Source organism: Gammaproteobacteria bacterium, from assembly GCA_016195665.1.
GTDB lineage: Bacteria > Pseudomonadota > Gammaproteobacteria > SURF-13 > SURF-13 > JACPZD01.
In genome coordinates this window covers 1-111,081 of record JACPZD010000024.1, presented here as the reverse complement: position 1 = coordinate 111,081, position 111,081 = coordinate 1, and the positions used below count along the sequence as shown (strand labels likewise).

At 58.8% G+C, this 111,081-nt stretch carries 124 protein-coding genes, 2 tRNA genes, 1 other RNA gene, 1 pseudogene and 1 riboswitch (1 of these 129 only partly in view); of the genes and pseudogenes, 73 read left to right on the top strand and 55 right to left on the bottom strand.

Annotation, left to right across the window (positions count from 1 at the left end; all coding sequences use genetic code 11):
* The 4 genes in view from trpC to speD are tightly spaced (at most 47 nt apart) and all read left to right on the top strand, a layout consistent with a single transcriptional unit that may run on beyond the window.
* Positions 1-779: the 3' portion of an indole-3-glycerol phosphate synthase TrpC gene (trpC, locus tag HY028_06830; protein MBI3344550.1), read on the top strand. It extends 34 nt beyond the left edge of the window; only the last 779 of its 813 coding nucleotides appear in the window; its start codon lies off the left edge, out of view; its stop codon occupies positions 777-779.
* A 20-nt stretch (positions 780-799) separates the two neighbouring features.
* Complete coding sequence (locus HY028_06825; protein ID MBI3344549.1) at positions 800-1,219, top strand: OsmC family protein; 420 nt, start codon at positions 800-802, stop codon at positions 1,217-1,219.
* A 6-nt stretch (positions 1,220-1,225) separates the two neighbouring features.
* Positions 1,226-1,630 carry a VOC family protein gene (locus tag HY028_06820; protein ID MBI3344548.1) on the top strand — a complete coding sequence of 135 codons (405 nt, stop codon included), beginning with the start codon at positions 1,226-1,228 and terminating at the stop codon, positions 1,628-1,630.
* 47 nt (positions 1,631-1,677) lie between these two features.
* Positions 1,678-2,571 (top strand): adenosylmethionine decarboxylase, encoded by an 894-nt coding sequence (gene speD / locus HY028_06815; protein ID MBI3344547.1) that lies wholly within the window; start codon positions 1,678-1,680, stop codon positions 2,569-2,571.
* 6 nt (positions 2,572-2,577) lie between these two features.
* On the opposite strand, the gene coq7 is transcribed toward speD, so the two are convergent.
* Together coq7 and HY028_06805 are read right to left on the bottom strand one after the other, a co-directional pair.
* On the bottom strand, positions 2,578-3,219 hold the full coding sequence (gene coq7 / locus HY028_06810; GenBank protein ID MBI3344546.1) for a 2-polyprenyl-3-methyl-6-methoxy-1,4-benzoquinone monooxygenase: 642 nt from the start codon (positions 3,217-3,219) through the stop codon (positions 2,578-2,580).
* 181 nt (positions 3,220-3,400) lie between these two features.
* A complete protein-coding gene (locus HY028_06805; protein MBI3344545.1) occupies positions 3,401-3,826 on the bottom strand; it encodes an ester cyclase in 426 nt (141 codons plus the stop codon).
* Between the two features lie 82 nt (positions 3,827-3,908).
* On the opposite strand from HY028_06805, the gene HY028_06800 reads away from it, so the two are divergent.
* The 15 genes from HY028_06800 (at position 3,909) to glmS (ending at position 16,966) form a co-directional block, all read left to right on the top strand.
* Positions 3,909-4,223, top strand: a complete 315-nt coding sequence (locus HY028_06800; GenBank protein ID MBI3344544.1) for an NAD(P)H-dependent oxidoreductase subunit E — start codon at positions 3,909-3,911, stop codon at positions 4,221-4,223.
* A 95-nt stretch (positions 4,224-4,318) separates the two neighbouring features.
* A complete protein-coding gene (locus tag HY028_06795) occupies positions 4,319-5,242 on the top strand; it encodes an ATP-binding cassette domain-containing protein (GenBank protein ID MBI3344543.1) in 924 nt (307 codons plus the stop codon).
* Positions 5,243-5,244: 2 nt separating this feature from the next.
* A complete protein-coding gene (locus HY028_06790) occupies positions 5,245-6,021 on the top strand; it encodes an ABC transporter permease (GenBank protein MBI3344542.1) in 777 nt (258 codons plus the stop codon).
* Between the two features lie 55 nt (positions 6,022-6,076).
* Positions 6,077-6,286, top strand: a complete 210-nt coding sequence (locus HY028_06785) for an AtpZ/AtpI family protein (GenBank protein ID MBI3344541.1) — start codon at positions 6,077-6,079, stop codon at positions 6,284-6,286.
* Complete coding sequence (locus HY028_06780; GenBank protein MBI3344540.1) at positions 6,283-6,672, top strand: ATP synthase subunit I; 390 nt, start codon at positions 6,283-6,285, stop codon at positions 6,670-6,672. Before HY028_06785 ends, HY028_06780 begins: the two co-directional genes overlap by 4 nt.
* An 11-nt stretch (positions 6,673-6,683) precedes the next feature.
* Entirely contained in the window at positions 6,684-7,514 is an 831-nt protein-coding gene (atpB, locus tag HY028_06775) for a F0F1 ATP synthase subunit A (GenBank protein ID MBI3344539.1), read from the top strand.
* Positions 7,515-7,631: 117 nt separating this feature from the next.
* The gene (gene atpE / locus HY028_06770; protein ID MBI3344538.1) at positions 7,632-7,925 is read left to right on the top strand and encodes a F0F1 ATP synthase subunit C; all 294 of its coding nucleotides are present in this window, start codon (positions 7,632-7,634) and stop codon (positions 7,923-7,925) included.
* A 36-nt stretch (positions 7,926-7,961) separates the two neighbouring features.
* Positions 7,962-8,432 carry a F0F1 ATP synthase subunit B gene (locus tag HY028_06765; GenBank protein MBI3344537.1) on the top strand — a complete coding sequence of 157 codons (471 nt, stop codon included), beginning with the start codon at positions 7,962-7,964 and terminating at the stop codon, positions 8,430-8,432.
* A 14-nt stretch (positions 8,433-8,446) separates the two neighbouring features.
* Positions 8,447-8,983 carry a F0F1 ATP synthase subunit delta gene (locus HY028_06760; GenBank protein MBI3344536.1) on the top strand — a complete coding sequence of 179 codons (537 nt, stop codon included), beginning with the start codon at positions 8,447-8,449 and terminating at the stop codon, positions 8,981-8,983.
* A 41-nt stretch (positions 8,984-9,024) separates the two neighbouring features.
* Positions 9,025-10,566, top strand: a complete 1,542-nt coding sequence (locus tag HY028_06755) for a F0F1 ATP synthase subunit alpha (protein ID MBI3344535.1) — start codon at positions 9,025-9,027, stop codon at positions 10,564-10,566.
* 2 nt (positions 10,567-10,568) lie between these two features.
* Positions 10,569-11,435 (top strand): F0F1 ATP synthase subunit gamma, encoded by an 867-nt coding sequence (gene atpG / locus HY028_06750; GenBank protein MBI3344534.1) that lies wholly within the window; start codon positions 10,569-10,571, stop codon positions 11,433-11,435.
* Positions 11,436-11,566: 131 nt separating this feature from the next.
* A complete protein-coding gene (atpD, locus tag HY028_06745) occupies positions 11,567-12,985 on the top strand; it encodes a F0F1 ATP synthase subunit beta (GenBank protein MBI3344533.1) in 1,419 nt (472 codons plus the stop codon).
* Positions 12,986-13,085: 100 nt separating this feature from the next.
* On the top strand, positions 13,086-13,511 hold the full coding sequence (locus HY028_06740) for a F0F1 ATP synthase subunit epsilon (GenBank protein MBI3344532.1): 426 nt from the start codon (positions 13,086-13,088) through the stop codon (positions 13,509-13,511).
* 153 nt (positions 13,512-13,664) lie between these two features.
* Positions 13,665-15,041 (top strand): bifunctional UDP-N-acetylglucosamine diphosphorylase/glucosamine-1-phosphate N-acetyltransferase GlmU, encoded by a 1,377-nt coding sequence (gene glmU, locus HY028_06735; protein ID MBI3344531.1) that lies wholly within the window; start codon positions 13,665-13,667, stop codon positions 15,039-15,041.
* Positions 15,042-15,133: 92 nt separating this feature from the next.
* On the top strand, positions 15,134-16,966 hold the full coding sequence (glmS, locus tag HY028_06730; GenBank protein ID MBI3344530.1) for a glutamine--fructose-6-phosphate transaminase (isomerizing): 1,833 nt from the start codon (positions 15,134-15,136) through the stop codon (positions 16,964-16,966).
* Between the two features lie 198 nt (positions 16,967-17,164).
* Here glmS and HY028_06725 read toward each other — a convergent pair whose 3' ends face one another.
* Together HY028_06725 and HY028_06720 are read right to left on the bottom strand one after the other, a co-directional pair.
* A complete protein-coding gene (locus tag HY028_06725; protein MBI3344529.1) occupies positions 17,165-18,340 on the bottom strand; it encodes an iron-containing alcohol dehydrogenase in 1,176 nt (391 codons plus the stop codon).
* Positions 18,341-18,342: 2 nt separating this feature from the next.
* Complete coding sequence (locus HY028_06720) at positions 18,343-18,648, bottom strand: antibiotic biosynthesis monooxygenase (GenBank protein ID MBI3344528.1); 306 nt, start codon at positions 18,646-18,648, stop codon at positions 18,343-18,345.
* Positions 18,649-18,776: 128 nt separating this feature from the next.
* Here HY028_06720 and HY028_06715 point away from each other — a divergent pair, with 128 nt between their 5' ends.
* The 3 genes from HY028_06715 to HY028_06705 are packed head-to-tail and all read left to right on the top strand — an operon-like array spanning position 18,777 to position 20,090.
* On the top strand, positions 18,777-19,142 hold the full coding sequence (locus tag HY028_06715) for a hypothetical protein (protein ID MBI3344527.1): 366 nt from the start codon (positions 18,777-18,779) through the stop codon (positions 19,140-19,142).
* On the top strand, positions 19,139-19,378 hold the full coding sequence (locus HY028_06710) for a hypothetical protein (GenBank protein MBI3344526.1): 240 nt from the start codon (positions 19,139-19,141) through the stop codon (positions 19,376-19,378). The genes HY028_06715 and HY028_06710 overlap by 4 nt, the downstream gene beginning before the upstream one ends.
* The gene (locus HY028_06705; GenBank protein MBI3344525.1) at positions 19,290-20,090 is read left to right on the top strand and encodes a hypothetical protein; all 801 of its coding nucleotides are present in this window, start codon (positions 19,290-19,292) and stop codon (positions 20,088-20,090) included. Before HY028_06710 ends, HY028_06705 begins: the two co-directional genes overlap by 89 nt.
* Positions 20,091-20,212: 122 nt before the next feature.
* On the opposite strand, the gene HY028_06700 is transcribed toward HY028_06705, so the two are convergent.
* The 20 genes from HY028_06700 to HY028_06605 all read right to left on the bottom strand — a co-directional run bounded on the left by HY028_06700 (position 20,213) and on the right by HY028_06605 (position 36,358).
* A tRNA-Lys gene (locus HY028_06700) sits at positions 20,213-20,288 on the bottom strand.
* A 318-nt stretch (positions 20,289-20,606) separates the two neighbouring features.
* On the bottom strand, positions 20,607-21,857 hold the full coding sequence (locus tag HY028_06695) for a cytochrome C (GenBank protein MBI3344524.1): 1,251 nt from the start codon (positions 21,855-21,857) through the stop codon (positions 20,607-20,609).
* Positions 21,858-22,202: 345 nt separating this feature from the next.
* Positions 22,203-22,955 (bottom strand): 7-cyano-7-deazaguanine synthase QueC, encoded by a 753-nt coding sequence (gene queC / locus HY028_06690; GenBank protein MBI3344523.1) that lies wholly within the window; start codon positions 22,953-22,955, stop codon positions 22,203-22,205.
* On the bottom strand, positions 22,952-23,641 hold the full coding sequence (gene queE / locus HY028_06685; protein MBI3344522.1) for a 7-carboxy-7-deazaguanine synthase QueE: 690 nt from the start codon (positions 23,639-23,641) through the stop codon (positions 22,952-22,954). The genes queC and queE overlap by 4 nt, the downstream gene beginning before the upstream one ends.
* Before the next feature lie 103 nt (positions 23,642-23,744).
* Entirely contained in the window at positions 23,745-24,596 is an 852-nt protein-coding gene (gene ybgF / locus HY028_06680; GenBank protein ID MBI3344521.1) for a tol-pal system protein YbgF, read from the bottom strand.
* 140 nt (positions 24,597-24,736) lie between these two features.
* Positions 24,737-25,264, bottom strand: a complete 528-nt coding sequence (gene pal / locus HY028_06675) for a peptidoglycan-associated lipoprotein Pal (GenBank protein ID MBI3344520.1) — start codon at positions 25,262-25,264, stop codon at positions 24,737-24,739.
* A 46-nt stretch (positions 25,265-25,310) separates the two neighbouring features.
* On the bottom strand, positions 25,311-26,714 hold the full coding sequence (gene tolB / locus HY028_06670) for a Tol-Pal system beta propeller repeat protein TolB (GenBank protein ID MBI3344519.1): 1,404 nt from the start codon (positions 26,712-26,714) through the stop codon (positions 25,311-25,313).
* Positions 26,715-26,785: 71 nt separating this feature from the next.
* Positions 26,786-27,763, bottom strand: coding sequence for a cell envelope integrity protein TolA (tolA, locus tag HY028_06665; protein MBI3344518.1), 978 nt, complete (start codon positions 27,761-27,763; stop codon positions 26,786-26,788).
* Positions 27,764-27,767: 4 nt separating this feature from the next.
* Entirely contained in the window at positions 27,768-28,217 is a 450-nt protein-coding gene (tolR, locus tag HY028_06660) for a protein TolR (protein ID MBI3344517.1), read from the bottom strand.
* Positions 28,218-28,220: 3 nt separating this feature from the next.
* Positions 28,221-28,892, bottom strand: a complete 672-nt coding sequence (tolQ, locus tag HY028_06655; GenBank protein MBI3344516.1) for a protein TolQ — start codon at positions 28,890-28,892, stop codon at positions 28,221-28,223.
* Positions 28,882-29,292 (bottom strand): tol-pal system-associated acyl-CoA thioesterase, encoded by a 411-nt coding sequence (ybgC, locus tag HY028_06650; GenBank protein ID MBI3344515.1) that lies wholly within the window; start codon positions 29,290-29,292, stop codon positions 28,882-28,884. The genes tolQ and ybgC overlap by 11 nt, the downstream gene beginning before the upstream one ends.
* A 137-nt stretch (positions 29,293-29,429) precedes the next feature.
* On the bottom strand, positions 29,430-30,362 hold the full coding sequence (gene ruvB / locus HY028_06645) for a Holliday junction branch migration DNA helicase RuvB (GenBank protein MBI3344514.1): 933 nt from the start codon (positions 30,360-30,362) through the stop codon (positions 29,430-29,432).
* Positions 30,363-30,622: 260 nt separating this feature from the next.
* The gene (gene ruvA / locus HY028_06640) at positions 30,623-31,231 is read right to left on the bottom strand and encodes a Holliday junction branch migration protein RuvA (protein ID MBI3344513.1); all 609 of its coding nucleotides are present in this window, start codon (positions 31,229-31,231) and stop codon (positions 30,623-30,625) included.
* Between the two features lie 244 nt (positions 31,232-31,475).
* Positions 31,476-32,003, bottom strand: coding sequence for a crossover junction endodeoxyribonuclease RuvC (ruvC, locus tag HY028_06635; GenBank protein ID MBI3344512.1), 528 nt, complete (start codon positions 32,001-32,003; stop codon positions 31,476-31,478).
* Entirely contained in the window at positions 32,000-32,746 is a 747-nt protein-coding gene (locus HY028_06630; protein MBI3344511.1) for a YebC/PmpR family DNA-binding transcriptional regulator, read from the bottom strand. The genes ruvC and HY028_06630 overlap by 4 nt, the downstream gene beginning before the upstream one ends.
* A 177-nt stretch (positions 32,747-32,923) precedes the next feature.
* A complete protein-coding gene (locus HY028_06625; GenBank protein ID MBI3344510.1) occupies positions 32,924-33,505 on the bottom strand; it encodes an alpha/beta hydrolase in 582 nt (193 codons plus the stop codon).
* Positions 33,506-33,653: 148 nt separating this feature from the next.
* On the bottom strand, positions 33,654-34,097 hold the full coding sequence (locus HY028_06620) for a group 1 truncated hemoglobin (protein MBI3344509.1): 444 nt from the start codon (positions 34,095-34,097) through the stop codon (positions 33,654-33,656).
* A gap of 92 nt (positions 34,098-34,189) precedes the next feature.
* Positions 34,190-34,879: an anti-sigma factor gene (locus HY028_06615; GenBank protein ID MBI3344508.1), complete on the bottom strand. Its 690-nt coding sequence runs from the start codon at positions 34,877-34,879 to the stop codon at positions 34,190-34,192.
* Positions 34,876-35,424 carry a sigma-70 family RNA polymerase sigma factor gene (locus HY028_06610; GenBank protein MBI3344507.1) on the bottom strand — a complete coding sequence of 183 codons (549 nt, stop codon included), beginning with the start codon at positions 35,422-35,424 and terminating at the stop codon, positions 34,876-34,878. Before HY028_06610 ends, HY028_06615 begins: the two co-directional genes overlap by 4 nt.
* Before the next feature lie 226 nt (positions 35,425-35,650).
* Positions 35,651-36,358 carry a helix-turn-helix transcriptional regulator gene (locus HY028_06605; protein MBI3344506.1) on the bottom strand — a complete coding sequence of 236 codons (708 nt, stop codon included), beginning with the start codon at positions 36,356-36,358 and terminating at the stop codon, positions 35,651-35,653.
* Positions 36,359-36,513: 155 nt separating this feature from the next.
* Between HY028_06605 and HY028_06600 the strand changes: the two genes are divergently transcribed.
* Together HY028_06600 and HY028_06595 are read left to right on the top strand one after the other, a co-directional pair.
* Positions 36,514-36,873: a group 1 truncated hemoglobin gene (locus HY028_06600; GenBank protein MBI3344505.1), complete on the top strand. Its 360-nt coding sequence runs from the start codon at positions 36,514-36,516 to the stop codon at positions 36,871-36,873.
* A gap of 371 nt (positions 36,874-37,244) precedes the next feature.
* Positions 37,245-37,658 (top strand): hypothetical protein, encoded by a 414-nt coding sequence (locus tag HY028_06595; protein MBI3344504.1) that lies wholly within the window; start codon positions 37,245-37,247, stop codon positions 37,656-37,658.
* On the opposite strand, the gene HY028_06590 is transcribed toward HY028_06595, so the two are convergent.
* Both HY028_06590 and HY028_06585 read right to left on the bottom strand, forming a co-directional pair.
* Positions 37,645-37,718: non-coding RNA, sX9 sRNA (locus HY028_06590), on the bottom strand. The genes HY028_06595 and HY028_06590 overlap by 14 nt on opposite strands.
* Positions 37,719-37,774: 56 nt before the next feature.
* On the bottom strand, positions 37,775-38,530 hold the full coding sequence (locus tag HY028_06585; protein ID MBI3344503.1) for a DUF1624 domain-containing protein: 756 nt from the start codon (positions 38,528-38,530) through the stop codon (positions 37,775-37,777).
* A gap of 432 nt (positions 38,531-38,962) precedes the next feature.
* Between HY028_06585 and HY028_06580 the strand changes: the two genes are divergently transcribed.
* From HY028_06580 to cysQ, 16 genes are all read left to right on the top strand, one after another.
* Entirely contained in the window at positions 38,963-39,913 is a 951-nt protein-coding gene (locus HY028_06580; GenBank protein MBI3344502.1) for a hypothetical protein, read from the top strand.
* Positions 39,914-39,926: 13 nt separating this feature from the next.
* Positions 39,927-42,029, top strand: a complete 2,103-nt coding sequence (gspD, locus tag HY028_06575) for a type II secretion system secretin GspD (GenBank protein ID MBI3344501.1) — start codon at positions 39,927-39,929, stop codon at positions 42,027-42,029.
* Positions 42,026-43,585 carry a type II secretion system ATPase GspE gene (gene gspE / locus HY028_06570; GenBank protein MBI3344500.1) on the top strand — a complete coding sequence of 520 codons (1,560 nt, stop codon included), beginning with the start codon at positions 42,026-42,028 and terminating at the stop codon, positions 43,583-43,585. Before gspD ends, gspE begins: the two co-directional genes overlap by 4 nt.
* Positions 43,586-43,668: 83 nt before the next feature.
* Complete coding sequence (gene gspF, locus HY028_06565) at positions 43,669-44,889, top strand: type II secretion system inner membrane protein GspF (GenBank protein MBI3344499.1); 1,221 nt, start codon at positions 43,669-43,671, stop codon at positions 44,887-44,889.
* Positions 44,890-44,891: 2 nt separating this feature from the next.
* Positions 44,892-45,470 (top strand): type II secretion system major pseudopilin GspG, encoded by a 579-nt coding sequence (gene gspG, locus HY028_06560; GenBank protein MBI3344498.1) that lies wholly within the window; start codon positions 44,892-44,894, stop codon positions 45,468-45,470.
* A gap of 21 nt (positions 45,471-45,491) precedes the next feature.
* Entirely contained in the window at positions 45,492-46,136 is a 645-nt protein-coding gene (gspH, locus tag HY028_06555; protein ID MBI3344497.1) for a type II secretion system minor pseudopilin GspH, read from the top strand.
* Entirely contained in the window at positions 46,120-46,488 is a 369-nt protein-coding gene (gspI, locus tag HY028_06550; protein MBI3344496.1) for a type II secretion system minor pseudopilin GspI, read from the top strand. Before gspH ends, gspI begins: the two co-directional genes overlap by 17 nt.
* 6 nt (positions 46,489-46,494) lie before the next feature.
* Positions 46,495-47,130: a type II secretion system minor pseudopilin GspJ gene (gene gspJ, locus HY028_06545; protein ID MBI3344495.1), complete on the top strand. Its 636-nt coding sequence runs from the start codon at positions 46,495-46,497 to the stop codon at positions 47,128-47,130.
* Between the two features lie 2 nt (positions 47,131-47,132).
* Complete coding sequence (gene gspK / locus HY028_06540; GenBank protein ID MBI3344494.1) at positions 47,133-48,113, top strand: type II secretion system minor pseudopilin GspK; 981 nt, start codon at positions 47,133-47,135, stop codon at positions 48,111-48,113.
* A complete protein-coding gene (gspL, locus tag HY028_06535; GenBank protein ID MBI3344493.1) occupies positions 48,113-49,366 on the top strand; it encodes a type II secretion system protein GspL in 1,254 nt (417 codons plus the stop codon). Before gspK ends, gspL begins: the two co-directional genes overlap by 1 nt.
* Before the next feature lie 4 nt (positions 49,367-49,370).
* A complete protein-coding gene (locus HY028_06530; GenBank protein MBI3344492.1) occupies positions 49,371-49,871 on the top strand; it encodes a type II secretion system protein M in 501 nt (166 codons plus the stop codon).
* Positions 49,868-50,644, top strand: a complete 777-nt coding sequence (locus tag HY028_06525; protein MBI3344491.1) for a type II secretion system protein N — start codon at positions 49,868-49,870, stop codon at positions 50,642-50,644. Before HY028_06530 ends, HY028_06525 begins: the two co-directional genes overlap by 4 nt.
* A 230-nt stretch (positions 50,645-50,874) precedes the next feature.
* Complete coding sequence (locus tag HY028_06520) at positions 50,875-51,543, top strand: YIP1 family protein (GenBank protein MBI3344490.1); 669 nt, start codon at positions 50,875-50,877, stop codon at positions 51,541-51,543.
* 58 nt (positions 51,544-51,601) lie between these two features.
* Positions 51,602-53,773: a S8 family peptidase gene (locus HY028_06515; protein MBI3344489.1), complete on the top strand. Its 2,172-nt coding sequence runs from the start codon at positions 51,602-51,604 to the stop codon at positions 53,771-53,773.
* 121 nt (positions 53,774-53,894) lie between these two features.
* On the top strand, positions 53,895-54,437 hold the full coding sequence (nudE, locus tag HY028_06510) for an ADP compounds hydrolase NudE (protein MBI3344488.1): 543 nt from the start codon (positions 53,895-53,897) through the stop codon (positions 54,435-54,437).
* Entirely contained in the window at positions 54,434-55,258 is an 825-nt protein-coding gene (gene cysQ / locus HY028_06505) for a 3'(2'),5'-bisphosphate nucleotidase CysQ (GenBank protein ID MBI3344487.1), read from the top strand. Before nudE ends, cysQ begins: the two co-directional genes overlap by 4 nt.
* 32 nt (positions 55,259-55,290) lie before the next feature.
* Here cysQ and HY028_06500 read toward each other — a convergent pair whose 3' ends face one another.
* The gene (locus tag HY028_06500) at positions 55,291-55,644 is read right to left on the bottom strand and encodes a hypothetical protein (GenBank protein MBI3344486.1); all 354 of its coding nucleotides are present in this window, start codon (positions 55,642-55,644) and stop codon (positions 55,291-55,293) included.
* A 41-nt stretch (positions 55,645-55,685) separates the two neighbouring features.
* Here HY028_06500 and HY028_06495 point away from each other — a divergent pair, with 41 nt between their 5' ends.
* Positions 55,686-56,222, top strand: coding sequence for an HD domain-containing protein (locus HY028_06495; protein MBI3344485.1), 537 nt, complete (start codon positions 55,686-55,688; stop codon positions 56,220-56,222).
* A gap of 96 nt (positions 56,223-56,318) precedes the next feature.
* Here the strand turns inward: HY028_06495 and HY028_06490 are convergent, their stop codons facing one another.
* The 3 genes from HY028_06490 to HY028_06480 form a co-directional block, all read right to left on the bottom strand.
* A complete protein-coding gene (locus HY028_06490; GenBank protein ID MBI3344484.1) occupies positions 56,319-57,014 on the bottom strand; it encodes an SDR family oxidoreductase in 696 nt (231 codons plus the stop codon).
* 76 nt (positions 57,015-57,090) lie between these two features.
* Positions 57,091-57,166 (bottom strand) — tRNA-Phe (locus HY028_06485).
* A 162-nt stretch (positions 57,167-57,328) separates the two neighbouring features.
* The gene (locus HY028_06480; GenBank protein MBI3344483.1) at positions 57,329-58,084 is read right to left on the bottom strand and encodes a phytanoyl-CoA dioxygenase family protein; all 756 of its coding nucleotides are present in this window, start codon (positions 58,082-58,084) and stop codon (positions 57,329-57,331) included.
* Positions 58,085-58,161: 77 nt separating this feature from the next.
* Here HY028_06480 and uvrD point away from each other — a divergent pair, with 77 nt between their 5' ends.
* From uvrD to tpx, 8 genes are all read left to right on the top strand, one after another.
* Positions 58,162-60,354, top strand: coding sequence for a DNA helicase II (gene uvrD, locus HY028_06475; GenBank protein MBI3344482.1), 2,193 nt, complete (start codon positions 58,162-58,164; stop codon positions 60,352-60,354).
* 347 nt (positions 60,355-60,701) lie between these two features.
* Entirely contained in the window at positions 60,702-61,037 is a 336-nt protein-coding gene (locus tag HY028_06470) for a c-type cytochrome (GenBank protein MBI3344481.1), read from the top strand.
* A gap of 472 nt (positions 61,038-61,509) precedes the next feature.
* A complete protein-coding gene (locus HY028_06465) occupies positions 61,510-62,520 on the top strand; it encodes a Fe(3+) ABC transporter substrate-binding protein (GenBank protein ID MBI3344480.1) in 1,011 nt (336 codons plus the stop codon).
* Positions 62,521-62,541: 21 nt separating this feature from the next.
* Entirely contained in the window at positions 62,542-64,197 is a 1,656-nt protein-coding gene (locus HY028_06460; protein ID MBI3344479.1) for an iron ABC transporter permease, read from the top strand.
* Between the two features lie 120 nt (positions 64,198-64,317).
* Positions 64,318-64,416, top strand: a riboswitch (glycine riboswitch).
* Positions 64,417-64,558: 142 nt separating this feature from the next.
* Positions 64,559-65,716, top strand: coding sequence for a glycine cleavage system aminomethyltransferase GcvT (gene gcvT / locus HY028_06455; protein MBI3344478.1), 1,158 nt, complete (start codon positions 64,559-64,561; stop codon positions 65,714-65,716).
* 14 nt (positions 65,717-65,730) lie between these two features.
* A complete protein-coding gene (gene gcvH, locus HY028_06450) occupies positions 65,731-66,126 on the top strand; it encodes a glycine cleavage system protein GcvH (protein MBI3344477.1) in 396 nt (131 codons plus the stop codon).
* 6 nt (positions 66,127-66,132) lie between these two features.
* Positions 66,133-67,488 (top strand): aminomethyl-transferring glycine dehydrogenase subunit GcvPA, encoded by a 1,356-nt coding sequence (gcvPA, locus tag HY028_06445; protein ID MBI3344476.1) that lies wholly within the window; start codon positions 66,133-66,135, stop codon positions 67,486-67,488.
* 27 nt (positions 67,489-67,515) lie between these two features.
* Positions 67,516-68,016 carry a thiol peroxidase gene (tpx, locus tag HY028_06440; protein ID MBI3344475.1) on the top strand — a complete coding sequence of 167 codons (501 nt, stop codon included), beginning with the start codon at positions 67,516-67,518 and terminating at the stop codon, positions 68,014-68,016.
* Positions 68,017-68,020: 4 nt separating this feature from the next.
* Here tpx and HY028_06435 read toward each other — a convergent pair whose 3' ends face one another.
* Positions 68,021-68,224: a DUF2892 domain-containing protein gene (locus HY028_06435; protein MBI3344474.1), complete on the bottom strand. Its 204-nt coding sequence runs from the start codon at positions 68,222-68,224 to the stop codon at positions 68,021-68,023.
* Positions 68,225-68,342: 118 nt separating this feature from the next.
* Between HY028_06435 and gcvPB the strand changes: the two genes are divergently transcribed.
* Entirely contained in the window at positions 68,343-69,791 is a 1,449-nt protein-coding gene (gene gcvPB / locus HY028_06430; GenBank protein ID MBI3344473.1) for an aminomethyl-transferring glycine dehydrogenase subunit GcvPB, read from the top strand.
* Here gcvPB and HY028_06425 read toward each other — a convergent pair.
* Both HY028_06425 and HY028_06420 read right to left on the bottom strand, forming a co-directional pair.
* Positions 69,751-70,812 (bottom strand): glycosyltransferase family 1 protein, encoded by a 1,062-nt coding sequence (locus HY028_06425; GenBank protein ID MBI3344472.1) that lies wholly within the window; start codon positions 70,810-70,812, stop codon positions 69,751-69,753. The two genes, gcvPB and HY028_06425, sit on opposite strands and share 41 nt — an antisense overlap.
* Complete coding sequence (locus HY028_06420; GenBank protein MBI3344471.1) at positions 70,769-71,581, bottom strand: UDP-2,3-diacylglucosamine diphosphatase; 813 nt, start codon at positions 71,579-71,581, stop codon at positions 70,769-70,771. The genes HY028_06425 and HY028_06420 overlap by 44 nt, the downstream gene beginning before the upstream one ends.
* Positions 71,582-71,753: 172 nt before the next feature.
* Here HY028_06420 and HY028_06415 point away from each other — a divergent pair, with 172 nt between their 5' ends.
* Together HY028_06415 and HY028_06410 are read left to right on the top strand one after the other, a co-directional pair.
* The gene (locus tag HY028_06415) at positions 71,754-72,128 is read left to right on the top strand and encodes a diacylglycerol kinase (protein ID MBI3344470.1); all 375 of its coding nucleotides are present in this window, start codon (positions 71,754-71,756) and stop codon (positions 72,126-72,128) included.
* 43 nt (positions 72,129-72,171) lie between these two features.
* Positions 72,172-73,104, top strand: coding sequence for a carbohydrate kinase family protein (locus HY028_06410; GenBank protein ID MBI3344469.1), 933 nt, complete (start codon positions 72,172-72,174; stop codon positions 73,102-73,104).
* 31 nt (positions 73,105-73,135) lie between these two features.
* On the opposite strand, the gene HY028_06405 is transcribed toward HY028_06410, so the two are convergent.
* Positions 73,136-75,259 carry a thioredoxin domain-containing protein gene (locus HY028_06405; GenBank protein MBI3344468.1) on the bottom strand — a complete coding sequence of 708 codons (2,124 nt, stop codon included), beginning with the start codon at positions 75,257-75,259 and terminating at the stop codon, positions 73,136-73,138.
* Between the two features lie 80 nt (positions 75,260-75,339).
* Here HY028_06405 and HY028_06400 point away from each other — a divergent pair, with 80 nt between their 5' ends.
* From HY028_06400 to HY028_06390, 3 genes are read left to right on the top strand one after another with little or no spacing between them, the layout of a single operon-like run.
* Positions 75,340-75,810, top strand: coding sequence for a response regulator transcription factor (locus HY028_06400; GenBank protein MBI3344467.1), 471 nt, complete (start codon positions 75,340-75,342; stop codon positions 75,808-75,810).
* The gene (locus HY028_06395; protein MBI3344466.1) at positions 75,773-76,027 is read left to right on the top strand and encodes a sensor histidine kinase; all 255 of its coding nucleotides are present in this window, start codon (positions 75,773-75,775) and stop codon (positions 76,025-76,027) included. The genes HY028_06400 and HY028_06395 overlap by 38 nt, the downstream gene beginning before the upstream one ends.
* Complete coding sequence (locus tag HY028_06390) at positions 76,024-76,800, top strand: phosphatase PAP2 family protein (GenBank protein MBI3344465.1); 777 nt, start codon at positions 76,024-76,026, stop codon at positions 76,798-76,800. The genes HY028_06395 and HY028_06390 overlap by 4 nt, the downstream gene beginning before the upstream one ends.
* Here the strand turns inward: HY028_06390 and HY028_06385 are convergent.
* Positions 76,730-78,343, bottom strand: a complete 1,614-nt coding sequence (locus tag HY028_06385; GenBank protein MBI3344464.1) for a glycosyltransferase family 39 protein — start codon at positions 78,341-78,343, stop codon at positions 76,730-76,732. The genes HY028_06390 and HY028_06385 overlap by 71 nt on opposite strands.
* A 115-nt stretch (positions 78,344-78,458) precedes the next feature.
* On the opposite strand from HY028_06385, the gene HY028_06380 reads away from it, so the two are divergent.
* The 8 genes from HY028_06380 (at position 78,459) to HY028_06345 (ending at position 87,127) form a co-directional block, all read left to right on the top strand.
* Positions 78,459-79,442 (top strand): flippase-like domain-containing protein, encoded by a 984-nt coding sequence (locus tag HY028_06380; protein MBI3344463.1) that lies wholly within the window; start codon positions 78,459-78,461, stop codon positions 79,440-79,442.
* Positions 79,435-80,004, top strand: a complete 570-nt coding sequence (locus HY028_06375; GenBank protein MBI3344462.1) for a phosphatase PAP2 family protein — start codon at positions 79,435-79,437, stop codon at positions 80,002-80,004. The genes HY028_06380 and HY028_06375 overlap by 8 nt, the downstream gene beginning before the upstream one ends.
* Positions 80,001-81,017 carry a glycosyltransferase family 2 protein gene (locus HY028_06370; GenBank protein MBI3344461.1) on the top strand — a complete coding sequence of 339 codons (1,017 nt, stop codon included), beginning with the start codon at positions 80,001-80,003 and terminating at the stop codon, positions 81,015-81,017. Before HY028_06375 ends, HY028_06370 begins: the two co-directional genes overlap by 4 nt.
* Positions 81,017-82,483 carry a glycosyltransferase family 39 protein gene (locus HY028_06365; protein ID MBI3344460.1) on the top strand — a complete coding sequence of 489 codons (1,467 nt, stop codon included), beginning with the start codon at positions 81,017-81,019 and terminating at the stop codon, positions 82,481-82,483. Before HY028_06370 ends, HY028_06365 begins: the two co-directional genes overlap by 1 nt.
* A 131-nt stretch (positions 82,484-82,614) precedes the next feature.
* On the top strand, positions 82,615-83,820 hold the full coding sequence (locus HY028_06360) for a class I SAM-dependent rRNA methyltransferase (protein ID MBI3344459.1): 1,206 nt from the start codon (positions 82,615-82,617) through the stop codon (positions 83,818-83,820).
* Positions 83,821-83,960: 140 nt separating this feature from the next.
* On the top strand, positions 83,961-85,445 hold the full coding sequence (locus tag HY028_06355; GenBank protein ID MBI3344458.1) for a hypothetical protein: 1,485 nt from the start codon (positions 83,961-83,963) through the stop codon (positions 85,443-85,445).
* An 89-nt stretch (positions 85,446-85,534) separates the two neighbouring features.
* Positions 85,535-86,329: a prolipoprotein diacylglyceryl transferase gene (locus tag HY028_06350; protein MBI3344457.1), complete on the top strand. Its 795-nt coding sequence runs from the start codon at positions 85,535-85,537 to the stop codon at positions 86,327-86,329.
* Between the two features lie 3 nt (positions 86,330-86,332).
* Positions 86,333-87,127, top strand: a complete 795-nt coding sequence (locus HY028_06345) for a thymidylate synthase (GenBank protein MBI3344456.1) — start codon at positions 86,333-86,335, stop codon at positions 87,125-87,127.
* A gap of 6 nt (positions 87,128-87,133) precedes the next feature.
* On the opposite strand, the gene HY028_06340 is transcribed toward HY028_06345, so the two are convergent.
* The 3 genes and pseudogenes from HY028_06340 to HY028_06330 form a co-directional block, all read right to left on the bottom strand.
* Complete coding sequence (locus tag HY028_06340; protein MBI3344455.1) at positions 87,134-87,772, bottom strand: cytosolic protein; 639 nt, start codon at positions 87,770-87,772, stop codon at positions 87,134-87,136.
* A 225-nt stretch (positions 87,773-87,997) separates the two neighbouring features.
* Positions 87,998-88,854 (bottom strand): annotated as a pseudogene (locus tag HY028_06335) (site-specific DNA-methyltransferase).
* Positions 88,855-88,947: 93 nt separating this feature from the next.
* Positions 88,948-90,090 (bottom strand): alpha/beta hydrolase, encoded by a 1,143-nt coding sequence (locus HY028_06330; protein ID MBI3344454.1) that lies wholly within the window; start codon positions 90,088-90,090, stop codon positions 88,948-88,950.
* 534 nt (positions 90,091-90,624) lie between these two features.
* On the opposite strand from HY028_06330, the gene folA reads away from it, so the two are divergent.
* The 3 genes from folA to HY028_06315 all read left to right on the top strand — a co-directional run bounded on the left by folA (position 90,625) and on the right by HY028_06315 (position 92,957).
* Complete coding sequence (gene folA, locus HY028_06325) at positions 90,625-91,149, top strand: type 3 dihydrofolate reductase (protein MBI3344453.1); 525 nt, start codon at positions 90,625-90,627, stop codon at positions 91,147-91,149.
* A gap of 95 nt (positions 91,150-91,244) precedes the next feature.
* The gene (locus HY028_06320) at positions 91,245-91,457 is read left to right on the top strand and encodes a DUF2892 domain-containing protein (GenBank protein MBI3344452.1); all 213 of its coding nucleotides are present in this window, start codon (positions 91,245-91,247) and stop codon (positions 91,455-91,457) included.
* Positions 91,458-91,547: 90 nt separating this feature from the next.
* Complete coding sequence (locus HY028_06315) at positions 91,548-92,957, top strand: PD40 domain-containing protein (GenBank protein ID MBI3344451.1); 1,410 nt, start codon at positions 91,548-91,550, stop codon at positions 92,955-92,957.
* A 150-nt stretch (positions 92,958-93,107) separates the two neighbouring features.
* On the opposite strand, the gene HY028_06310 is transcribed toward HY028_06315, so the two are convergent.
* Positions 93,108-93,935: a symmetrical bis(5'-nucleosyl)-tetraphosphatase gene (locus HY028_06310; protein ID MBI3344450.1), complete on the bottom strand. Its 828-nt coding sequence runs from the start codon at positions 93,933-93,935 to the stop codon at positions 93,108-93,110.
* A 144-nt stretch (positions 93,936-94,079) separates the two neighbouring features.
* On the opposite strand from HY028_06310, the gene HY028_06305 reads away from it, so the two are divergent.
* Positions 94,080-94,397 carry a hypothetical protein gene (locus HY028_06305; GenBank protein ID MBI3344449.1) on the top strand — a complete coding sequence of 106 codons (318 nt, stop codon included), beginning with the start codon at positions 94,080-94,082 and terminating at the stop codon, positions 94,395-94,397.
* Between the two features lie 47 nt (positions 94,398-94,444).
* Here the strand turns inward: HY028_06305 and HY028_06300 are convergent, their stop codons facing one another.
* The 3 genes from HY028_06300 to HY028_06290 form a co-directional block, all read right to left on the bottom strand.
* Positions 94,445-95,287, bottom strand: a complete 843-nt coding sequence (locus HY028_06300; GenBank protein ID MBI3344448.1) for an SDR family NAD(P)-dependent oxidoreductase — start codon at positions 95,285-95,287, stop codon at positions 94,445-94,447.
* Entirely contained in the window at positions 95,284-95,955 is a 672-nt protein-coding gene (locus tag HY028_06295) for a DUF1614 domain-containing protein (GenBank protein ID MBI3344447.1), read from the bottom strand. The genes HY028_06300 and HY028_06295 overlap by 4 nt, the downstream gene beginning before the upstream one ends.
* A gap of 61 nt (positions 95,956-96,016) precedes the next feature.
* Positions 96,017-97,846, bottom strand: a complete 1,830-nt coding sequence (locus tag HY028_06290) for an ABC transporter ATP-binding protein/permease (GenBank protein MBI3344446.1) — start codon at positions 97,844-97,846, stop codon at positions 96,017-96,019.
* A 119-nt stretch (positions 97,847-97,965) separates the two neighbouring features.
* Between HY028_06290 and HY028_06285 the strand changes: the two genes are divergently transcribed.
* From HY028_06285 to nadA, 6 genes are all read left to right on the top strand, one after another.
* Positions 97,966-98,322: a zinc ribbon domain-containing protein gene (locus HY028_06285; GenBank protein MBI3344445.1), complete on the top strand. Its 357-nt coding sequence runs from the start codon at positions 97,966-97,968 to the stop codon at positions 98,320-98,322.
* 83 nt (positions 98,323-98,405) lie between these two features.
* Positions 98,406-99,041 (top strand): DUF502 domain-containing protein, encoded by a 636-nt coding sequence (locus HY028_06280; protein ID MBI3344444.1) that lies wholly within the window; start codon positions 98,406-98,408, stop codon positions 99,039-99,041.
* A gap of 27 nt (positions 99,042-99,068) precedes the next feature.
* The gene (gene aspS / locus HY028_06275) at positions 99,069-100,853 is read left to right on the top strand and encodes an aspartate--tRNA ligase (GenBank protein ID MBI3344443.1); all 1,785 of its coding nucleotides are present in this window, start codon (positions 99,069-99,071) and stop codon (positions 100,851-100,853) included.
* Positions 100,854-100,972: 119 nt separating this feature from the next.
* The gene (locus HY028_06270) at positions 100,973-101,197 is read left to right on the top strand and encodes a type II toxin-antitoxin system prevent-host-death family antitoxin (GenBank protein ID MBI3344442.1); all 225 of its coding nucleotides are present in this window, start codon (positions 100,973-100,975) and stop codon (positions 101,195-101,197) included.
* The gene (locus HY028_06265) at positions 101,190-101,633 is read left to right on the top strand and encodes a type II toxin-antitoxin system VapC family toxin (GenBank protein MBI3344441.1); all 444 of its coding nucleotides are present in this window, start codon (positions 101,190-101,192) and stop codon (positions 101,631-101,633) included. Before HY028_06270 ends, HY028_06265 begins: the two co-directional genes overlap by 8 nt.
* Positions 101,634-101,650: 17 nt before the next feature.
* Positions 101,651-102,814: a quinolinate synthase NadA gene (nadA, locus tag HY028_06260; GenBank protein ID MBI3344440.1), complete on the top strand. Its 1,164-nt coding sequence runs from the start codon at positions 101,651-101,653 to the stop codon at positions 102,812-102,814.
* A gap of 122 nt (positions 102,815-102,936) precedes the next feature.
* Here nadA and HY028_06255 read toward each other — a convergent pair whose 3' ends face one another.
* From HY028_06255 to HY028_06195, 13 genes are all read right to left on the bottom strand, one after another.
* On the bottom strand, positions 102,937-103,695 hold the full coding sequence (locus tag HY028_06255; protein ID MBI3344439.1) for a class I SAM-dependent methyltransferase: 759 nt from the start codon (positions 103,693-103,695) through the stop codon (positions 102,937-102,939).
* Between the two features lie 531 nt (positions 103,696-104,226).
* Positions 104,227-104,622, bottom strand: a complete 396-nt coding sequence (locus HY028_06250; protein MBI3344438.1) for a hypothetical protein — start codon at positions 104,620-104,622, stop codon at positions 104,227-104,229.
* A gap of 109 nt (positions 104,623-104,731) precedes the next feature.
* On the bottom strand, positions 104,732-105,328 hold the full coding sequence (locus HY028_06245) for a YdeI/OmpD-associated family protein (GenBank protein ID MBI3344437.1): 597 nt from the start codon (positions 105,326-105,328) through the stop codon (positions 104,732-104,734).
* Complete coding sequence (locus HY028_06240) at positions 105,318-105,611, bottom strand: antibiotic biosynthesis monooxygenase (GenBank protein MBI3344436.1); 294 nt, start codon at positions 105,609-105,611, stop codon at positions 105,318-105,320. Before HY028_06240 ends, HY028_06245 begins: the two co-directional genes overlap by 11 nt.
* 89 nt (positions 105,612-105,700) lie before the next feature.
* A complete protein-coding gene (locus tag HY028_06235; GenBank protein ID MBI3344435.1) occupies positions 105,701-106,006 on the bottom strand; it encodes a panthothenate synthetase in 306 nt (101 codons plus the stop codon).
* 104 nt (positions 106,007-106,110) lie between these two features.
* Entirely contained in the window at positions 106,111-106,512 is a 402-nt protein-coding gene (locus tag HY028_06230; protein ID MBI3344434.1) for a nuclear transport factor 2 family protein, read from the bottom strand.
* A 91-nt stretch (positions 106,513-106,603) separates the two neighbouring features.
* Positions 106,604-107,047 (bottom strand): VOC family protein, encoded by a 444-nt coding sequence (locus tag HY028_06225; GenBank protein ID MBI3344433.1) that lies wholly within the window; start codon positions 107,045-107,047, stop codon positions 106,604-106,606.
* A 73-nt stretch (positions 107,048-107,120) separates the two neighbouring features.
* Positions 107,121-107,579 (bottom strand): diheme cytochrome c-553, encoded by a 459-nt coding sequence (locus HY028_06220; GenBank protein MBI3344432.1) that lies wholly within the window; start codon positions 107,577-107,579, stop codon positions 107,121-107,123.
* 101 nt (positions 107,580-107,680) lie between these two features.
* The gene (locus HY028_06215) at positions 107,681-107,980 is read right to left on the bottom strand and encodes a hypothetical protein (protein ID MBI3344431.1); all 300 of its coding nucleotides are present in this window, start codon (positions 107,978-107,980) and stop codon (positions 107,681-107,683) included.
* Between the two features lie 52 nt (positions 107,981-108,032).
* Complete coding sequence (locus HY028_06210; protein MBI3344430.1) at positions 108,033-108,506, bottom strand: type II toxin-antitoxin system VapC family toxin; 474 nt, start codon at positions 108,504-108,506, stop codon at positions 108,033-108,035.
* A 171-nt stretch (positions 108,507-108,677) separates the two neighbouring features.
* On the bottom strand, positions 108,678-109,691 hold the full coding sequence (locus HY028_06205) for a methyltransferase (protein MBI3344429.1): 1,014 nt from the start codon (positions 109,689-109,691) through the stop codon (positions 108,678-108,680).
* A 158-nt stretch (positions 109,692-109,849) separates the two neighbouring features.
* Complete coding sequence (locus tag HY028_06200) at positions 109,850-110,293, bottom strand: cupin domain-containing protein (GenBank protein ID MBI3344428.1); 444 nt, start codon at positions 110,291-110,293, stop codon at positions 109,850-109,852.
* Between the two features lie 58 nt (positions 110,294-110,351).
* Positions 110,352-110,858 (bottom strand): VOC family protein, encoded by a 507-nt coding sequence (locus tag HY028_06195; GenBank protein MBI3344427.1) that lies wholly within the window; start codon positions 110,856-110,858, stop codon positions 110,352-110,354.
* Positions 110,859-111,081 lie beyond the last annotated feature (223 nt).

Below are 111,081 nucleotides of genomic sequence, written 5' to 3'. Positions count from 1 at the left end.
TCAGACGCAAGGCCGAAGAGGTGACCGAGCGCGGCCGCGCGCTGCCGTTGCGCGCCTTGAGCCAGCGCGCCGCAGAGGCTCCCGCGCCGCGCGGTTTTGTGGCCGCCATCGAGGCAAAAATCCAACGCGGCGAGGCGGCGGTGATTGCCGAGATCAAAAAGGCCTCGCCAAGCAAAGGCGTGATGCGCGCCGACTTCCGCCCCGCCGAGATCGCGCAATCGTATGAACGCGCGGGCGCGGCGTGTCTCTCGGTGCTCACCGACCGTGATTTTTTTCAAGGTGACGACAGTTATTTGCAAGAGGCGCGCGCGGCGACCAAGCTTCCCGTGCTGCGCAAGGACTTCACGGTAGATGCTTACCAGATATACGAGGCGCGCGCCTTGGGCGCTGACTGTATCCTGCTCATCGTCGCCGCCTTGGGTGATGCGCAGTTACATGATCTCACCGGTCTCGCTCTGCACCTCGGCATGGACGTGCTGGTTGAGGTACATAACTCGGAGGAGCTGGAGCGCGCCCTGGCGCTCAACACCAGACTCATTGGCATCAACAACCGTAACCTGCGCACCTTTGAAACCACGCTCTCCACCACTCTCGACTTGCTCGATAAAGTTCCCGGCAGCCGCACCGTAGTCACCGAGAGCGGAATTCATACTCCGAAGGACGTCGCGCTGATGCGCAAGCATGGCGTACATGCCTTTCTGGTGGGCGAGGCGTTCATGGTGGCGCCTGATCCGGGCGCAGCGCTGGCCAATTTATTCAAACCAGTTGTGCCGTTCTGAAAACACGGCATAATAGTTTCATGAAAGCGCGCGTGAAGTGGGTGGAAAACAGTTTATTCGTCGCACAAAGCGGCAGCGGCCACTCGTTGGTGCTGGACGGCCCGCCGGAGTCGGGTGGACAGAACCTCGGCGTGCGGCCGATGGAGATGGTGCTGCTGGGCTTGGGCGGCTGCACCGCCTTCGACGTGGTGGATATCTTGCGCAAGAAACGCGAGGTCATCAGTGACTGCGTCGTGGACATCACCGCCGAACGCGCCGAGACCGTGCCCAAGGTCTTCACCAAGATCCACATGCACTATACTGTGAGCGGCAAGGACGTTAAGGAAGAATCGGTCAAACGCGCGGTGGAGCTGTCCGCCGAGAAATATTGCTCGGTCTCCATGATGCTGAACAAAACCGCGGAGCTGACGCATGATTATGAAATCGTTCAGGCGGACTAAAGACCGGTGACCGCAGCGCGACCTCAACCTCTCGCCGGCCTCCGCCACCTCGCCCTCAAGGTGCATGACCTGGCGGCCTGCGAACGCTTTTATGTTGACCTGCTCGGTATGCAGGTAGACTGGCGGCCGGACGCCAGCAATCTGTATCTCACCTCCGGCCAGGACAACCTGGCCTTACACCATAATCCCGCTGCGTTTGACCCGCCGGCCCATCAACGCCTCGACCACCTGGGATTCATCCTCAACACCCGGGAAGACGTAGACGTTTGGCACGATTACCTGCGTGCTCATCAGGTGATTATCAAGGCCGCGCCGCGCGACCACCGCGACGCTTCGCGCAGCTTTTACTGCCAGGACCCGGACGGCAACACCCTGCAATTCATTTTTCATCCCCGCCTGTCTCAAAAATAACGGATCTCTGCTCCCATGACTTATAGAATGACCGCGAGGTGTCCGGGATGGTGAAGCCGCTCAAGAAGCTCAAGCTGCACGGCTTTAACAACCTGACCAAGACCCTGAGTTTCAATATCTACGATATTTGCTACGCCAAGACCGCCAAGCAGCGCAGCGAGTACATCGAATATATTGACGAGGTATATAACGCCGAACGCCTTACCAGCATCCTCACCGAGGTATGCAACATCATCGGCGCCAACATCCTCAACATCGCGCACCAGGACTACGACCCGCAAGGCGCCAGTGTGACCATGTTGATCTCTGAGGAGCACATCCCGCAGGCCGTGCTGCCCAGCATGGAGGAAGCCCCTGGCCCGCTGCCCGAGGCGGTGGTCGCCCATTTGGACAAGAGCCACGTGACCGTGCACACCTATCCCGAGAGCCACCCCGACAATGGCATCAGCACCTTTCGCGCCGACATTGACGTGTCCACCTGCGGACGTATCTCGCCGCTGCGCGCGTTGAATTATCTGGTGCACAGCTTCGACTCCGACATCGTCATCATGGATTACCGGGTGCGCGGCTATACCCGCGATGTCTCCGGTAAAAAGCACTTTATTGACCACAAGATCAACTCTATCCAAAACTTCATCGCCAAGGTGACGCGAGACCGCTATCAGATGATAGACGTCAACGTTTATCAGGAGAATATCTTCCACACCAAGATGCTGCTCAAGGAGTTCGACCTCAACAACTATCTGTTCGGCACGGTCAAAGAGGGTCTCGAACAAGAGGAGCGCAAGCTCATCAAACAGCGCCTGAAACATGAAATGGCGGAGATTTTTTATGGGCGCAACATACCCAGGATGGGTAAGCTGAAAAAGAGCGGGGTGGTGAAACTGAAGAAAAAGAAAAAGCCCACGAAGGCGGCGGCGAGGGCCAAACCTCGTTTATAAGGCGCCCTATAGCCAATAAGCGCTGCGGGTCATCACGGTGGATGTCAGCGCCATTGCCTTCTTCACCCTTTCCGGCAACTCCGCCGCGCCGGCCTCGATAGCCACCGTCGCGTGTTGCGCTTCATCTTCACGCATCTGTTCTAAGATGGCCCGGCTTTGCTCATCCCCGGCGGGCAGGCGCGTCAAGTGATCCTCCAGATGTTTGACCACTTGGCGCTCGGTCTCCGCGACAAAACCCAGGCTCCATTTATCGCCCGCCAGCCCGGCCAGCGCGCCGATGGCGAATGAGCCTGCATACCAAAGCGGGTTGAGCAGGCTGATGTGACTGCCCAACTCTTGCGCGCGCTGTTCGCACCAGGCCAGATGATCGGTTTCCTCCTGTGCGGCGCGCTCCATGTGCTCGCGAACGGCTGGGGAGCGCGCGGTGAGTGCATGACCGCGATACAAGGCTTGCGCGGCGACCTCGCCCGCATGATTGACGCGCATGAGCCGCGCAGCCGCATCCCTGTGAGACGCACTGAGCGCCGCGTCATCGTGCCGCGCGGCGGGCGCTGGTCGGCTGCACTGAGACGGCGTGCACACGGTACGCAACGCCTGGTCCAGGCCAATGATTAAACTATCCAGCGGTGAGATTTTTCGGGCATTCATGTATTAAGGAAGCTCTGAAAAATATATCGCCAACCGCCAAGGCGCCAAGGCCGCCAAGAAAAGAGCTTGACGATTGTAAGGAAAAATCTTGGCGTTCTTGGCGTCTTGGCGGTTCAGTATGAATAAATCAGAGATCCCTTAAGGAGTTCATTAGCAGGCTGACATTGCAGCGTGACGGGAATCAGTGTCCCGGCGCATGCATAGCGCCGAGCTGCTTCATCAGGCCGAGTGCGTCACCCATCACCCATCCCATCGCGATCTTGCCCCCCTTGATGCGGAAGATCGCTATACCCGAATAACTCACCTGCTTGCCGGTGGGTGCAAGGCCGTACAGCTCGCCGCGATGACTGCCGCTGTAGGTCATCCGCGCCACCACCTGGTCGCCCTCGGCGATCAACTCCTCAATGGCGTTGTGGAAATCGGGAAAGGCGCCTCGCACCATCGCCATATATTCCTTAAAACTCATAATGCCGTGCACGGCGAAACCCAAGGAGCCGCGAAAGTTGATGTCGGCGGCGATCAGCTCGTCGGCAATGGCGGCATTCCACTTATTCCACAGCTCCTCGTAGTAGCGCCGGACGATGGCCTTGTTCTGTTCGATAGACATAGTGCACAGTATCAAATAGCCGCCGATAACTATCAAGCCTTTTCAGCTTGCAAGCCGCCGCCGGTTATTTGATACTGGTTCTGTGAGCGAACCCTATTACCGTCACCACCTGTTTTTCTGCACCAACCAGCGCGAGGCAGGGGCGGCCTGTTGCCAGAATCATGGCGCGCAGGCCCTGCGTGACTATGCCAAGACCCGCATCAAGGCCCTCGGCCTGCGCGGCGAGGGCCATGCGCGGGCGAATACCGCCGGCTGCATGGACCGCTGCGAAGAGGGGCCGGTGCTGGTCGTCTACCCCGAGGGGGTCTGGTATACCTACGTGGATAAAGAAGACATAGACGAGATTATTGAGGAACATATCCTTAACGGGCGTATCGTTGAGCGCCTGAGAATTTGAAACCGCTGCAAAACAAGAGGTTTGGCTTGAAACGAGCCGCAATGGCGCATCAAGGCAAAACCCGCAATTTTGCGGCGGTTCCAATCTAATCCCACATGGAAGCGACCCAGGCAGTGATCGAGGCGCGGGGGCTGCGCAAGTTTTACGGCGGCGTACCGGTGGTGGACGGCGTGGATCTGCGCGTGCGGCCCGGCGAATGTTTCGGGCTGCTCGGCCCCAACGGCGCGGGCAAGACCACCACGCTACGCATGCTGCTCGGCGTAACGCCCCCCGGCGGCGGCGCGCTCAAGGTGCTCGGTTATCCCGTGCCTGAACATGCGCGCGAAATGCGCGCGCGCATCGGTGTGGTGCCGCAGCAGGACAACCTCGACCCGGATTTTACAGTCATCGAAAACCTGCGTGTCTACGCCAGTTATTTCGGCCTCTCCGGTCCGGTGCTGGAGGCCCGCATCCATGAAGTATTGACCTTCGCCGCCTTGGAGGGCAAGGCGCAGGCGGGGATCAACACCTTATCCGGCGGCATGAAACGCCGGCTCACGCTGGCCCGCGCGCTCATCAACGACCCCCAACTGCTGATTCTCGATGAGCCCACCACCGGGCTCGACCCGCAGGCCCGACAGATGTTGTGGCAGCGCCTGCGCACCCTCATGGCGCAAGGCAAGACGCTGATTCTCACCACACACTACATGGAAGAGGCCGAGCGCCTGTGCAGTCGCATCGCGGTGATGGATCACGGACGCATCCTCGCCGAGGACAGCCCAGCGGGCCTCATTCAGCGCCACATCGAGCCGCAAGTGGTGGAAGTGCACGGCCCCGATGTCGAATCCTGGCTCAACGGCCCCGCGCGTGCGCTGATGGTGCGCGCCGAGCATATCGGCGAGACGGTGTTTTGCTACACCCACGACGCCCATGCCTTGCTCGCCGACTTGAGGGCATGCCCTCAACTGCGCTATCTGCACCGCCCCGGCAATCTGGAAGACGTGTTTCTCAAACTCACCGGACGCGATCTACGGGATTGAGCATGAGCCACCCCTTACCCGCCATGAGTCTGCGCTTCCTGCATGTCTGGCGGCGCAATTTTCTGGTGTGGCGCAAGCTGCTCGGCCCCGCCATGCTCGGTAACTTCATCGAGCCGCTGCTCTACCTGTTCGCGCTCGGCTTCGGGCTCGGCGCGTTTGTCGGCGAGATGCAGGGCATGCCCTACAGCGTGTTTCTCGCCTCAGGTTTGGTGTGCGCGAGCGCCATGAACACCGCGACCTTTGAAGCCCTGTTCTCCGCCTACACGCGCATGGCTCACCAGCAAACCTGGGGCGGCATGCTTGCCACACCGCTCATCGTGGATGACATCGCGTTGGGCGAGATAGTTTGGGCCGGCGCCAAGAGCCTGCTGTCGGTCGCGCCCATCGTCGCGGTGGCGGCGGGGCTGGGGCTGGTGCACGATCTGCGCGCGCTATGGGTGCTGCCGCTGGTGCTGCTGGCGGGTACGTCGTTTGCCGCGCTCGCGCTGTGCGTCACCGCGTTCGCCAAGAGTTATGACTTTTTCGTGTATTACTTCACGCTCGTCATTACCCCGATGTTTCTGTTAAGCGGCACCTTTTTCCCCTTGGAGGCCATGCCCAAGGCCGTGCGATGGGGGGCGCAGGTATTGCCCCTCACCCACGCCGTGGAGTTGGTGCGCCCGCTCATGACCGGACAGGCCCTCACCCATCCTCTCCTCCATCTGGGCGTCCTGATACTGTATGGCGCGGCGGGGCTGTATGTGGCCTGTATACTGCTGCGCCGCCGTCTGCTGGCCTGAAATTCTCCGTATTTCGTTGACGCCGTGCCCTCCCAACCTTTATAATGCGCGCGCTGTGAACAAGGCCAGGGGAACCGGGTTGGCGCTGATTGGAGTTGGCAGCATACTCTCCTCCATGGTGCTGGCCGGTCTGATATTGGGATATGGCCTCGATGTATGGTTGGATACCCTCCCCCTCTTCATGTTCATCCTTGGCTGCCTGGGGTTTGTGGGCGGTCTTCTGAAGGCTTATAAGCTGCTGAGCAGGCCGGAGTCGAAACAGTGAGGCGGAAGCAACCCGATCTCAGCAGTTCGCTGCCGGGCGCCGCGCGCACGGTGATGGTCTACGAAGTCGCCATCGCAGCGGGTGTGGCGCTGTTTTTTTTTGCGTTGCAGGGGGGGCTCCAGGCGTTGTCCGCGCTGTATGGGGGGCTCATTACCCTGATCATGACCCTGCTGCTCAGGCGCCGCGTGACGAAGCTCACGGAGGCCGCTACACAGGGCGCCGCCATCGGAGCGGCGGCGGTAGGGGTCATGCTACGGTTTTTGTGGGTGCTGCTGTTATTTGGATTGGGCTTTGCGGTATTCAAGTTCGATCCGCTCGCCAGCATTGTAGGGTTTGGTCTTGCCCAATTGGGCTATGTTATAGCGATGCGTAAGACATCACATTAAGGGTACGTGACGTGAGTGAAGCAGCCAGCTCGGGTGGAGGCGGGACCGTTGAATACATTCAACACCACCTCACCAATCTTTGCGCAGGCGACTGCGGTGGCGCCGGCTTTTGGGCCTGGCACCTCGATACCATCGTCATCAGCTTCCTGTTGGGCGCCCTGATCGTGACCGCCAGTTGGCGGCTCGGCCGCCGGCTGAGCCCGGATAAGCCCGGCGGCTTTCAGAACACGGTTGAAGCGATACTGGAATTTGTGAGCGGACAGGTCAGAGACGCCTTTCCCGGCCACAACCCGCTCATCGCGCCGCTCGCGCTCACCATCTTTCTCTGGGTGTTTCTGATGAACGCCATGGACCTGATCCCGGTGGACCTATTACCGTGGATCGGCGAGCATCTTGGCCTGGAGCACCTCAAGGTGGTGCCGACCACCGACCTCAGCACCACCCTGGCGATGTCTCTCAGCGTCTTCATCCTCATCATCTTCTATAACATCAAGGTGAAGGGCCCGGTGGGCTACCTCAAGATGTTTTTGTTCCACCCCTTCGGTAAGTATCTGATCCCGGTCAACATCGTCATGACTCTGATTGAGGAATTGGCTAAGCCCCTCAGCCTGGGCCTGCGACTGTTCGGCAACCTGTTTGCGGGCGAGCTGGTGTTTCTGCTCATCGCACTGATCGGCGGCACCCTGGTCACGGGCCTGTTCGGCTGGCTGTTCTGGTTCCCGTTGCAGGTTTCCCTGGATCTGGGCTGGCTGATCTTCCACCTGCTGGTCATCACCTTGCAGGCCTTCATCTTTATGGTACTGAGTATTGTGTATTTGGGGATGGCGCACTCAGAACACTAACAGCAGGGGCTAACTCAGGGTGAGGGGTGAGGCGAAATTCGCCTCACACCTCACTCCTTACGCCTCACTCACTAGCCCCTTAAGATTTTTCAATTTGCTATTTTAGGAGAGTAACCAATGACACCCGATATGATTGCAATGATTTATGCCTACACTGCGGTGGGCGTGGGCGTGATTCTGGCCGCTGCCGGTTTGGGCTCGGCCATCGGCTGGGGCCTGATCTGCGCCAAGACGCTGGAAGGCATTGCGCGCCAGCCCGAGATGCGCCCCGCGCTGATGACCAACATGTTCATCTTCGCCGGTCTGATGGAATCTTTCCCGTTCATCATTCTGGCGTTCGCGATGTGGTTCCTGTTCGCCAACCCGTTCGTCGGCGCTGTGCAAGCGGCGCTCAAGGCCGCCGGCGGCTAATACTTACCGCTGGCTGATTGTAGCGAGGCTGACCAGATGAATATCACAGTAACCCTGTTTGCCCAGATGGTGGCGTTCGCGCTGCTCATCTGGTTCGTCAATAAATTTCTGTGGGGGCCGCTCACCGCCATGATGGAGGCGCGCCAGAAGCGCATCGCCGATGGCCTGGCCGCCGCCGAAAAGGGCAAGCACGAGCAGGAGCTCGCGGAAAAGCGCGCCAAGGATCTGCTCCTCGCCGCCAAGAACCAGGCCGCTGAGATCATTTCCCAGGCCGAAAAACGCGCCTCCGAGATCGTCGAAGAGTCCAAGGGACAGGGTCGTGCGGAGGGTGAGCGCATCATCGTCGGCGCGCGCGCCGAGATCACCCAGGAGCTTAATCGCGCCAAAGAGGCGCTGCGTGGCCAGGTGGTCTCCATCGCCATCGCCGGCGCGGAAAAGATTCTGGCCCGCGAGATTGATCCCAAGACGCACGGCGACCTGCTCAACCAGCTTACCGCACGCATCTAGGCTTCCGAATACTCATGGCCGAAAAAACCACCATTGCCCGCCCCTATGCCCAGGCCGTGTTTGAATTGGCCAAGGCGCAGGGCAACCTCAAGGCGTGGTCGGAGCTGCTGGCCCTGGCTGCGGCTGTGGCGGCCGATCCGCAGATACAGAACCTGCTCGGCGATCCCCGCTGGGGCAAGGAACAATTGGCCAAACTGTTCCTGGAACTGGTGGGCGGACCCCTCGATCCCACGGGGCGCAATTTCATACAAGTCCTGATCGCCAATCGCCGCCTCGGCCTGCTGCCCGAAATCGCCGCCTTGTTCGAGGCCGAACGCGCCGTCGCGGAGGGCGCCCTGGAAGCGCAGGTGATCTCGGCCTATCCGCTCAGCGAACAACAGCAGGCCAAGATCGCCGCCACCCTGCAAGCACGCTACGGGCGCACCGTGAGCATCACTGCGCATATAGATAACTCGCTGCTGGGCGGTGTACTCATCCGCGCCGGCGACAGCGTCATAGACGGCACGGCGCGCGGCCAACTGGCGAAGCTTGCGAACGCGCTGGCCCAGTAAACCCGCATGCACCCATTGAAATTTCATTAAAGGAAGGCATCATGCAACTCAACCCTTCAGAAATCAGCAACCTTATAAAACAGCGCATCGAGAGTTTCGAGATCGTCAGCCAGGCGCGCACCGAGGGTACGGTGGTGTCCGTCACCGACGGCATCACCCGCGTGCACGGTCTGTCCGACGCGATGCAGGGCGAGATGCTGGAGTTCCCCGGCAACACCTTTGGCCTCGCGCTCAACCTGGAGCGCGACTCGGTCGGCGCGGTGGTGCTGGGCGAATACGAGCACATCCGCGAGGGCGACCCGGTCAAGTGCACCGGCCGCATTCTGGAAGTGCCGGTGGGCGAGGCGCTGATCGGCCGTGTGGTGAACTCGCTCGGCCAGCCGATAGACGGCAAGGGGCAGATCGCCGCTACCGAGACGGCGCCGATTGAAAAAATCGCGCCCGGCGTCATCGCGCGCCAGTCGGTGAGTCAGCCGGTGCAGACCGGCCTCAAGTCCATAGACTCGATGGTGCCCATCGGCCGCGGTCAGCGCGAGCTGATCATCGGCGACCGCCAAACCGGCAAGACGGCGGTGGCGGTAGACACCATCATCAACCAGAAAGGCCAGGACATGATTTGCATCTACGTGGCGATCGGGCAGAAGGCCTCGACCGTCGCCAACGTGGTGCGCAAGCTGGAAGAGTACGGCGCGATGGCGTATACCATTGTCGTAGCCGCCACCGCCTCGGAGTCCGCCGCGATGCAGTACATCGCCGCCTATTCCGGCTGCACCATGGGCGAATACTTCCGCGACCGCGGCCAGGATGCGCTGATCGTATACGATGACCTCACCAAGCAGGCCTGGGCCTACCGCCAGGTGTCGCTGCTGCTGCGCCGTCCGCCGGGCCGCGAGGCGTATCCGGGCGACGTGTTCTATCTGCACTCGCGCCTGTTGGAGCGCGCCGCGCGCGTGAACGCCGAGTACGTGGAGAAGATGACCGGCGGCAAGGTCAAGGGCAAGACCGGCTCGCTCACCGCGCTGCCCATCATCGAGACCCAGGCGGGCGACGTGTCCGCGTTCGTGCCGACCAACGTAATCTCGATCACCGACGGCCAGATCTTCCTGGAAACCGATTTGTTCAACGCCGGCATCCGGCCCGCGATCAACGCCGGTATCTCGGTGTCGCGCGTAGGCGGCGCGGCGCAGACCAAGGTCATCAAGAAACTGGGCGGCGGTGTGCGTCTGGCGCTGGCGCAGTACCGCGAACTGGCCGCCTTCGCGCAGTTCGCCTCGGACCTGGACGAGGCCACGCGCAAGCAGTTGGAGCGCGGCCGCATGGTGACCGAACTGATGAAGCAGCCGCAGTACGCGCCGATGAGCGTGGCGCAAATGGCGGTCACGCTGTTCGCGGTGAACAAGGGCTATTTTGACGACGTGGAAGTGAAGAAGGCGCTGGCCTTTGAGTCCGCGCTGCATGCCTACATGAAGAGCAAACACGCCGCGATCGTAGACAAGATCACCACCACCAAGGATCTCGACGCCGAGGCGGAGAAGGCCCTGGCGCTCGCCATCGAAGAGTTCAAGAAAACCGCGGTGTACTAGACATGGCCAGCGGCAAGGAAATACGCGCCAAGATCAAGAGCGTGCAGAACACGCGCAAGATCACCAAGGCGATGGAAATGGTGGCGGCATCCAAGATGCGCAAGGCGCAGGAGCGCATGCGCGCGTCGCGTCCCTATGGCGAAAAGATACGCAACGTCGCCGCGCACATGAGCCGCGCCAGCGTGGAGTACCGCCATCCGTTCCTGGTCAAGCGTGCTGAGGTCAAGAACGTGGGCGTGATTGTGGTCACCTCCGACAAGGGTTTGTGCGGCGGCCTTAACACCAACGTGCTGCGCCTGGCGCTGGGCAAGCTGAAGGAATGGGAAGGCGCCAAGACCGGCACGCGGGTCTGCCCCATCGGCAACAAGGGGCTGGGTTTCATGAACCGCCTGGGCGCGCGCATCACGTCGCAAGTCACCGGCCTCGGCGACACGCCGCATCTGGAAAAACTGATCGGCGCGGTAAAGGTGATGCTGGATGATTATTCCAGCGGCGATATTGACGCGCTGTATATTTTTTATACCCGTTTCATCAACACCATGAAGCAGGAGCCGGTGATGGAGCAACTGCTGCCGCTGTCCGGCGAAAAGCTGAGCGGCGGCGCCGAGGGCGTGTGGGATTACCTGTACGAGCCGGACGCGAAAACCGCGATAGACGCCGTCATGGTGCGCTATATCGAGGCGTTGGTGTATCAGGCGGTGGCGGAAAACTTGGCCTCCGAGCAAAGCGCGCGCATGGTGGCGATGAAGTCCGCATCCGACAACGCCGGCAACGTGATTGACGAATTGAAACTGGTTTACAACAAGACCCGCCAGGCGGCGATCACCAAGGAGCTGTCGGAAATCGTGGGCGGCGCCGCAGCCGTGTAAACAGACCCTGCTCCCTCTGGGAGCAGGCAACCCACTCCCCCTCGCCCCTTTGGGGAGAGGGCCGGGGAGGGGGCGGCAGGCAAAACGAATTTTCAGTAAACGCATTTTAATTTTTGTAGAGGAATGTGAACATGAATCCAGGAACGATAGTTCAGTGCATCGGCGCGGTGGTGGACGTGCAGTTCCCGCGCGAGGGGATGCCCAGGGTGTATGACGCCTTATTGCTCGATGAGCAGGTCAACAGCAGCGCCGAGCCGGGCCTTACCTTCGAGGTGCAGCAGCAACTGGGCGACGGCGTGGTGCGCACCATTGCGATGGGTTCGAGCGACGGCCTGCGCCGCGGCATGAAGGTAAAAAATACCGGCGCACCGATTTCGGTGCCGGTCGGTCACGGCACGTTGGGCCGCATCATGGATGTGCTCGGCCGTCCGATAGACGACGTCGGCCCGATCAAATCCGGCGAACGCCGTCCCATTCATGCGAAGGCGCCGAAATTCGACGAGCTGTCGCCTTCGGTAGACCTGCTCGAAACCGGCATCAAGGTCATTGACCTGGTGTGTCCGTTCGCCAAGGGCGGCAAGGTCGGCCTGTTCGGCGGCGCGGGCGTGGGCAAGACCGTGAACATGCTGGAGCTGATCAACAATATCGCCAAGGAGCACTCCGGTCTGTCGGTGTTCGCCGGTGTGGGCGAGCGCACGCGCGAGGGTAACGACTTCTATCACGAAATGTCGGAAGCGGGCGTCATCAAACTCGACAACCTGCCCGAATCCAAGGTGGCGATGGTGTTCGGCCAGATGAACGAGCCGCCCGGCAACCGTCTGCGCGTTGCGCTGTCCGGTCTCACCATGGCCGAGGCCTTCCGCGACGAAGGCCGCGACATTCTGTTCTTCGTGGACAACATCTACCGCTATACCCTGGCCGGCACCGAAGTATCGGCGCTGCTGGGCCGCATGCCTTCCGCCGTGGGCTACCAGCCGACGCTGGCGGAGGAAATGGGCCGCCTGCAAGAACGTATCACCTCGACCAAGGTCGGCTCGATTACTTCAATTCAAGCGGTGTACGTGCCCGCCGACGATTTGACCGATCCGTCTCCCGCGACCACCTTCCTGCACCTGGATTCCACCGTGGTGCTGTCGCGTGATATCGCTTCACTGGGTATTTATCCCGCCGTGGACCCGCTGGATTCCACCTCGCGCCAGCTCGATCCGCTGGTGGTGGGCGAAGAGCACTACAACACGGCGCGCTCGGTGCAGGCCACCCTGCAACGCTACAAGGAACTGCGCGACATCATCGCGATTCTGGGTATGGACGAACTGTCGCCGGAAGACAAGCTGGCCGTGGCGCGCGCGCGCAAGATACAGCGCTTCCTGTCGCAGCCGTTCCACGTGGCCGAAGTATTCACCGGCAGTCCCGGAAAATACGTGACGCTCAAAGAAACCATCCGCGGCTTCAAGGGCATTGTCAACGGCGAATACGACCACCTGCCGGAGCAGGCGTTCTACATGGTCGGGACGATTGATGAGGCGGTAGAGAAGGCGAAGACGCTTTGAAATACAGAGGCAAGAGAAAAGAGGCAAGAGAAAAGATGGGCAGGGAAGCAGAAGAGCTTTTACTTTTCTCATTTCTCTTGTATCTTTGCTCTGTTTGATTATGGCCATGACCCTGCACGTAGACATCGTAAGCGCCGAGGCGGAGATTTTCTCCGGTACCGCGGAGCGGGTGTTCGCCCCCGGCGTGATGGGCGAACTCGGCATCCTGCCGCGCCACGCCCCCTTGCTCACCACGCTGCGTCCGGGTGAAGTGCGCGTTGAACTGCCCGGCGGCGAGGAGCAGTCCTTTTACGTCTCCAGCGGCATGCTGGAGATACAGCCGCATGTGGTCACCATCCTCTCCGACACCGCGCTGCGCGCGCATGACCTGGACGAGGCCAAGTCACTGGAGGCCAAGCGCGCCGCAGAAGAGGCCATGAAAAACAAGACCGGGACGATGGAAATCGCCAAGGCCCAGGCTGAACTGGCCGAGGCGGTGGCGCAGCTCGAAACCATCAAGCGCCTGCGCAAAAAATCAGGACGCTGATCCCCACCTTGCGTCAAGGCTCTCCTCGACGCTGCCCCTATCAGGATGTTGAAAAAAGGCCGTCCTTGGCCTTTTCCAACTCGGCCGCTCCTGCGCACCCCTGCCCCGCACGCAGGCTGTATTTGAACAGCCTGCTGGTTTATCCTTAAAGCTATGGGCCTAAGCGTTGTCATCCTCGCCGCCGGACAGGGCACGCGCATGCGTTCCCCGCTTCCCAAGGTGCTGCATCGCCTGGCCGGAAAATCCCTGCTTGAGCATGTCGTCGCCACCGCCCTGAAGCTGGACGCCGGCAAGATCCTGGTCGTTTACGGCCATGGCGGCGACGCCGTGCCTAAACAACTGATCCGGCTTCCGGTACAATGGGTGGAGCAGGCCCCACAGTGGGGTACCGGCCATGCAATAGCTCAGGCGTTACCGCACATCCCCGCTGCCGACACCGTATTGGTACTCTATGGCGATGTGCCGTTGATCAGCGCGGCAACGCTGCAAAAATTGCTTACCCAAGCCGGCCGGGAAGGTTTTGGTTTGCTCACCGCGCGCCTTGCCGATCCGCAAGGCTACGGCCGCATTGCGCGCGATGGCCAAGGCCAGGTGCTGCGCATCGTCGAACACAAGGATGCGACACCCATCGAGCGCGAGATCGGCGAGGTCAACACCGGTATGATGGCCATGCCCGCGGAGCGGCTGAGGGGCTGGCTGTCTCAAATCTCCAACAACAACAGCCAGAACGAATATTATCTTACCGACATCATCGCACTGGCGGTGCGGGAAGGGGTCAAGATCGCCACTGTGCTGGCCGATACAGCTACTGAGATCATGGGCGTCAACACCAAACAACAACTCGCCGAACTGGAGCGTCATCACCAGCGCACCCAGGCCGAGCAGCTTATGTTACAGGGCGTGACGTTGTGCGACCCGGCGCGCTTTGACCTGCGCGGCGAGCTGACGGTGGGCACGGATGTGGTGCTGGATATCAATGTCATCATCGAGGGCAAGGTAACGCTGGGTGACCGGGTGCGGATCGGCCCCAATAACTGGATCCGCAACACCGCCATCGGCGACGATGTACAGATACTGCCGAATTGCGTCATCGAGGATGCCGTCATCGCCGCCGGTTGCCGCATCGGTCCCTTCGCGCGCATCCGTCCTGAAACCAGACTCGCCGAGGGGACGCATATCGGCAACTTTGTCGAGATCAAAAAGTCCACGGTCGGCGCGAATTCCAGGATCAATCACCTGAGCTACGTGGGCGATAGCACCGTGGGGCGCGACGTGAACATCGGCGCGGGGACTATCACCTGCAATTATGACGGGGCGAGCAAGCATCAAACCGTGATTGAAGACGGGGTATTCATCGGTTCGGATACGCAACTGGTCGCGCCGGTCACCGTGGGTCGTGGCGCGACCATCGGCGCGGGTTCCACGATTACCCGTGATGTACCGCCGGACAAGCTCACACTCAGCCGCGCCCAACAAGAGACGCGGGAAAACTGGAAGCGGCCGGTGAAAAAAGTCAAAGGGAAGGAGTAAGGCATTGGACGTGAGGCGTTAGGAGTGAGGAGTGAGAGGTAAAGCGGGTTTCTCCTCACCCCTTACCCCTCACTCTTTACGAGGTTCTAATTATGTGCGGAATAGTCGGTGCAGTCGCCCAACGCGACGTGCTAGGTTCCCTGGTGGAGGGCCTCAAACGGCTGGAATACCGGGGCTACGACTCAGCCGGCGCGGTGGTGCTGGATGCAAAGGGTAAGCTTGCGCGGGCGCGCGCGGTGGGGAAGGTCACCGAGCTTGAGCAGCATCTGATCGGCAAGTCGCTGCTGGGCCATACCGGCATCGCGCACACGCGCTGGGCCACGCACGGCGCGCCCAGTGAGGCCAATGCCCACCCGCACATCTGCCGCGGCACTGTGGCCGTGGTGCACAACGGCATCATCGAAAATCATGAAGAACTGCGCGCCCAGCAGATCAAGGCGGGGTACGAATTCACCTCGCAGACCGACACCGAGGTGGTGGTGCATCAAATACACAGCCACCTGCAATCGGGTGATAATTTATTTGACGCCGTGCGCGCAACCGTCGCGGAATTGCTGGGCGCCTACGCACTAGGTGTCATCAGTGTTACGGACCCCAACCGCCTCGTCGCGGCCCGGCGCGGCAGTCCTCTGGTGATCGGCCTCGGCGAGGGGGAGAACTTCATCGCCTCGGACGTGGCGGCGCTGTTGCCCGTGACCAGGCGCTTTATCATCCTCGAAGACGGCGACATCGCCGATATCACCAAAGACAGTGTGCGTGTCATCAACTCAGCCGGCCTACAGGCGGATCGTAAGATCCATATCAGCAACTTGACGGCGGATGCGGTTGAACGCGGCGAATACCGGCATTACATGCTCAAGGAGATTTTTGAGCAATCGCGCGCGGTGAGCGACACCCTGGAGGGCCGCATCTTCGAAGGGCGGGTCCTGGAAGAGTCTTTCGGGCCCGGCGCCGGCAAGATATTCGACGAGATTCAAGGGGTACACATCATCGCCTGCGGCACCAGTTACCACGCCGGGATGATTGCGCGTTACTGGCTGGAGTCGTTGGCGGGCGTCCCGTGCAGCGTGGAAGTGGCGAGTGAATTCCGCTACCGGAAACCGGTCGTGCGGCGTAACTCGCTCATCGTCTCGCTGTCGCAATCCGGCGAGACCGCCGACACCCTGGCCGCCCTGCATGAGGCGAAAAAACTGGGCTTTGGACATTCGCTGGCGATCTGCAACGTGCCGGAGAGTTCGCTGGTGCGCGAGTCCGAGTTGGTGCTCATGACCCGCGCCGGGCCCGAGATCGGCGTCGCCTCCACCAAGGCCTTCACCACGCAACTGGTCGCTCTGCTCATCCTGGTGGTGGTATTGGGCCGCAGGCACGGCATGAGCAAGGAATTGGAGGGGGAGATCGTCCGCGAACTCGAGCGGGTGCCCGCCCAGATCACGCAGACCCTGGAACTCAATAAACAGATTCAAATCCTCGCCGAACGCTTTGCCGACAAAAATCACGCCTTGTTCCTGGGGCGCGGCGCGCACTATCCCGTCGCGATGGAAGGCGCGTTGAAGCTCAAGGAAATCTCTTACATCCATGCCGAGGCCTATCCGGCCGGCGAGCTGAAGCACGGCCCGCTGGCGCTGGTGGATGCCGATATGCCCGTCATCGCCGTCGCGCCCAACAACGACCTCCTGGAAAAGCTCAAGTCCAATTTGCAAGAGGTGCGCGCGCGCGGCGGCCAGTTGATTGTGTTTGCCGACGCCTCCTCCGGGGTAAGATCCACTGAGGGGGTAGAGGTCATTAACGTCGCGCACAGTGAGGACTATGTCTCACCGATTATTTATACCGTGCCACTGCAACTGCTTGCCTACCATGTCGCGGTCCTCAAAGGCACCGATGTGGACAAGCCGCGTAACCTGGCGAAGTCGGTGACGGTGGAGTAACCTTATTCTTGTGATGAAAAGGCTTCACCACTGAGGACGCGGAGGAGAAGCAACGTCAGAAAATAAGGCTACAACGTTATAATGTGACTCCTGAGTAAAAACCCTGTTTACTCTACCCCCACCCTGTCCCGCCCCCTCAATAGGGGGCGGAGACGTAGCATGAAGTGTAGTCTTAATTACTGACTTATGAGTAACTTGTCAAAGCCTCATCTGTAAAATCTCTCCAACCTCCTCATCCGTAAGCACAATCGGATTGGTCTTCATGCTGCTGCCGCGCGAGTGTTTTACAATGTGCTCAACGTCGGCGGTGGTTACTCCGTAATTTCTCAGCGGCGGCAAGCTGAGCCGCTCTGTCCAATCGGTTAAGATTTTTATAAGTGCGTTGCACGCCACTATGGTGTTGCTGTACTCGTTTCGAGTAAGCAGTTCACCCAGCCGCGCATATTTTATCAGCGCGGGATGCTCAGGTTCACGGCTCTGTAGCGCGCGGATATTGATCTCGCTCGCCGCCGCGACCAGCGTACCGCAGACGACACCGTGTGGAATCGGAAAGAAGGCGCCCAACGGTGATGCGAGGCCATGCACCGAACCCAGACCTACCTGAGCGAGCGTAATACCGGAGAGCAGCGCGGCATACGCCATGTTGCGGCTTTGCGCGCCGCCCTGTTCATACCAGGGCAGCAAACCATCGCGCGCCGCCTCGATGCCGCTCCAGGCAAGCGCGTCGGTAAAGGGATTGGCCTTGAGGGAGACATAGGATTCGATCAGCTGGGTGAGCGCATCCATGCCATTGGCGGCGATGAGTTCCGGCGGGCACGTAGCCAGCAGTTCCGGATCTACCACCGCGTAACGCGGCACCAGCAATTCGTGGCGAAATGATTTCTTGAAGCCCTGTTTGCCCGGCTGGCTTAACACCGCATTTTTGGTCGCCTCGCTGCCGGTGCCCGCTGTTGTAGGCGCGGCGATGAACGGCAGCGCAGGGCCTTGATAAGGCAGCTCGGGACCGACGCCCTCCAAATAATCCATCACGGAGTGGTCCACCCGCAACAGGCCGGCGATCGCCTTTGCGCCATCCAAAACGCTCCCGCCGCCAACACCCAGCACCACTTCGATCCGCGCTTCGCGCAGATCACGCACGGCCTGATCCACAAACGCCGGGGAGGGCTCGCCGGCCACAGTGATGTGTTCCCACGAAATTCCGGATTGCTTTAACGCCTCTGTCAACGAGTGCCAATGTATGGTGCATTGCAAGCTATGTGCGCCCGTGACAACCAATGCGCGCATACCGAACGAGGCGACGAGATCCGCTGTCTCTTTGAAACGGCCGGCACCGAATATAATTTGTGGAAGACGCGACAGGCTGAAAGCCGGAATGTTCACGCGGACTTCTCTTGCGGAAATAAACCGCGGTAGGTGACTCCCTGTCTTGGGGCGGCCATCCAATTCGCCACCGCGTCACGCCACTTCAGATAATGCGCGGTCTGCTTGTGAGCCGCGGCGTCTTCCGCCGTAGCGTAGGCCTCGTACAAAATAAAACGAGCCGGGTCTTCCGCCGACTGCAGCACATCGAAACGCCGGTTGCCGGGCTCACGCACCGAGGCCTCGTGATTGGCCTGGGTGGCGGTGATGAAGTCGTCTATGTGTTGGGACAGCACATGAACATGTACCAGGGTGGTGTGCATAATGTGAATTAACTCATATTGAATTGATCTTCAAACCGTTAAGATTGTAGCCGGTTTTCGGAAGGAGTAGCATTGAATAAACGAGCCCGTGAAGGCGCCCTCTCTGATCTGCGGCTAAAGGAGACTTTATGATACCAGTCCGTACACTGTTTGTTTCCCCAGCCTTGTTTCTCGGCGCAACCATAGCGCCCGGCCTTGCTCAAGCCGCCCCCGTGGTCACGCCTCAAATAGACAGTTTTGAGGTGGACGCCGTGGACAAACTCGACCCCGGAACCGATCTGGTTTTTACCCTGGAAGGCACACCCGCTTCAAAGGCGACACTCAGGATTACGGGTGTGAAACGCATCATTCCCATGCAAGAAGTTGAACCGGGGATCTATGAAGCGGAATACACCATCAAACTCAAGGATCGCCTCACCGCCAACACCGTCGTGCGCGCCGCCTGCGCCGCGGGAGCCGGGTCGCAACCGCAAAGCTGGATCAGCCGCTCATGATCGCCAAAGCAGCCCCGGTGGCGACGCCCAAACCCGTGCTGCCGGTGATTGAGCAATTCAGGATGGCCCCGGTGCAGGGGATGGACCCCGGCACTGAGCTAAAATTCACGCTCAAAGGCGCCCCCAATGCCAAGGCGGGTTTCTCGATTGAAGGCGTGGCGGAAAAATCTCCCTCTGGCCGAGACTACGGTTGGCTCGGGCGTTTACGAAGGCCGCTACACCATCCGCCGCGATGACAACTTCCCGCCGGGCGTCAATATAACGGCTACATTGGTGCTGGGTGAACAATCGGCGCACGCCCGACTTGAGCAGATGGGCAAGGATAAAGACTCCCCGGTTATTAAAAACCTGCGGCCCTTTGACGGCGAGACCGTCTCCATCCCTAACCCTATCATTATATCGGCCACGCTCGACGATGGCAGCGGGTCGGGCGTAGACCCCCGTTCCGTGCGCATCCTGCTTAATGACCGGGATGTCACCCGCGACAGCGGCATTACCGCCAGCGCCGTAAAGCATCAAATCCCGCAAGGTCTGGAGCGGGGCCAGTATCGCGTGGAGATACTCGCCAAAGACTTGGCCGGGAACTCCGCCCGTGCGGCATGGAGTTTTGCCGTTCAGCCCGGGGAAAGCACCGACAGGCTTTTGCCGCTCGATATTTACGGCCCTGCCAACAACAATGAGGTCAGCGGTAACAAGATCGAGGTGCGGGGACGTAGCTGGCCCAACACCAACATAGACGTGGAGGTCGAAGCCAGCACCTCCATCGTGGGGCCGTTTGGCGTCAAACAAAACATCCTCAAGAAGAGTCTGCAGACTGACTCAGGGGGCTATTTTGACTTTGCCTTCGAGCCACTCATCAAGCAGCGCGGTACGCGCTATGAGGCGACGCTGAAGGCCACCCATGGCGACCAGACCAAGGAACAGACCCTCATACTATTCCAAAGGTGACCTTGCCACAGATGCCAGGGGGTGAAACATCTCGCCGGCCAGCTTCATTTAACCGGACCCTGTACATTTTGTGAAGTGGAAAATTTATGGACCATTCTGGCCCGCACCGTAACGGTGCAAAGTGGTGGGCCGTGTGCGGATCGAACGCACGACCAACAGATTAAAAGTCTGCTGCTCTACCGGCTGAGCTAACGGCCCAAATAATATAAAGTACGCGCAGCGCCTCGGCTCGCCCCCTTCTCCTCCGGGAGAAAGGATAGGGATGAGGGCAATCTCTTATTTTAATCGTAGCGCCTAGCGATTGCCATGGTTCTGCTCAAAAACCGTTGGTCGAGAAGGTTTTAAGATATGAAAATTGCCGCTTTGTCAGGGCGGTCCTGAATATTCCTTCGCAGATGGCTGAAAATGTACATCTTAATGTGCAACACTTACCTGAATACTGGATCAGAGGGTAACCTGGGTCAGTATTTGCGCAAATTTCGGATGCCGGTGCCGTGGATGCTGGAAACCGCCGACCTAAAACATGAACCACGCATTTAAATACAGCGTGTTGTTGTCGGATGCATTGCGGCCTGCCCCATCATAGTTGCTGCTGGCGCCGTTGAATTTCTGATAGGCGGTGTATTGCAATGTTAGCCTGATATCGCCCCAGGGCAGCTCGGGCAGGTAATTCAATTCCATGATGTAGCCACGGCTGTTGGGGCTGCCGCTGCTGCTTCCCGTAACCGCCGCCGGTGCGTAAAGCCCGGCATCCGTATCGCCGGTTGTGGAAAAATAGGCAAGCGCCGTCCCATACTTGCGTTGGTAGTAGTACATGAGCTTGGCATTGAATGTTTTGAGCACATCGGAAGGATTGGCCGCGCCGCCGGACGGAAACGTGGCGTTCCAGTCTTGTTTTTCGCGGATAAGGCTGGCCTGAGCGGAAAATCTGTGCGCGTCGGTGATAAATTGATACTGGGCGTCCACCCCGATATCCTTGAAGCGATCGGTGGGGCCGGTCGGGTTGGTGTTGTCCGGGTACTTATCCGCAATCAGGCCGAAGGCGCCCAGCATCAGGGAGTGGGTGTGGTTGTCCCAGTCGTTTTCGACCGCCAGGCGCCAATACGGCGCGAGCCCTTTCAATTCGTTACGGCCGCCCGCCGCCGCGTCCGTGCCGGTGCGAAATACCGACAACGCTCCATTGGCGGTGTGATAAGCGCTGAGCTCCGCATAAACGTTGTTATTCCAAAAGGTGTAGGCGCCCAGCCCGGCCACTTGCGCGGCAAGTCCGCCCTCAATCAGGGGCGAGGCGGTCGGCGTGATGGCAACGCTTGAACTGGCAAAAGGGAAACGCCATACCGGCGTGCTGTTCCAGATGTCCTGCACGGTCGGATTGTTGTTCAGGGTCAATCCATAGATCAACTCCTTCCCGTTGACGCGGGTGGTGTTCGCATAGCGGATGTCCGTGTTGTCTATTTGGGTATCGTGCGTCACGCCGTCGTAGGTCCATTGGGAGAACGCGCCGGAGTGATCGGTGATTTTACCGCCGTAGAACAAACTGGCGGCCTGTAACACGAACTCATTGTTTTTTGGAAACTCCGCAGAATCGATGCCCGCGAAATTCTTGGTTGATGTCATGGAGGCTTGTATCATGCCCGCCAATGGAAAAGCCTGTTTGCCGAGGGTATAACCGCGCAGCTTGAATTGCCGCCCGAACGGGGTAAGTTCCGGAAAGGTGACATGGCAGTCCGTGCAGTCCTTTCCGGTCTGACGTTCGAAGCTCGGCAAGGCATAGACGACGGAGGATGAGAACAACAGGACGACAAGGACGAGAACATGGGTTGCAAGCAGCAAGTTATTTATGCTTTTCTCAGGCATAATCGGCTCCTTTAAATGAGTATAATGACTGCGGCAAATTCAACAGTGCACCTTCGATCATCGGTCTGGAGGACAAGGTGCGGTAGCATCGCTGCCTCTTAGACGGCAAGTCAAAGCGGCGCAACTACACATACCTTAACCCAAGCACAACTTTAACCCAAGCACAACTATATCAGATTTACTTTCGCGAATTAATGGTCATTTCGTGCGGGTTTTATCTTGTAAGAAGACTAACCAAAAGTCCTGACCTTGGCGTTATTGATAGCGCGTAGGGTCGGCCACGCCGGCGGATTGAAAGCCCGCCACGCGCAAGCGACAGGCATCGCATCGCCCGCAGGCGCGGCCGTCGTCGTCTGCGGCGTAGCACGACACGGTGAGAGCATAGTCCACCCCAAGGCGCATCCCTTCCCGGATGATCTCGGCCTTGCTCAAATGGATGAGAGGGGTGTGGAAGGTAAACCGTCCTCCTTCCACGCCGGCCTTGGTCGCCACGCCGGCGAGTTTGGTGAAGGCCTCGATGAACTGCGGGCGGCAATCGGGATAACCGGAGTAGTCCACGGCATTGACGCCGATGAAGATGTCCCAGGCGTGCAGCACCTCGGCCCAGGCGAGCGCGAGGGCAAGGAAGATCGTGTTGCGCGCGGGCACGTAGGTAATGGGGATGCCGGTCGCTCCCGGCGTCCTGCCTCCCTCGACATTAGTTCTTCCCTGTACGTCACTGCTGGACGTAACCGGCACCGGGATGCTGTGCTCGGTGAGCGCGGAGCCGCCGATAGAGCTCAACTCCAATTTCAAAATCTTGTGGCCGGCCGCGCCCAGTTGCCCGGCGATGCGTGCTGCGGCGTCGAGTTCCGCGCGGTGGCGCTGGCCGTAATCGAACGTCAGGGCATAACACTCGAAGCCGAGGCCTTTGGCGATGGCTAAAGTGGTGGCCGAATCCATGCCGCCGGACAATAAGACCACGGCCTTGTTGTGGCCTGCGTTAAGAGGGATGACGGCGGCGTTCATTTGCCAGGCGTCTCGCCCCACAGATATTTATGGAGCTGGATTTGCAAACGCACCGGCAGGCGGTCGGCAAGTATCCAATCGGCGAGCACAGTAGCGTTAAGTTGTTGATGACTCGGCGAGAACAGTACTTCGCAGCGCGAGGTCAGATCGTATTCGCTCAGGATGTCTTTTGCCCATTGGTAATCGGCGCGGTCGCACAGCACAAACTTGATCTGATCGCGGGGTGAGAGACGGGCGAGATTACTGTAGAGATTTTTGTCCGCTTCGCCGGAGCCGGGCGTCTTCAGGTCCACCACCTTGATAACGCGGGGGTCTACCTGGGAAATATCCAATGCGCCGCTGGTCTCCAGCGAGACCTCGTAGTGCGCGTCGCATAACCGGCTGAGCAGGGTCAGGCACACCTTCTGAGCCAACGGCTCACCGCCCGTGACCGTGACATAATGCGGTTGATACCTTGCCACTTCCTTGAGGATGTCGGCGATACCGCGCCATTCCCCGCCGTGAAAGGCATAAGCGGTGTCACAGTAGCCGCAGCGTAACGGACAGCCGGTGAGGCGCACGAACACCGTCGGCAACCCCACCGTGCGTGTCTCGCCTTGCAGGGAATAAAAGATTTCGGTGACGCGCAGGCGTTGTTGCGCGACGGGATTTTCGGCTAGAACATCCGGAAGTACTTGTGACGGCATGGGATATTCTACTACAGGTGTTAGGGGGTGGGGCGTAAGGCGTGAGGAGCAACAGCACTTTACGCCTCACGCCTCACCCCTCACTCCTAACTCCTCACAGCCGTTAACGCCCTTCTTTCTGCATTTTGTCGAGGCGCGCCTGTGCGAGCTTGGCGGCGGCGGTGCCGGGATAGCGGCTGGCGACTTCGCCCAAGGTCTTGCGGGCCTTGGCCCACTCGCCCTGTTCATAATGGACAAAGCCGATCTTGAGGCTGGCGTCGGGCTGTTTGGGGCTGTTTGGGTAACGGTCGAGCAAGGTTTGGAAGGCCTGCTGGGCCTCCTTGAATTTACGGGTGACGTAGTAGGTCTCGCCCAGCCAATACTGTGCGTTGCCGGCGTTGGCGCCGTTTGGATAGCGTTTCAGGAAATCAAGGAAGGCCGCAATCGCCTTTTCGTAGCTGCCCTTCTTGAGCAGGTCAAAGGCCTGCTGATAGGCGGCCGCCTCGTTGCCGGCGTCAGTCGCCGCAGGTTGTAGTTCCGGGTTCTCGGCGTTGTCTGGGGCTGGTACCGTTGATGCCGGCGGGGCGCCTGTTGCGGACGGAGCAACCGGAGGGATGCCAGCGCCAACGGGCGGCGGCGTTGGCGCACTGCTGCGCTGTTCGAGTGCTTCGATGCGCCGCTCCAGCGCCTGCTGAGTTTCTTTCTGGCCGCGCTGAAATTGCTCGATCTGGTGACCTTGTTCCTCGATCTTGCCCCGCATGCGCTGCACTTCACGTTGCAGACTGTCCAGCCGGGAAAACAACTCTGCCAGGCTTTGATTGCGCGCCTGCTGTTCGAGGCGGGCGACACGCTCATCGAGCGTCAGTTCTTCATCGCGCGGCGCGCTCCAGGCGGCCGCGCCCAAGCTCAATAACACTAGGAAGAAACAAAGTAAGCGGATATCGCTTACTATGTTTCTTCCTAGTAAAAATCCCATTTTACTTACCCCCACCCTGTCTCTCCCCCTAGACAGGGGGAGTGAACGTATAGGAGAGTGTCGCCTTACTAATGAACTTCTTAGCAACCGCCCCGCCAATAGCGGGGGTGTTGCTCGCAGTGCCGTAAATGCCATTGCTATTATTTACGGTTGTAGACAAATTCCACGCGCCGGTTGAGCGACCAGGCTTCTTCATTATGCGCGGGATCGGCAGGCTTTTCCTCGCCGTAGCTGACGGTCTGGATCTGCTGCGCAGCGGCCCCCTCGGCCAACAACAACTGACGCACGGCGTTGGTGCGGCGCTCGCCCAATGCGAGATTGTATTCGCGCGAGCCGCGTTCATCCGCGTGTCCTTCCAGGGTCACCGAGGCATTGGCGTTGCCGGCCAGATACTTGCCATGCGCCGTAACGGTGGCGCGATCCTCGGCTTTGACATCGCTGCTGTCAAGATCGAAGTAGACGATGCGCTGCGACAACGGGCTGGACGGATCATCGAGCGGGTCGCCGCTGAAGGTTCCGCCTTCGGTCGCCGCCCCGGCCGTGGCGCCGCCTGCGCCGCTGCTGCGGTCTTCAACCTTGGCGCCGCCTTCCGGGGTAGCAGTCGTCTGACAGCCCCACAATACGATTGCAGATAAAATAATTAGTAACCCTTTGCTTAATAACTTCATAATCGCTCCTTAATGTTTTCAATTTAGTTGTGTAGCAACACGCTGTTCAAGGTTGAAGAGATTCAAAATCGGTTTTACGGCCGAACGGCGACCACACCGCCTCGCGCACATTGCCTTCCTGCAGGGCCAGCCGTTGCCGCACCCGCCCGTCCACGGAGACCGCCGCCAGCACGCCTTGATCTCCGGTCGCGTAGAGCACCATGCTGCCGTTGGGTGCGAAGCTCGGCGATTCATCGAGAGAACGCTCGCTCAACACCTTCACTTCGCCGCTGCTCAAGTCCTGCACCGCGATGCGGTAATTACCGCCTTCTCTGTGCACCATCGCCAGCATGGCGCCGTCGGGTGAAAACACCCCGCGGGCATTGTAGTCACCATTGAAGGTGACGCGCTGCGCCTCGCCGCCGCCAGCGGACATTTTATAAAGCTGCGGTTTTCCGCCCCGGTCGGAAGTAAACAGGATGGTATTACCATCCGGCGACCAAGCCGGTTCGGTATCGATCGCACTGTTGTCGGTGAGGCGTTGCAGGGCTTTGCTGGCCAAGTTTAGCACATAAATCTCGGGATTCCCGTCCTTGGAAAGCGTGAGCGCCAGCCGCCGTCCATCCGGCGACCAGGCCGGTGCGCCGTTCAGGCCCGGATACGAGGCAATCCGTTCACGTGAACCGGAGGCGAGCTCCTGGATAAAGATCTGCGGGCGGCGATTCTCGAACGAGAGATAGGCGAGCCGGGTACCGTCGGGCGACCAGGCCGGCGACAGGATGGGCTGCTTCGAGGTCAGGATAGTCTGCGGGTTGTAGCCGTCGGAGTCGGCCACTTGCAGGGAAAAACTGGCGGGCCCCGAGGTCGTCACGTAGGCGATGCGGGTATCGAAAGCGCCGGGCTGGCCGGTCAGTTTTTCATAGATAATGTCGCTGATTTGATGCGCGGTGCGGCGCAGTTCCCGGCTGGTGGTGCTGATGTTATAGCCCACCAGGCGGTCGCCCTTGAATACATTAAAGAGCTGGAATTGAACGCTGTAGCGATCCGCGCCGGCGGTGCGCACCTGGCCGATCACCAGGCCCTCCATGCCCAGCACGCGCCAGTCGGCGAAATTGATCTGCGCGGCCTGGTGCGGCTGCGCGATCATGTCCTGGCGCGGCAATGGCGAAAACCGGCCGCTGCGCGCGAGATCGTCGGCGATGATCTGCGCGACGTCTTCAGGTGCGGCGCGCCCGCCCTCATCGAAGGGCACGATGGCGACGGGCAATGCACCCTCTACGCCGCGAGTGATCTCAATGCTGAGCGGCGCCGCCTGGACGCCCGCCGCCAGGCCGGCCAACAGGCCGGTCAAAATCAAATACCCCACGGTAAAACCGTGGGGTATTTTCCTGTTTGATTTCGCTGCGCGCGGAGTAAATCCGCGCTTGCGACCAAAGGGGAGAACTGCGTCTCTCCCCTTTGGATACCCCATTGCGTTGTTTCCGCAGCATGCTGCGGAGTATGAATTAATTAAACGCAATAATGTCCTCATGGCTTGGTCCCTCAAGGTTTAAAGATGAAATTCAATTCCCGGAAATAGTCGAACAGCGCCGGGTCCGGCGGCAGCGGCAAGGGCGAGGCCTTGTACACCGCCGCCTCCACCGAGCGGTCGAAGGCCGTGTCGCCGCTGCTCGTCACCACCCGGGCGTTGAGCACCTCACCGCTGGGGGCGAGATTCACCATCACCGTGCACGACATGCCCAGCCGCGCCGTGGGCGGCCGCAACCAGTTCTGGGTGACCTCGCGCTGAATGCGCGCCACATATTGCGCGATCAACTGCTGATTCTGTTCGGCGCCGGCGGCCTGCTCCGCCGCAAGCTGCTGTTTCAATTGCTCTTCGGCCTCGCGGCGCCGTTGCGCCTCCTGCTCGGCCTTTTGACGTTTCTGCTCGTCAATTTTACGTTTGGTCTCCGCCTCCGCCAAGCGCTGCTGTTCCGTCTCCTTGCGCTGCTTTTCCTCTTCCGCGAGTTTTTTCTTCAGTGCTTCGGCGCGCTGTTCTTCCTCCTTACGCCTTTGCTCGGCGGTAAGTTGTTCCTGTTTGATTTTTTCCAGCCGCTCGGCCTCGGCCTTTTGCTGCTCGGCGTGCAGGCGCGCCTGCTCCTGACGCTGCTGCTCGGCGGCCTGCTGTTCCTGTTTGAGTTGCTCCAGCCGCGTGGCCTCGGTCTGCTGTTGCCGTTTTAATTCCTCCAAACGCGCGTGCTCGTCCTCGCGGGCCTTTTTAGCCTGTTCCGCCTGTTCCTCCAACCGTTTCTGGCGCTCCTGTTCCTGCTGTTTTTTCTGAACATCCTGTTGCGTGAGCTTCTCCATCTCGGCCTGCACCTTGGCCTCGTCCACCACGGTGGCCTGTATCACTTTCTGTTCTCCGGCCGGCTGCGGCGTCAGCTTCCAGTCCAGACTGATGACCAGCATGACGATCAGGGCGACATGCACCAGTATCGCCAAACTCAACGCGCGCAGATTGTTGCGGAGCAGCTTTAGCATGCAGTCATCGTTGTTTCGGCGCGGACTGTGCCGGTGATTCCGTCACCAGCCCCACGTTGGGGGCGCCCGCGCCTTGCAACAGTGACAGGGCCTCGACCACCTTGCCGTAATTTACGCCCTCGTCCCCGCGCACCAGGATGGGCGTGTCGGGTTGTCTGCGCAACACCGCGGCAACGGTCTGTACCAGCGCATCGGCCTCGATGGCCTGGTCGTGACGCTCGCCGATGTTGAGATAATACGCGCCGTTGGCATCCACCGTGACCACCACCGGTTCTTTCTTCTCCGGCGGCAGCGGCTCGGAGGCGGTCTGCGGCAGATTGACCTTCACGCCCTGGGCGAGCAGCGGCGCGGTAATCATAAAGATCACCAGCAGCACCAGCATCACGTCAATGTAGGGCACTACATTCATCTCCGCCATCGGCAGCCTGCGAGTGCGTTGTCGTTTCCCGTTCATGTATTAGCCGTGCGCCTGCCGCTGCAGAATGCTGGAAAATTCTTCCAAAAAAGTATCGTAGCGATTGATGAGCCGTTCAACATCGTTGGCAAAACTGTTGTAGGCGATCACCGCCGGGATGGCCGCGAACAACCCCATCGCGGTCGCGATCAAGGCCTCGGCGATGCCGGGCGCGACCAGGGCGAGGGTCGCCTGCTGCACGTTGCTTAAACCGCGGAAGGAATTCATGATGCCCCACACGGTGCCGAACAGGCCGATGTAGGGGCTGGTCGAACCGACCGTGGCGAGAAACGGCAGGTGGATTTCCAGGGTATCAATCTCGCGCGCCAGGGCCACCCGCATACTGCGCTGCGCACCTTCCACCACCGCCATCGGCTCGATGCCGGTCTGTTTATGCAGCCGCGCAAATTCCTTGAACCCGGCCTCGAAGATCGCCTCCGTCCCCGCAAGCCGCGGCGCGCGCGTAACCTGAGTATAGAGCGCATTCAGATCTTTGCCCGACCAAAAACGCTCTTCGAATTCCTCGGCCGCGAGCCGCGCCTGCTTGATGTCCGCGCGCTTGCGGAAGATGAACATCCACGATATCAGCGACGTGGCCAGCAACAGCAGCATGACGGCCTTCACAATCAGGCTCGCATTGAGCAACAAGTGGACGATGGATAAGTCAGTCGTCACGATTGATCTCCCTCGATATGGATGGTGGCACAGGCTGCGGCCGTAGCGTGGCGGCATCCAGACAGGCCAGCTTGACGCGGCCGCTGCACAAGACACTGTGATCGGCGCTATGGCTGATGGTTTGTTCCAAGGTCATACTGGCCTTGCCGCGCCGCACGATTTTTGAACGGATATCCAAGAGTTGATTAAAGCGTCCCGGCTTGAGGAATTCCATGTTGATGGAGCGTACCGCAAAGATTACGCCCTCGTCACGGGCGAGTACGTCCTGCTCGAAACCCAGGCTGCGTAGCCACTCGGTGCGCGCCCGCTCCATGAACTTGAGGTAATTGGAGTGATAGACCACACCGCCGCTGTCCGTGTCTTCATAATATACCCGAACCTGCCATAAGAATTCCTTCATCATCGCGATGCGCCGTTAAATTTGGAGTGGGTACGAACAGCGGCCTGTTGAAGGGAGTAGGCAAATCCTTAACCTGGAGTCAGCATATTATAGTGCAATAGACAGACAATCCGAGTAGAAATTCCCTATTGCGGGGATTAGGACTGCTCGCCGCCAAACAGGTCCGGCGTCCCTGCGGCGGGGGATGTCTGTGGCGGGCTGAGGCCGAAGTGCAGATAACTCGCGCGGGTCGCCACCCGGCCGCGCGAGGTGCGCATCATGAAGCCCTGTTGAATCAGAAACGGTTCCAGCACGTCCTCGATGGTGCCGCGCTCCTCGCCGATGGCGGCGGCCAGGCTTTCGATGCCGACCGGGCCGCCGTCGAATTTCTGAATCAGCGCCAGCAACAGCCTGCGGTCCATCATGTCAAAGCCGATGCTGTCCACATCCAGCATATCCAGGGCGCGGTCGGCGACCTCGGCGGTGATGCGCCCCTGTGCGCGTACCTGGGCGTAATCGCGCACCCTGCGTAACAACCGGTTGGCGATGCGCGGGGTGCCGCGCGCGCGGCCGGCGATTTGCGTCGTGCCTTGTTCGTCAATTTCTACATCCATGATACGGGCGGCACGCCGCACAATCTGTTGCAGATCCGCGACCGTGTAAAACTCCAGCCGCTGCACGATGCCGAAACGATCGCGCAGCGGCGAGGTGAGCAGCCCCGCGCGGGTGGTCGCGCCGACCAGGGTGAAGGGCGGCAGGTCCAGCTTGATGGAGCGCGCGGCCGGACCTTCGCCGATCATGATGTCGAGTTGATAATCTTCCAGCGCGGGGTACAGCACCTCCTCGACCACCGGGCTCAAACGATGGATCTCGTCCACAAACAGCACGTCGTTAGGTTCGAGATTGGTGAGCAGCGCCGCGAGATCGCCGGCGCGCTCCAGCACCGGCCCGGAGGTCTGGCGCAGCTTGACACCCAGTTCGTTGGCGATGATGTGCGCCAGCGTGGTCTTGCCGAGTCCGGGCGGGCCGAAGATCAGCACATGATCGAGGGCCTCGCCGCGCTGCTTGGCGGCGTGGATGAAGATCTCCATCTGCTCGCGCACCGGCGCCTGGCCGATGTCAGTAATTAAGACTACACTTCATGCTACGTCTCCGCCCCCTATTGAGGGGGCGGGACAGGGTGGGGGTAGAGTAAACAGGGTTTTTACTCAGGAGTCACATTATAACGTTGTAGCCTTATTTTCTGACTCCTGAGTAAATATACACCGCAGAGGACGCGGAGAATTAGGTTTTATTTCTCCTCCGCGTCCTCCGCAGTGAAGGTTTTATATCGGTCTGAGCATGCGCCAGGCTAGGTCTTCACCACCGACTGCAAGACCCGGCGGATAATTTGTTCGCTGCCAAGATCCGCAACCTCCAGCGCATGCACCATGCGGCTCGCCTCTTGAGGTTTATAACCCAGCGCCACCAGTGCGCTGATGGCGTCGGCGACCGGCGCAGACGTACCGCCGGCAACGGTGGTCTTACCCTCCAGGGTAATGACCGGCGGCGCATGCCAGTCGGCCAGACGATCGCGCATCTCCAGCACCAGGCGCTCGGCGGTTTTTTTGCCGATGCCGGGCAGGCGGGTGAGGCTCGCGCTGTCGTTATTCTGCACGCAGCGCACGAAACCATCAACGGAGATCCCGGACAAAATGGTGAGTGCGAGCTTGGCGCCGACGCCGCTCACCTTGAGCAGACTGCGGAACAGGCTGCGCTCCGCCTCCGTCGCAAAGCCGTAGAGCAGGTGCGCGTCGTCGCGCACCACGAGGTGGGTATGCAGGGTCACCGCCGCGCCCACCGCCGGCAACTCATAAAAGGTCGTCATCGGCGCCTCGAGTTCGTAGCCTACACCCTGCACATCGAGCAACAGCACCGGCACGCGCTTGGCAAGCAGGGTTCCGTGCAAGCGGCCTATCATTTCAGGGCGCCTCTAAAAATGCGTCTTTTGCTCCAATACTGTGCTGTACAAGGAAGTACGAATGTCGCGGGCGCAGGACGCGCAGGAGCGACCGTTGCAGCTTGTCTGCGCTGCTCACATACTGGCGTGTATGCTGTGCCGTACAGGGACGTACCAATGTCGCGGGCGCAGGACGCGCAGGACGCGCAGGAGCGACCGCTGCTCGACTGCGCTGCGCCTTGTCTTGAAGCAAAATCCGTCATTTTTAGATGGCGCCCTTCAGTCTGCGCCTCTGCCAGCTCTGCGCGCCGCCGATGTGACTCAGCACCTGTTGGGTGTGACAGTGGCACAACGCCACCGCGAGGGCGTCGGCGGCATCGGCCTGCGGGACGGCCGGCAACTTCAATAACACCTTCACCATGTGTTGCACCTGTTCCTTCGCGGCGTTGCCCTTGCCGACCATCGCCTGCTTGATCTGCGCGGGAGTGTATTCGTGCACCGGCAGGTTGAGGGTCGCGGCGGCGCAGATCGCCGCGCCGCGCGCCTGGCCGAGCTTGAGGGCGGAATCGGCGTTGCGGTGCATGAAGATCTGCTCGATGGCGAGCTGAGTGGGTTCGTAGGTGGTCACCAGTTCGCGGACGCCCTCGAACAAAATTCTCAAACGCTCGGGCAGCGCGTCTCCCGGTAAACGCACGCAGCCGCTGGCGACATAAGAGGCCGTGTTGCCGTTGACATCAATGATGCCGAAACCGGTGATGAGCGAGCCGGGGTCTATGCCGAGGATGCGCATCATCCCGCCTTGGCCAATACCTCGTCGGGAATGTCCGCGTTGGAATAGACGTTTTGCACGTCGTCGAGATCTTCCAACATCTCTTGCAGCTTGAGCATTTTCAGCGCGTCGCCGGTATCCAGTTTTGCGCTGGTGGAGGCGTGCATGGTGACCTCGGCCTGCGCAGGGTTAAACCCCGCATCGAACATGGCCTGTTTTACCTGCGCAAAATCGTCAGGCGCAGCGTACACGTCTACCGAGCCGTCGTCATTGGTGATCACATCCTGCGCGCCGGCCTCCAGCGCCGCCTCCATGATTTTATCTTCATCGCTGCCGGGCGCGTAGCTAAGGATGCCGAGCTTGGTGAACAGATAGCTCACCGAGCCGTCGGTGCCCAGGTTGCCGCCGCACTTTGTGAAGGCGTGGCGCACGTCGGCCACGGTGCGCACCCGGTTGTCCGTCATGCAGTCCACCATCACCGCCGCGCCGCCCGGCCCGTAACCTTCGTAGCGCACCTCTTCGTAGTTATCGCCTTCCTGCGCGCCCGCGCCGCGCTTCACCGCGCGCTCGACGGTGTCGCGCGTCATGTTGTTGACCAGCGCCTTGTCTATCGCCGTGCGCAACCGGGGATTGCTTTTAGCATCGGGCCCGCCGAGGCGTGCGGCGGTGGTGATCTCACGGATCAGCTTGGTGAAGATTTTGCCGCGCTTGGCGTCCTGCGCGCCCTTGCGGTGCTGGATATTAGCCCATTTACTGTGACCTGCCATGCTGCACAGTGTAGCATTAGCAGGGGGCGCACGAGAACTGCCGGTCGGGCGCCCTCTAAAAATGCGTCTTTTGTCTTTGTGCCGCGTTGAAATTCTGCTCGGAATGCTCATGTACTGGCGTGTACACTGCGCTTCCTCGCAGAATTTCGCCTTGCCTAAAGACAAAATCCACTATTTTTAGAGGCGCCCGGTATGTAAAAACCGGCACACCGCCTCGGCCACCTCGGCCGAGAACAGCATGCCGGTATGCGACACCGGCAAGGTCAGCTCGGCGTTAGCGCCGGGCACGCGGGTCTCCGCCACCGCCACCGTGCCGTCGTTGGGCTTGCCAAGGCCGGGCGCCAGCCAGCCCAATCCCAATGGCCGCGAGCCCGCAATCACCCCCAGCTCACGCCCGCCCGGCCACACCGGACCATTGCCACGCAATCCGCCTTCATAACTCTTACCCAACAGCCAGCGGGTGGCCGCGTGGCCGGCCAAGCCGCGCGCGGCATGACTCCCCGCATACGGCGTACCGAACAACACCACCCGGCCCGGCGGCAGATCCGGCTTATCTTTCAGCAAACGGAGAATGACCAGACCGCCCAGGCTATGGCCAACGAGATGGATCGCGGGTGCGCTCAGCGAGGCGAGCAGCATGCCGAGCCGCGCGGCGTTTTCGCTCACGGAGCGGGCGAGCGACAGGTAGGAAAAATGCACAACGGTAAAGCCGCAGCCGCGCAGCCGCTGCGCCAACAAGGTCATGGCGAGTCCCTTCATCCAAAGCCCGTGCACCAGCACCACGGTCTCATGCCTGCCGGCAATGGAATTAAGTAGCGGGTCTGTCTCGATGTTTCGATGCCTCTAAAAAAACCGCCCTGTTGCAGTCACTGCAACAGGGCGGTCTGAATACTACTACGGTCTTGTGCTAAACGCCCACGATATCCTTCTTCATGGGGCCGAGTATGCCCAACAGTTCGTTTTTCTCCTGCGCGGGCACCTTGAACTTGTCGAGGGTCTTCACCAGGTCTTCCACCAGTGCGCCGAACTCGGCATCGGTGATTTTCATCCCGGCATGGGCGGTCTTCATATCCAGGCCGGTGTAGGTGCAGGGGCCGCCGCTACCGGCGCAGATCTGCTCAACCAGCTTTTCCTTCAGATGGGGGATGTTGGCGTTGGCGAAACGACCGTTGATGCGTTTGTCTGCCGCGACGTTACCGATAAAGTCATCCACCACCGCAGTGATGGCGCCCTTGCCGCCCAGACGATCATAGAGACTCGCGCTGGGTTTTTGCATGGTCTCCGCACAGCCGGCCAGAATCATGCCCAGCACAACCAGTGCCGAGGCGATGAGCTTCATTGAAGTGTTCATGTTTTTCTCTCCTGATAGTAAGTTAATGGACATGTTGATAATTACTGTGACACCGTCGCTATTACGGGAGAGTACAGATTTTGGATGCAGCCTTATAACGCCAGCCACGGCCCTTGATACAGCACTGGCCCGGTCGGCTGGCCGGTGGGCGAACCGCCGCGCGGCTCCAGACTGACCGCGAGAGCCGTGGCGCTCGCCAGGATCTGATGCAATGGCCCGCTCAACGCGACGGTCTTGACGCCGCTCGCGGGCAGCAGACCCAGCGAGCGCGGCGGCTGACCCTTGGGCAGCGCCCACAATTCCAAGGCCTTGTCCGGCGCAACCGGCTCGGGCTGCACGGCCTTGATGGTCAGTTCGCCGGTCGCCTGCGCCACGCTCACCACCCAAACCGGGCGCGCCGCCGTGTCGCTCAGTACGGCGATATAACCCGGCGCGACCGGGGTGGGCGGCAACAAGCCGATGTAAATCAGCAAGGCCGCCGCCAAGGCCCCGGCCATGAGACCCGCCGGCCGCCAAAACTCCAGGCGTCGCCAGAGGCCAGGGCGCACCTTGCGTGGGGTGATGCGTTGTTGTATGCGTTGCCAAACCCGCTCCGGCGGCGCAACGGGCGGAATCGCCTCGGCCAGCGGTTGCAAATAGCTCTGCCAATCCACCACTATCATGCGCAGCCGCGCATCCTCGCGCAGCAGGCGCTCAAAGCGCCGCCGCGCGGCGCCGTGCAGGGTCCCCAGCACATACTCGCCGGCCAGCAATTCGCGCAAGCGTGGATCGCCGTAGTTCATCGTTCGAGACACCCTTTGAGTGCTTCGAGGCCACGCCGCACCCAACTCTTGATGGTGCCGAGCGGGCAGTTCATGTGACGCGCCAATTGCTCGTGGGTAAGTCCGTGATAATAGGCCAGCACAATGCTGTCACGCTGTTTAGCTTGCAAGCCCTCCAGACACTGGCGCAACAGCACGCCCTCGCGGTGACGCACCAGTTGCTCCAGGGGCGTGGGATCGGGGTCGGGCCACTGCTCCTCATCTATATTATCGTCCGCAAGATTCTCATGCTGGAGCCGCCGCAGGCTATCTATGCAGCGATGCCGCACGATGGTCGTCATCCAGGCGAGCGGCGCGCCCTTATCCTCCCGGTACTCCCGCGCATGATTCCAAATATTGACGAAACTCTCCTGCAAGACATCCTCCGCACTATCCCGTCTGCGTACTATACGCAGCGCGATGGCGAATAGTTGCGGGGCCGTGGCCCGATACAGGCGCGCCAAGGCCTGGCTGTCGCCGCGCGCGCAGTCGTTGAGCAATTGGACAAGATGACGGGACGACAACATGGGCCACGCACAGTGTTTATATAATGCAGGCACGTTGGCCTGCATCACCTATACGCAACAGCAGGGATTTTGGATGTTATGGACAGTCAGAGATAAAGCGGATGAAGAAATAAGGGGATGCACACCTTTCCTAATAATGCAATTATACAAGCCTGATCCCGTTACGCTACGTTATGACCCCGTTAGCGTTATTCGATCATCTTATGCCGAGAACTTATCGGGAAACTCAGCCAATTCCCCATTTTAATTCAGGTAATTCATCGAGAGAGCCGAGCTTAGACAGTGAACTTGAACGCAGCCAATCTTGAAGCTTGCTAGTAAGCTTTGAGTCACCCATTACATGAATGTCATTTTTTCTCACTGCATCATTAAAGCGCAGCTGGCAGGTCCAAATCTCAGCCATCGTTTTCAGGGAGCATTTTATAACAATATCAACATCGTAACCAGGATCACTCAAGCATAAGTCTATTTCACCATTTTCAGATACCAACCACCAAACGCGACCCCCTTTTGGTGCGTCTGGATATTCAAACTGCACAACGATGCGATAGTTTGGAAAAATTGCCGGATCGACGGTTCGACGCATATCCCACATCAATAAACCAGCATCCAAATCTATTTTGTTCAAATTGGAGCGAGCCCAACGGTGACCCCATGCGCCAAACAGTTCTACAATCGGGCGCAACTCTAACCCGGCGGGAGTCAGGCGGTATGTGTATTTCCCCTTGCTCCCGCATTGTTCTATCACGCCCGCCTCTATCAACTGTTTAAGTCGCGCAGACAGTAATGACGGTGACATCTTGGGCACGCCCCTTTTTATCTCATTGAAACGCGTACTTCCCGCAATTAATTCACGCACAACGATCAATGTCCAGCGCTCGCATAACAATTGGGTTGCTTGCGCCAAAGGACAGAACTGGCCATAAGAATTCATTTTGTACACTCCTCAGTTAATTCAGTAACTTGGTGTCGATTTGAACACTACAGATATTGTACTTCTGTATCTCTATGCTTAATGGTAGTTTATAAATGCTTCAATCACCAAGAAGGTTTTTATAAGTAAATGTTTTTTAACTTAGGAGAACTATCATGAGCGAATCACTTTTTGAAAGACTGGGCGGTATCGAAGGGATTACCAACATAGCGAATGACGTAGTTGACAATCATCTGGCAAATAAATTGATTGCCACAAGATTTTCTAACAGCGACATCCCTAAAATCAAGAACGCAGCCGCTACATTTTTTATCTCAGGAACAGGTGGCCCCGACGTTTACAAGGGAAAGGATATGTTAGCGGCTCATAAAGGAATGAATATTTCTGCCGCGGAGTTTATGTCGGTCTTGGATGATGCTTTAGCTGCTTTGAAGAAGAACAATATCGGTCAACGAGAGCAAGAAGAAGTCTTATTTGTACTCTACAGTATGCGGTCTCAAATTGTGCTAGTTTGAATAAGCCAGGGTCTTGTAGTGTCTCTGCGACGGCAGAACAGCGGCGTCAGGTCGTGCACCGCCATATTTGGCAGGACCGTCGTTTCGGAATAGATAAGATTGAGCTACCCCCGGTTTCACGGACACGTAGTTAAGCCGCCATCGCCTCGTAGCTCGCAGGACTCTTGAAACCCAGAGACTGATGGATGCGTTGCCGATTGTAAAAAGCGGGATAAGGGGTTAAGTCTAGCTTAGTAGCACGACGGTGAGAAGAATTGTTCGAGGAGTCAGACGATGTGCATCTTCACTGTCTGTGCTATTCGCGTGAAAATTCGACGGATGGAATTTTCAGAGTTTCCATAGGAGAGAAACGTGAATACTCAGTCTAACTAATGGGCGCCGAAATTGCCCAAGCGCTACAGCGTGAGTTAAAGAAGCAGAATTACGAGATCGTTTATCTTTCCGACCAGCGGCCGGCGATAAAAAATGAAAATCAGGCTGACTATTCAGCCATCCGAACCGATGCCGACGCAATACTGGACGTGTGGTATGTCGCCGTCGGTTACCTCTCTACCGCAAACTCATTCGACTATAAGCCGTGGGTGAGGGTGAGCGCGCGCCTGGTATCCGCCAAGGATCATTCCCAATTGTATTTTCGAGCATTTAACTATGGCGCGGATCTAACGTCCGAGGGCATTGAAAACGTCGGTGCCGATCCAAAATACGCGTATCGTAATTTTGATCTGTTGATGAGCAAGGCGGACGAGTCCGCGGAGGGCGTCAAATCTGGGCGACAGAAATCGTAGCGAGCGGGTTTCAGGCGGGGGCGGCGGAGCGCAGGAACCGGAGTGTACATAGAAGTACATGAGGATTCCGAGCACCGCACGCACCCGCATCAAAGACGCGCAGTAGATTTATGGCGCTATGTATAGTTTCTGATTAGTAGCAATGGATACATAACGCTCAATAGCACCGGCTGATGGATGAGATAAATCGCCAGACTGTGCCGCCCTGCCCAAGCTAAAATTTTGCCATGCGTTCCAACCGGTTGCCAGGCTGCGAACCTTGGCAACGGTGCTCGATGATAAATCGCCTTGCCTGCAAATATGCCGATCAGCACCACCCCGAACCAAGGCAGCAGCGGGACGTAATCCTCGGTGACGGGTTTGTAGGTCATCAGTCCAAACCACTGCAACCAGGGTTGGTTGAAAAGTTCGTTCTGATAAATGAGGCCGAAGATAATCAGGCTTGCGCCGGCAACGAGATTGATCCAGTAAAAATGCACGAAAGGCAGAGCGAGTACGCTGGCCACCACGATGAAGTGCAGCACGCCGAAAAAAATCATGCTGGCCGGGAATAACAGATAGCTGCCGAGGCTCACCAGCCCGGCGGAGGCCAGCAGCAGCGCCAGCCGGCGCAGGTAGGGACGCCAGCGCAGGCCGTGCCGCGACGCGAGCATGAGACTCATCCCCATCACTCCCAGGAACAGGCTCACGATCAGGCTGCGCAGGCCCAGCCAGAACAGGGTGTGGTTAAAATCAATAGACAGCACGCCGAAGTAAACGAGATCGAAGCAGAAGTGGTAAGCAATCATGAGTGCGATGGCGGTTCCACGCACGGCATCCACCCAGGGATAACGTGGGCGGATTGGAACTTTGGCGGTCGGGTGTTGCCCCATGCTTATGCTCAGGTTATGCAGGCTGTACGGGAGAGAACTCTGTGCGTCATCGTTAAGCAATGCAAGCCCGCTGCATCTCAGAGAGACCGCCGTCGCCGATTTTGCGCCCGAATTGAGCCCATGAACCGGGCGGTTTCTCCCTCATCCGGCCCTTCGGGCCACCTTCTCCCGCCAGGGGAGAAGGAGAGTCGGTGCGGCCTTCGGCCGCAGGTTCATGTATAGGGGTGGAATCGGACTGATAACTAGGCTATCTTTAGGCGCAGTTCTGCTATAGTTTTTCCCATAGGCCAGTCTTCTCACCCTAGCACGTTGTTCTGTATACGCCGGATCCAGCGCGGCACTATGTTATAATTCATCGTCTTACCACAACAATTATTATCTTAATCAGACCTTTAGGCACGCGTTAGATTGAAACTGAACTGGAAAAGCGGCTTGATACCGTCGCAGTGGCAGGGACCCTACCTCGACTATTTGCCGGTCATCGCGGGTCTGCTGCTGGCGCTGGGGGTGGGGCACAGTCTCGCGCAGTTGACCTGGGCGCTGTGGTCGGGGCCGCGTTACGCCTATCAGGTTCCCGCCATCCCGCTGGGGGGTCCCGGCACGGCGGCCGCGCCCGCTCAAATCTTACCGGAGATCAGCGCCCTGCACCTGTTCGGCAAGTTTGAGCCCCCCAAGGCGCCGGCCGCGCCCGCGGAGATTCCGGTAACGCCACTCAATCTGCTGCTGCGCGGTGTGATTGCCGCCGACAATCCGGCCAGCGCGCGGGCGATCATCGCGGATCAGGGCGGTAAGGAAGATTACTATGCCATCAATGCCGAGTTGCCCGGCGGGGCGAAGCTAAAGGAAGTCTACACGGACCGGATCATCCTGGTGCGCAATAATCAGGATGAAGTGTTGCGCCTGCCCAGGGAGGGTACGGATGCGAACATCCCTGTGGCGGTGCCGGTCGATGCTGTGCCGCCGCCTCCGCCCGCGCCTGTTCCCGAGCCGCAGCAGCCGCCCGTCCCTGTCCCCGCAGCGTCTGCCGCCGGGACTAAAGCGCCCAGCCCGGAACAGAATGCGGAGACCCTTTCGATATTGCGCAGCTATCGGGATGCCCTGCAGACCAATCCTCGGGTGCTGGCGGGCGTGGCAAAGGCCGAGCCGGTGACTGAGGGAAGCCGGCAACTGGGCTATCGTATCAACGCCGGCAACGACCCTACCTTTTTGCCGCGCTTTGGCCTGGAGCCTGGGGATATAATCACGACGGTTAATGGGGTCGTGCTGGATAATCCGGCCAAGGGGCTGGAGGCGGTAGGCAAACTGGGCTCAGCCAGTCAGGTGAACATCAGCATTCTCCGTAACGGCCAGCCCAGGACGATGTCCTTTAACCTTAACCAATGAACTGGACCCACTCATGTGCAATAAAAAATTAGCTCTGGTTGCGGTATTGCTCGGAGTATTGCTAGGCGTCAGCCGCTGGGCGCTGGCTGAGCCGGTGACTTTGAATTTTAAGGATGCCGACATCCGCGCAGTGATTGGTACGGTATCCGAGATCACCGGCAAAAACTTTATCGTGGACCCGCGCGTCAACGGCAAGATCAGCATCATTTCTTCCAAGCCGATGGAGAAAGAGGACATCTACGCTCTGTTCGAATCGGTGCTGGAGGTGCACGGTTTCGCCGCCGTGCCGAGCGGCAAGGCCATTAAAATAGTGCCCGACGCCAACGCCAAGTTCGGCGCCATCCCCACCACCACCGACGCCGAGCCCGGCGAAGGCGATGAACTCGTGACCCGGGTGGTCGAGCTCAATAATGTGTCGTCCGCCCAACTGGTGCCGATCATCCGGCCGCTGGCGAGCCCGCAGGCGCACATGGCGGCGTTTCCGCAGGCCAATATGCTGGTCATATCCGATCGCGCCGCCAACATCGAACGGCTGGTCAAAATCATTCGCCGCATTGATCTGCCCAGCAGCGATGAGCTGGAGGTCATCCCGTTGCATCACGCCTCGGCGGTCGAGATGGCGCGCATCCTGACTACCCTGGAACAGCAGAGCAAACGCAACGATCCCACCGCCAAACAGACCATCATCCTCTCCGACGAGCGTACCAACAGCATTCTGATTAACGGCGAGGGCAAAGACCGGCTGCGCCTGCGCGCCACGATTTCGCACCTCGACACGCCGACCGAGGACGGCGGCGGCAATATCCACGTGGTCTATCTGCGCTATGCCAAGGCCTCTGATCTGGTGCCGGTGTTGACCGGTGTGGCCAAGAGTAAACCCGTGGTAAGCACCGGCCCAAGGGCAGCGGATGCAGTGTCTCCCGCGCCGGGCGTCCCGGCGACGGTGGACTTCGGCCCCCCGCAGAACGCACCTGCTCCGGGCCAGCCGCCTCTGCCTACCCCCCTCATCCCTGAGCCCGTCATCGGTGGCGGCAGTAGCGGCGCCAATGTGACAATCAGCATTCAGGCCGATGAGAGCGCCAACGCCCTGGTCATTACAGCGCCGGCGGGGATATTCCGCGCCCTGGAATCGGTGATAAGGCAACTCGATGTGCGCCGCGCCCAGGTGCTGGTTGAGGCGGTGATCGCCGAGATCTCCACGGACAAGTCCGCCAATCTGGGTATCCAATGGGCCTACGACGGCACGGGCGACGGCTCCGGCCCGGTGGGTATCAGCAACCTGCCCGGTTCCGGCAACAGCCTGGTCGGCATCATCACCAGTATAGTCGGTAAGCAGGTTCCCTCGATCGGTACAGGCGTGACCCTGGGGACGGCCAAAGTGACTGGCGCCACCAATTTCGCCTTGCTGCTGCAGGCGCTGGCCTCCGATGCCGATACCAACGTGTTGTCCACCCCGACCCTGGTGACCATGGACAACGAGCAGGCCGAGATCGTGGTCGCGCAAAATGTGCCCTTCATCACCGGCCGGTTCACCCCCCCAGTCGGCACCGGCCCCTCCACCGCCAACCCCTTTCAGACCATTGAGCGCAAGGATGTCGGTCTCACGCTCAAGGTGAAACCGCAGATCAACGAAGGCGATGCGATCAAGCTGGAACTCACCCAGGAGGTCTCCAGCCTCGCGGCCTCGGTAACCGGGGCGAGTGATTTGGTTACCAACAAGCGCTCTATCAAGACCAGTGTGATCGTGGACGACGGCAAGATTCTGGTGTTGGGCGGCTTGATCCGCGACGATCAACTGGAGAGCGTGCAGAAGATCCCCGGCCTGGGCGATCTGCCGCTGGTCGGCGCGCTGTTCCGTACCACCAGCAGCACCTTGCGCAAGACCAACCTGATGGTGTTTCTGCACCCCTCCATCATCCGTGACGCCGCCACCGGTGACCGCTTGACAGGTGAGAAGTATAATTATATCCGCGCCAAGCAACTGGAGAGCACCGCGGACGGCGTCTCGCTCATGCCGGATGAAAAGCCCTCCGAATTGCCGCCGATCGAGGATCGTTCGTTGACTCCGAGACCCAGCCCTGATACACCCGGCGAGGACACCGCGCCCTTACAATGAGACTACTGACTCCCATCACGCCACCCGTAGCGCCGCCCGTGCAGGGCGAGACGGCCGCGCCGCTGGCGCCGCCGGAACCCGCGCTGCGGACGCCGCGCCTGCCGTTCGTGTACGCCAAGCGGCACGGCGTGCTGGCGACGGGTGTGGACAACGGCCGCATCGTCATCGTCTGCCGTCCCGGCGTGACGGCGTTCACGCTTGCCGAGTTGCGCCGCCTGCTGGGTCAGCCTATCACCTTGCAAAAAGTGACGGCCGAGGCCTTCGAGACTTTGTTGCAGCGCGGTTACGAGAACGACAGCAGCGAAGCCATGGCGATGATGGGCGAGATCGGCGAAGACATGGACCTGTTCCGCGTCGCCCAGCAGCTCGCCGAGCCGGAAGATTTGCTGGAGAGCGAAGACGATGCGCCCATCATCCGGCTCATCAACGCGCTGCTCACCGAGGCCATCAAGGAAAATGCCTCGGACATTCACATCGAACCCTTTGAAGAACGCCTGGTGGTGCGCTTCCGCGTGGACGGTGTGTTGCGCGAGGTGCTGGAGCCGAAACGCGCGCTCGCACCGCTGCTGGTGTCGCGCATCAAGGTGATGGCGAAGCTCGACATCGCCGAAAAGCGCCTGCCGCAAGACGGACGCATCAGCCTGCGCATCGCCGGCCGGCCGGTGGACGTGCGCGTCTCCACCCTGCCCTCCGGGCACGGCGAGCGCGTGGTGTTGCGTTTGCTCGACAAGCAGGTGGGCCGTTTGGATTTACAACACCTGGGCATGCCGGACGCGGTGCAGGCTACCCTCGATAAGCTCATCCACTTGCCGCACGGCATCGTACTGGTGACCGGGCCGACCGGTTCGGGCAAGACCACCACGCTCTACGCCGCGCTCACCCGCATCAATGACAGCAAGCGCAATCTGATGACGGTGGAGGACCCCATCGAATATTTTCTGGACGGCGTCGGTCAAACCCAGGTCAATACCAAGGTGGAGATGACCTTCGCGCGCGGCCTGCGCGCGATCCTGCGCCAGGACCCCGACGTGGTGATGGTGGGCGAGATTCGCGATCTCGAAACCGCGCAGATCGCGGTGCAGGCGAGTCTCACCGGTCACCTGGTGCTGTCCACCCTGCACACCAACAGCGCGGTGGGCGCGGTGACACGCCTGCGCGACATGGGCGTGGAGCCCTTCCTGCTCTCGTCGAGCCTGGTCGGTGTGCTCGCGCAACGCCTGGTGCGCCTGTTGTGCACGCACTGCAAAAAACCCTATCAGGCCAACGCGGTGGAGTGCGGGGCGCTCGGCGTAGCGCCCGCCACACCGCCTACGCTATACAAGGCCATGGGTTGCGCGCGCTGCAATCAGCTCGGTTATCGCGGCCGCACCGGCATCTACGAGATGATCACGGTGGACGACAAAATGCGCGAGATGATCCACGACGGCACCGGCGAGCATGGCCTGGAGCGCTATGCCCGCACCCACTCAGCCAGCATCCGCGATGACGGCATGCGCCGCGTGCTGACTGGCGATACCACTTTGGAAGAAGTGCTGCGGGTAACACGTGAAGATTAGATACAAGATACAAGTTACAAGTTACAAGAGAAAAAAGGGCATTACTTGTATCTTGTATCTTTTACCTTGTCCCTGCCTTTAACATGGCTGCCTTTGAATTTGCCGCATTAGACACCACCGGACGCAACCGCAAGGGCGTGCTGGAGGGCGACACCCCGCGCCAGGTGCGCCAGCAGTTGCGTGAAAAGGGCTGGACGCCGCTCAACGTCGAGGAGGTGCGTCAGAAAGAGGCGCGTGATCGCGGTGGTGTGCAATTCAGCTTCCAGCGCGGCGTCAGCGCCACCGACCTGGCGCTCATCACCCGGCAACTGGCGACGCTGGTGCGTTCCGGGTTGCCGATCGAAGAGAGCCTGCGCGCCGTTTCGCAACAGACCGAAAAGGCGCGGCTGAGCAACATGCTGATGGCGGTGCGCTCGCGCGTGCTGGAGGGTCATTCGCTCGCCGCCGCGCTCGCCGATTTCCCGTCCGTGTTCGATGACCTGTTTCGCTCCACGGTCGCCGCGGGCGAGCAGTCGGGTTATCTGGACGTGGTGCTGGAACGGCTGGCCGACTACACCGAGGCGCGCCAGCAGATGCGCCAGAAGATGATGCTCGCGCTGATCTACCCGGTGCTGCTCACCGGCGTCGCCATCCTGGTGGTGACGGCCCTGCTTGCCTACGTGGTGCCGCAGGTGGTGCAGGTGTTTCAGAATATCGGCCAGCAACTGCCGGTGCTGACGCGCGGGCTGATTGCATTGAGCGGGTTTATCCGCGATTACGGCCTGGCGATCCTGGCGCTGATCATTGCCGCCGTGGCGGGTTTCAGGATGCTGATGCGCTATGAAGGGCCGCGCTTTCGTGTTCACAAACTGCTGTTGTCGGCGCCGCTGGTTTCGCGGCTGGTGCGCGGGCTTAATGCGGCGCGTTTCGCGCGCACCTTCAGCATTCTCACCGCGAGCAGCGTGCCGGTCCTTGAGGGTTTGCGCATCTCCGCGCAGGTGATGTCCAATCTGCCGATGCGTAAGGCCGTGGAGGAGGCCTCCGCCAGGGTGCGCGAGGGCGCCAGCCTGCACACGGCGCTGGAGCGCAGCCGTTACTTTCCGCCGATGACCATCCATCTGATCGCCAGCGGCGAGGCCAGCGGCACGCTGGATGCGATGCTGGAACGGGCGGCGCAGAGTCAGGAGCGCGAGATGGAAACCCTGATGGCCGCGCTGGTGGGCCTGTTCGAGCCGGCGCTGATTCTCGCAATGGGCGGTATCGTGTTGCTGATCGTCATCGCTATCCTGTTGCCCATATTCGATTTGAACCAAATGGTGAAATGAACATGAAGATATATGCTAAGAGCTTATCCATAAATAATTTACCGCAGAGGACGCAGAGGAATACCCTCAAGAAGGGTTTGTTTCTCCTCCGCGCCCTCCGTGGTGAAGCTTTTTCAGCACAAGGGACACAGGGGAGCTATTTATGGATACGCTTTAAACAATGTCATAGCGGTTTTACCCTGATCGAAGTCATGGTCGTGGTGGTGATTCTCGGCATCCTGGCCGCGATAGTGGTGCCCAGGGTGTTGGACCGGCCCGATGTCGCGCGCATCACCAAGGCGAAACAGGATATACGGACCTTGGAAGGCGCGCTCAATCTCTATAAATTGGATAACTACGTCTATCCCACCACCGAACAGGGCATCGAGGCGCTGGTGAACAAACCGGCTACGCCGCCCGAGCCGCGCAACTGGAAACAGGGCGGCTATATTGACCGTATGCCGAAAGATCCGTGGCAGCGGCCTTATCAATATCTCAGTCCCGGTACGCACGGCGCGGTAGACATCTTTACCCTGGGCGCCGACGGCCAGCTCGGCGGCGATGGGCCGAACGCCGACATCGGAAACTGGAATTTGGAGTGAGAAAAAAGTGAGGAGTGAGGCGTGGGAAAAACTGTGAGGCGTGAGGAGTTAGGCGTGAGGCGTAACACCTCACTCCTCACTCCTCACGCCTCACCAGCAAAAGGCTTTACCCTCCTCGAATTGATTGTGGTGATCTTCATCATCGGCATCACCCTCACCTTTGCCGCGCTTTCGATAACCAACCGCGATCAGGAACAGCGTGCTGAGCAGGAGGCGCAAAGCCTGGCTGCGCGCCTGAGTCTCGCCGGACAGGAATCGGTGCTACAGGCCAAGGAACTGGCATTGGAATTGACCGAGGAAGGCAGCGGCTATCAATTCCTGGTGCTGGAGGCCAAGGGCTGGCAGGCAGTGGGTTCTGATCAAGATGCGTTGAGGCCGCGCCGTCTGCCCGGCGGTATGCGTCTGGAAATGAAGCTGGAAGGAGAGGAGATCCATTTCACCCAAACCTCCGGGAAGAGCGCGGACGATGTAGATAAAAAACTGGAAGAGGATCTGGCACGAAAAGGGGACGAAGAAAAGACACCTCGCATTTATCTGTTATCGAGCGGTGAGGCTACACCGTTCACCGCCACCTTGCACACCGAAGGCGTAGAGGATTACCAGATCGTCGGCACGGCCAACGGCGCGCTCAAGGTGATGAAGGCCCAGCATGATAAGAACGGTTAAAGGCTTCACCTTGTTGGAGGTGATGGTGGCCCTGGCGGTGCTCGCCATCGCCCTGGCGGCGATGATGAAGGGTGTCGGCGCGCACGTCTCCAACCAGAGTTATCTACGCGATCGCACCCTGGCGCACTGGGTCGCCATGAACAAGGCCGCCGAGTTGCAGATTGCCCGCAAATGGCCCGAGGCGGGTTCCGAAACCGGCAGCGCACCGATGGGGCCGCACGAGTGGTACTGGAAGATTACGGTGCAAAACACCCCCGACCCCGACGTGCGCCGCATGGATGTCGCGGTCAGCGCCACCGAGGGCGGCGAGCCGGTGACTTCTCTGGTGGGTTATCTCCTCAAGCCGCAATAAGGGCCCATGAGCCACTTTAGATATCATTTTCGCCGCAGGACAAGCGGCTTCACGTTGCTCGAACTGTTGGTGGCCTTGGCCATCTTCGGCGTGGTGGCGGCGATGGCCTATGGAGGCTTGCAGAGCGTGCTCAACACCCGCGCGGCTTCCGACAAGCAGGCGGCGGAGCTGGCGGAGTTGCAGTTGGGTTTTACTCGCATGGAGCGTGACATCGAACAGATCGTGGCGCGCAGCGTGCGCGACGGTCTGGGCGACCGCCAGCCGGCGCTGCGCGGCGAATCGGGCGGCGAGACCTTGCTGGAATTTACCCGCACCGGCTGGCGCAACCCGGCGGGCCAGGCGCGCAGCCACTTGCAGCGCATCGCCTATCAGCTCAAGGAGGGCCGGTTAGTGCGGCTCAGTTGGAGTGTGCTCGATCAGGGGCCGTCGGCCGAGCCGCAAGAGTCCGTGCTGCTGGATAACGTCACTGCGGTTGAAGTGCAATTTCTGGACAAAAGTCTAGCCGAGCAAGCGCTGTGGCCCAAGCCCGATGCGGCGGCGAATAATGAAAAGGTCACCTTGCCGCGCGCCATACAAGTGAGCGTAGAGATCAAGGGCTGGGGGCGAATTAACAGGTTGTTCCGCGTAGTGGGAGAAGGTTGAAGATGCGGACAAGGATCTTCACGCCACAACACTCCCGCGGTGTCGCGCTCATCACGGCACTGTTGGTCGTCGCGCTGGTCACCATCATCGCCGTGGGCATGGCGGCGCGTCAGCAGGTGGATATCCGCCGCGCCGGAAATATCCTGGACGGCGATCAGGCCTATCTGTTCACGCTGGGGGTGGAGAGCTGGGCGCAGGGCGTGTTAGCGCAAGATTTCCGTGACGGCCAGACCAAGAACAAGGTGAGCGACACGCTGAATGAGGACTGGGCCACGGCGCTGCCGCCCATCGAGGTCGCGGGCGGCAAGGTGGCCGGCAAGATCGAAGACCTGCAGGGCCGTTTCAACCTCAACAATCTGTGGGTGAATAACGCCGTCAGTCAGGCTGATCTGCTGGTCTTTCAGCGCCTGCTCGCCAACCTGCATCTCGATCCGGATCTCGCCCAAGCCGCGATAGACTGGATAGACGTGAACGTGGATCAACTACCCAACGGGGCGGAAGATTTGGACTACCTCGACCGCAAGCCGCCCTATCGCACCGCCAACGCCCCTATGGTCAGCCCCAGCGAACTCGCACTGGTCAAGGGTTTTACTCCCGAGATCGTAAAGACCCTGGAACCCTACGTCACGGCGTTGCCGCTGCGCGCGCTCATCGGCACGGGCTCGCCGGTGCCTCTGCCTACCCCCATCAACGTCAATACCGCCCCTGCCCCCGTGCTGGCGGCGCTGGTCGCCAATTTGGATACGGCAGGTGCGGCGCGGCTGCTCGATGTGCGCGAAGGCAAGGGATTTGAGACCATTACCCAGTTCACCGATATCGTGGGTGCGGACAAAGTCACCGCGCGCGCCGACATCTCCAGCAATCATTTTTTGGTCACGGCCACTGGCGAGGCCGGGCGCGGACAGGTACAGTTACACACCTTGCTGTATCGGGACCCCACAGGGAAAGTCCAGGTTTTGATGCGGGGCATAGGCGACTATTGATGCGTAACCGGTTATTTATTCGTATTGATGACACAAGCGGCGCCGCGGCCGGCGAGTCAGCGTTCGCCTTGAGCTGGCTGGCGATGGATGACGCCGGCGAGCCGCAAGGGGCCGTCGCGCATGGGCGCATCCAGGAAGCGCTGGCGCTTGCTCCCGGCCGGCAGGTCATTGTCTTGACGCCCGCCAGCGACGTGTTGCTGGCGGGCGCCGCCGTTCCCAATGTGGGCCGCCAGCGCCTCGCGCAGGCCATCCCCTATGCCCTGGAAGATCAGCTCGGCAGCGAGGTCGAGGACTTACATTTTGCGCTGGGCCGGCAGGCCGATCAGGCCATTTCCGTTGCAGTGGTGGCGCGGGGCAAGATGGATGCCTGGCTGGGCTACTTGCGCGGCGCCGGTTTCCAGCCTGATCTGCTGGTTCCCGCCGTCCTCGCGCTGCCTTACGAGGAAGGGACGTGGACGGTGCTGCGCGAAGCAGGAGGCGCACTCTGCCGCAGCGGCGCGCAAGCGGGTTTTGCGGCCGATCACGACAACCTCGAAACCCTGCTCAGCCTGGCCATCGCTGAGGCCGGCGATGCCGGCCCCGCGCGGCTGCGTATCCTGGACACCCCGGGCGCGCCTGCGCTGCCTGCCGAGACATGGCCTCAGACCTTGGGCATGGCGGTGAGCCGTGAGGCCTCCCCCGAAGACGCCTTGGCGGTGCTGGCTCGCAACTGCCACGAAGATCTCGCCATCAATCTCTTGCAAGGCGACTATAGCCGGCGCGAGCAACTCGAAAAGCTGTGGCGTCCGTGGAAACCCGCCGCCGCGCTGCTGGCGTTATGGTTGGTCGTGTATGTAGGGATGACCGTGAGCGAGGTCGTCAGCCTGAGCCGTCAGTCGCCGAAACTGCAAAAACAGATCGAACAGACGTATCTCCAGGCCTTTCCCGATGCCAGCAAGGTGGTCAACCCCAAGGTGCAGATGCAGCGGCGTCTGGACGCGCTGCGCGGCAACAAAGGAGCGGGTGAGGGCTTTCTGGAATTATTGACGCAGGCCGGCGGTCCGCTCAAGGACACCCCCAATCTGGAGCTGCGCAACATCACATTCAAGGAAGGCCAGTTGAATCTCGACCTCAGGGTTCAGGATCTTCAGGTGCTGGATCAACTCAAGCAGCGGCTCGCGGCGCAATCGAAGATGGAAGCGGAGATTCAATCGGCCAGCTCCCGCGACAACAAGGTGGAGAGCCGCCTGCAATTACGGGCCAAGAAAAGCTAGCGTTATGGAAAAACTCAAGATCTGGTATCTGCAATTACAGACGCGCGAACAGCGCATGCTGGCAGCTGGCGCCGCCGCGCTGGTGTTATTGTTATTCTATGCCTTGGTGTGGAGTCCATTGACGACGCGCCAGCAGACCCTGCGCGAGACGGTCAAGGAACAGCAAGCCACGGCGCAGTGGATGCAGCAGGCGGCGCGCGAGGTAGCGCAGTTGCGTGCGGGCAGGCCCAATGTGGGCAAAATCTCTCCCGGCCAGTCGCTGCTCGCCCTGGTGGATCAGTCCGCCAAAAACAGCCGGCTCGGGCCGGCCATGAAGCGCGTGGAGCCGGAGGGCCAGACCGGCGTGCGGGTGTGGTTCGAACAGGCCAATTTCGATGACCTCGTGTTGTGGCTGGAGGCGCTGCAGCGTGACTACGGCGTGCACATCGCCACCCTCGTGGTGGAGCGCCAGGAGACACCGGGGCAGGTCAACGCCCGGGTTGGCCTGGAAGAAGAGGGGACATGAACACCCTGGCGCGGTACCTCGGCGCCGTCCTCGTCGCCTACCTCGTCTTTCTGGTGGGTACTCTTCCCGCATCCCACGCCTACAGCCTGTTCAAGGGCGGACTGGGAAACTTGCATTTGTACGGCCTGGAGGGCAGCGTCTGGTCGGGGCGCGCGGCCCAGGCCGACTATGGACAGCACCGCCTCGGCTCGCTGCAGTGGGAACTGCAGGCGCGCAAACTGCTGTTGGGGCGTTTGGAGCTGAGCTGGCATTCGGACGGCGAGACCAGCAAGAGCTTCGGGACGATTGCCCGCAAACTCACCGGCGCGGTATGGGTGCGCGGAATAGAGGGCCATCTGCCGATAGCGGATCTGCCCGGCTTGCCCAATCTCGGCCCGTTCAAACCTCAAGGGGTATTGGGAGTGGATCTTCAGGACATCAGCATAAAGAAAGGGATCATCACCAGCGGGCGTGGCCGCATGGTCTGGCATGGGGCGGGTTTTTCAGCCCCGCAGCCGGTCGCGCTCGGTGACCTCGAAATGAACCTGAGCAGCGACGCGAGCGGCGTGAAAGGCGTGTTGCACGACACCGGCGGTCCGCTGCAAGCGCAAGGCGTGCTGCTACTGAAACCGGACGGCGGTTATCAATTCACCGGCACGCTGGCTACACGTAATCCCGAACTCGCCGAGGGTCTGAAATTCTTGGGTACGCCCGGCCCCAACGGCGCCGTCAGCGTGGCCTGGTCGGGTGTCTATGCAGGTGAGCCGGCGGCGGCTGCAAAGCCCAAGCCTTAGCAGGCTGTTGAAAAACAGTCTGCGTGCGGCGCATGGATGCGCCGCCATTTTTCAAGCACGGTTTATGTGCTTGAAAAATGGAGCAAAGCAAAAACCGCGTTTTTTGCTTTGTGAGTTGAAAAAAGGCCATGGATGGCCTTTTTTCAACATCCTGTTAGGGCGTCCTAAGCTAGACATAACCTAACTCCCGTGTCAGAGTGGCCTCCTAAACCACTCACCACGGGGGCACTATGGAAACCAGTCAAATCAACCTGGCCGTTATCCCTGACCAGGTCATCAAAGTCATCACCACGCCGGTCGCTTTTTTTCGCAGCATGTCCAAGACCGGAGGCCTGCTTGATCCACTGATCTTTGTAATCGCCATCGCGGTAGTGAATGGTTTGCTGCAGTCCTTGGGATTCTTTATCGGCGTCCATCCCATGTTTGCCGCAGGGATGGCCTTTGCAAGCATCATTATTGTTCCCATTTTTGCGGCCATCTTCAGCTTCATCGGCGCCGGGATTCTGTATGTGATCTGGAAGCTGATAGGCTCGACTCAAAACTATGAAACGGCCTACCGCTGCCTGGCCTATGTTTCCGCCATCACACCCATCACTACGCTACTCGGCTTTGTGCCCTACCTTCATCTGGTGGGGCTCGTATGGATGCTCTATCTGCTGGTCATCGCCAGTGTAGAGGTCCACGGTATCGCCGCCAAGGCCGCCTGGATCGTGTTCGGCATTCTCACCGCGCTGTTGGCGTTATTCCAGATCAGCGCCTATCAGGCGGCGCGCCAAATGGCTCAGAGCGGCGAGGCGATGCAGCGCAACATGAGCGAATTCACCCCACAGATGGAGCAGATGCAAAAACAAATCGAGGAGGAGATGAAAAAACATCCGCCGCAGCCGGAACGGCAATGAAAAGGCATGGTTCTTGCTAATAAAATCTTTGAGAGCTATTTCGAAGGGGAGTAAACGTATGAAATTCAAGATGCTTAAGCACACGCTGGCTGTCATCGCGGTCTGTCTTGCGGTGTTTCCGGTGATTGTTTCGGCTGATGATCTCACCGAACCGCGGCTGACGCCCAAACTCAGCAGCACCGACCGGATCATCGTCAAGCTCCGCAGTCCGGCGGCGGACGGCAAGCAGAGCGCCCGGGCGGCGCCGCTGTCCGGCGACAAGCTCAAGGCGATGAGCCGCAAGGCCGGCGTTCCGCTCACTCCTTTGCGCCCCATGTCCGGCGGGGCGCAGGTGCTGAAGTTGCCGCGGCCGATGAGCGAGGCCGAGATGCAAGCCATCGTGCGCCGCCTGCAGGCTCTGCCGGAGGTCGAATATGTCGAACCCGACCGCCTCATGCATCACATGAAAGCGCCCAACGATACGCAGTACGTCAATCAATGGCACTACAAGGCAAGCAGCGATGAGATCGGCGCGGTCAATCTGCCCGCGGCGTGGGATGTGACCACCGGCTCCGCCAATGTCGTGGTGGCAGTGGTGGATACCGGGATTCTGCCGCATGAAGACCTGGCGGGGCGCATGCTGCCGGGTTATGACTTTGTCTCCGAAGACGCGCCGGGTATTTTTTTCAGGGCCAACGACGGCGATGGCCGCGATAGCGATCCGACCGATCCGGGGGACTGGGTCTCCGACTATGAATACTTGGGCATCACCTCGCTGGGGTTTTTTACAGATTGCAAACCCACTTATAGTTCCTGGCACGGCACCCATGTCGCGGGCACCCTCGGCGCCGCCACGAATAATGGGCGCGGCGTGGCGGGCGTCAATTGGGTATCGAAGATTCTGCCGGTGCGTGTACTGGGCAAGTGTGGCAACGGGCACGCATCGGATATCACCGACGGCATGCGCTGGGCGGCGGGCCTGCCTGTCACGGGAGCGCCTTCTAACCCCAACCCCGCCAAGGTGTTGAACCTGAGCCTGGGTGGCGCCGGACCCTGTAGCATCACCGAACAGACCGCCATCAACGACATTGTCGCCGCCGGTGCGGTGGTGGTGGTTGCCGCCGGCAACCATCGCGACAATGAGAATACCGATGTGGCTAGCCCGGCGAACTGCAACGGCGTTATTTCAGTCGCCGCCACCAATCGCAGCGGCTCCAAGGCGTCCTACAGCAACTTCGGTTCCTTGGTAAAAATCGCCGCGCCGGGCGGAGAGAAGGCTTACCACAGCGATCCCAACGGCGTGCTGTCCACGCTCAATGACGGCAAGGTGCTGGCGCAGAGCGACGATTACCAGTACTACGAAGGCACCAGCATGGCCACGCCCCACGTCGCGGGTATCGTGTCGCTGATGCTCTCGGTCAACCCCGGCTTAAGTCCCGCGCAGGTGCTGTCCATCATTCAATCCACCGCACGCGCCTTTCCCGCCGGATCGAACTGCACCACGGCGCTGTGCGGCGCGGGCATCATCAATGCCGCCGCGGCCGTCACCCAGGCCCTGACCGCCCCTGTGGTCATGGACGGCTGGTGGTGGAATCCCGCCGAAAGCGGCCGCGGCTTCAGCATCGAAGTGCAAGGCAATAATTTATTCATGGCCGGTTATTTGTACGCCGACGGCGGCCGCGCCACCTGGCTTACCTCGGCAGGTGCGATGAGCAGCCCGACCCAGTACAACGGCGTGTTGCAATCCTTCGGCAACGGCCAAACCTTGACCGGTGTTTACCAGCCGGCCTCGCTGACCAATGCCAACGTGGGAGCGGTCAGCCTCCAGTTTAGCGACCCCAGTCATGCCACCCTCACCTGGCCCGGCGGGACGATACCCGTAGAGCGTTATATGTACGGTTCGGGCACGCCCGCCTTCCAGCCCGAGACCGGCTGGTGGTGGAACGCCGCCGAAAGCGGCCGCGGCTTCACCATCGAGATTCAGGGCAACACGTTATTCATGGCCGGTTACATGTATGATGCGAGCGGCAACCCCATCTGGTATAGCACGAGCGGCACGATGAGCACTGCGACGCTCTATCAAGGGACCTGGCAGCAATATGCCAACGGACAAACCTTGACCGGCACGCATCATCCGCCCTCGAACCCCAGCAATGTGGGCGCTGTCACACTGCAATTCACTAATGCCACCGAGGCTACCCTCACATTGCCCGATGGCAGGCAAATCCCGCTCACCCGCTACAGGTTCTAAGGAACCTCTGAAAGCTATATCGTCAACCGCCAAGGCGCCAAGTTCACCAAGAGAAACTTTTGAATTATAAAAAAAGATCTTGGCGTTCTCGGCGTCTTGGCGGTTCAAAACGGATGAGGCAATGCCCAAACCCCCGCAAATCCTCCGCACCCAGACCCTCGCCAAGACCCGTATCTTTCATGTAGAGCAGGTCGCCCTGCGGTTTTCCAACGGCGTCGAGGTTGAGTACGAACGCCTGCGCAGTTCCCCGCGCGGCGCGGTGCTGATCGTGCCCATGCTGGATAACGACACCGTGCTGCTGATTCGCGAATACGCCGCCGGTGTCGAACGCTACGATCTCGCCCTGCCCAAGGGGCGAGTCGAGAAGGGCGAGGCGCTGCTCGACGCCGCCGACCGCGAGATCAAGGAGGAGGTCGGTTACGGCGCGCGCACGCTGAGCCATATCACCTCGCTCACCCTGGCGCCGGGTTATCAGGGCAATGTCACGCACATCGTGCTTGCCCAAGACCTGTATCCCGATAAACAGCCCGGCGATGAACCGGAAGAGATCGAGGTCGTGCCGTGGAAGCTGAGCGAGCTTAAAGCGCTGTTGGCAGAGGACGAGTGCACCGAGGCACGCAGCATCGCCGCGTTATTTATCGTCCGCGAGATGCTGCTGAAATGAGCAACCACGACAACCCCAGCCGTTTTCTGAAAGCGGTAGTTGAAATCGCCGCAGAGGCCGGGCGCAAGATCATGCAGATCTACACCACCGACTTCGCCGTGACCCACAAAGACGACCTCACGCCGCTCACCCACGCCGACCTCGCCGCGCACCAGACGATTTGTGAGGGCTTGAGGCGGATCACGCCCGATCTGCCCATGTTATCGGAGGAGTCCGCCCATATCCCGTTCAGCGAGCGCGCCGCGTGGCGGCGATATTGGCTGATAGATCCGCTCGACGGCACCCGCGAATTCATCAAGCGCAACGGCGAGTTCACGGTGAACATTGCGCTTATTGATGAGCAACACCCCGTGCTGGGTGTAGTGTATGCGCCGGTGACCGGCCTTTGCTACTTTGCGAGCCGTGGTCACGGCGCCTACAAACAAGTCCCGGACGCCCTACCCCAGGCCATACACACCCGGCGCTATGCGGGCGGGCGGTGTACGGTGGCCGCCAGCCGTTCGCACAGCGGCGACAGCCTGCGCGGCTTTCTTGCCCGGCTCGGCGACCATGAAATCCTGAGCATCGGCAGCTCGCTCAAATCCTGTCTGGTGGCCGAGGGCCGGGCCGATGTTTACCCGCGCCTGGGCCCCACCTCCGAATGGGACACCGCCGCCGCGCAGTGTATCGTCGAGGAGGCCGGCGGCCGGGTGACCGACACCCGCATGCAAACCCTGTGCTATAACACCAAATCCGATCTGCTCAATCCCCATTTTTTCGTATCCGGCGATCCCGAACGGGATTGGTCGCAATATCTTAAAGGTGCCGATACAACTTCTTGACTTATGGGCTGAGATGTAGTTCTTTGTTCAGATCAGGAGAAGCTCGCGGTTGGAAAAATCCGTTTCACCTTCTGGAGGATTTCCAGATCCGGCTGAAGGCTATCTTTCACGGCATCATTTACCGTCAAGGCGATGATCCGCCGGAGCGGGTCATCAAACTTTACAAAGAACTGCGAACCCTGTGCGAGACGGATTCCGACGCGGTGCTGGCAATGTTCCATACCGACGTCGAAGGGCGCTACACCCTCACCCATCCGCTGGCGGTCGCCACACTCAGCGAACTCATCGCCAAACGCAAGGGCGTTTCCCCGGAAGAACGTCTCCCGATACTCGCCGCGGCGCTGACCGCCAACGTAGCGATGATAGACCTGCAGGAAACCTTGCAAAAACAGGAGACGCCCCTGACGGATGAAGGGAAGCGATTCGGTTGCACCCCTTGCAAGCCGCCGATCTGCTCACCGAGTCGGGAGTTCAAGACCAGGTGTGGATCAAGACCGTGTTGCACCATCACGAAAAGCTGGACGGCAGCGGCTACCTGGGCGCCCTGCGTGGCGAAGACATCCCGCTCAGCGTGCGCATCGTCTCGCTGGCGGATTCATACAGCGCGATGATCGCCCCGCGCGTCTACCGAAATCAAATTCTCGCCAAGGATGCGCTACGCGATATTTTTTTGAAGCGGGGGGAAGAATTGGACGCGGAGCTGGCGCAATTATTCATCAAGGAACTTGGGGTATTCCCTCCAGGCGCCTTCGTGAGGCTGGCGAACGGCGAGATCGCTATTGTCATAAAGCGCGGCGCGGCGGGGAATTGTCCTGTCGTACAGAGCGTCATGGGGCCGCGCGCCGCCCCGCTGCTTGCCCCTGCGCGGCGCGACACCACTCATGAAAATTATGCAATACGGGAAATGGTGGCGCGCGACAAGGTCGTCAACATTGATATGCACCGTTTGTGGGGTTACAAATAAAACGTTTCACCGCGGAGGACACAGAGAACTGCGATCAAATAACTTATTTCTCCTCCGCGCCCTCTGCGGTGAAATTTGTTCTCTGTGGTCGCCCCGCTACCACGGCAACTCCTTGCCGTCGTAGGCGATAAAGCGGCCGGAGTCTTTTAACGCAAACTCCTCCATCACCCTGCGCATCCCGCGCACGCTGACCTCGGTGGTGATCTCGGCGTTCGGGCCGCCCATGTCGGTCTTGACCCAACCCGGATGCAACACCAGCGTGCCGATGCGGCGCCCCTTGAGGCCGCGCGCCAGACTCACCATGACGGCATTCAGCGCCGCCTTGCTGGAGCGGTATAAATAACTCCCGCCGCTGCCGTTATCCGCCATGCTGCCCATCAGACTGGACAGGGCCGCGATCAGGCGTTTGTCGCTGTGCGCCACCTGCTCCGCAAACACCTCGGCCATCCTGGCGGCGGCCATGGTATTGATGCGAAACGCATGGTTCCACGCCTGGTAATTCAGCGTGCCGAAACTCTCGTCACTATTTCCCGCATAAACGCCCGCGTTGTTGAGCACTATATCAATAGGCGTGTCGCGCAACTTTTTGCCGAGCGCCTCAATCTGCTTGTGATCCGCCACATCCAGCTCGTGCACGCCGATGTTTTTATATTGTGATGCCAACTGCCTCAGCTCGCGCGCCTTGTCCGGCTCCCTGCAGCAGGCATGCACCTGCCAGTTGTCCTTCGCATACTGGCGCACAAACTCCAGGCCTAAGCCACGATTCGTTCCGGTGATTAATAGGGTGGGCATGGCGGTACTCTCCTTCGCGGTGTAGAAAGGAGTTTTACCAGAGACCGCAGCGGGAGACAAGCGGCAGGTGGTGATATGGTGGCCAGGGACGGAATCGAACCGCCGACACGGGGATTTTCAGTCCCCTGCTCTACCAACTGAGCTACCTGGCCAAATAATACAAAGCGCGCGTAGCGCATCGGCTCGCCCCCTTCTCCCCCAGGGAGAAGGGATGGGGATGAGGGCAACTCACCTTGGCCATCCCTGGCGTTACCTCAGGAAAGGGGCGTATTGTACCGTGTTTGGATCGTTTTGAGTCAAGCAAACTGCCTGAACTAGGCGATGGCGATCTCCGGAGATGCCTCCGAGCGCGTGCCGGGCAGGGGGTGATTGTCGGCAGCGTGGTAGGTGAAAACCACCGAAAACTTGGTCTGTCCGGTTTGATTGCGGCCGGCCGCATGTACGGTGCGGCAGTGAAAAAACAACACATCCCCCGCGGCAAGCAGCACCGGGACCTGGGTGGCGATGAGCATCCGATTCCCGGCAAGATCGGTGCGTAGAAATTGCGCCTCGTCCATACGCGACGGCGCAAAGCTCATGATGTGAGTGCCCGGCAGCACGTAAAGGCCGCCGTTTTCCGGAGATTCCGGCCCCAGCGCCAGCCACGCACTCACCAGCTCGGGACGCTCGAAGGCCCAGTAACGGATGTCCTGATGCCAGAGCGTGTCGCTGCTGTAGTGCGGCTGCTTGCTCATGATGCAGTTGTGATGGGCTTGCGACAAGACGATATGTGCGCCCAACAGTTGCCGCAGTTTCTCAACTACGGCAGGCTTCGTCGCCCAAGACTTGAACACCGCATCTCGCGCATAGGCCTGCAACAAGCGCCGCGCGGTGCGTCCGCCGGGCGCGTCGCGGGAGGGCGGCGCGCCCGGGTAGTGCAGGTCCGCCTCGTATTCAACCGGCGCCGTGTTTTCCGCCAGCGCCCGTTCGGCGACCGCCTTCATCCCGGCGACTTCAGCGGCGCTCGCCAGCGCGCGCACGATGATATAGCCGTCTTGGTGAAACCGCTCGAGTTCGGTTTGAGTGAGCATAGAGCGCGCATTTTACCGGTAATTTACCCCACATGCTGGGTTCATGAGGCCCGCTGGCGATGTGTTAAAATTATTATATGGATGTTACCCGCCTGCTCGATCCCTTAAACGACGCCCAACGTGAAGCGGTCACCGCACCGCCCGGCTCCTTGCTGATTCTCGCGGGCGCGGGCAGCGGCAAGACCCGCGTGCTGGTGCATCGCATCGCCTGGCTGATTGAGACCGGCCAGGCCTCGCCGTCCGGCATCCTCGCGGTGACCTTCACCAACAAGGCGGCGGCGGGCATGCGCGGGCGCATCGAACAGTTGCTGGGCGTCTCCGTCGGCGGGATGTGGGTCGGCACCTTCCACGGTCTGGCGCACCGTCTGCTGCGCGCCCACTGGCGCGAGGCCGGTCTCCCGCAGACCTTTCAGATCCTGGACGGCGAAGACCAATACCGCGCGGTACGCCGGGTGCTCAAGGCCCTGAATCTGGACGAGGCGCAGTGGGCGCCGCGGCAGGCGCAGTGGTTCATCAACGCGCGCAAGGACGAAGGCCAGCGCCCGCAGCACCTGGACGACAATGGCGATCCGCACCTGCGCCAGATGCTGCGCATCTACCGCGCTTATGAGGAGATGTGCGAGCGCTCGGGGCTGGTGGACTTCGCCGAACTGCTGCTGCGCGCGCATGATTTGTGGCGCACCCAGCCGGAGGTGCTGGCGCATTACCGGCAGCGTTTCCGCGCCGTTCTGGTGGATGAGTTTCAGGACACCAATGCCATTCAATATAGCTGGCTGCGCCTGCTGGCGGGTCATGAGAACAAGCTGTTCATGGTCGGCGATGACGATCAATCCATTTACGGCTGGCGTGGCGCGCGCATCGAGAACATCCAGCAGTTCAGCAAGGACTATCCCGACACCCGCGTTCTGCGCCTGGAACAAAACTACCGCTCCACCGCCACTATCCTCAACGCCGCCAACGCGCTGATCGCCCATAACAGCGGGCGGCTCGGCAAAAATCTGTGGACGGCGGGTGAACAGGGCACGCCCATACTGGTTTACTCCGCCTTCAACGATCTGGACGAGGCGCGCTTTGTGGTGGAGCGCATCCGCCAGTGGGTGGCGCAGGGCGGGCGGCGCGTCGAGGCCGCTATCTTGTACCGCTCCAACGCCCAGTCGCGGGTGCTGGAAGAGGCCCTGCTCCAGGCCGCTATGCCCTACCGCGTCTACGGCGGCTTGCGTTTTTTCGAGCGCGCCGAGATCAAGGATGCGCTCGCCTACCTGCGGCTCATCGCCAACCGCGCAGACGACGCCTCCTTCGAGCGGGTGGTGAACCTGCCCACCCGCGGCATCGGCGACAGCAGCCTGGAGGTGATCCGCGCCGAGGCGCGCGCGCGGGGCATAACCTTGTGGCAAACTGCGCATGGTCTGATTAGACAGGCGACCCTGCCGACGCGCGCCGCCAATGCCGTGGCGGGCTTTCTCAACCTCATCGAGCACCTGGCGCAGGAGACCATTGGCCTCGGCCTGGCCGAGCAGACCGAACACATCCTGCGGCACAGCGGACTATTGGATCATCACTCCAAGGAAAAGGGCGAAAAGGGCCAGGCGCGGCTCGAAAATCTGGAGGAGTTGGTCAACGCCGCGCGTTACTTCCCGCCCGATAATGACCAGGGCTTAGATCCGCTCTCCGCCTTTCTGGCGCATGCCGCGCTCGAGGCCGGCGAAGGCCAAGGTCAGTCCTGGGAGGACTGCGTACAGCTCATGACCCTGCATTCGGCCAAGGGCCTGGAGTTTCCGCTGGTGTTTCTGACCGGAATGGAAGAGGGTCTGTTTCCCCACCGGATGTCGGCGGAAGAACCCGGCCGGCTCGAGGAGGAGCGCCGTTTGTGCTACGTAGGCATGACCCGCGCCCAGCGCCATCTTTATCTCACCCACGCCGAGACCCGCCGCCTGCATGGCTCGGAGACCTATCCGCGCCCCTCGCGGTTTCTGCGCGAGGTCCCGGAGGAACTGACCAGCGAGGTGCGTCTCAGCGGGTCCGCCCCCGCGAAGTACGGCGCAGGACTCACGCCGCGCGAGCGGCCCCGTCCCTCCTCTGGTTCGTCAGCCTCAAGCCCGTCGCCGGAGGGCTCGCTGCAGCTCGGCCAGCAGGTACGCCACGCCAAATTCGGCGAAGGGGTGGTGCTGAACTATGAGGGTCAGGGTGAACAAGCCCGGGTGCAGATCAGTTTTGGACGTGGGGGGAGTAAGTGGCTGATGGTGGCCTACGCGAACTTGCAAGCGGTTTAGAGGTCGAATCCCGTGCGAAATGGTAAAGATCTTGCATATCTGCAATCTCGAGTGCCGGAATCGACTAGCGGCCTGTTGAAAAACAGGCCGCTAGTCGGGCCATGGAGGGCCCGGCATTTTCAAGCACGGTTTTTTATGCTTGGAAAATGAAGAAAAGTAAAAATCACACTTTTTGCTTTTCGTTGTTGAAAAAGGCCATGGATGGCCTTTTTCAACAATCTATTGGCCACTTGATCTTTAGGGTCAAGATCGTGAGATAATAATGAATCAGTCAGTTGCTGCCGGCATCGCCTGAGAGCAAACCCTGATTTTAATTTAAATTTAAACAGCATTTTAAGGAGAAAGTAATGAAAAAAAGTTGGTTGATTGGTAGCGCGGCTGCGACCCTGTTGCTGGCCGGTCAGGCGAATGCCGCCCTGGATATGGAGGCCGGTAAGGCCCTGGCGAAGGAAAGCGGCTGTCTTGCTTGCCATTCTATTGAGCAGAAGCGCGTCGGTCCAGCCTGGAACGATGTCAGCGCCAAGTACAAGGGTGATGCGGCCGCCAAGGCGAATCTGGTTGCCTGGGTGCACAAGGGCGGCACCGGCCGCTGGAAGATGGGTGTGATGCCTGCCTATTCCCCGCGCGTCGCGGACGAGAACATCGACAAGCTGGTAGATTTTATTCTGTCTCTGGCGAAGTAACAAAAAAACAGCTTCATTTACACACAAAAGCCAGCCAAAAGCTGGCTTTTGTTTTGCTGCACAGGGAAGTGCGAATGTCGCGGGCGCACGGATGCGCAGGAGCGACGGCTGCATAGGGGCGAGACGAATCTCGTCGAGCGGGTTCGCCAGGAAGGCGAACCCTGGGCTTTCGAGCGAAGCAGGATAGCGGGAGCGACGAAAGTGCGAATGTCGTGGGCGGTCGCTCCCGGCATCCTCTGCCTCCCGCGACACTAGTACATCCTTGTCTCGCAGAGTCTCGCAGGATGCGCAGGAGAGGCGGCCAGCCTCAGCCCAGCCAGTTTTCTCACCTCCTGCTCGGGCAACACCTTAATAAAAGCAAAGACCTTCGGGGTAAATCTTACAGCCGATAAAAAACTGTTGAATTTATTAATGATAATAATTATCATTAGTATTAAGTGCATCCCGCACCTTGAAATAACGGAGAGAGGACATGAAACAGTTGCATCGCCTGGCATTAGGCGCCCTTTTACTGGGCAGTCTCATCCTGGTCCCAACGGTCCAGGCCGCTGGGACGGTAGTGGTCTATTCGGCCCGTAACGAACAGTTGATCAAGCCGCTGTTTGACGCTTACACCAAAGAAACCGGCGTCAAGGTCAAGTTTGTGACCGGCAAAGAGGGACCGTTGCTGGAGCGCCTCCAGGCCGAGGGCGACAAGACCCCGGCCGATATGCTGATCACCGTGGACGCCGGCAATCTGTGGCAAGCCGCAGAGCGTGGTGTGTTGGCGAAGGTCAACTCCAAGGTTCTGGAGGAGAACATCCCCGCCCACCTGCGCGATCCGGACGGCCAGTGGTACGGCCTCTCGGTGCGCGCCCGCACGATCGTGTATAACACCAAAAAGGTGAAACCTGCCGACCTGGTCAGTTATGAAGATCTCGGCAATCCGAAATGGAAGGGACGCCTGTGCCTGCGCAGCTCCAAAAAGGTCTATAACCAATCGCTGGTGGCGATGATGATCTCGCGCTACGGCGAGCCCAAGACAGAAGCGATCGTCAAATCCTGGATACCCAATCTCGCCACCGATGTGTTCTCCGACGACGAGAACCTGCTTGATGCGATGGCGGCAGGGCAGTGCGACGTGGGCATCGTCAACAGCTACTATTTCGGCCGTCTCAAGAAAAAACACCCCGAGACACCGATCGCTATTTTCTGGCCTAATCAGAACGAAAATGGCGTGCACGTGAATATCTCCGGCGCGGGCGTCACTCGTCACGCCAAGCACCCTGAGGCCGCTATGAAGCTTTTGGAGTGGCTGTCGTCGGACAAAGCGCAGAATCTGTTTGCCGATTCGAATATGGAGTTTCCCGCCAACCCGAAGGTGAAACCTGATCCGCTGGCGGCCTCCTGGGGCGAGTTCAAGCACGACACGGTCAACGTCTCCGAGGCAGGCAAGCTGCAGGCCAAGGCGGTGATGCTGATGGACAGGGCGGGATATAAGTAACGTTTAAGCAACGGCCCCGCCATGTTTTATCCCGGTAGTGTGGACACACAGGCCGTGCGCCCGGCCTGGCGCGTCTCGGACGGCGGGTGGTGGAGGGTCGCCGCCCTGTTGATCGCCGTGCTGGTGAGCATGCCGGTCTTGATGCTGCTGCCCGCCTGGCTCACGCCGAGCAGCGAGGTGTGGCGGCATCTCGCGGATACGGTGCTGGGTGAATTGCTGCGTAACACCCTGGTGTTGCTATTGGGTGTGGGGGCGGGTGTGTTGGTGCTGGGTGTGGGGCTCGCCTGGCTGACCGTGATGTATGAGTTCCCGGGCCGGCGCGTCTTTGAGTGGGCGTTGATGCTGCCGCTCGGCATCCCCGCCTACGTGATGGCCTTTGTGGCGGTGGGCCTGCTGGATTTCAGCGGCCCGGTGCAGGCGGCGTTGCGTGCGGTATTCGGCCAGAACGGCTATTGGTTCCCGCGCATCCGCTCAGAGGGCGGCGTGATCGCGGTGATGACCCTCGCCCTGTATCCTTATGTGTACATGCTGGCGCGCAGCGCCTTCCTGAGTCAGGGACGCACGTTGATGGAGGCCGGCCGCAGCCTGGGCTTGAGCCCCCGCGCGGCGTTTGTGCGCATCGCCCTGCCGATGGCGCGGCCGGCCATCGCCGCCGGTGTCGCCCTGGCGCTGATGGAAACGCTCGCCGATTTCGGAGCGGTCACGATCTTTAATTACGACACCTTTACCACGGCGATCTACAAGGCGTGGTTCGGCCTGTTCAATCTGGGTGCGGCCGCTCAGTTGTCCACCTTGCTGTTGCTGTTTGTGGCGGTGGCCTTGTATGCCGAGCGGCACTGGCGCGGCCAGTCACGCTATTATGCGGCCGGCAAACCGGTACAGGGTCATCGTCACCGCTTGACAGGGCTGCGGGCCGCTGCGGCGTGCGGCTTCGCTTTGTCAGTCCTGGCGCTTGCCTTTATCATCCCGGTCGGACAGCTCATTTTCTGGCTGGTGAGCGCGGGGATTGAGGATCTGGATGCGGGCTATGTCGAATTTGTCAGCCACACGGTGAGTCTCGGCCTGCTGGCCGCGCTGTTCACCGTGGCGGCAGCCGTGCTGCTTGCCTATGTGCGTAAACAATGGCCGGGCCGCCTGATGCGGGCAGTCACGCGGCTGGCGACGCTGGGGTACGCCTTGCCGGGCGCGGTGCTGGCGGTGGGTATCATGTTGGCCTTCACCCGGCTGGACCGGCAGGTGGATGCGTTCGTACAGACTGTCTTTGGTGTTTCCACCGGGTTGCTGTTGAGCAGCAGTGTGGCGGCCCTGTTGTTTGCCTACCTGGTGCGTTTTCTGGCGGTCGCCCACGGCCCGGTCGAGAGCGCCCTGGAACGCATCAAGCCGTCGCTGCAGCAGGCCGCGCGCAGCCTGGGCGCGAGCCATAGGGAGCTGTTGTGGCGCGTGTACCTGCCGATCCTGCGCCCCGGACTCTTAAGCGCGGCCCTGCTGGTGTTCGTAGAGGTCATGAAGGAACTTCCCGCCACCCTGCTGTTGCGCCCGTTCGATTGGGATACGCTCGCCATCCGCATCTTCGAGCTGACCTCGGAGGGCGAATGGCAGCGCGCCGCACTGCCGGCCTTGACCCTGGTGCTGGTGGGCTTGTTGCCGGTCATTCTGTTAGTGAGGCGTAAGGCGTAAGGCATTTATTCCTCACCCCTTACCCCTTACTCCTCACTTTGTACCAGCCTCTCACCTCTCACGCCTCACCGTTTTTACACTGGCAAGAGCTTGGCCCTCCATAGTATAGTAGGCGCTGATGTTTACCCTGTGGGAGAGCCCCCGTCATAGAAAAACATGACGGGGCGCCGAAGGCGCAACCGCCCGGAAACGCTCAGGCAAAAGGACCGCAGGGTAATATAAATTCTGGAGAGATCCGGCGATACGACTCGATGTGTGTTGCCGGGCACCGAAGGGGATAAAACTCTCAGGTAACAGGACAGAGGGGCGATGGGTGTGCGAGCAGTCGTACACGCATCGCCCTTTTTTATTGGAAGGACGCATGGGACATATCACGCCACTCTATAACGAGCATCTTGCCGCAGGCGCGAAGATCGTGGATTTCGCCGGCTGGGACATGCCCATCCATTACGGCTCGCAGCTTGAAGAGCATCACCAGGTGCGGCGCGACGCGGGCATGTTCGATGTCTCGCACATGACCATCGTGGATCTGCGCGGCGCCGGGGTGCGCGCCTTTCTGCACCGGCTGATCGCCAATAATGTGGATAAACTCAAGCCGCAGCAGGCGCTCTACACCTGCATGCTGAACGAGCAGGGTGGTGTGATTGACGATCTCATCGTGTACTTCATGACCGAGAACTGGTTCCGCATCGTGGTCAACGCGGCAACGCGCGAAAAGGATTTGGCCTGGATCAAGAAGCAGGTGGCGGCATTCGATGTCACGGTCACCGAGCGTCCGGATCTCGCCATGATCGCCGTGCAGGGACCTAAGGCGCGCGAGCGCGTCTGTGAGGTTCTGGACCCGACATTGCGCGAACAGGCCGCACAACTCAAACCCTTTTATGCCGCGTATGACGTACAGGGAAGAGCGGTAGCGAAGGGTTCTACTAATGTCGCGGGAGGCAGGATGCCGGGAGCGACCAGCGGCGATATTTTTATCGGCCGCACCGGCTACACCGGTGAGGATGGTTTCGAAATATTGCTGCCGGGCAAGGACGCTGCCGCGATGTGGCGCGCGCTGCTTGGTAAAGGCGTGAAGCCCGCCGGTTTGGGCGCACGCGACACATTGCGCTTGGAGGCGGGCATGAATCTTTACGGCACGGACATGGATGAAACCATTACGCCATTGGAGTGCGGCCTGGAGTGGACGGTCGCCTGGGAACCCGCAACGCGCGATTTTATCGGGCGTGCGGCGCTCGAGCGGCAAAAGAACGCCGGCGTGAAACGCAAACTGGTGGGATTGGTGTTGAGCGGCAAGGGCGTGCTGCGCAACCATCTCAAGGTGCGGGTATCGGGAATCGGCGCAGGCGAAACTACCAGCGGCGGTTATTCGCCGACCCTGGGTAAAGCGATTGCGCTGGCGCGTGTGCCCGCCGCGACGGGTACGAGTTGTGAAGTGGATATTCGCGGCAAGTGGGTTCCGGCGACTGTAGTGAAGCCGCCGTTCGTGAGAAATGGGCGAGCTGTCGTTGTCCTATAAATGAGGTTGAAATAATGAGCAACATACCAAACACTCTCAAATACACCAAGACCCACGAGTGGGTGCAGTCAAACCAGGACGGCACGGTGACCGTCGGCATCAGCGATCACGCGCAGGACTTGCTGGGTGACGTGGTCTACGTGGAGCTTCCACGAGCCGGGCGCAAGGCCAAGGCCGGTGAGGCGTGCGCGGTGGTGGAATCGGTGAAGGCGGCATCGGATATATACTGCCCGATCAGCGGTGAGATCATCGAGGCCAACGGCGCACTCAGCGATAAACCCGAGCTTGTCAATCAGGACGCCTATGGTCAGGCCTGGATGTTTCGCATCAAACCCGCTGATCCCGCAGAATTGAATCAGTTGCTGGACGCGGCGGCGTATGCTGCCTTTATTGCCGCAGAGGCCCATTGAGCAATCATGCCGTTTATCCCGCACACCACAAAAGATATTGAAGAAATGCTCGCGGCCGTAGGGGCCTCGCGCATTGAGGATTTGTTTGATGAAATCCCCGCCGGACTGCGCAATGAGCAGTTTACGCAGATCCCGGCGCGCATAAGTGAAATGGACGTCACGCGGCTCATGAGCGAGCGGGCGGCGCAGGACGGAAAGCCGTTGTGCTTCATCGGGGCGGGGGCTTATGAGCACCACATCCCTGCGGCGGTTTGGGAGATCACCACGCGCGGTGAATTTTACTCCGCGTATACCCCCTACCAGGCCGAGGCCAGCCAGGGCACGCTGCAATTGTTGTATGAATATCAGACCATGATGGCGTCGCTCAACGCTATGGAGGTCTCCAACGCCTCGCTCTACGACGGCGCCTCGGCGCTGGCCGAGGCGGTGCTGATGGCGGTGCGCGCGCACGGTAAATCGAGGCGCATCTTAATCCCCGCGACGGTTCATCCGGTGTATCGCAAGGTCGTGCACAGCATCGTCAGGAATCAGAACATCGAGCTGCTCGAAATACCGTACTGCGCGGGCGAAGGCCACACCGTGCCGGAATCGCTGGAGCAATACAAAGGTGCAGACTTCGCGGCGCTGGTGATTCCCCAACCCAACTTTTTCGGTGTGCTGGAAGAGGTGGACGCACTCACAGACTGGGCGCATGCCAACGGGCTGCTGGTGATTGCGGTGGTCAATCCGCTGGCGCTGGCGCTGCTCAAGCCGCCCGGCGAGTGGGGCGCCGAGGGTGCGGATATAGCCTGCGGGGAGGGTCAGCCGCTGGGCGTGCCGCTCTCATCCGGCGGCCCTTATTTCGGTTTTATGTGCTGCAAAAAAAAATATGTGCGGCAGATGCCGGGGCGCCTCGTCGGGCGCACCGTGGATCTCGATGGCAAGCCCGGCTTCGCGCTCACCTTGCAGGCGCGCGAACAGCACATCCGCCGCTCCAAGGCGACCTCCAACATCTGCACCAATCAGGGCCTGCTGGTCACCGCCGCAACGATACACATGGCTTTATTGGGGCCGGAGGGTCTGGAGCGCGCCGCCGCCGCAAGCCACGCCAACACGGTTGCGCTGCTGGGAAAACTCACCGCCATTCCCGGTATGACCAGGGCATTCAGCCGGCCGGTATTTCATGAGGCCGTGGTGCGCTTGAACAAACCGGTGCGCGAGGTGCTGCACGCGTTAGAGAAGGACAATCTGCTGGGCGGCCACGCCCTGGACGAGCACTACCCCGAGCTTGGTGATGCGGTCCTGGTTTGCGCCACCGAGACGAAAACCACAGCAGATCTCGATACCTATGCCGCACACCTGCGGCGTATAATGAGCAACTGACAAACGGGAAGACTAAGGAGAGAGAGTATGGCAACCATCACTCTGAAAGGCACAACTATTCACACCAACGGTGAGCTTCCCAAGGTCGGCGCCAAGGCGCCGGACTTCAGTCTGGCGGACGCGAACCTCGACGATAAGACACTGGCCGATTTCCGCGGCAAGAAGAAGCTACTCAACATCGTGCCCAGTTTGGATACGCCGGTGTGCGCCATGAGCACCAAAAAATTCAACGAGTACGCCAAGAATCGCAACGACACGGTGATGCTGATGATTTCCGCCGACCTGCCGTTCGCCATGAACCGTTTCTGCACCTCGGAAAACGCCAAAAATGTCGTCACGCTTTCCATGATGCGCGACCGCCATTTCGCCAAGGATTACGGCGTGCTGATCGAGGACGGACCGCTGGCCGGCATCACGGCGCGCGCCGTGGTGGTGATTGACGAGAACGACAAGGTGAAATACACCCAGCTCGTCCCGGAGATCGCCCAGGAGCCGGATTACGACAAGGCGATCGCGGCGTTACGGTAAGCGCCTATAAGCAGCCTGGGCCGGGTTTTGCGCCCATTGCAATCAGGATTTTGCTGAGGGGGCAGAAGCCGGTGAACGCGGTTTGCAGCAGGTTGGCGCCGACGAAGGCGGTAAACCAAAGCCAGTAAAGCGAGTGAAGCTGAGACAGGATCAGGCTGATAAGAATAAAACTGCCGGCGAACGCCAGCACCATGCGGTCTGTGGTCATAGTCATAAGGAACCTCTGATTTATTCGGAGGTTCCGTGTGGTGCAGGGAGCGCCAGAGCTTCCACAAACGTTACCTCCATTCACAACAATACGCATAGGCGTCGTCAGGGTCAAGCACATGTTGATTTTTGAACATTCGCAGCAGGGCCGCATTAATTCCTCGCAGTCACCGCTCGACAAACCGGAAGCGACGGACATTCCGCAACATCTGCGCCGCGCGCGGCGCCCCTTGTTACCTGAAGTCTCCGAGATGCAGGCCGTGCGGCATTATACAAAGTTGTCGCAGAAGAACTTCTCGATAGACACGCACTTCTATCCGCTCGGCTCCTGCACCATGAAGTACAACCCGCGTGCGTGCAACAAGCTCGCGCTGTTGCCGGGTTTTTCGGGGAGACATCCGGGCGCACCGGAAAGCTACAGCCAGGGATTTTTGGCGTGCATGTACGAGTTGCAGGAAATGCTCAAGGACGTGACGGGCATGAAGGCGGTGTCGCTTACGCCGATGGCCGGAGCACAGGGCGAATTCGCGGGGGTGGCCATGATCCGCGCCTATCACGATGCGCGCGGCGACACGGCGCGCAGCGAAATCCTGGCGCCCGATGCCGCGCACGGCACCAACCCCGCCACCGCCGCGATGTGCGGCTACACGGTGCGCGAGATTCCCACCGACGGCGATGGCGATATTGATCTTGAGCAATTGCGCGCCGCGGTGGGGTCGCACACGGCGGGCCTGATGCTCACCAACCCCTCGACATTGGGCGTGTTTGAAAAGGATATTCAACAGGTACAAAAAATTGTGCATGATGCGGGTGGGCTGCTCTACTACGACGGCGCCAATCTCAACGCCATTCTCGGCAAGGTAAAGCCCGGCGACATGGGCTTCGACGTAATCCACATGAATCTGCACAAGACCTTCTCCACGCCGCACGGCGGCGGTGGGCCGGGCGCGGGGCCGGTGGGTGTGAATGATCGCTTGCTGCCGTTTCTTCCCATCCCCATCGTGGGCAAGGAAAAAGAAGGTGTTTACCGCTGGCTCACGGAAAAGGATTATCCGCAGAGCATCGGTCGTTTATCGGCACACATGGGCAACGCCGGCGTGCTGTTGCGTGCCTATGTGTACGCGCGGCTGCTGGGCCGTGAAGGCATGCCCAGGGTAGCCGAGTTCGCCACGCTGAACGCCAATTACCTGATGGCGAAGTTGACCCGGCTCGGCTATCAGGCGGCCTATCCCAACCGGCGTGCGACGCACGAGTTCATTCTCACCCTGAAAAAACTCAAGGATGAAACCGGTGTGTCCACAATGGATGTCGCGAAGCGTTTGCTCGATTACGGCTATCACGCACCCACCACGTATTTCCCGTTGCTCGTGCCGGAGTGTTTGCTGATCGAACCCACCGAGACCGAGAGCAAGGAGGAGCTGGATGGATTTATTACCGCGATGCAAAAGATACTTGCTGAGGCGCATGCCACACCTGAGCAGGTGAAAGGGGCGCCCTACACCACACCGGTGCGCCGTCTGGATGATGTCAAGGCTGCACGCGAGTTGGATCTTGTGTGGCAACCATAGTGGTCTGTGCCTTGGCCTGCGCTTGCTGGGTATGATTGAGATGGCTGAGAAATTGCTGCGTACAAGCCGCCCAGGTGTACTTCAGGGCTGCTGCGCGGCAACTTACGTGATCGAGTGACAGAGCCTTAACCGCAGCGTTTTGTAAATCCTCATCCAGATAACCGAACTCACCGCTGACGATGATGTCGGCCGGCCCGCGCACGGGATAGGCGGCAACTGGCACGCCGCAAGCCAGCGCCTCGATCACCACCAGACCGAAGGTGTCGGTGCGACTGGGAAAGACGAACACATCGGCCTGCGCAAGGTGCAGCGCGAGATCTTCGCCGGTCTTGAAACCGGCAAAAATGACCTCGGGATAACGCTGCATCAGCTTTGACATGTCCGGCCCATCGCCGATAACGTACTTGGTGCCGGGCAGATCGAGTTTCAGAAAGGCCTCGATATTTTTTTCGACCGCGACGCGCCCAAGGTAACTAAAGACCGGACGTGGACACGTCAGTAACTTTTTTTCGCGTGGGCGGAATAATTCCGTATCCACGCCGCGTGACCAGATCACCAGATTTGGAAAACCCTTTTCCGTCAACTCTTGTCTGAGCGCCTCGGTCGCCACCATGGTGTATTGGGCCGCGCCGTGAAACCAGCGCTGAAAGGCGTAGGTCAGCGCGAGCGGGATATGAAAACGCAGCTTCACATATTCCGGAAAGCGGGTGTGAAACGAAGTGGTAAAAGGAAAGTTTTGTTTTAGACACCAGGCGCGCGCCGCCAGACCTAACGGGCCTTCAGTGGCGATGTGTACGGCATCCGCTTGGAAGGTTTTTAATAACTCGCGAACCTTTTTAGAGGGGGCAATGGCAAGCCGGATTTCGGAGTAAGTTGGACAGGGAATGGTCTTGAAGTGATCCGGCGTGATAGTGATGACGTGGTGGCCGAGCTTTTCAAGCTCTTGTTTGGTTTTGAAGAGCGTCGTGACGACGCCGTTAATCTGCGGAAACCAGGCGTCGCTGACTAGAACTATTTTCATACTCTCCTTCCTTAAGTAAAAACACACTCTCTTCCGCCCAACGTATCACCGCCAGGGCGCCGTCGGGATGCTCCACCAGCGCGGTGCAGCTCTCCACCCAGTCGCCGTCATTGCAATACAGAACGCCGTCGAAGTCTTCGATCGCCGCTTTATGGATATGCCCGCAAATAACGCCGTGCAGCTTGCGTTTTCTGGCTTCGTGCACCAGGACCTCTTCGAACTTGCTGATATAGCTCACGGCGTTTTTCACCTTATGTTTCAGATAGGCGGCAAGCGACCAATAAGGGAAACCGAATTTGCGGCGGAAGAAGTTGATGCCGCGGTTGGCGAACAATAGAAATTCGTACATCCCACTGCCGAGCTTGGCGAGCCACTTGCTATATTTCACTACACTATCGAATTCATCGCCGTGGATTACCAGCAGCCTGCGCCCGTCAGCCGTTTTGTGTACCGCCTCGGTGCAGATGCGCACCTTCCCAAAGGTGTGGCCCGCGTAGTCGCGAAACAATTCATCATGGTTACCGGGGACATAAATGACCTTGGCGCCGTTGGCGGCCTTGTTCAGGATGGTCTGCACCACGTCATTGTGCAGTTTGGGCCAGTACCAAAAGGTTTTCATGCTCCAGAGATCAATCACGTCGCCGACCAGATACAGATAATCGGATTGGGTCTGCTTGAGAAAATCGAGAAGAAATTCCGCCTTGCAGGCGCGGATGCCGAGGTGAACATCGGATATCCAAATGGCTCTAAAGTGCAGCGGGCTGGTCATACCGAGCTCCTCTTGACGCTCCCGAACTTACGGTAGTCTGTAGCAGAGATGTTACAATTCAATGAAATAGAGTCTTAAGCTAAATAAATTTGTGAGCCGCACTGTCACTAAACTGTAATGTTGCTTGAATCGTAAACTACTGTTATCTTGCCCGAGCTATTCGTGTCCGCCCATGGCCAACCACAACCAAACCAATGAATTCAAGCGCCTCGTTCGGGCCTTTAACTATTCCGTTGCGGGACTGCGCGCCACTTGGCGCAACGAGGCAGCGTTTCGTGTCGAAATCATTCTGTTTTTTATCATGGCCCCGCTCGCCTTATGGCTGGGAAGCGGCGCCATGGAACGCGCCCTCCTGCTCGGCAGCCTGTTTTTGGTGCTGATCGTGGAGGTGATCAACTCCAGCATCGAGGCGGCGATAGATCGAATCGGTACCGAGCATCACACGCTTTCCGGCCGCGCCAAGGACATGGCCTCGGCGGCGGTGTTGCTCACGCTCACCAACGCCCTGGTGATATGGGGTGTGATTTTCATTGAAAAGTTTTATTGAAGGCCGAATAAATTCGGCCCTACCACTGACCGAAGGAATTTCCATGGCAGCGCTCATTTGCGGTTCATTCGCCTACGACACCATCATGGTGTTTCATGACCGCTTCAAGAATCACATCCTGCCGGAGCAGGTGCATATCCTGAGCGTTTCGTTTCTGGTGCCGGAGTTGCGCCGCGAGTACGGCGGCTGCGCGGGCAACATCGCCTACAATCTGAGCATGTTGGGCGGCAAGGCGTTGCCGATGGGCACGGTGGGAAAGGACTTCACGCCCTACCGCGAATGGCTGTTGCGCTGCGGTGTCGGCGTGAAGCACATCAAAGAGATCGCCGACACCTTTACGGCGCAGGCCTTTATCACCACCGACCTCGACGACAATCAGATCACGGCATTTCATCCGGGCGCCATGAACCACGCCCATGAAAACCGCGTGACGGACGCAAAAGATGTGAGGGTCGGCATCATCGCGCCGGATGGCCGCGAAGGAATGATTCAACACGCGGCGCAGTTTCACGAGACGGGAATCCCTTTTGTCTTTGACCCCGGTCAAGGTCTGCCGATGTTCGACGGAGCGGATCTGATGAAATTTTTGGAGCAGGCCACCTGGGCGGCCTTCAACGACTATGAGTTCCAACTTGTGCTGCAGCGCACCGGCAAATCCATAGACGAGTTGATGCACACCATGCAAGCCCTGATTGTGACGCATGGCGCCAAAGGCTCAACGATTTACACGGGTGATAAAACATTTGGCATCCCCGTCGCCCAACCCAGCCGCCTGGCCGATCCGACCGGCTGCGGCGACGCCTACCGCGCTGGTCTCTTGTACGGCTTGATGAACGATCTGGATTGGGACACGACCGGCCGCATCGCGGCGCTCATGGGCGCCATTAAGATCGAACAGCACGGCACGCAAAATCACCGCTTTGAAAAGGCCGAGTTCGAGGCGCGCTTCAAGGACAGTTTCGGTTACGCGTTATAAAGTAGGCCGAATGAATTCGGCCCTACAACTTCTATGATCCTCCCAGCCGCAGCCCAAGCTCGGCCAACTCTGTCACCGGCGCACTGCAAACGTTACCCTCGCAGACATAGGCGACAGGCCGGTCTTTGGGCGCGCGCAGGGCGAGCGCGCCGGGCAGGTGGGGTTCGTTTGCGGGAATGGCGAAGCACAGGCGGCGCGGGGCGTAACCCGATGCGCAGAACGATTGCCACTCCGGGATCGTCGCTCCCGGCGTCCTGCCTCCCGCGACACTAGCACTTCCATGTGCGTCGTCGGCCGGTTCGCCGCGCAGGATGATGATCTGTGGCGGAGTGAGTATCTCTTCCAGGGCAAGCAGCATGCTGTCATGGGCATACGGTGCACGGGTGATGTCGTCCCAGCCCGCCTTGAGTGCGCGCTCGGCGGCGTCGAGATAGCGGGTCTCGCCCAGCAGATGGCCGAGGCGATTCAGGGCGTAGGCGGCGATGCCGTTGCCGGCGGGCGTGGCGTCGTCCGTGAGGGGTTTGGGGCGGTGGATGAGTTGTTCGTGATCGTCGGCGGTGAAATAAAATCCTCCTTGTGATTTATCTTTAAAATGCTCCAGCAATACCTCGGCCAGTTGCACGGCGAAGTTCAAATCATCCGTTCGCCAGCGCACCTGTAACAGTTCCAGGACGGCGTCAAGCAGATAGGCATAGTCATCCAGATAGGCCATCAGATGCGCGCGGCCGTCTTTGTAGGTGGCGAGCAGCCGGCCGTCACTCCATAGTGTGGTTTTGATGAAGTGCAACGACCGTTCCGCGGAGTGGAGTAATTCCGGTTCGTTGAGTAGACGGCCCGCTACCGCCATGCCCTTAATCATCAGGGCGTTCCAGGAGGTGAGGATCTTTTCATCTCGTCCCGGATGCACGCGCTGTTCGCGCGCCTTGAGTAATTTTGCGCGCGCGGCATCGAGAATTTTTATAACCTCCGTCTCGCTCAGCTTCAGTTCATGGGAAACTGCTGCGATATCAGCAAATACATGCAGATGCCAGCGATTCTCAAAGTTCGCAGGCCGGTCAAGTCCAAAGCGCCGGGCGAAGACGCTGTACTCCTGCTCATCCAGCAGGGCGCGCTCTTCTTCCCGGCTCCATACGTAGAACCTGCCTTCATGACCCTCGGAGTCGGCATCCAGGCTGGAGTAATAACCGCCCTCGGGCGATTGCATCTCGCGCATTACCCATTGCGCGGTTTCCAGGGCGATGCGCTTAAAGAGGGGATCATTGGTGGCCGCCCAGGCCTGCGCGTACAGCGCGAGTAGCAGGCCGTTGTCGTAGAGCATCTTTTCAAAGTGCGGGATCATCCACTGCTCGTCCACCGCGTAGCGGCAGAAGCCGCCGCCCAGTTGATCGTAGATGCCGCCCTTCGCCATCGCTTGCAGGGTAAAGCTCGCCATCGCTAATGCCTGACCATCGGCGTTGGAGGCGGTACGGCTGTGTGACCAATGGCGCAGCAGCCGTTCGATGTGTGGGGGATGGGGAAACTTGGGCGCGCCGCCGAAGCCGCCGTAGCGGGCGTCGAAGCTGCTTTCCAACTGGCGGCGCGCTATTTCCAGCGGCTCGCCGTTGAGGGTGACATCGCCCGTGAGAGGTGCGGGATTGACGCTTTGCAGGGCGTTGAGCAGGGCCGCGTTTTGCCGGTTGATCTCACCTCCGCGCGTGCGATAAAAGGCCTCGATGCGTCGCAACAGGTCGGTAAAGGCGGGCATGCCGTAACGGGGGGTGCGGGGGAAGTAGGTGCCCGCGAAAAATGGCGTTTGGTCCTCCGGCGTCAACACCAGGGTGAGCGGCCAGCCGCCTCCCTGGCCGGTGAGGAGTTGGTGGGCCGTTTGGTAGATCTTGTCGAGGTCGGGGCGTTCCTCCCGGTCCACCTTGATGTTGACGAACAATTCGTTCATGACCTGGGCGGTGGCCGGGTCTTCGAACGATTCGTGGGCCATGACGTGACACCAGTGACAGGCCGAATAGCCGATCGAAAGCAGGATCGGCTTGCCCTCGCGTCGGGCCCGCTCCAGCGCCTCCGGGCCCCACGGGTACCAGTCCACGGGGTTGTGGGCGTGTTGCAGTAAATAGGGGCTGGTTTCTCGGCTCAGGCGGTTGGTGAATTCGCTGTGCGACATATTTGCGGAACCTTTGATTGTGTGGTGAACTATGAACTGAATTGGCCGAATGAATCCGGCCCTACAGGTGATGGGGGGCTATGCGCATCCTGATTATAGAAGACGATATGGGCATCACGTCCATCCTGCAGGATTTCTTCAGCGACAAAGGGCACATGGTCAGCGTAGCGGAAGATGGCATCACCGGCCTGCACCTGGCGGTGGTGAACGACTACGACGCCATTGTACTCGATCTCATGTTGCCGGGGATGGACGGCGTAGACCTGTGCCAAAAATTGCGTCAAGAAGCACGCAAGAATACGCCGGTGCTGATGCTGACGGCCCGCGACACCTTGCCGGAAAAGCTCGCCGGATTTAACAGCGGGGCGGATGACTATGTGGTCAAACCCTTTGCGTTGCAGGAAATCGAGGCGCGCCTGCAGGCCCTGACGCGGCGCGGGGCAACTCCCGGTTCGGCGATCATCCAGGTGGCCGATCTGGTGTACGATCCGCTCACCCGGCGGGTGCGGCGCGGTGAACGTGCAATTGGACGCCGACAGCATAAGTATTGAAGACACGGGCGTAGGGATTACCTCCGCCGACTTGCCGCATGTATTCGAGCCCCACTTTCGCGGCGGCAATACCGCCGGCGTCCCGGGCGGCGCAGGCATGGGCTTGCCCCTGGTCAAGCGCATCTGCGACCGCTACAACTGGCGCATCCATCTGCGCAGCAGCCGCGGCAAGGGGACTCAAGTACGTCTGGTGTTTGCGGACGAAAAGCCGGCATGAGTCCATCAGCTTGGCCTGCTAACCCGTGGCGCTGGCTGGTGCCGCTCGCCGGTGTTCTCGCGATGGCGGCCATAGTTATCACCGGCAGCAATCGCACCTTGTTTCTGTGGATTAATAAACAGGGCCTGTTCGCCGACGATGTTGTGTGGGCGGCCATGACGATGCTGGGTGACGGCTGGATTGCCATGATCTTACTGCTGCCGCTGGCGGGCCGGCGCCCGGACATCCTCTGGGCAGCCATGATTGCCGGTCTACTCAGTACCGTGCTGGTGGTCGGCCTCAAACTCGCGTTCGGCGTTGCACGTCCGCCGGCCGTGTTGTCACCCGAGAGCTTTCATCTCATCGGCCCCGCCCTCAAGGCCACGGCCTTTCCCTCCGGCCACACGGCTACTATCTTCGCCTGGGCGGGGGTGGTCGCACTCGGTTTTAAGAATGGATGGCTAGGGGCGGGCCTGTTGCTCATCGCCGCCGCCGTCGGGCTATCGCGCATCATGGTGGGCGTGCATTGGCCGCTCGACGTACTGGGCGGGGCGCTGCTCGGCTGGATGAGCGCGGTGTGGGCGATAGAGCTTGCGCGCCGCTGGCCGCGGGGCATGGAGATCGCCACGCAGCGCCTGATCGCAGCGGTGCTCGCCTTGGCGGCGCTGTATCTGCTGCTGTGGCCGGTGACCAGTTATGCGGATACACAAGTATTGCAGCGCGTCATTGCGCTGAGCTGTTTGATGCTGGCCCTGCCGGGCTTGATACGTCTATTCGTGACTTCACACGGATGAGCGCAATCCCGTTTTTGTAATAAAGCGTCTCGTAGCCCTTGAGGCGCGGCAGATAGCTCGACTTGGTCAGTGCGATCTCGCCGGGGCGCGGTTCGCGCCGCTCCACCAGCCGTTCGCTGTAAACATTAAAGCTCGGCGCGTTCAGTCCCCACATGACCACCGCATAATCGGCCCGCTTGGCGATGAGCGCCGCCTCCTTGATGGGCGATTGCAAAATCTGCCCCGCTATCGGCAGCACAAACAGCGCCACCCCCGTCACGGTAACGAGCCCGCTGCACAACAATTTTCCCGGATTGCTAAACCGGTTTTCAAACATAAAGTACACAGTGAGTAAAATGGCCAGCGAAAAAAATAATCTGTAGGGGAATGAAAAGTAATCGCCCGCATCGCGCAATGTGTCTCGAATAAACACATCCTGCACCGCCGCGAGCCAGGCATGAATCAGTTCGGGGAGAAACAGCAAGGCGGTAAACAAGAGCAGCGGCGGCAGAAGGATCATGAATCCGGAGCGCAATGTGTCCAGGTACATGGCCATCAAGATGATGGCGGCGGGATAGCCGTACACCGCATAGTGAGGCAGCTTGGTGCCGGAAAACGAAAAAAATATCAGGACGAATAAAAACCATATCAGAAGGTAACGTTTTAGATCATCGTTGACGATTTCGCCGAGACGGGTGAAGGTTTTGAACAGCAGTGCGGTATAAGGCAACAGACCGATGAGGACGACCGGGATATAATAAAAAACCCCGCCGCCATGCTGCTCAAAGGTTTCCCCAAAGCGGGCGATATTATGCTTGAAAAAAAACCCCTGGATAAAGGCGTCGCCCTCTCTGAGGTACTGCGCGACGTACCAGGGCAGGGCCAGCAGGCCGAACAGCGCCATCGCACGAAGATTAAACAGCGCCATGAGCCAAGTCCTGAATTCACCCTTGCTCAAAAAAAACAACAGACTCACGGCGAGTGGTATGACCACCGCAACCGGCCCCTTGGTGAGAAAGCCCAGGGCCATGGCTGCGGCGCTGAGATAGACATATCTCAGTTCGCGTGACTGATAGAAAAGATAAATACTAAACAGTGCACCGCTGAGAAACAGATTCAATAGGGCGTCCGCGATGGCGGCCTTGGCGATGAGCGAGACCTGCAAGCTGCTGGCCGTGATGATGGCGGCATACAAGGCCGTGGCGGTGGTCGTGTACCGCTTTGTGAAAAGAAAGATCAGCCAGCTCCACAACGCGGCCGCCAAGGCCGAGGGTAACCGCAACGCCAATTCATTAAGCCCCAAGCTCCAGACGCTCGCGGCCTGCAGCCAGTGGATCAGCACCGGTTTGTCGTAACGCGGCTCACCATTCAGGTAGGGGGAAATAAAATCGCCGCGCACGAACATCTCGCGGGTGGCCTCGCTGAAGGCGCCCTCATCCAGATCGAACAGCGGCACCGCATGGATATTGAGAAAAAAACCGGCCAGCACACAGGCGGCGAACAGGGTGTAAAGCCCTATGTTGGAGCGAGTGAGGCTGTTCATGTCGCGGGCCCTAGAGTCCATTTCGGATAAAACCATATTCACCGCGGAGGGCGCGGAGAGATAAGTTCAAAAAGACTTGGTTCAGCTCCGCGCCCTCTGCGGTAAATTGTTTTTGCTTGATGATCTTCCTCGTAGAATGGGAGAAAGGGTTGCGCTGCGCGCTCGCGCCACCTACACTGAGTCAGCACCCTCATCGCCAACCAGCCCGCCAAACTACCTCGTGAAGCTATCATATCTCACAGGCATCGCTCTCTTCATCGCCTTCGTGGCGCTGATCGAATTCTATTTCGGTTGGCGGAATTTGCTCGCTCCCTGGCGGGCCTTGCCCTATAGTCTATTATTCTTGGCTATTATACTGACGTTTTTTACTTACTGGGTCAGGGCCATGCGTCTGTATGACTATTTCCGCGATGAAATGCGGGGGGCGTTCGCGGCCTGTCTCAAGCTCATGCTGCTGCATAATTTTTTTAATAATCTGCTCCCGATGCGGACCGGAGAGGTTTCCTTCCCCATACTCATGAAGCGCTACTTCGACGTGCCGCTGATGCGTTCCACCCCCGCACTGCTATGGTTTCGGGTGCTGGACTTGCACACCCTGGTGCTGCTCGCGCTGGGGATTACTCTTCGGCCCTGGACGTATGCCGGCGCTGCGTGCCTGCTATGGCTGAGCGTGCCGTATCTGCTGTTTCTGGCTAATGCAAAGCTACTCAACTATATGAACGCCCATCCGGGCGGCCGTCCGCGCAGACTGCTGCACAAGATTTTAACCAGCCTGCCATACAGCCACAGCGCCTTCTGGCGCGCCTGGCTGTGGACCGCCATCAACTGGGTCGTCAAGCTGGGCGTGTTTGTCTGGGTGTTGCGATTGTTTATCGAGATCCCGTTCGCCGCCGCCTGGCTCGGCGTGATTGGCGGCGATGTGACCAGCGTGCTGCCCATCCACGCCTTCGCGGGCGCCGGCACCTACGAGGCGGGCGTGGTGGCGGCCTTACTGCCGTTCGGCGCACCGGCCGTGGCCGCCTTCAAGGCCGCTGTCAACCTGCACTTATTCTTGCTGGCCACCACGCTGCTGGGCGGTGCGTTGAGTCTATTGCTTTCACGACCTGCCCAACATGGATGAGGCGCTGCTCGTCTGGATCAACCAGTCCTGGGCGCATCCTTGGAATGATGTCCTGTTTTCCTGGCTTTCCGACCGCAACACCTTCGCCTTTCCGCTGCTGGCCGTTATGCTCGCGCTAAGCATAAAACAGTATGGTCGGGATGGAGTGCGGCTGTGGCTGGCGTTGCTTGCTCTGGTCATCGTCGGCGATGCGATTGGCAATCTGGCCAAACACCTCTGGGCGCAACCGCGCCCGTGCTATGTCATCGCTGAGTTGCTGCGGCTGCCCAACGGGCGCTGCGGATCTCAGTTGAACGGCATCCCTTCCAACCACGCGCTCAATTTTTTTGCGGTAGCCACCTTCATGAGTTTCATGACCCGTTCGCGCAGATGGGCGCTGACGCTGTTCAGCATCGCTCTATTAGTCACGATCTCCCGTGTCTATCTCGGCAAGCACTATCCGAGTCAGGTGTTGACCGGCGCCGTGATCGGAACCCTGCTGGCTTACCTTGCCGCCCTCATCGGCGTACAATATTCTGATTTTATGCGCCGCATTCGGGCCCGCTCTCAGCTATCGTCATGAACACTTCCCTTGAGTTGACCGCGCACCGCGTCTCGCTCGTCGTGCCTCTGTACAACGAGGCGGAGAGCGTCGCGCCGCTGCTCGCGCGCGTGCACGAGGTACTGGCCGGTTATCGCCATCCGTGGGAGTTGATTCTGGTCAGTGACGGCAGCACAGACGACACGGAACGAGTGATGCGGCAGGGCATCGCCCAATATGGCGGACATGTACGCAGCATAACTCTGCAACGCAACTTCGGTCAGACCGCTGCCATGCAGGCGGGCATTGATGCGGCGCGCGGCGACGTGATCGTCACGCTGGACGGCGACCTGCAAAACGACCCGGCCGACATCCCGCGCATGGTGCAGCGCCTGCTGGACGAAGATCTCGATCTGCTGGTCGGCTGGCGCAAAGACCGCAAAGACAGCCTCTGGCTGCGCACCATTCCCTCGCGCATCGCCAATTGGCTGATCGGACGGATGACCGAGGTGCGCCTGCACGATTACGGGTGCAGCCTCAAGGTATATCGCGCGCAGGTCATCAAGAACGTCCGCCTGTACGGCGAGATGCACCGCTTCATCCCGGCCTGGATGGCCGCGCACACGGCAACCTCGCGCATCAAGGAGGAAGTCGTCGCTCATTCGCCGCGTCAATTCGGCGTCTCCAAATACGGTCTCTCGCGCACCTTCCGCGTGATTATGGACCTACTTTCAGTGTACTTCTTCATCCGCTTCCGCGCGCGCCCCGGTCACTACTTCGGCGGTATAGCACTCGCGTTCGGCGTCATCGGTTTCATCGGCATGAGTTATCTATTCATTCTCAAGATCTTTTTCGGGGAGAACATCGGCACTCGTCCATTGTTGATGATAAGCGTATTGCTCATTGTGATGGCCGTGCAGTTTCTCACCACCGGTGTGTTAAGCGAACTGATTGCCCGCACCTATTTCGAATCGGGCCAGGCCCGCTCATATATCATGCGCAACCCCGAAAGTCCGGAGGAATCAGCCGAGGCGGGCTGGAAGCATTCGGCATGATGCTCGGCAAGAGAGGCGCCATCCTCGCCCTGCCGGTTTTTTTACTCAGCCTGCCGCTCCTCAAGGCCGTGCTGATGCAGAGCGCAGGTCTGGAGCTGCACTTCGATGAGGCCCAGTACTGGGAATGGTCACGCCAGCTTGACTGGTCTTATTATTCCAAGGGCCCGCTGGTCGCTTGGCTGATTGCATTATCCGAAACCCTATTCGGCCACGGCGCCTGGCAAGCCCGCCTCCCCGCCTGGTTGGCCTACAGCGGTTTCCTTGCTCTGTTGTTCTACTTTGCACAACAAGTGTGGAACAGCCGCGCGGCGAGCGGGTGGGTGCTGCTGTTGGGGCTCACCACGCCGCTGTTCTTCACTCTCGGATCGGTGATGACCACCGACATCCTGTTGTTGCTGCTGTGGACATGGGGTCTGTGGGCCGCGTGGCGTGCGCTGTTTCGCGGCCGGTCACTTGCGTGGTATGAGTTCGGCGCGGCGGCGGGCCTCGGAGGGCTGACCAAGCTCAGCATAGTCTTGCTGCCTGTTTTTGTTGGGGGGTGGCTGCTGCTCACCCGCGCCGGCCGCGAGCAACTCAAGACCCCCCATCCGTGGCTGGCGGCGCTGCTGGCCCTGGTCCTGTTCAGCCCGGTGGTCCTCTGGAACGCTCAGCACGATTGGGTCATGTTTCGTCACGAGCTGGGTCATGTCGCGCATGACACATGGTCGCTGAACAGCCTGCTGGATTTTTCACTGACTCAAATTTTTACCTTGTCGCCGCTGGTGGTGTTGGCGGCGGCCAGCGTGTTATGGCGCAAGCCTGCATCCGAGCAGCAACGCTTCTTGTGGTATTCGTCGCTGTTCCTGTTAGGATTTTTTTTAATCAAGGCGTTCAGCGCCAAGGTTCAACTCAACTGGGCGGCGCCGGGTTATATCGGATTTCTGATTCTGTTCGCGGGACAGCTACCCAATCTCGCGCGCGTGAAGCGGGCGTTTGTTTACGTCGGGGTGTTCATGTCGCTGACGATGATCGCGATCGGCCATTTTCCCTATAGCTTTGGCTTGGCAAGTCAGCAGGACCCGTTTCGTAAAATGCGCGCCTGGCAGGCGCCGGTGGCGACAGTGCAGATCGCCCTAGAGGAGGCGGGCAAGCCCATCGAATTTATTCTTACCGATTCGTATACTCTAGCGGGCGAACTGGCCTTTTACTGGCTAACCCCGATGCCTGTTTACATCACCGGCAACGCCACGCGCCGTTACAATCAACACGATCTATGGCCCGGCATCGAACGCGAGGCGGGGCGTAATGGCGCGTACATAAGTACCTCCACCGAACCGCCGCCGGAATTACTGCGCGCCTTCACCCATTGCGTGCTGCTCCCGCCGGTGACCGCCTATGCGCCCGACGGCGCCGTGCTGCGCACCCTCTACGCAAGACACTGCACGGGCTATCAGCCGATTACCTGGCCGCGCCCGTCGCGTTATTAAGGAAATCCTGAGTCATGTTGAACCGCCAAGGCGCCAAGACCGCCAAGATTTCTTGCTTACCATTCAAATCTTTTTTCTCGGCGACCTTGGCGTCTTGGCGGTTGGCGATATATTTTTCAGAGATCACTTAAATGAGCACTCCAAAAACCCTCGCGCCGTTGCGTCTGAAAAAGAAAGAAGAGCGCCGCCTGCACACCGGTCATCTGTGGGTATTCAGTAACGAGGTGGACGTCGCGCACACGCCGCTGACGGGTTTCGAACCCGGCCAGCTTGTCAGCATCGAGGCGAGTAATGGCGCCGTGCTCGGCACCGGCTATGCCAATCCGCACTCGCTCATCTGCGCGCGGTTGGTGAGCCGTGACCCGCACTACGTGCTCGATCAGTCGCTGCTGGTGCACCGCCTCAATATCGCACTGTCACTGCGCGAACGGTTGTTCGACAAGCCTTATTATCGCCTGGTGTTCGGCGAGGGCGATGCCCTGCCGGGCCTGGTGGTGGACCGCTACGGCGATGTACTGGTCGTGCAACTCACCACCGCGGGCATGGAGCGCGTCAAAATAGAGGTGGTCGCCGCTCTGCAAAAAGTCATCAAGCCCCGCGCCATCGTTCTGCGCAACGATACTTCCAGTCGCGCTCTGGAAGGCTTGCCAAAGTATGTTGAAACGGTACTGGGTGAAACCCCCGAGTGGGTCAGGCTGGAAGAAAACGGCGTAGTGTTCGACGTCCCGGTATTGACCGGACAAAAAACCGGCTGGTTTTACGACCACCGCATGAATCGTGCACGCATGCAGCACTATGTAAAAGACCGGCGCGTGTTGGATGTTTTCAGCTATCTCGGTGGCTGGGGCGTGCAGGCCGCAGCGGCGGGAGCGAGCGAGGTGCTGTGCGTGGATTCCTCCCAGAGCGCCCTAGCTCAACTCCGCCACAATGCCGCGCTCAATGGCGTCACGGAGCGCGTCACGGGCATACAGGCCGATGCCTTCGACGCGCTCAAATCACTGCGCGCCGAGCGCCAAAAATTCGATGTCGTGATACTCGATCCGCCAGCCTTCATCAAACGCAAAAAAGACCTCAAGCAGGGCTTGCAGGCTTATCACCAACTCAACCAAATGGCCATGCAAGTGTTGGCGAAGGACGGCATTCTGATTTCAGCCTCCTGTTCCTACCACCTTGAATCCAACGCTCTGCAAGACGTGCTGTTGCAGACCAGCCGTCATGTAGACCGCAACCTGCAAATCCTCGAACAGGGCCAGCAAGGCCCCGATCACCCCGTCCACCCCGCCATCCCCGAAACCCGCTACCTCAATGCCTTTTTTACTCGCGTCTATCTAGGGTAGCTAGCACCGATAGTTGGGTGTAGGATGGAAAGGCAGTAGTAATTCCCCCCGCCGGGATCACCGCCCGGCAGAGGTCTTCAAGGCCCTGAGTTTTTCAGAGGTCTCTTCAGTCAACAAGCTCAAGAAATGAGGAGGATCTTATGGTTAAACGCTCCAAGAATCTTGTTTCCGAACTGCACCCCGCCGATCTCGATCTGCGCGCGCGTTGGCAAATCGAGGACTATATACACTGGCCGTGGCGGCCGAGGCCATGCAAGGTGCGCATTCTGTTTTATTCCGACAGCGGCGTCACACTCACCGACCCGCTCCCCAACCCCTTCACGCCCGGCAGCACGCCAGCTTTTGATCTCGGCAAGGTCAAGCAGGTGCTGAAGTCCGATCCCTGGTACTGGGTCAATTTTGACGTGACCTTCAAGCTGAGATCGCAGCCCAACAGCCGCCTCGACCAGTTGAATATCAGCGCCAACTACGACCAGATCTGGTTCTTCGGAGTAGGTTCCGGCAATGTATTGACCGCCGCCGAAATCACCGCGCTGAATAATTTCATGAACCAGGGCGGCGGCATCTTCATGACCGGCGATCACGCCAATCTGGGACAGGCCATCGGCCAACAGATCCCGCGCGCCGGCAAGATACGCCAGTGGCCGGCGCCCGACGCCGTTCAGCCCTTCTGGAACAACACCCTGCGCGAAGGGCCGACGCCCGGTTTTCAATTCGATGACCAGTCCGACGACACCCCGCAACCCTTGTCGCTGAAAACCTATCCCGCGGGATTCCCGTGGTCCTATAGTTGGTGGAAGCGTTACCCTCACCCGTTGTTTTGCAGCCAGTGGGGGCCGATAAAAATCTTCCCCGATCACCAGCACGAAGGCGAGGTGATTCTGCCGGGCAGCTTCCCGGCGGCCGAGTGGCCCAGCAAAAACGGCTTCCAGGCCAAGCCCGAACTCATCGCCTGGGGGCGCATCCTGTCGCCGGATGCCGACGTCGGCCGCACCGTGGCGGTCGCCGCCGCCTATGACGGGCATAGGGTGGACTTGGGCCGCATCGTCACCGACTCCACCTGGCATCACTTCTTCAACATCAATCTATGGGGCTACCCTCAAACGGCGCAAGGACTCAATGCACTGAAATATATCGAGGCCTATTACCTCAATCTCGCGGTGTGGCTCGCCCCGCCCAAGTTGCAGAGTTGCATGTTGAATGCCTTGTGCTGGGGCATCCTGTGGCACCCGAAGATATGGGAAGTTCTGGAACTCAAGCCGATTCATCTCGGCCTCCAGGCGCGCGACGTGTTAGGCCGCTATGCTCCGCAATGCACCATTTACCGCTTCATTATTGACCGCATCCCGCTGGATATTCGTCTCAAGCTCGAGAAGATTCCCGATGACGGCGATTTTCTACCGCAGGTGGGTCCCATTGAAGACCTCATCCTCGGCGAGATCTTGAGCGGCATGCGCGGCAAACACCAAGGCCTTGACGACACGCCCAAACCGCCTGCCGATCTCAAGAGTCTGGATAAGGTCGTGACCGCGGCCATCGAACGCAGCTTCGAGAGTTTGCTCACCACCCAGGAGCGCGCCCTCAAACAGTACCGAGCGATACTGCGCGGTATGCTCAAAAGCTGATCGAAAATACCCCTCCCCGTACGGGGAGGGGACTTTCATGTATCGCCGACAGGCTGTTATTCGACTGCCTGCTAGTCTATAATTGCGGCATGCTCCGCTACCCCCAGATTGATCCTGTCGCCCTTCATCTCGGCCCAATCAGCATCCACTGGTATGGCCTCATGTACCTCGTCGGGTTCGCCGCCGCCTGGTGGTTGGGCCGCTGGCGCGCGCAACGGCCCGGTTCGAATTGGATGCCGGAACAGATCGGCGATTTAATTTTCTACAGTGCGCTGGGCGCGGTGCTGGGTGGCAGGCTCGGCTATGTGCTGTTCTACGACCTCCCCGGTTTTCTCGACGCCCCACTGAACATCATCAAGGTCTGGCAGGGCGGCATGTCGTTTCACGGCGGATTGATGGGCGTCCTGATCGCCATGTGGCTCTTCGGCCGCCGTTACCGCAAGACCTTCTTTGAGGTCACGGATTTTGTCGCACCGCTGGCGCCCATCGGTCTTGGCGCGGGGCGCATCGGCAACTTCATCAACGGCGAACTGTGGGGCAAGGTGAGCGACGTGCCGTGGGCGATGGTGTTCCCCAACGGCGGACCTCTCGCGCGCCATCCTTCGCAGCTTTATCAGGCCTTTTTGGAAGGCCTGGTGCTGTTTGTTATCCTTTGGCTCTACTCCAGCAAACCGCGCCCTACGATGGCGGTCTCCGGCCTGTTTTTACTTTGCTATGGCGCATTCCGTTTTATCGTGGAATTCGTGCGCATGCCCGATGCCCAGTTGGGTTATCTCGCCTTCGGCTGGCTCACGATGGGGCAAGCGCTGTCCGTCCCGATGATTGTGGCCGGTTTGACGCTCCTATGGTTTTCTTATCGAAAATCTTCCATCCATAATATTTAGCTTATGAAGCAATATCTGCAATTTCTACGACACATCCGCGAGCACGGTACACACAAGGGCGACCGCACCGGCACCGGCACCTTAAGCGTGTTCGGTTATCAGATGCGTTTTAATTTGAACGAAGGCTTTCCGCTGGTTACCACCAAGAAACTACACCTCAAGTCCGTCATCCACGAGATGCTGTGGTTCTTGAGCGGCGACACCAACATTAAATATCTTAACGACAACGGCGTGCGTATCTGGAATGAATGGGCGGACGAAAACGGCGACCTCGGCCCGGTGTATGGCGAGCAGTGGCGCGCCTGGAAAAGCGCCGACGGGCGCCGCATAGACCAGATCGGCGAACTGATAGAACAGATCAAGACCAACCCCAACTCGCGGCGATTAATTGTAAGCGCCTGGAACGTAGGCGAGTTGGAAAAGATGGCGCTCCCCCCTTGTCACGCCTTTTTTCAATTTTACGTGGCGGATAAAAAATTATCCTGCCAACTCACCCAGCGCTCCTGCGACGCCTTCCTCGGCGTGCCCTTCAACATCGCGGAATATGCACTACTCACTCACATGGTTGCTCAGCAGTGTGGTTTGGGAGTAGGCGATTTCATCTGGACCGGCGGTGACTGCCACATTTACCTGAACCATCTCGAACAGGTGGATTTACAACTTACCCGCACACTTTACCCGTTGCCTACGCTCAACATCAAACGCAAACCCGCTTCAATCCTTGCTTACCAGTTTGATGATTTCGAGATTCTGAATTATCAAGCGCATCCGGCCATCAAGGCATCGGTGGCAGTGTAATTCGACCTATCGTTTATCTGATTTCCCATCAGAATTAAAACGAACCAACGCATCCCAACTTATATACCCGTCCTGGCAAAAGCTTTTTGAAAATTCGAAAGTAAACTGATTGACTATCTGCGAATACTTTTTGATAAATTCCTCGTTCTTCTCTTTGGCTTTATGCCCAAGCGGTTCAATAATTTCAAGATACAGGTTCGGCTCGCCTGATACGAACCCCCAAAACCTTTGTCCGCAGTACTTGAAGTAATCACCTTTGTCGGGGCTGGCATCTGTGCCATAGCAACAGCCATTAACGGCAACTACTTGTAGAGCTGAATTTCTCTGACGCAAAATACGCCCAGCGGTTTTGAAGTGCTCGCGCATTTTTTTAATTTGACTGCTGTTTCCCCAGTTTGGGCCGGACTTGATGGAAACAATATAGCGAATACTATCTTTGTCGAATTCAAGATCAATGCCCTCGGTTGAGGATTTTCGCCCTGTATAGACGATGGTGTTGATATAAATTGCCAACCCCTCCAGAAAGTCGCCGAAAATGGTTTCCTCCTGAGAGGATAGATGCGCATCCAACAGGGTTTTGACCAGGTCTTGCGCTAACTGCACATTTTTAGCTTTGAACAAATAAGGGTTTTTACGTTTCAGCAGCTTGGTGAGCTTGAGGTCTTTAAGAGCTTATCCACAAATAATTTACCGCAGAGGACGCAGAGGAATACCTTCAAGAAGGGTTTGTTTCTCCTCCGCGTCCTCCGTGGTGAAGCCTTTTCATCGCAAGGGAGACACAGGGGAGCTATTTATGGATATGCTCTAAGGCTTTTTAGGCGTTTTTCATGAAAATCGCCAATATTCTTTTCGACGTACTCCGTGACATGCTCAAGCTTTATCGGCGGCATAATTTGGATGTTCTTCTAGCAGTGCATACTGTCTCGGCTCCAAAGCTCGACGTACCATCTCGCAGTATTCAGGGTGTATATCAATTCCTATCGCGTTTCGATACGTTTTTTGTGCGACTTTGATCGTAGTGCCCGATCCCATAAAGGGGTCTAATACCCAGTCATCCATATCAGTAAACAATTTAATGAACCATTCTGGTAGTGCTTCGGGGAATGCCGCGCTGTGATTTTTATTCCCACACTCCGTGGCAAGATGTAAAACATTGGTAGGGTAAGCCATGTCGCGTGCAAGCCAATTGGCAATTTTTTTCCAAACCCGCTCCCCACCTTTGATTCATCACGAATGTTGTCAACGTCGCTTAGGTTCTTCAGACGGGTTTTTGACCAATCCCCCATGGGCGCCATCACTTCTTCTTGCAGCATTTTAAAACGTTTTGTTTTGTTGAACTGAAGCAACCTTTCCCAAGCATCTCTGAAACGATTTGGCCACTTGCCCGGGTAGCAATTTTTTTTGTGCCAGACGAACTCCTCCGTCCACAACCAACCTTGCTCGCGCATCGCCATGATAAGTTCCAAGACATACGTATGCCGTTCACCGCTGACGACCCGCTCTTTGATGTTGAGAATGAAAGTGCCCGATGGCTTCAGCACCCTTAGCAGTTGCTCAGAAATGGGCAAGAACCACTCCACATAGTGATCGTGGTGCTTCCCGCCGTATGTCTGCTTTCTCTGGTCAGCGTAGGGCGGCGAGGTAATAATGAGATCAATCGAGTTGTCTTCAAGATTCTTGAGTTCTTCAGCGCAGTCGCCAAGCATGATCCTTAGAGAATTTCTCATAATATCAATTTGATAGATTATTGGTGAATAACCCAAATAGTACTTAAGCGAGAGTTATGAGCGCGTGTATGATTAGCTTATCATAAACGTTTATCACTTCATCCTCCAGACATTGGCCAAACTTCCATCGCGCGCGCGGCGTCTGCCGCTGTCGTCCTGCGGCAGACCATCAATAGATTGACGGATGTCGCCATTGGGGAAACCGCTGAGGTAGTAGCTATGCTCTGCCAAGCCGCTGACGATGGGGGTGCAATCAATCTGCTGGATCTTGTTGTGCAGCAGGGTTGGATGGGCGGCGCCGCCGGCGCCCAGGCGTTCGGGGTTGCCCTTGGTGTAGTCGGAGACCATCATCGCCGTGTCGCCGCGGTTGTGATAGAGGCTGACAGTGCGTGCCAATTCCTGCACCCGGCCCAGTTTGTCGGGCTTTTCCAGGGCATCGTCATCCACGTCGGGGGCGCACAAAAAGATCTGCTCAAAAAGGCGCGGCAAGGCATCGCCGGGGGTGTATTGATCAATGCGCTCTATCGTATGTTGCAGCAAGTAGTTGCCCATCGAGTGGCACAAGAGGTGAATATCCTGTCCGCATAGCTCTGCGCCGCCTCGCGACCGGTCGCGCAGGGCGCAGAGATAATCGCGTAATTTTAACAATCCGCGCCCAAAGGCGCTGCCGGAACCGCGCGCCTCGGAGCGGTCTGACCGATATGAGGTAAAGGGTAAGGCAAGGCCGTCGGACGGCCAGGTAAACAGCACCACCACAAGATGCTGTTCGGGATCGGCGGCCTCGGTATGGTTAAGCATCAATTGCAGCGCCAGCGCAGCGCCCACCGCCTCGCGCCAGCTTACATTGAAACCATGGATATAGACCAACACATCGCTGTTATTTTCCATATCCGCTTTGAGATCAGCAAACATGGCTTGCGAACCTAGTTTGATGTTTTTTTGATGGGCATCTGATACGTTCGGATTTAGCTTTTCTTCATAGGCTTTGATCTTTGCGAATTCGGCGCGCTCGGCCAGGTAGCCGCTGAGCCTTTCGCCGTCGCCCTTGCCGCACACCTGCATGTTTTTATTCAAATGTTTCTCAATGCTCGTTTGATCCGCCTCCAGCGTCAGCCTGCCGAAGCGCAGGTTCTCGACGCCGTCCTGACTGAACTTGCTTCCATAGCCTTCCGGTTTCCAGCGATCCTGCCCTAGATGATTGCGGTTGGTGGCATAGTAGAGTGTCGGTGTGGTCATAGGGCTCTCCCTTATGGGCGGGGAATACGGGGTTTCATTTTCTAAAGGGCGCCTCTAAAAATGCGTCTTTTGTCTTTATGCGGCGTTGGAATTCTTCTCGGCCGCTCCCGGCGTCCTGCCTCCCGCGACACTAGTACGTCCCTGTACGTCGAAATGCGGGGCCGCGAAGCGGCAGACTGCGTGTACACTCGGCTTTCTCGCAGAACTCCGCCTTACCTGAAGACAAAATCCATTATTTTTAGAGGCGCCCTAAATAGAGAATGATAGTATCAGATCGAAGACGCCAGATTGATTGAAAATGCACCGCGGAGGATACGAGGATGTATAGTACATACCTTACTCAGGAGTCAGAAAATAAGGCTACAACGTTATAATGTGACTCCTGAGTAAAAACCCTGTTTACTCTACCCCCACCCTGTCCCGCCCCCTCAATAGGGGGGCGGAGACGTAGCATGAAGTGTAGTCTTAATTACTGACTTATGAGTAACTCACATTTTCTCTGCGTTCTCTGCAGTAAAAAAATATAAAACGACTATGAGAATTTCACTCATCGCGGCCTTGGGTAACAATCGCGTCATCGGCAAAGACAACGCCATGCCGTGGCACCTGCCTGCGGACTTGAAGTATTTCAAGCGCATTACCCTTGGCAAGCCCATCATCATGGGCCGCAAGACCTTCGACTCCATCGGCCGGCCGCTGCCCGGCCGCACCAGCATCATCGTCACGCGCGACCCGGATTACCGCGCCGATGGCTGCGTGACCGTCAGCTCCGTTGACGCCGCCCTGCAGGCCGCCGAGGGTGCTGAAGAGGTCATGGTGATAGGCGGGGCGGAGCTTTTCAAGCAGATTCTGGGCCGCGCCGATCGGATTTATTTGACTGAAATCCATGCGGATTTTGCCGGCGATACCCACTTTCCGGCGCTCGACAAAGCAGAGTGGCGGGAGACGGAGCGGCAGGACCATCCCGCCGATGATTATAATCCTTACCCCTATAGCTTTGTGGTCCTGGATAAGGTCAAACCCGATCACCAGGCCGCGCTTGGCAAAGGCGCTGCATAAGACTATTCTAAACACTCACTTTATTCACCCGTTGGGGTGGTGCGGTCCCGCCCTAGCGGGGCGTTTTGAACTCGGACCGCCAAAGGAGGTGGCTTATGAAGGCGAATATGGGAAATACCGAACGGGTCATCCGCATCATCGCCGGGCTGGCCCTGTTATCCCTGTTATTTATTTTGGAAGGGAATGTCAAATACGTGGGCCTGATCGGCCTGATCCTGCTGGCCACGGCAGCGGTAAGCTGGTGTCCTATGTGGGCGCTGCTCGGCATCAATACTTGTTCGGCTGAGACGCACAAACCAGCCATGTAGCGGACCATTCCTCGCCTCCTGATATATCAGGAGGCGAGGATAAGAGCCCGTAGTTATGTATCATTATTATTTCATGTGGCAGGAAAGCAAATGTTGAAACGATTTGTAATACCCCTCATTTTGGCTGGCCTCATCGCTGCGCCGAGCGCGCTGGCCAATGAAACCAAACTTTCCGAAGAGATGATGGGACAGGTGGATGTGCGTAACTGGATCGCGGACTCGTTCAAGGAAAGTCCGGACGGCCGTCGTTACGCCTATGTCATACAGGTGGGCAAGAAACATCAGCAGGCGGTAGTGGTGGACGGCAAGCGCGGGAAGATCTACGACGCCATCGGTGCGCATACCCCGTTTTTCAGCCCGGACAGCAAGCATGTCGCTTATCTCGCACGTAGCAAGAATCAATGGCATCTTGTCCAAGACGGCGTGGAGAGGAAGGGCTATGACGGCCTCGCGGGGCCGGTGTTCAGCCCCGACAGCACGAAACTTGCCTACAAGGCAAAGCGTGGCGATAAGGCGGTGGTGGTTATCAACGGCAAGGAGGGCCCGCCATTCGACAGTCTTGGCGAACGCGAACACGCGCTAGTGTTCAGCCCCGACGGCAAGCGTATCGCCTACATGGTGCGCGAGGGGAGCAAACAACATGTGGTCGTGGATGGCGTCAAGGGCGATGCGTATGAAATGGTCGGCGCCGGAACCCTGGTGTTCAGTCCCGACAGCCAACATTACGCCCACCGGGCGTATGGCGACGGTAATGAGTTCGCGGTGTTGGACGGCACGCCGCAGCGGGCGTATCACGGCATAGGCTCGATTGTCCCGGTGTTCAGTCCCGATAGCCAACGGCTTGCTTATGTGGCGGAGAGCGATGGCCGGCAATTCCTGGTTATCAACGGCGTAGAAGGCAAGCGCTACGACGACATTATCAGCGCGACGCCGCAATTCAGCCGCGACGGCCTGCATATCGCCTTCACCGCCCGCTCAAAGTTCGCCAATAAGGAATTGTCCGACGGTAGGGAATTCGTCGTGGTGGATGGACGCGAGGGCAAGCTGTATACGCGCATCAAGTCCTTCGACCCGGTATTCAGTCCCGACGGCCAACATGTCGCTTATGTCGCCGAGCTCGACGGCAAGCAATTCCTGGTCGTGGATGACAAGGAACAAGAGCGTTACGATGACCTCGGCGCCTACTCGCCCTTTTTCAGCCCGGACAGCAAGCAGGTGGCCTATCGCGCCAGCATCGGCGAGCAGCTGTTTGTCGTCATGAACGGCGAAGAACATACCAAATACGAGGGCATTGGGCGTGGCAATCCGCTGTTCAGCCCCGACGGCAAGCATATCGCCTACCGCGCCATGCGCGACAACAAACACTTCGTGGTTTTCGACCGCCAGGAAGGGAAATCCTATGACCTCATCTTGCCGGAGATCCGCTTTAATTCCGCCACCCTGATGAGCTATCTTGCGATCAAGGACAACAAGATCTACCGGGTGAAGGCCGGCTGGTAAAGCATTCAGGACACCTCTAAAAATAGTGGATTTTGGCTTTAGGCAAGGCGGAATTCTGCGAGAAAGCGGAGTGTACACGCCAGTACATGAGCATTTAGAGCAGAATTTCAACGCAGCATAAAGACAAAAGACGCATTTTTAAGGCCTCCTTCAATCGGGCTCGGAAAATTGCGGGCAAGGTATGCGGTACCAGCGCGGTTCTCCATCCAATCTCAGCGCGGTCAAACTCCCGCCCCACACGCAACCGGTGTCGAGTGGATAAGCACCTGCATCGGCTCGTTCACCGAGCGTGGACCAGTGGCCGAAAATGATATTTAGGCCGGCGCTGCGCCGCCCCGGCGCCGCGAACCAGGGCAGATAGCCATCGGTCTGGCTGCCCGGCACGCCTTTGTCTTCCAGAGCAAGCCGCCCATCCTTATCGCAATAACGCAGGCGCGTAAAGCAATTGGTGATGAAACGCAGCCGCTCCCAACCCGTGAGATCGTCCGACCAGAGTTCGGGTTGATTTCCGTACATATGCTCAAAATACTCGCCATAGCGCCGTCCCCTCAGCACCGCCTCCACCTCTGCGGCGCATGCCTCGGCCTGCGCCAAATCCCACTGCGGGGGCAGGCCGGCGTGTACCAGGGTATAACCCAGCTTGGCATCATGATGCAGCAACGGCCGGTGCCGCAGCCAATCCAACAGCTCATCGCCATCCGGCGCATTCAGCACGTCATCAAAGGTATCGTTGTAGCGGTAGCGATCACTACCCTCCGCCACCGCGAGCAGATGCAGATCGTGGTTACCTAATACCGTCACGGCGTCACCCGCCAGACCTTTGACAAAGCGCAGTACCTGTAACGACTTTGGGCCGCGATTGACCAGGTCTCCGGTAAACCACAACCTGTCGCGCCCCGCCTCGAAGCCGATCTGCTTCAAGAGGATTTGCAACTCATCGAAACAACCTTGCACATCGCCGATTGCATAAATCGTCATAGGGATTCCTCATTCACAATTTCATTACAACCATGCGCAGCGAAAAAATTCAGGCAAATGGAACTCGCATAATGCGCCGTTATCTAATGAATCGAATGTAGTACTACATGGAATTGTTTAACCACTTCATTCAGGAGGTACATTATGAAAGGAAAAATTCTGACCGCTGCGAGTTGGGTACTCGCTTCCGGGGTGGCATTCGCCGCTGCATCTCAAAAGGAGTTCCAACTGCTGGATGCCGACAAGAACGGCTTTCTCAGCACCGAAGAGTATCAAAAGATAAACACTCTGCATAAGGACTTTGCTCAAGCCGACAAGGATGGCGACGGTAAACTCAGCGTGCAGGAGTACAAGCAATCCTCAGTGGTTAGTGACGACCCGGTGCACATTGGTAAGGATATGGATGTGCAGGGAATGCTCCACAATGACGTGAAAAAGCAGTCCTTCCATAACCCCGGTTAAGTACGGCGTAGTACGGGCAGCCGTGCAGGGACGCGGGTTGCCCTCTTTCATTCTCGCATCTCGTTGCGGGAGATGCGCAACAACAGACTATCCAATAGCCGTTGCGGCAACAGGCGTTTGAGTAGGGCGAATAGATGGCTGGGGAGACCGATATAGTAACGGATACGTGGGCGCGGGCTCTCCAGGGCGTGAATCACTTTGCGTAACACTGCTTCGGGCGGGGAGGTAAAGGGCGCGGCCGGGCCTGCCTTGGTAAGACGCCGCTCCAGCCCGGCATAGCGTTCACGATGCGCGCTCTGTTCGGGATGGATATTTTTTTTGTACGCTGTATACGCGTTGATGCGAAACTTGCTCTTGGTCGGTCCGGGCTCGACCAGCGATACGGAAATCCCGCTGCCAGCGAGCTCTAAACGCAAGGTATCGGTAAGCCCTTCCAGGGCGTATTTAGACGCATTGTAGGCGCCGCGATAGGGCATGGCGACGTAGCCCAACAACGAGCCGATGATGATAATCCGTCCGTGACCCCGCTTGCGCATCAATGGAATGACTTGGTTGGTTAGTTCCAGTAAGCCAAACAGATTGGTCTCAAACTGCGCCCGCAACACATCACGCCGCAAATCTTCGACCGCGCCAGGCTGGCCGTACGCCGCGTTATTGATGAGCGCATCGAGCCGCCCGCCGCTGCGTTGGATGATGGTTTCGACGGCCGCGAGAATGGACGTTGAGTCATCGAGATCCAAATGCAGACTCTCCAACCCGCGCTCCGCTAGAGCCGCGACATCCTCCGGCTTGCGTGCCGTGGCGAACACACGATAACCGCGCACCCGCAAACCTTCCGCCAGACACAGACCGATGCCGCTGGAGCAGCCGGTGATGAGCACGGTTTTCACGCGAGCAACACCGCGACGAGACCGGTGAGAAAGATGCCGTCGAAGCTGCCCGCGCCGCCTATGGAGGCGATGGGCGAGCCCATCTTGCGAATGCTGTCGAGCCGCAGCAGATCGGCGCCGATCAACACGCCCAAAGTGCCGGAAATGTATGCCAAAGGCGCGCTGTGCTCGGGGTCGAGCAGCAACGCGGTCACCGCCGCGGTGACGGGCGCGATGAATACCGGCAGGGTGATGCCGAGTCCGGGCACGGGCCTGCTGAGGGTGCGGCACACGGCGGCAACGATCAGCGTAGCGAGCAGCACGTCCAGGATGCCGACTGGAGTGTTCCGCATAAGGTAATACGAAAAACTCAACGGGATAAGGCAGCCGCCCACGTTGACGGCGATCAGGGTCTTGCCCTTGAAGCGGCGCAGATTATCACGCACCAGTTCGCGGAACGGTTCCCGCACTAATTGAGGATCGAGGGGTTCAGCCTTGATGCTGAACAGCGGCAAATTGACGGCGCTGCCGATGAGGGAGGCGAACAACAGCAGAAAGGCCGAGGCTTGCGACAAGCCCAGCTTGTCGAATGCGATGGTCAGTACGCCGATCTGCACAAAGCTCAACAGAAAGCCGATCAGGAAGATGACTAACAGCAGACGCGAGGGCGAAAGAGATGGGGGGAGCATGTCGTTCAGGGGGAAGAAGATTGAGGGCTGAGGACAGAGGGAAGATAGTAAAGGTCAGAAATCATAGCAAGGATAGCGGCGCGGTAATACCCTGATCCTCTATCTTCTGTCCTCTATCCTCCGACTCCTGAAGCGCCCACATGTGGCTGTAGATCTGGCCCCTGGCAAGGAGCTCGCGGTGAGTGCCGCGTTCGACGATGCGGCCGTGCTCCATCACCAGGATCTGATCGGCGTCAATGATGGTGGACAGGCGATGCGCGATCGCCAGCGTGGTGTGATCGCTGGCGACCTCGGCGAGCGCGCCGAGTATCGCCTGTTCGGATTTTGAATCGAGCGCCGAAGTCGCCTCGTCGAAAATCAGAATCCTGGGATTTTTGAGGATGGTGCGGGCAATCGCCACGCGCTGTTTTTCACCGCCGGAGAGTTTGAGGCCGCGCTCGCCGACCATTGTGTCATAACCGTTGGGCAGGGATTCGATAAATTCATGAATGTGCGCCAGCTTTGCGGCGCGTAGGATTTCCTCGCGCGAGGCATCGGGCGAGGCGTAGGCGATGTTGTAATAAATGCTGTCGTTGAACAGCACCGTATCCTGCGGAACGATGCCGATGGCGGCGCGCAGGCTCTGTTGGGTCACTGTACGAATGTCCTGGCCGTTGATGGTGATGCGCCCCCCGGTCACATCATAGAAACGGAACAAGAGCCTCGCGAGGGTGGACTTGCCCGCCCCGCTGGGGCCGACCACCGCGATCTTGCGGCCGGGTGGAATGACAAAGTCCACGTCATAGAGAATCTGCCGGTTGTCGTCATAACCGAAACTTACGTGTTCAAAGCGCAACTCTCCTGTTCCAACGTCCAACGGCTTGGCGTCGGGACTGTCTTTGACCTCGGTGTGCTGTGTGAGCAGGCTGAACATCCGCTCCATGTCGGCGAGCGAGTTTTTGATCTCACGGTAGACAAACCCCAGGAAATTGAGCGGGATGAACATCTGAATCAGAAAGGCGTTGATGAGCACCAGATCCCCCAGGGTAAGCTGGCCGTTTGCGACTTCCTGGCTCGCCAGGATCATGAGCAAGGTCACGCCCACCGCAATGATAGCGCTTTGGCCGAAATTGAGCGCCGCCAGCGAGGTCTGATTTTTCACCGAGACGCGCTCCCACACTGCAAGATTTTCGTCATAACGGCGCGCTTCGTAGTCCTCATTGCCGAAGTATTTCACCGTCTCGTAGTTGATGAGGCTGTCTATCGCCCGCGTGTTGGCCTTGGAATCTATTTCGTTCTTGGCGCGCACAAAGGCCATGCGCCACTCGGTGATGACCAGTGTGAAGACGACATAGACGATGAGCGTGATAAAGGTGACGACGGCATACCAGACCGAGTATTTGCCGAGCAGAATGGCCGCCACCATGACGATTTCCAGGAGTGTGGGAATAATATTGAACAGCATGAAGCTCAGCAGAAAGCTGATGCCGCGCGTGCCGCGCTCGATATCGCGCGACAGGCCTCCGGTCTGCCGCTCCAGGTGGAACCTCAAGGCCAGTGCGTGCAGGTGACGGAATACCCGCAGGGCGACGCGGCGGATCGCGCGCTGGGTGACCTTGGCGAATACGGCGTCGCGTAGTTCGCCAAACAGCGAACTGGAGAGCCGCAGCAGCCCGTAACCCAGTAACAGCGTCAGCGGCAGAGTCAGCAGCGCATGCTGGCTGGCGTCCAGCGCATCCACGATTTCCTTGAGTAGCAAGGGGACGCCAACATTGGCAGCCTTGGCCAGGACAAGCAGAATCATGGCGAGCAGGGCGCGCCCGCGAAATTCCCAAAGATAAGGGAGCAGACTGCGAATCGTATTCCAGTCGCCGCGTCGGCCGTCGGTGTAAGAGGAGGTTGAGGGACGCATAGAGAGTCTTGTGGTTGTCAGCAGGTCTTGATCGGGTGCGAATCTTGAGCCATTTTAACCCTTTAAGGGTATAATACGCGGTTAATTTTATGTGTTTTTTTGTCGAGTAACTTATTGTCATGCCTATTTATGAGTATCAATGCCCGGCCTGCGGCCATCAATTGGAAGCCCTGCAGAAAATCAGCGATGCGCCGCTCGTTCAGTGCCCGGCGTGCGATGAATCTGTGTTACAGAAGATGATCTCCGCGACGTCGTTTCAATTGAAGGGCAGCGGCTGGTACCAATCTGACTTCAAGGGTGGCGCGAAGAAACCGGCAGAAACCGACAAACCCGCTTCCGGTGCTGAGCCAGAAACCAAGCCAGAAGCCAAGCCTTCCTCTAGTAAAGAGGCAGTGGCTGAAACCAAAGAAAACAAACCCAAGGAAACCAAATCCGTGGAAAGCAAACCCAAGGCGGCGACCCCCGATGCCGCCTGAATACCCTTCCCCGGTGTGGGGGAAGGTAAACGTTGTCGAACAGTTATGGCGTTGTATATAAAACCGTGATCCCCCTGTCCACCATCCGCCGTTACCTCATCGCCGGCCTTCTGGTCTGGCTGCCGCTCAGCGTCACGCTGCTCGTCATCAAGCTGCTCGTAGACCTGATGGACAACACGCTGCTGTTGCTCCCCGAGGCCTACCGCCCCGACACCTTGCTCGGCTTCCACCTTCCGGGGCTCGGCGTCGTGCTTTCGATCACCATCCTGTTTGTGACCGGCATCGTCGCGGCCAATTTTTTCGGGCGCCGCCTGGTCGAGGTGTGGGAAAGGCTGCTGGCCCGTATCCCGCTGGTGCGCTCGATCTATTCCGGCACCAAGCAGGTCTCGGAGACCTTGTTCGCGCCCGGCGGGCAGTCGTTTCGCAAGGTGTTGCTGATCGAATATCCGCGGCGCGGTCTGTGGACTGTGGCGTTCCAGACCGGCACTGCGGCGGGCGAGGCGCAGGCGAAAACGGCTGACGAGGTCATCAACGTCTACATGCCCACCACACCCAATCCGACCTCCGGGTTTTTTCTGATGGTGCCAAAACGCGATGTGATCGAGCTGGACATGAGCGTGGACGAGGGGCTCAAGATGATTATCTCGATGGGCGTGTTTGTCCCGGCGTGGCGCAACAAGGATTCGAGCAAACCCCCTACACTTAGCCCCAATCTTTAAGTTCATATTTTCTAGGAATTGATAACCATGCGCAGCCATTATTGCGGCCATCTCAACACCTCTCTGGAAGGCAGCCAGGTAACCCTCTGCGGCTGGGCGCACCGCAGGCGCGATCACGGCGGCGTGATCTTCATAGATCTGCGCGACCGCCAAGGCTTGGTGCAATTGGTGTTTGACCCCGCCAACAGCGAAACGTTTTCCGTCGCCGAGCGAGTCCGCAACGAGTACGTGCTGCGCATCACAGGCCGGGTGCGCCACCGTCCCGAGGGCACGGAAAATCCGCATCTCGCCACAGGTCAGGTCGAGGTGTTGGGCGAGCAACTGGAAATATTGAACAGCGCGCAACCGCTACCCTTCCAGCTCGACGAAGAGAACGTCAATGAAGAAACACGGCTGCGCTATCGTTATATAGATCTGCGCCGCGATGAGATGCAGGCGCGTTTTCGCCTGCGCGCGCGCATCACCCATACCCTGCGCGAATTTCTCAACCGGCACGGCTTTCTCGACATCGAAACCCCCTGCCTGACCAAGGCCACGCCGGAAGGGGCGCGCGATTATCTGGTGCCCTCGCGCACCCACCCGGGCAGTTTCTTTGCTCTGCCGCAGTCTCCGCAATTGTTCAAACAATTACTGATGATGTCCGGCATGGAACGCTATTATCAATTTGCCCGTTGCTTCCGCGACGAAGACCTGCGCGCCGACCGCCAGCCCGAGTTCACCCAGCTCGATATCGAGACCTCTTTCATGGATGAGACCGGAATCACCGCTCTTATGGAAGAGATGATCCGCGACCTATTTGCAACTACGCTGGAGGTCGCGCTCCCCAACCCCTTCCCGCGCATGACCCATGCCGAGGCACTGCGGCGTTTCGGGGTAGACAAACCCGATCTGCGCATTAAATTGGAGATCGTCGATGTCGGTGACTTGATGCGCGGCGTCGAATTCAAGGTATTCTCCGCGCCCGCCAACGATCCCAACGGCCGCGTCGCGGCGCTGTGTCTGCCGGGCGGCGGGACGCTTACACGCAAGGAAATAGACGATTACACGCAATTCGTGACCATTTACGGCGCCAAGGGCCTGGCCTACATCAAGGTGAATGACGCCGCGCTCGGGCGCGAAGGTTTGCAGTCGCCGATACTCAAATTCCTGCCCGATGCGGCGGTCACGGAGATCCTCCAGCGCACCGGGGCGCAGAGCGGCGACCTGATTTTCTTCGGTGCGGACAGCGCCAAGATCGTCAACGAGGCGCTGGGCGCCTTGCGCGTCAAGCTCGGCCACGACCGCGGTCTCGTCGAGCACGGCTTCCAACCGCTGTGGGTCACCGACTTCCCGATGTTTGAACGGGACGAGCAAGGCCAGCGCTGGCAGGCGCTGCATCACCCCTTCACCGCGCCCAAGGCAGACTCCACAGAAAAGTTTGAGGCCGATCCCGGTGGCTGTTTATCACGCGCCTACGACATCGTGCTGAACGGCACCGAACTCGGCGGTGGCTCCATCCGCATTCACCGGCCCGAGATGCAGAGCGCGGTGTTCCGCCTGCTCGGCATCGGCGACCAGGAAGCTGAGGAAAAATTCGGCTTTTTGCTGGAGGCGCTGAAATACGGCTGCCCGCCGCACGGCGGCATCGCCTTCGGATTGGATCGCCTGGTCATGCTCATGACCGGCAGCCAGTCCATCCGCGATGTCATCGCCTTCCCCAAGACCCAGAGCGCGGCCTGCCCGCTCACCGGCGCGCCCACGCCGGCCGGCGAACAGCAATTGCGTGAGGTGGGTATTCGTTTACGGCAACAGGCCGCAAAGGAAGTCACGTAGATTGGGTTAGGCGCAGATTTTCACGCCGTAACCCAACAAAGCGGGTCTGGAAGCGGCGCCCGGTTGTTTTATGACTATGGTTATATTACTATGGTCATATCATCCAGTCAGGAGGTTCTATGCAGATTTCCGCGGGCAAGTTCAAGGCGCAGTGTTTGAAGCTTATGGACGAGGTCGCGCAGAAGCGCGAAGAGCTTGTTATCACAAAATACGGCAAACCTATCGCCAGGCTCGCACCGATCGCCCGCCAAGACATAGCTGTGTTCGGGTTCTTAAGAGGCACGGTCGTGACTAAAGGCGACATCGTCGAGCCGCTGGACGAGGCTTGGGATGCGGATGACTGAGAAGCGTCGTCCTCTGCTATTGCTCGATACGCACGCCTGGATATGGCTCATCAATGGCGATGAAAAAAAATTTTCGCCGGCATGTCGTAGCGCCCTGAACCACGCGGGCCGGGAGGGCATGCTACGTGTGTCCATCTTGTCCGTGTGGGAAGTTAGCATGCTGGAGATGAAAGGGCGTTTGCAGTTTACCAAACCCTGCCTGGATTGGATTAACGCTGCCCTCGGCGCGCCGGGAGTAGAGCTTGCGCCGTTAACCGTCGAGGCAGCAGTTGAGAGCAGCCGGTTACCCGGGCAATTCCACGGTGACCCAGTGGACAGGATGCTGGTAGCTACGGCTCGCAGTCTCGGGGCCACACTGGTTACACAAGATGATAAAATTATCCGCTACGGCAAGCACCGTCACCTGTCGGTTATGCCGTTAATGGGGCGGCGCTGAAGACCTCCCGGAATTTCATGGCGACGATACCGATTAAATCCGACCCGTACTACCTGGACGAGCGCGTCTCCGGCAAGCGTACCCGTGCGACCGAGGCGACGCACGCGGGAGCGCCGCTGCTCACTTATCGTGACGAGAATTTCACCGACGAGGTGGCCGAGGCGACGCAACCGGTCTGGGAAAAACTCCACGACCTGGTGCCCGACGTGGAGTGGCTGCTCAAGGCGCCGCTGGTGCATAAAATTAACCGGCTCAAGCGCGAGCGGCGCGCGATCATTCTCGCGCACAATTATCAATCGCCCGAGATCTTTTACGGTGTTGCCGATTTCACCGGCGACTCGCTGGAGCTGGCGCGCCGCGCGGCGGCCCTGGACAAGGACGAGGCGCCGATCATCGTCATGTGCGGCGTGCACTTCATGGCCGAGACGGTCAAGGTGCTTGCCCCCGACCGCACCGTGCTGATTCCGGACGTCAACGCAGGCTGTTCATTGGCGGAGAGCATCACCGCCGCCGATGTGCGCCTGCTCAAAGAGCGTTACCCCGGCGCGCCGGTGGTCACCTACGTGAACACCTCCGCCGAGGTCAAGGCCGAGTCGGACATCTGCTGCACCTCGGCCAACGCCTTGGAGATCGTGGAGGCCGCGGCGAGCGAGTTCAAATCCAAGCGCGTGATCTTTCTGCCCGATCACTACCTCGCCATGAACGTCGCCGCGCAGACCCGGATCGAAATCATCGCCTGGCGCGGCACCTGCATGGTGCATGAACGCTTCACGCCGCAACAAATCCAGAGCTTGCGTGAACAATTTCCCGGCGTGCGCGTGCTGGTGCACCCCGAGGCCCCGCCCGAGGTGTGCGCCGTGGCCGATTTTGTCGGCTCCACCTCGGGTATGATCAAAGACGTGGGGCTATCGCACGCCAATAAGGTGGTCATGGTCACCGAATGCTCAATGGCCGACAACGTCGCCGCCGCAAACCCGGGCGTGCAGTTCGTGCGCCCCTGCGTACTCTGCCCGCACATGCAGCGCATCACGCTGCCAAAAATCCTCACCTGCCTTGAGACTTTGCAACCCGAAGTTAAGATTACACCTGAAATCGCCGCGCGCGCGCGCCGCCCAATCGAGCGCATGCTTGGACTCAGCACCCGTTTCAAGTCCCAGGCCGCCAAGGCGACGCTGGACTGAGTAACCCTGCGGCTCGCCCATGGTTCAGATAGTCATACAATGAACTTGACCCCTATCCTTCATAACCGGCCCGAGACAGCGGGGCGAAGCGCCGCTGGTGAGGGTCCGCGTTCATGGCCTTGTTAGCGATCAATCATTTTCCGGGCGGACACGATAACAGTTCGCCCTACCAAGAGAGGCCAAGAGCAGTGCCTTAGAACATGAATCCGGTTCTCGGGGGTGATGGTTCGGTACTTCCGCTCTTCAAGACGCAGGAAACGTAGCCATCCGACGCCAATGAGCGGTGCCAAAGGCACCAGCCAGAACACTGATGTCTTCTGAACCTTGTCAATGCTTAGTCTTACGTCACTGAAGTCCGCGTCGAGAAGAGAATGCGCGAGATAGAAGTACGGAATAGGTGTTATGTGACCACCCGTGGAATAGAGTTTGTCGTTTTTTACGGGAAGCGGGCCGAAGAGGTTAGCGAAACCGCTAACCAAGTACCGAACGCGTGAATACGCGTTGAGAACATTAGGCGTCGAAATGATGAGTAGACCGCCCGGTTTCAGCACCCGACGTGCTTCGCGAAACAAGCTGCGGTAATTCTCCAGGTGCTCAACGACTTCAGAGCACGTTACCAGATCGAATGCAGTGTCTGAATACGGCAGGGGCTCGCGATTCAGATTGACTTTGGACATTGGTACTCCATCGAGTCCAAACCTTTCAATATGAAAGTCGCACGCAACGGACTCTACCGGCAATCGCGCTCTCATGAGTTGAATGAGTTGCCCTCCCCCGGCGCCAATATCGAGGTGCTTTAGCGTCGGCACGTCCCGGTCCGAGCCACCGCATTCTCTCTGGGCCACACGAATTACCGATTCATATATCTGCGCCGTGCTCAAAACAGTGTTCTCCGGTTGATCGCTAACGTCGAGCTGTGCGGCGGGCCAGCACAGCGGTTGCTAAGGCGCGATGCTGGCGGCCTGTCCGCACCAGCGCGAAGTAAGGCTGACCGCACACGGCAGAGAGTTTGCGAGCGGCACGAGCGCAAGCAAACCGTACTGCAACGGAAAGCGATGCCGACCACGAAGGAAGCAGCGCACATGACCGCGAGAAGCGACGCACTCGCACAGCGCTCAAACGAACGTGACTGTCTCCGAACTGGATTGTTCGGAAAAGCATCAGCGGTGCTGTAGACCGCGCGGTGAAAGGACGATGCCACGAAGCGCGAGGCGGCCGAAGGCGGCCGGTTGCTGCGCGCATCGCGATGATTGCTGGACAATGCTCTGAAAGCGGTGAGCGAAGCCGACCGCGCTGCTCGCGCAAGGCACGATGTAAAGCAACACGAGAATTGTTCAATGGATGGTCTCTCACCCGAGGCCTAACCCCTGAATTAAGCCGAGCCGCGAAGCGGCGTCGGCTTGAATGGATTGTTAGGTGCGCTCACGAGCACGGCCAGACCAAGCCTTGGTGAGCGCCCCGATAACGAATACGACCCCGACAAAGGCCAACTGGTAAAAGGGCAGAAAGATAAACAGTAAGCCGCTTTGAGGGTCAGGTTGTACGAAGAAGCCCTGCCAAAAGAAATACAGCCCGAACAGCATCGTGGCCAAGGCACAAATGGGCAAGACGATGAGCCATGGCCCGCTTGCGGCCACCCGGCGAGCGAGGACAAATAACGCCGCATACGGGGAACAAGCCCAAAGGATGACCAGGATGAGGAACTGCAGTGTTCTTGATTCCGCGCCTTGGGCCGCATAGATCGCAATCCCGAGCGTCAAGATGCCACCGAGAAGCGTAAGGCCTTGCGTTAAGGCTTTGAGCGGCATGTCGAATTCTCCAAGCGTACCTAACGTAAAGTTGAGGGGCGCGCCGCTTTTGGCGCGTCCCGCTCGAACGCCGGGTTGGGCGTCTTTGCGTCAGAAACACCCGGATTGGTCACGGATGGACCTTCTCATGCCTTTCCAGCATTTGCACGAATTGTGAAATTTTCTTGGCACGTGTTTCGGTGTTTTTGGCTGTTTGAATCCTGAACAGAACGGCATATCTATTCCGACTATCAAGCGTTCCAAAGAAGTTTTTTGCCCGCGTATTGCCATCGAGTGCCGATTGAAAATCACTTGGCACGACTGATTTACTGGCTGAGTCATATGCCGCATTCCAGCGCCCATCGTGCTTGGCGTGTTCTATTTCTTTGAGACCGGGCGGTTTCATTTTTCCAGCTTTGATGAGGGCAAGTGCCTTTGCTTTATTGATTTTTGACCAAACGCTCTTGTCCGAGCGCGGCGTGAATTTTTGCAGCCAGTACTGTTCGCTGTGTGCCTTCTTTTGTCCGTCTATCCATCCGAAGCAGAGCGCCACTTCGATGGCTTCATCGTATGAAACCGACTGAACACCAACGTCTTTTTTAGCCAGTTGTAACCACACGCCTGGCGACGTGTTGTAGTTATTCTTTAACCATGTGGCCCAGTCCCGTTGTCGCTCAAAGAGTTTATTCGACAGGGTATTGGGTTTGTTTTGAGATTTACTTCCCATCGCAACTCCTGAAGTAAGCGCTCTTGGGAGTTTCAGCCAGCATCTTCATGATCTCCGCGAAGTTATTCGGGGGGATACTCTTGACAGCCGTCTGATGCGCTTCGACGCTCTCCCAGGTTTCGACAACTACGAGCCGGGTCGGATCGTCCAAAGATTGCAGTAACTGACAAGACTGACAACCTGCCGAAGACTCGATTGCCGGGATAACTGAGGTAAGGAATTTTCGGAGGTCATCGGCCCTACCATCCTTCGCATGGAATTCATTGATTCGTGTGATACTCATTGATGCCTCAAATTGTTGACGCCCAACGCTCAAGGTAAGGGGCGCGCCGCTTTTGGCGCGTCCCGATTGACCGCAGTGTTAGGCAGACCTTATGCCCACTTCTTGCCGAGCTCCTCCAGGCCAGCCTTTTGCAAATCCTCCGGGCTCATCAGAACGCGAAATTTACAACTGGCCTCGAAGTTGAGAAAGAAGGGTTCTGCAAAGAAGGGGATATCCGACGGAGTTTGTACGTTAATGATGAAGATTCCGCCGCGTTTTCCGTCTTGCTCAGTGAAGTAGGCCGTCTCCGGCTTGATTGTTTCGAGGATACGCCCAATGATCTCACCCGCCTTTCCGCTTCTGACGAGGGAATTGAAAGGCTCAAGTGGGAATTCGACTGTAAGTAACATTTTCATGTGATGATCTCCTTTTGTTGCGGCATTTGAAGGCGGTGCCGCATACGCCTAACGTAAAGTTGAGGGGCGCGCCGCTTTTTGGCGCGCCCCTCTCGAACGCCATGTTAGGCAGGGCCTGATTGGAGCGCTCGCTGGACAACCGCTGCGTCGGTGTGCTGCCTGAAAGAAATGATTTGACCTGCACCAAACTTCCAGACGTGAGCGAACGGAGCTTTGAAGCTTTTGCCTGTGGCCTTGTACGTTCCACTGTATTCGCCAAGCGCGACTACGGTATCAGCGCTGGCAATAAGCTCATGCGGCACAGCGGCGAAGCCGTTCCACTCGGAGCCAAGCTTTGCGAAGACATTTTGCAGCACGGCGTCAGGACCCACATATGTGCCGCCGTAAGGGAAACCCTCCGCTTCGGTCCAGCTGATGTTCGGCGCGAAAGCAGCAAGCACGGTGGGGACGTCACCGAGTCCGAACGCCGCGTACAAATTGGCGATAGTGTCCGAATACCCAGTCATGATTATTCTCCTGTAAGTTTGTGGATGATTTGCTGCGCTGCCTAACGGCCCGGTTCACGCGCCGGCGCAGCCGGTCGCGTGGAACCGGTTGTTAGGGCTCGCGGTTTTTCCAGTTGTCATGACGTTGCCGCCGCTCCTGACGATAGTTTGTGATTTCCAGCCGCAACCCGTCCGGGTCTGTTAAAAAAACCGCAAAGTAGTCCGGCGCATACTCAGAATACAGCTTGGGCCTACTTATGGAAATATTTTGCTCCTTGAGTCTTCTTGCCGCTTCTTTCACTTCTTCTTCGTTCTCAACCCTCAGACAGAAATGATGAAGCCCCGGGGCATAGGGGTCATGCGCGTTCATGGACCGAGCCGACCGAAGCACATACCCGAAGTGGCGGTTGTAGTATTGAATGTGTTTCTCACCGTCGATTTGAAATTGGTTCTTTTGGAAGCTGAGGATTCCCATCACTGTATCATAAAATTTCTCGGACCTTTCCATGCTCGAGACAGTTATATAGATGTGGTCGATTCCGATGATTTCGGGCATGTTTAGAGCCCTAACGCAGAGCTCAGGGGCGCGCCGCTTTAGGCGCGTCCCCTGGAGCGCCTTGTTGGGCGGCTCATTTGCCGGGAGCCGGGCCGGCGGCCGGCGGAACGGGAGCCGGGACCACATTCGAGATCGGAGGTAGTGACTTGAGATACGCGAACACGGCCCGCAGATCTTCGTCAGTCATCAGCGCGTAATCCATCCATGGCATGGGCGGCAGGATGTCGCGCCCGACGCCAGCATGTTTACCGGTACGGATGGCCTGAATGAAGGTCTCCGGCGACCAGCTTCCCAATCCGGTAACGTCCGGGGTGAGATTCGCCGTAAAACTTATCCCCCACGGTCCGGCCCAGGCGGTAAGATCGTTGTTCGCGATCGCGCCCCACTTGTCGGGCCCGATGACGCCTGGCGGGACCGGGGGCAATTTGGCATCCGCCGGATGGCCCGACAGAAGACGGCTTTTGTCAGGTTCCGGGCCGGCCTCCGTGAACAGTTTCGGCGTGTGACAATCGCCGCATCCTCCTACATTCACGAGATAGAGCCCTCGCTCGACGGGAGCGGCTTCGGGGGTACGCGGCGGCTCCTGCTTTGTGCACGCTACGGCGACGCCTAGTGTAGCCGCGATCAAACAAATTATGAGGAGACTTCGGTGACGAGTTCGCGAATACATCTCTTTCTCCTTTGCAGATGAGTTGTTTTGCACTTGTCAGGCATTCTGTGCCGATACCCTGTCTTGACGGAAGCCCAACGTAGAGCTAACCGGCGCTGCGCGGCCTCATCGCGCAGCGTCCGGTTGAGCGCCATGTTGGGCAGCAACTGGTACGGAAACGGGCTTGCGCGCCTGGAATGAGACCAGCTTTCTGCCGGATGCGGTTTGCCTACGCAGAATGTCTTGAAATATTGCGTCAGCGTTGTGACCGAATTGATTGGCATATTGCTCTCTCAGCAATCGTGTCTCAGTGACGACAGGGTCTTGCCACATGGCCTATTCCTCCGTAAGTTCTTGCGGTGTGCAGATGATGGGTGGCTCGTAGCCAAGTGCCCGGCAGGTCGACTCAATTTTTGGCCGAGTATGCGCATTGGCTATATGGGTGCAATTCCAAGTAAGTAAATATTCGATGCCATTTACGGCAGCAATAGCCACATGGTAAGCATCAATTTCGGCCCTAGCGGGAAGAGCGTTGCGGCGGATGAGTTCCTGACCGAGCGCCCGAACCTCCTCTGTAGCTTGCAGCTCCAGAATGTCGGCGATTGCAGCAAGGCGACGTTGCGCTGCCTCTGGATGCCCGAGACTGGCCTCGGCAATTACAAACTCCGATATGAGAAGATCAAATTTAGGTCGCTGCGTCTCCCACCACTCAAGGGTGACGTTCTGATTAGCCACCGCACGGATGTCGTTATTCGGACGTGCCGTAAGGTAACTAATAACCGAAGTTTCTACATAAACCTTTGCTTTCAAAGTGCCACCTTGTTTTGCTGCGGTAGATGCTGACAGTTCACAGTTTATCACGGCGAGTGGCGATCACAAATGTACTGGGTCTGGGATGCCCAACGTAAAGTTGAGGGGCGCGCCGCTTTTGACGCGTCCCTCTCGAACGCCATGTTGGGCGGCTTTGCAAGATCAACCGCTTTACTTGACTCCGATCACCATTGAGTCCGGCCCGACAAGGTGTTCCACTCGCGTCGTGGAAAATCCTGCTTCTTTCATCCAGCCTGAACAGTCACGCCCGGTATAGTCGAAGCCTCCCGGCGTTTCGATGAGCATGTTCAAGCTCATCATCAAGCCAAATGCATTTTTCGACCGCTCATCGTCAATGATTGCCTCGTAGACGACGAGTGCGCCGCCAACGGGCACAGCGTCAAAAGCTTTTTTGATGAGCATTTTTTTCGTGGGAAGATCCCAGTCGTGCAGGATATGCCCCATCAGCACGACATCGGCTTTTGGAATACCTTGTTTGAAAAAGTCGCCATGCTGAAATCTAAGTCTATCAGTGACATCAGCCGTCGCGGCGTATTCCTCGAAAATCGGCGCCACTTCCGGCAAGTCAAACCCAATACCTTGTAAATGCGGATTGGCCAACGCGATTTGCACTGCAAGATCACCTTGCGCGGTACCGACATCAACGAACGTCTGATAATCCTTCCAAGGAAAGGCGTGGGCGATGGTCATATTGGCACTATGGCTGATACCGGTCATTGCGGTGAGAAATTCCTTCAGGCGCGCGGGATCGGCGTAGAGCGTCTCGAACAAACCCGCGCCACCAAACTTTAGTTCGTTTTGCGGCATTCCGGTACGAAGTCCCTCGGTGAGGTGCCCCCAGAATGGATAGAGGCGAAAATTGGCCATCTCGAGAATGCCGCCCACGTATGATGGTTTTTTTCGATCAAGGAAGAGGGCGGTCTCAGGTGTGTTTGCGTAAACATCAGCATTCCGCGTCAGAAATCCGAGTGCCACGAGAGTGTCAAGAAAGTCGCGTGCCGAGCGAGAGTGCAGACCAAGGCGTCCGCTAAGGGAGTCGAAGGACTCCGGGCCGTGCGCCAATTCCGTGAAAACGCCCATTTCGACAGCACTCAAGAGTGTCTTTGAAGCCCAAAACGACATCCCTGTTTGCAAGATTTTTTCTGGACTCAGTTGCTCGTTCATATTGCTTCCCCTTTTTTTCTGTTGTGACAAAGAAGGCGTTGCCACGCCGCCCAACGTAAAAGTAAGGGGCTGCGCGCTTTTGCGCAGTCCCGCTTGACTGCCGGGTTAGGCTGGTTTGAACGCCCGAAGGTCTCAAACCGAGTTGTGACGGTGTGGCCTCAAGCTGCGACGGTCACTCCGTTTTGCTTGAGCACCTCCAACACCTTGGGAAGGTCGGGAGGGCCTGGGGGGATTTCCTTGCTGATGGCGGTGAACATCTGCGTGGCAAATCCGCCTTGGCCGGTGAGTTCGAGCATCTCGCCGCCGCCGACACCGAAGCGAAAGCCATGCACTGTGTTAGCGGGCACGTGCACGAGCGTACCGGGGATGCACATTACGGTCTTGCCTGCGCAGGTGAACTCAACTTTGCCCTTGAGGATATAGAAAGACTCGTCCCAATTGTGGCTATGCGGCGGCGGACCCATTCCCTCGTCGCCCTGCTGCAGGGTGATCTCATAGGCTTGTGTCGCTGAGTTTGATGCCAGCACGGTTATCTTGACACCGAGCACATTCAACGCGGGATCGTAGTCTTTTGGTGTCACAACAAACGGTTGAGCCTTCATGGTGTTATTACCCCCAGTGGATAAAATGAGTGATTGATCTGTGCGGCCTAACGCGCGCTCAAAAGTTTCCAGCCTTAAGATTTCGTCGGAATTCATGCCCTTCCTCACTGGAACCGACAAGCTCAGTAACGACCCCAATCGCCGAACGAGTATCGAAATAACCAACACGCAAGACGGGCAATTTGAAACTCTGAATTAGTGGATAGCCCGATGCCTCCAAGTGTTGGGCGGCCGCATCGTATTCAGAATCATCAAGCCAATAAGCAATATGCTGTACAGCGGCATCATGCATTGTCAATGATTGATCGAACATGCTGGCACCTGAGACGGGCTGAATCAATTCAATCTGCACCTCGCCTGCATAAGCTATGTACAAATTAAACACCCAGTCAGCCGGCTTACCCAGATAAGTTCCTTCCGTATCTTTCGCGCTAAGGTTCTCCATGCGAAGAAACTTCTCAATACCCATGGTCTCAATGAAAAATTTTTCCGCAGCTGCAATATCTTTTACAACCCAGGCTATTTGACAAAATTTTGATGCAAGAATGGCTTTGTTTTTATACATCCGTTGACCTCTTTTGTTGCGGCATTTGAAGGCGATGCCGGATACGCCTAACGCAGAGTTGAGGGGCGCGCCGCATTTGGCGCGGAATCTTCCCCCAATAAAATTGACACCTGATTAAGCGAATTGAATTTCATACTTCGCGGGTGACACATAATTTAAAGATGAGTGCATTCTACTGTGGTTATAGAAAGGAAAATAGCTGCGCAATGCAGTAAGCAATTGG

What these genes read in the sequence shown, in the direction of transcription:
- glmU (MBI3344531.1), top strand. Translation starts at nt 13,665, where the DNA reads ATGGGCCTAAGCGTTGTCATCCTCGCCGCCGGACAGGGCACGCGCATG.
- HY028_06370 (MBI3344461.1), top strand. Translation starts at nt 80,001, where the DNA reads ATGAACACTTCCCTTGAGTTGACCGCGCACCGCGTCTCGCTCGTCGTG.
- HY028_06365 (MBI3344460.1), top strand. Translation starts at nt 81,017, where the DNA reads ATGCTCGGCAAGAGAGGCGCCATCCTCGCCCTGCCGGTTTTTTTACTC.
- HY028_06375 (MBI3344462.1), top strand. Translation starts at nt 79,435, where the DNA reads ATGGATGAGGCGCTGCTCGTCTGGATCAACCAGTCCTGGGCGCATCCT.
- HY028_06465 (MBI3344480.1), top strand. Translation starts at nt 61,510, where the DNA reads ATGAAACAGTTGCATCGCCTGGCATTAGGCGCCCTTTTACTGGGCAGT.
- gcvH (MBI3344477.1), top strand. Translation starts at nt 65,731, where the DNA reads ATGAGCAACATACCAAACACTCTCAAATACACCAAGACCCACGAGTGG.
- uvrD (MBI3344482.1), top strand. Translation starts at nt 58,162, where the DNA reads ATGGATGTTACCCGCCTGCTCGATCCCTTAAACGACGCCCAACGTGAA.
- HY028_06515 (MBI3344489.1), top strand. Translation starts at nt 51,602, where the DNA reads ATGAAATTCAAGATGCTTAAGCACACGCTGGCTGTCATCGCGGTCTGT.
- HY028_06755 (MBI3344535.1), top strand. Translation starts at nt 9,025, where the DNA reads ATGCAACTCAACCCTTCAGAAATCAGCAACCTTATAAAACAGCGCATC.
- HY028_06825 (MBI3344549.1), top strand. Translation starts at nt 800, where the DNA reads ATGAAAGCGCGCGTGAAGTGGGTGGAAAACAGTTTATTCGTCGCACAA.
- HY028_06310 (MBI3344450.1), bottom strand. Translation starts at nt 93,935, where the DNA reads ATGACGATTTATGCAATCGGCGATGTGCAAGGTTGTTTCGATGAGTTG.
- nudE (MBI3344488.1), top strand. Translation starts at nt 53,895, where the DNA reads ATGCCCAAACCCCCGCAAATCCTCCGCACCCAGACCCTCGCCAAGACC.
- cysQ (MBI3344487.1), top strand. Translation starts at nt 54,434, where the DNA reads ATGAGCAACCACGACAACCCCAGCCGTTTTCTGAAAGCGGTAGTTGAA.
- HY028_06740 (MBI3344532.1), top strand. Translation starts at nt 13,086, where the DNA reads ATGGCCATGACCCTGCACGTAGACATCGTAAGCGCCGAGGCGGAGATT.
- HY028_06620 (MBI3344509.1), bottom strand. Translation starts at nt 34,097, where the DNA reads ATGAACACTTCAATGAAGCTCATCGCCTCGGCACTGGTTGTGCTGGGC.
- gcvPA (MBI3344476.1), top strand. Translation starts at nt 66,133, where the DNA reads ATGCCGTTTATCCCGCACACCACAAAAGATATTGAAGAAATGCTCGCG.
- ruvC (MBI3344512.1), bottom strand. Translation starts at nt 32,003, where the DNA reads ATGATGCGCATCCTCGGCATAGACCCCGGCTCGCTCATCACCGGTTTC.
- HY028_06250 (MBI3344438.1), bottom strand. Translation starts at nt 104,622, where the DNA reads ATGCCGCTCAAAGCCTTAACGCAAGGCCTTACGCTTCTCGGTGGCATC.
- HY028_06460 (MBI3344479.1), top strand. Translation starts at nt 62,542, where the DNA reads ATGTTTTATCCCGGTAGTGTGGACACACAGGCCGTGCGCCCGGCCTGG.
- HY028_06435 (MBI3344474.1), bottom strand. Translation starts at nt 68,224, where the DNA reads ATGACCACAGACCGCATGGTGCTGGCGTTCGCCGGCAGTTTTATTCTT.
- HY028_06595 (MBI3344504.1), top strand. Translation starts at nt 37,245, where the DNA reads ATGGGCGCCGAAATTGCCCAAGCGCTACAGCGTGAGTTAAAGAAGCAG.
- HY028_06420 (MBI3344471.1), bottom strand. Translation starts at nt 71,581, where the DNA reads ATGACCAGCCCGCTGCACTTTAGAGCCATTTGGATATCCGATGTTCAC.
- HY028_06200 (MBI3344428.1), bottom strand. Translation starts at nt 110,293, where the DNA reads ATGAAGGCTCAACCGTTTGTTGTGACACCAAAAGACTACGATCCCGCG.
- HY028_06330 (MBI3344454.1), bottom strand. Translation starts at nt 90,090, where the DNA reads ATGACCACACCGACACTCTACTATGCCACCAACCGCAATCATCTAGGG.
- HY028_06400 (MBI3344467.1), top strand. Translation starts at nt 75,340, where the DNA reads ATGCGCATCCTGATTATAGAAGACGATATGGGCATCACGTCCATCCTG.
- gspL (MBI3344493.1), top strand. Translation starts at nt 48,113, where the DNA reads ATGCGTAACCGGTTATTTATTCGTATTGATGACACAAGCGGCGCCGCG.
- HY028_06285 (MBI3344445.1), top strand. Translation starts at nt 97,966, where the DNA reads ATGCCTATTTATGAGTATCAATGCCCGGCCTGCGGCCATCAATTGGAA.
- HY028_06490 (MBI3344484.1), bottom strand. Translation starts at nt 57,014, where the DNA reads ATGCCCACCCTATTAATCACCGGAACGAATCGTGGCTTAGGCCTGGAG.
- gcvPB (MBI3344473.1), top strand. Translation starts at nt 68,343, where the DNA reads ATGTTGATTTTTGAACATTCGCAGCAGGGCCGCATTAATTCCTCGCAG.
- gspD (MBI3344501.1), top strand. Translation starts at nt 39,927, where the DNA reads ATGTGCAATAAAAAATTAGCTCTGGTTGCGGTATTGCTCGGAGTATTG.
- gspE (MBI3344500.1), top strand. Translation starts at nt 42,026, where the DNA reads ATGAGACTACTGACTCCCATCACGCCACCCGTAGCGCCGCCCGTGCAG.
- HY028_06615 (MBI3344508.1), bottom strand. Translation starts at nt 34,879, where the DNA reads ATGAACTACGGCGATCCACGCTTGCGCGAATTGCTGGCCGGCGAGTAT.
- gspI (MBI3344496.1), top strand. Translation starts at nt 46,120, where the DNA reads ATGATAAGAACGGTTAAAGGCTTCACCTTGTTGGAGGTGATGGTGGCC.
- nadA (MBI3344440.1), top strand. Translation starts at nt 101,651, where the DNA reads ATGGCGACGATACCGATTAAATCCGACCCGTACTACCTGGACGAGCGC.
- ruvA (MBI3344513.1), bottom strand. Translation starts at nt 31,231, where the DNA reads ATGATAGGCCGCTTGCACGGAACCCTGCTTGCCAAGCGCGTGCCGGTG.
- HY028_06415 (MBI3344470.1), top strand. Translation starts at nt 71,754, where the DNA reads ATGGCCAACCACAACCAAACCAATGAATTCAAGCGCCTCGTTCGGGCC.
- HY028_06225 (MBI3344433.1), bottom strand. Translation starts at nt 107,047, where the DNA reads ATGCCCGAAATCATCGGAATCGACCACATCTATATAACTGTCTCGAGC.
- HY028_06585 (MBI3344503.1), bottom strand. Translation starts at nt 38,530, where the DNA reads ATGGGGCAACACCCGACCGCCAAAGTTCCAATCCGCCCACGTTATCCC.
- HY028_06790 (MBI3344542.1), top strand. Translation starts at nt 5,245, where the DNA reads ATGAGCCACCCCTTACCCGCCATGAGTCTGCGCTTCCTGCATGTCTGG.
- aspS (MBI3344443.1), top strand. Translation starts at nt 99,069, where the DNA reads ATGCGCAGCCATTATTGCGGCCATCTCAACACCTCTCTGGAAGGCAGC.
- HY028_06720 (MBI3344528.1), bottom strand. Translation starts at nt 18,648, where the DNA reads ATGCACACCACCCTGGTACATGTTCATGTGCTGTCCCAACACATAGAC.
- HY028_06385 (MBI3344464.1), bottom strand. Translation starts at nt 78,343, where the DNA reads ATGGACTCTAGGGCCCGCGACATGAACAGCCTCACTCGCTCCAACATA.
- HY028_06360 (MBI3344459.1), top strand. Translation starts at nt 82,615, where the DNA reads ATGAGCACTCCAAAAACCCTCGCGCCGTTGCGTCTGAAAAAGAAAGAA.
- HY028_06305 (MBI3344449.1), top strand. Translation starts at nt 94,080, where the DNA reads ATGAAAGGAAAAATTCTGACCGCTGCGAGTTGGGTACTCGCTTCCGGG.
- HY028_06270 (MBI3344442.1), top strand. Translation starts at nt 100,973, where the DNA reads ATGCAGATTTCCGCGGGCAAGTTCAAGGCGCAGTGTTTGAAGCTTATG.
- HY028_06235 (MBI3344435.1), bottom strand. Translation starts at nt 106,006, where the DNA reads ATGAAAATGTTACTTACAGTCGAATTCCCACTTGAGCCTTTCAATTCC.
- HY028_06295 (MBI3344447.1), bottom strand. Translation starts at nt 95,955, where the DNA reads ATGCTCCCCCCATCTCTTTCGCCCTCGCGTCTGCTGTTAGTCATCTTC.
- HY028_06205 (MBI3344429.1), bottom strand. Translation starts at nt 109,691, where the DNA reads ATGAACGAGCAACTGAGTCCAGAAAAAATCTTGCAAACAGGGATGTCG.
- coq7 (MBI3344546.1), bottom strand. Translation starts at nt 3,219, where the DNA reads ATGAATGCCCGAAAAATCTCACCGCTGGATAGTTTAATCATTGGCCTG.
- HY028_06265 (MBI3344441.1), top strand. Translation starts at nt 101,190, where the DNA reads ATGACTGAGAAGCGTCGTCCTCTGCTATTGCTCGATACGCACGCCTGG.
- HY028_06610 (MBI3344507.1), bottom strand. Translation starts at nt 35,424, where the DNA reads ATGTTGTCGTCCCGTCATCTTGTCCAATTGCTCAACGACTGCGCGCGC.
- HY028_06390 (MBI3344465.1), top strand. Translation starts at nt 76,024, where the DNA reads ATGAGTCCATCAGCTTGGCCTGCTAACCCGTGGCGCTGGCTGGTGCCG.
- gcvT (MBI3344478.1), top strand. Translation starts at nt 64,559, where the DNA reads ATGGGACATATCACGCCACTCTATAACGAGCATCTTGCCGCAGGCGCG.
- folA (MBI3344453.1), top strand. Translation starts at nt 90,625, where the DNA reads ATGAGAATTTCACTCATCGCGGCCTTGGGTAACAATCGCGTCATCGGC.
- tolR (MBI3344517.1), bottom strand. Translation starts at nt 28,217, where the DNA reads ATGAACGGGAAACGACAACGCACTCGCAGGCTGCCGATGGCGGAGATG.
- tpx (MBI3344475.1), top strand. Translation starts at nt 67,516, where the DNA reads ATGGCAACCATCACTCTGAAAGGCACAACTATTCACACCAACGGTGAG.
- atpE (MBI3344538.1), top strand. Translation starts at nt 7,632, where the DNA reads ATGACACCCGATATGATTGCAATGATTTATGCCTACACTGCGGTGGGC.
- HY028_06320 (MBI3344452.1), top strand. Translation starts at nt 91,245, where the DNA reads ATGAAGGCGAATATGGGAAATACCGAACGGGTCATCCGCATCATCGCC.
- ruvB (MBI3344514.1), bottom strand. Translation starts at nt 30,362, where the DNA reads ATGGAGATCTTCATCCACGCCGCCAAGCAGCGCGGCGAGGCCCTCGAT.
- HY028_06480 (MBI3344483.1), bottom strand. Translation starts at nt 58,084, where the DNA reads ATGCTCACTCAAACCGAACTCGAGCGGTTTCACCAAGACGGCTATATC.
- HY028_06470 (MBI3344481.1), top strand. Translation starts at nt 60,702, where the DNA reads ATGAAAAAAAGTTGGTTGATTGGTAGCGCGGCTGCGACCCTGTTGCTG.
- HY028_06240 (MBI3344436.1), bottom strand. Translation starts at nt 105,611, where the DNA reads ATGAGTATCACACGAATCAATGAATTCCATGCGAAGGATGGTAGGGCC.
- HY028_06245 (MBI3344437.1), bottom strand. Translation starts at nt 105,328, where the DNA reads ATGGGAAGTAAATCTCAAAACAAACCCAATACCCTGTCGAATAAACTC.
- HY028_06625 (MBI3344510.1), bottom strand. Translation starts at nt 33,505, where the DNA reads ATGAAGGGACTCGCCATGACCTTGTTGGCGCAGCGGCTGCGCGGCTGC.
- HY028_06525 (MBI3344491.1), top strand. Translation starts at nt 49,868, where the DNA reads ATGAACACCCTGGCGCGGTACCTCGGCGCCGTCCTCGTCGCCTACCTC.
- HY028_06315 (MBI3344451.1), top strand. Translation starts at nt 91,548, where the DNA reads ATGTTGAAACGATTTGTAATACCCCTCATTTTGGCTGGCCTCATCGCT.
- HY028_06380 (MBI3344463.1), top strand. Translation starts at nt 78,459, where the DNA reads ATGGGAGAAAGGGTTGCGCTGCGCGCTCGCGCCACCTACACTGAGTCA.
- ybgF (MBI3344521.1), bottom strand. Translation starts at nt 24,596, where the DNA reads ATGGGATTTTTACTAGGAAGAAACATAGTAAGCGATATCCGCTTACTT.
- gspJ (MBI3344495.1), top strand. Translation starts at nt 46,495, where the DNA reads ATGAGCCACTTTAGATATCATTTTCGCCGCAGGACAAGCGGCTTCACG.
- speD (MBI3344547.1), top strand. Translation starts at nt 1,678, where the DNA reads ATGGTGAAGCCGCTCAAGAAGCTCAAGCTGCACGGCTTTAACAACCTG.
- queC (MBI3344523.1), bottom strand. Translation starts at nt 22,955, where the DNA reads ATGAACGCCGCCGTCATCCCTCTTAACGCAGGCCACAACAAGGCCGTG.
- atpG (MBI3344534.1), top strand. Translation starts at nt 10,569, where the DNA reads ATGGCCAGCGGCAAGGAAATACGCGCCAAGATCAAGAGCGTGCAGAAC.
- HY028_06290 (MBI3344446.1), bottom strand. Translation starts at nt 97,846, where the DNA reads ATGCGTCCCTCAACCTCCTCTTACACCGACGGCCGACGCGGCGACTGG.
- glmS (MBI3344530.1), top strand. Translation starts at nt 15,134, where the DNA reads ATGTGCGGAATAGTCGGTGCAGTCGCCCAACGCGACGTGCTAGGTTCC.
- HY028_06715 (MBI3344527.1), top strand. Translation starts at nt 18,777, where the DNA reads ATGATACCAGTCCGTACACTGTTTGTTTCCCCAGCCTTGTTTCTCGGC.
- HY028_06195 (MBI3344427.1), bottom strand. Translation starts at nt 110,858, where the DNA reads ATGTATAAAAACAAAGCCATTCTTGCATCAAAATTTTGTCAAATAGCC.
- HY028_06630 (MBI3344511.1), bottom strand. Translation starts at nt 32,746, where the DNA reads ATGGCAGGTCACAGTAAATGGGCTAATATCCAGCACCGCAAGGGCGCG.
- HY028_06530 (MBI3344492.1), top strand. Translation starts at nt 49,371, where the DNA reads ATGGAAAAACTCAAGATCTGGTATCTGCAATTACAGACGCGCGAACAG.
- HY028_06230 (MBI3344434.1), bottom strand. Translation starts at nt 106,512, where the DNA reads ATGACTGGGTATTCGGACACTATCGCCAATTTGTACGCGGCGTTCGGA.
- atpD (MBI3344533.1), top strand. Translation starts at nt 11,567, where the DNA reads ATGAATCCAGGAACGATAGTTCAGTGCATCGGCGCGGTGGTGGACGTG.
- tolA (MBI3344518.1), bottom strand. Translation starts at nt 27,763, where the DNA reads ATGCTAAAGCTGCTCCGCAACAATCTGCGCGCGTTGAGTTTGGCGATA.
- HY028_06215 (MBI3344431.1), bottom strand. Translation starts at nt 107,980, where the DNA reads ATGCCAATCAATTCGGTCACAACGCTGACGCAATATTTCAAGACATTC.
- HY028_06425 (MBI3344472.1), bottom strand. Translation starts at nt 70,812, where the DNA reads ATGAAAATAGTTCTAGTCAGCGACGCCTGGTTTCCGCAGATTAACGGC.
- HY028_06520 (MBI3344490.1), top strand. Translation starts at nt 50,875, where the DNA reads ATGGAAACCAGTCAAATCAACCTGGCCGTTATCCCTGACCAGGTCATC.
- gspK (MBI3344494.1), top strand. Translation starts at nt 47,133, where the DNA reads ATGCGGACAAGGATCTTCACGCCACAACACTCCCGCGGTGTCGCGCTC.
- HY028_06600 (MBI3344505.1), top strand. Translation starts at nt 36,514, where the DNA reads ATGAGCGAATCACTTTTTGAAAGACTGGGCGGTATCGAAGGGATTACC.
- HY028_06710 (MBI3344526.1), top strand. Translation starts at nt 19,139, where the DNA reads ATGATCGCCAAAGCAGCCCCGGTGGCGACGCCCAAACCCGTGCTGCCG.
- HY028_06760 (MBI3344536.1), top strand. Translation starts at nt 8,447, where the DNA reads ATGGCCGAAAAAACCACCATTGCCCGCCCCTATGCCCAGGCCGTGTTT.
- HY028_06605 (MBI3344506.1), bottom strand. Translation starts at nt 36,358, where the DNA reads ATGAATTCTTATGGCCAGTTCTGTCCTTTGGCGCAAGCAACCCAATTG.
- queE (MBI3344522.1), bottom strand. Translation starts at nt 23,641, where the DNA reads ATGCCGTCACAAGTACTTCCGGATGTTCTAGCCGAAAATCCCGTCGCG.
- HY028_06410 (MBI3344469.1), top strand. Translation starts at nt 72,172, where the DNA reads ATGGCAGCGCTCATTTGCGGTTCATTCGCCTACGACACCATCATGGTG.
- HY028_06345 (MBI3344456.1), top strand. Translation starts at nt 86,333, where the DNA reads ATGAAGCAATATCTGCAATTTCTACGACACATCCGCGAGCACGGTACA.
- gspF (MBI3344499.1), top strand. Translation starts at nt 43,669, where the DNA reads ATGGCTGCCTTTGAATTTGCCGCATTAGACACCACCGGACGCAACCGC.
- HY028_06355 (MBI3344458.1), top strand. Translation starts at nt 83,961, where the DNA reads ATGGTTAAACGCTCCAAGAATCTTGTTTCCGAACTGCACCCCGCCGAT.
- HY028_06405 (MBI3344468.1), bottom strand. Translation starts at nt 75,259, where the DNA reads ATGTCGCACAGCGAATTCACCAACCGCCTGAGCCGAGAAACCAGCCCC.
- HY028_06350 (MBI3344457.1), top strand. Translation starts at nt 85,535, where the DNA reads ATGCTCCGCTACCCCCAGATTGATCCTGTCGCCCTTCATCTCGGCCCA.
- HY028_06795 (MBI3344543.1), top strand. Translation starts at nt 4,319, where the DNA reads ATGGAAGCGACCCAGGCAGTGATCGAGGCGCGGGGGCTGCGCAAGTTT.
- tolB (MBI3344519.1), bottom strand. Translation starts at nt 26,714, where the DNA reads ATGGGGTATCCAAAGGGGAGAGACGCAGTTCTCCCCTTTGGTCGCAAG.
- ybgC (MBI3344515.1), bottom strand. Translation starts at nt 29,292, where the DNA reads ATGAAGGAATTCTTATGGCAGGTTCGGGTATATTATGAAGACACGGAC.
- HY028_06805 (MBI3344545.1), bottom strand. Translation starts at nt 3,826, where the DNA reads ATGTCTATCGAACAGAACAAGGCCATCGTCCGGCGCTACTACGAGGAG.
- pal (MBI3344520.1), bottom strand. Translation starts at nt 25,264, where the DNA reads ATGAAGTTATTAAGCAAAGGGTTACTAATTATTTTATCTGCAATCGTA.
- gspG (MBI3344498.1), top strand. Translation starts at nt 44,892, where the DNA reads ATGAAGATATATGCTAAGAGCTTATCCATAAATAATTTACCGCAGAGG.
- HY028_06765 (MBI3344537.1), top strand. Translation starts at nt 7,962, where the DNA reads ATGAATATCACAGTAACCCTGTTTGCCCAGATGGTGGCGTTCGCGCTG.